The organism is Paraburkholderia sp. SOS3 (assembly GCF_001922345.1).
GTDB lineage: Bacteria > Pseudomonadota > Gammaproteobacteria > Burkholderiales > Burkholderiaceae > Paraburkholderia.
On the sequence record NZ_CP018811.1, the window covers coordinates 630495 to 745837 of the forward strand.

The following is a 115343-nucleotide window of genomic DNA, read 5'->3' on the forward strand; positions in this document are numbered from 1 at the left end:
CGGTGACGATCGGCTTTGCGACTGCACAGCGCTTCCCGATTCGAGATCTGCTGCCGTACATCGCGGCTCAGTTGCTCGGTGCGCTGCTCGGTGCCGCACTGCTCGCCTATGTGGCGAGCGGCCGCCCGGGTTTCGATCTCAGCGCCAGTGCGTTCGGCGCGAACGGCTACGACGATCATTCACCGTCCGATTACCGGCTTCGTGCGGCGCTCGCCGTCGAGTTCGCGATGTCGTTCGTGTTCGTCTTCGTCAATCTCTCGATGCTGGCGCGAAACAGGTCGGCATCGTTCGCACCGTTCGTGATCGGCGCCTGCTTCACGCTGATCTATCTGGTCGCGACGCCCGTGACCAATGCATCGGTCAACCCTGCGCGTTCGACCGCCGCAGCGCTCTTCGTCGGCGACTGGGCGCTCGATCAGCTGTGGCTGTTCTGGGCGGCGCCGATGGCCGGCGGTCTGCTCGCGGGCCTCGCGTACCCGCTGATGTGTGAACTGGGCAACGCCGCTAACGCATCCGACGTGCACGAAGACGGGGCCGCTCCCCGCGATTTCCGCTGATGGCGGGCCATGACCGCCGCTCGCGCGTGACGATGCAGAACGATCCCGACGCGCGCGCCCGGCTTTACCGTTCCATCGGCCGCTCGCTGCGTCGCTGGATAGTGCGAGCGCTGATGCTGGCGGCGCTGTTTGCAGTGTATCGGGCCGTCTTCGCATCGCCTGCCCTTATCGACGCGGCGCCGTCATCCGGTGCGCGCAGTACGCAAACCTTCCCCCGCAAACTGACGATCGGTGTGCTCGCGAGCGGGTGGTCGCCGTTCGAAGAGTTCGACGACGGTGAGCTGACCGGCCTCAGCGTGGATTACCTGCGCGCGCTTGCAGGCCCCGATGTCGAATTCGACGTGAAAACCTATGCGGACATGCCGCAACTGCTCGCCGCTGCATGCGCGAATCAGATCGACGTGTTGATGAGCGTCGCGCGCACGCCCGAACGCGAGCATTGCGTTGTGTTCACCGCCCCGTATTTCGAAGCGTCGACTTCGGTCGTCACCCGCACGGACGATGTCGACGCGCCCGAGCGCGTGCGAAGCGGCGCCGTGCGCGTCGCGGTCGAGCGCGGCTTCCTGCTCGACAGTGTGTTGCGCGAGCGCTTTCCGCGCGCGCGCATCGACGCGTTCGAAGACACGGCGGCGGCCTTGCATGCAGTCGAACGTGGCGACGACGATGTCTATTTCGGCTACACGCCAGCGGTGCAGCACTACCTCGCTCATCACGAATTCGCCGCGCTCAAGGTGGTCCTGGAAGAGCGGCCGCGCAACAGCGAATTGCGCTTCGCCGTGCCGCGCAGTCGGACCGTCTGGCGCAACGATCTCAATCGCGCGTTGACGGCGTTGCCTGCGCAACAGGCGGTCGCGATCCGTACGCGCTGGATCGCGGACGCCCAAGGCGCGCACACGGCTGCCGCGATGCCGGCCGGCGACGACGCGCGCAAGGAAGGCAATCCGACCGTCACCGCATTGCGTTTGCTGCCGCTGCTGATCGGCATCGGCGTCACGCTGCTCGTGACCTTGCGCGCGTATTCGCTGCTGCAGCGCGAGGTGCGGCGCCGCGAGCAAACGGAGCGCGAACTCGCCGCGCAGCTGAACTTCCAGCAGACGATGATGGAGATGGTGCCGTACCCGCTCGTCGCGAAAGATCTGAACCGCCGCTATATCGCCGTCAATCAGGCGTTCGAGCGGCTGACCGGCTTGAGCCGCGCAGCGGTGATCGGCCGAACGAGCACCGATGTGCTTGCGTGGGGCGAAGAAAACATCGAAAGCCTCGAGCGCTTGACCGCGCATTCGTTGGCGACGGGCGAGCGCGCGGAAGCCGAACTGCAGTTCGCCGATCACGCGGGCGACGACCGCCGCGGTCTGTTTTCGGTCTGCATCTGCCACGACGTCGATGGCGCGCCGTCGTGCGTGCTCGGCACGCTGATCGACATCACGGACATCCGCCGCGCCGAGATGCTTGCGCGCGAAACCGAACGGCGTCTGTTCGACGTGACGCGATCGCTGCCCGCGGTGGTGTTCCAGCTACGGCGCGCGCCCGACGGCGCGTATTCGTTCCCGTATATCGGCGGCGATACGAAATACTGGCTCGGCCGCGACAGCGGCACGCTGATCCGCGGCAGCGCCGTGAACTTCGGCCGCGTGAGCGTGGAAGACCGCCCGCTCGTGATGGCCGCGCTCGAGCGCTCGGCGAGCGCTGCGACGCCGATCCATCTCGAGTTCCGGATGGCGAGCATCGACGATTCGCGCTGGGTGCGCGCCGAACTCGTGCCGCGCGCCGAGGCGGATGGCGGCACGGTCTGGAGCGGCTACTGGGTCGACGCGAGCGCGGAGCGCCTGCGTTCCGATGAACTCGCGCGCGCCCGCGATCTTGCCGAAGCCGCGTCGCGCGCCAAAGACGACTTCCTCGCGATGATGAGCCACGAAATTCGCACGCCGATGAACGGCGTGCTCGGGCTCGTCGAAGTGCTCGAGCGCACGCGCCTGGACGCGGACCAGGGCGAGATGCTGCGGATGATCCACGAATCGGCTGGCGCGCTGCTGCAGATTCTCGACGACCTGCTCGACTATTCGAAGATCGAAGCAGGGCGTCTCACGATCGAAGCCGAGCCGCTCGATCTGCGCGATATGGTCGATACGGCCGTCGGGCTGCTCGCCGCGCGTGCTCACGAAAAAGGCCTGAAGGTGCGCGTCGATGTCGAGCCGCAGGTGGCGGCCTTGATGCACGGCGATAGCGTGCGCCTGAGGCAGATCCTTTTCAATCTGCTTGGCAATGCGATCAAGTTCACGCCGTCCGGCGAGGTCGATGTGCACGTGGCGGTGGTGCGGCATACCGACGCGGGACAAGTGCTGCGTATCACCGTCGAAGATACCGGCATCGGCATCGCGCCTGAAGTGCAGGCCCGGCTTTTCGAGCCGTTCGTGCAAGCCGAGACGTCGACGACACGCCGCTTCGGCGGCACGGGCCTGGGGCTCACGATTTGCCGCAAGCTCGTCGATCTGATGGGCGGCACACTCGAACTGCACAGCACGCCCGATGTCGGCACGCGCATGACGCTGCAACTGCTGATGCCGGTCGAGTCGCCGAGCTATACGGTCGGCGGTTTGCGTGGCAAGCGAGGCCTCGTCGCCGTTGCCGACAGGCGGGTCCGGCAGGCGCTGCTGCATTTCGGCGCGGCGCTCGGCATCGAACTGCGTGCCGTGTCCGACGGCGCGCCGGAACTGCGCGACGCGCATGCGCTCGCTGCCGTCGATCTCGTCTTCATCGGCGATGGCTTCGAGGTTGCCTCTCACGCGCTGCCGCATGCGCGCGTGATTCGCCTGACCGAAAAACCGAAGCCGACCGGCTATCGGATCGTCGACGATACGGTGCGCGTAAGCGTCAATCCCATTTCATGGCGCGGCCTTGGCGCCGCATGCGCGGCGGCGCTGACCGGTCTCGCGCCGAAGCCAGCGCGCGAGCGCGTGCGCGGCGAGCAGATCGAGCCAGCCACGCCGCCCGATCGCGAACGCGCGATTGCGAGCGGCCGGCTCGTGCTTGTCGCCGAAGATCATCCGGTCAATCAGGAACTGATTCGCCATCAGCTTGCGTTGCTCGGCTTCGCATGCGATGTGGTGAACGATGGCGAAGAAGCGCTGCAAGCGCTCGAACGGACGCGCTACGGCTTTCTGATTACCGATTGCCATATGCCGAATCTTTCGGGTTACGAACTGGCGCGCCGCGTACGCGCCGCCGAAGCGGGCGGCGCGGCGCATCTGCCGATCGTCGGCATCACGGCGAATACCGCGGCCGAAGATCTGAAAGCGTGCCGCGACGCGGGCATGGACGATTGCCTGATCAAGCCGACGCGGATCGCTACGTTGCGTGAGCATCTGAGCCGCTGGATCGCAGCCGACGGTCATCGCCGGCCCGGGTACGACAGTGCCCCGGCTGTGGACAGCGATAGCGCTTCGGGGTCCGGCGCCGCGCCGTCGGCGGCCACGGAAGGCCGCGATGGAGCGGCCGAGCCGTTCGTGCCCGTCGACCTCGCGCATCTGACGCGCATCTGGGGTAGCGAATCGACGGTGAAAGCATTGCTCGATTCGTTCGTCTCGTCGGTCCGCGACGATGTGCGCGCGTTGCCGCCGCTGCTCGAAGAGCCGGACGTCGACGCATTGCGCGCGTGGCATCATCGCGTCGCGGGCGCGGTCGGCGTGCTGCAATATCCGCCGCTTTTCAGCGTGCTCGAAGACTATCGCCGCGGCATCGCCGACAGCGAGCCCGAGCGTCTGCGTCTCGAGGGCCTTGCGCTCGTGCGCAAGTGCAACGCGATGCTCGACGGCATCGAAGGGCAAGCGGCGCTGCTCGCCTAGTGGAAGCCGCGCGATGCGGCTTCCACGCCAACCATGAAAAGCGTGCGACGTTGCCATATGCGTGTCTTCGAATTCAACTAGTATGTGCGCAGAAGTTCGACACGGGTTCCGATTCGGAGATGACGACGATGGCCTTTCGTAAGTTGAAGCTTGCTGCAATGTTGTTCGTGCTTGTCTCGAGCGCCGCATGTGCGGATACCGTAGCACTGAAGGCGGATCTCGAGCCGTCGAGCGAAGTGCCGCCGCGCGTGAGCCACGGCCACGGCGCATTGAACGCGACGTTCGATACGGCGACGAGTTCGCTGCAATGGACGATCACGTACGATGGCTTGTCCGGGCCCGCGACGGCCGCGCACTTTCATGGTCCGGCGCCGGTCGGCCAGAACGCGGCGGTCGTGGTGCCGATCGACAAGAAGGCGCTGGCGAATCCGATCAAGGGATCGGCGACGCTCACCGAAAAGCAGGTCACGGACCTGATGGCGGGGCAGTGGTACTTCAACATCCATACCGCGCAGAATCCGACGGGTGAGATTCGCGGGCAGGTGCTGCCGGCGAACTGAAAACAGCGAAAGCAGCGAACGCTGCCTCGCCAATCATCAAACGCACCGGCATACGAACTTCTTCGTTTGCCGGTTCTTTCTTTCTGCTGACGGTTTTCCGAGGGCGGCACGCTTATCGCGAACGCACGTACCATGTCTCGATGTCCGATCGACGGAGCGTGTCCCGATGAGTTGGCAAAGCGCGTTGGCCTGCTGGATTCTGCGCCGCCAGTGTCTGCCGCACACAAAGCGTCCCGAAGTCAGTGCCGAACACGCGCGCGCAATGACCGCAAGGCGCGTGTGGTCGCCGCATGTGCCGCGCGGCTGGCAGTTGCGTGAGCAGTACGGGGAAAGCGACTGGCCGCTGCGCGGCGAATGGCTCGACCCCGAAGCGGCCGTCGGTTCGGCGCGCGTGCCGACCCTCCTCTATCTGCACGGCGGCGGCTACTATTTCTGCTCGCCGCGCTCGCATCGCGCCGTATCGTTCGGCCTCGCGACGCGCACAGGCGCGCGTGTCTTCTCGCTCGACTACCGGCTCGCGCCCGAGCATCGCTTTCCCGCAGCACTCGACGACGCGATTGCGGCGTATCGCCGTCTGATCGCGGCCTGCGCCTTGCCGCAAACGCTCGTGGTGGCAGGCGACTCCGCCGGCGGCGGCCTCGCGCTCGCTACGCTCGTCGCGTTGCGCGATGCGGGCGACCCGCTGCCGGCGGGCGCGCTGCTGTTTTCGCCGTGGACCGATCTTGCCGCAACCGGCGCGTCGATCGAAACTAACGACGGCGCGGATCCGATGTTCAGCGGCGCCTCGGTTGCGCGAGCCGCAAGGCTGTATCTCGGCGATACGCCCGCGACGCATCCGTATGCGTCGCCGGTTTACGCGGACATGCGGAACCTGCCGCCGCTTTTCATTCAGGCCGGCCGCACCGAAGTGCTGCTCGACGACGCGCGGCGTGTCGCCACGCGCGCGACGCAAGCGGGCGTCGCAGTCGAGTTCGAGGTCTGGCCGAAGGTGCCGCACGCGTGGCACTTGTGGACGCCGTTCATGCCGGAAGCACGGCGCGCGCTCGACGATGCCGCGCATTTCGTGCAACGCGTCATGCTGCTTCGAGACGCTGCTTAAGCGCCGGGCGCGGGCGAGACGTCGATCGCCTGATACGCGGCCCGCACGGCGTCGGGTCCATAGCGGCGCTCGAGCCGCCGGACCGTGAAGTGGCCATGCGCGATGTGCTGGAAGTGATCCATGAACACGGTGTTGACCATCGCGCCCAGCACTGCGCCGATGGCCGGAATCGACTTCGCGGCGACCTGTTCGCTGACCTGCACCGAGAAGCGCGAGGCGATCGTGCTCAACAGACGCAGCAACGCCGCCGACCCATGCGACGTAAAGCCCTTCGATGCGATTTCCGACGACGCCTTCGACACCGCCTGCGCAAGCGCGCCGCGCATGATGAAGTAGCCGTAGTCGGCATCGTCGTCGGCTTTCGAGGTGCCGCCCATGCCGAGCACGGTCAGACACTGCAGCTGCGTATCGATCGACGCGAGGTCTTCGCCCTCGCTGCGCGCGATATCGCAGATCGAACGGAACATCAGCGTCGTCGTGACCGGCAGTTCGACCGGCAACGCCAGCATGCCGAACGCGCCGCCCGCGGCGCCCGTCGTCGCCACCGCGAACTTGTGCAGCAGATTGCTCGGCTTGTCGTTGGCCGCGAGCGGCACGGCGCGGCCCAGCGTGCGCAGCGCGATCTGCAGGCACTTGCGCAGCGCCGCCTGCGTCGCGTCGTTGACCTTTTCGTTTGCGGCAGCCGGTATCTTCGCGATCAGTTTCTCGATCGGCGAGCCGACGATACCCGCGAGTTTCATCGCGAGCGCCGGACTTTCGAGCTCGTGTTTCGCACGCCGGAGCGCGTTCAGGTCGTCGGGCGACAGCGTTTCTGTTTCAGGCAGGTCAGACGAAATGGGATCCATGTCACTCCTCGATACGCGCGAATAGCGGCCGCGTGTCGTGTGCGCGACGCGTCGCTGGCAGGTTCCTCGCAAGATTAGAGCCTGTCGACATGGTATGATTCCGTATCGTTGACTTGTCAAAAGTTGCGCAGACAAAAATGGCTGTTCACACCGCCGCTCACCATTCGAGTGGGCAAGTTTTGCCGTTCCGGGAATCGCTGCTCGCAATGCTCGGGGTTTCGTTTGTCTCCATGCTCGTCGCGCTCGACCAGACCGTGGTCGGCACCGCGCTGCCGACCATCGTTGCGGAACTCAGAGGCTTCGAGCTATACGCGTGGGTCGCCACCTCGTATCTGCTGACCTCGGTCATCACCGTGCCGATCTTCGGGCGTCTTGGCGATTACTACGGGCGCAAGCCGTTCGTCATCGCATCGATCATCGTGTTCACGGGCGCGTCGATGCTGTGCGGCGCGGCGAACAGCATGCTGTTTCTCGTGGTTGCGCGCGGCTTGCAGGGCATCGGCGGCGGCATGCTCGTCGGTACTGCGTTCGCCTGCATTCCCGATCTGTTTCCCGACTCGGTCGTGCGTTTGCGCTGGCAGGTGTTGATGAGCACGGCATTCGGCATCGCGAATGCAATCGGGCCATCGCTCGGCGGTTTCCTCACGCAGTATTACGGCTGGCGTTCGGTGTTTTACGTGAACATACCGGTCGGCCTGATCTCGCTCTTTTTCGTGTGGCGCTATCTGCCGCATCTGCGGCATGTCGCGCATCAAGGCAAAATGCGGCTCGACTGGCCCGGCGCGCTGCTGATCGCGCTTGCGCTCGGAAGCCTGCAACTCTTCGTCGAAATGCTGCCGAAACACGGTTTCGGCGTTTCGTCGGCTGCACTGCTCGCCATCAGCGTCGCGTCGTCGTATGCGCTATGGCAATGGGAGAAGCGTTTTCCGCAAGCGATTCTTCCTGCCGACATGTTCAAGAACCGCAGCCTCAACGCGCTGTTCGTGCTCGCGGTGCTGGCCGGCTTCTCGATGTTCTCGATTCTGTTCTACGCGCCGCTGCTGTTCCAGGGCGGTTTTGGCATGTCGCCGAACGAGGCGGGACTCGTCATCACGCCGCTTGTCGTGTTTATCACGATCGGCAGCATCGCGAATGGACGGATCGTTTCGCGTGTGCGCAACCCGAATCTGATGCTGTATATAGGCTTTGTGCTGTTGACCGCCGCGTGTCTCGGCGCCGCGATTTCGATGCGCACGATGCCGCACTGGGTGCTGATGATGTTGATGGTGCTGGCGGGACTGGGCCTCGGTTTCGTTCTACCGAACCTGACGATTTTCGCGCAGCAGACCGCGGGCCGCGAGCACTTCGGCATTGCAACGGCGCTGCTGCAGTCGCTGCGGATGATCGGCGGCATGCTCGGCACGGCGATCACCGGCACACTGGTTACGCAGATGTATACGCACGGTGTGCGCAATGCGCTCGAGCGCGATAATGCGAGCCGCTGGTATAACGAACTCGGCGATCCGCAGATTCTCATCGATCACGGCGCGCAGGCGAGCCTGCTCGATCAGCTCCATCGCGCGGGCCACGATGGCGCGGTTCTGCTCGAAGCGGCGCGCGGCTCGCTCGTCGCGGCGATCCATATGGGGCTTGCGATCGCGACACTGGTTGCATTCGTGTCGGTCTGGCAAAGCCGGCGCGTGCCGCCCGTGAAGCTCACGCGCAAGCTCGAACCGACGGTCGCCGCCGAATAACCGATCGGCGTGCGCCGCATCGATGTTTCAACGACTTCAGCTGGGTAGCAACTACATGGAAGAACAGGACCGGATCGCGATCCTTCATCAGTTCGGCCGCACGTATCGCGCGTTCATGTCGGCATTCGAGGCGCAAGTCGGGCATCCGATGCCGCGCTGGCGGATCATGCTTGCGCTGTACGAGCAGGACGGCGAGTTGTCGCAAAAGCGACTCGTCGAAAAGCTGCGCGTCGATCCGGGCGCGTTGACGCGCCAGTTGAAGTCGCTCGAAGCGCTCGGCTGGATCGAACGCAGCATGGATGCGCGCGACAATCGCATCACGAACGTGCGGCTCACCGAAGACGGCCGCGCGACGATCGAGGCAAGCCTGCCCAGCCGCAACGCGTTTCTGCACGAGACGATGGCAACGCTGCCTGACGATGCGCTTGCTGCGTTGTCCAGCGCGTTGGGTATGCTCGAAGCGCGCATCGGCGAGGTGGCGACAGGATCGCCGACGCGCGCGGCCGCAACGGGCAGTTGAAGCGATAACTGAAGTAGTAGCCGGAGCGGACAACTGAAATTACAACAGAAGTCACCACCCGGCCCGATCAGAAAAACGTCTCGATGACTTCCGTCACGCGATACGACGGGTCGACGACGAGCACCTGACGCCATTTGTCGAAAGTCAGGCACGGATGCGAAATGTCGAACGCGATCATGTCGCCAACTTGCAGATCCGCTCCAGCCGGAATTCGCATATACGCGTGCTGGTCCATCATGTTGAACACTTCCCAGCCTTCGCTTGCGGCGACGTCGCGCGGCGCGGTGTTGCCGGGCCGATAGTGGCGCGCCGGTTCCGGCAGTCCCGCATCGAACGCCGCGTCGCGCTTGCCGAAGCCGATGATCGCGAGGTCCGGTTCGGGAATCGACTGCACATAGGCCCACAACTGCAGCGCGGGCAGCAAACCTTCGCCCATTTTCCTTGCGACCGGATTGCGCGCGAAGATGTCGGTCTGCGCCTTCCGATAGACGCCGACGTCATGCGTCAGATAGCAGCCGGGCCGCAAGACGATTTCGACCTGGCTCGCGTCGGCCGTTTGCGCAAACTCTTCGGCGACGATGTCGTACCACGCGGAACCCGCGCCCGAAAGAATGGCCGGCGTGCGTGCAAACCGCTTCGCGTCGAGCAGCGCGCGTGTCGTCGCAACCGCCGCGCGCAGAAACGCGCGCACGGCCTGCTCTTCTTTCAGTACGCCCTCGTAAAGTTCGATGCCCGCAAGCTGCAGCGAATCCGGGTAGCGCGCGATCGCGTCGAGCACCGCCTTCAGTTGCGCACCGTCGCGCACGCCGGTGCGTCCACCGGGCACGCCGAGTTCGATCAGCACGTTGAGCTCCTTGCGCACCGAACCGAAGAACTTCCCTAGCTGCTCGACGCCGGCGGCCGAGTCGACGAGACAGTAGAACTCGAAGTCCGGATCGCTGAGCAACTCGGCGATCATCAGCATGTTGCGCTTGCCGACCAGTTGATTGGCCATCAGCACGCGCGAGATGCCACCGTGAAATGCGGCTCGCACCTGGTGCGCCGTGGCGAGCGTCATGCCCCATGCGCCGGTTTCGATCTGCTTACGGAACAGTTGCGGCGCCATCGTGGTCTTGCCGTGCGGCGCGAGCTTTACGTTGTATTCGGCGACGAACGCCTGCATCCACTTGAGGTTGTGTTCGATGCGCTCCGCGTAAAGCACCGCGGCCGGCAGGCTGACGTCTTCGTCGAGCAGATTCCATTCGAGACGGCCCGCGTCGGTCAACTGGATGCTTGTGCCCGGGACGTTACCGAGCCCTTTGCTGAATGGATCGATCGTTGGGCCCTGATAGTTTGTAACTTTCATCTCGTGCTACTCCATCGTGCGGTTAGCGTATGGTTGGCGCGCAGTGTTTGCGTCGTTCTACGGCAGCAAAGTTGACTTCGACATGTTACAGAAAGTACGATGCCCCGGAGCAGTGGTATTAATTATCAGCGTCCCTCTCTCACCTCTGCCTCGCGCATGCGTCAAGCCGCAGTGCATGCGGCCCGCGGCGACTTTCAGCGATCTTCAATGAACTCCAGCGCCGAACCGCTCGCCTTCGATATCGTCGCGCGTATCGCCGAATGCGCACCCGGGTTGCGCTCCGCCGAACGCAAGGTTGCCGCGCTGATTCTCGACGATCTGACCGGCGCATCGCATGCGAGCATAGGTGAAATCGCGCACCGTGCGGATGTCAGCATCGCCAGCGTGACGCGTTTTGCGAAAGCAGTCGGCTGCCGCGACGTGCGCGAACTGAAACTGCGACTCGCGCAAGCGGCAGCGGTCGGCCAGCGTTTTCTCGCGCGCAGCGCGCCGGCTGCCGCGCCCGAGCCCATCGCCACGCGCGTGTTCGACGAAGTGCAGACCGCGCTTACGCACAATCACCAGTTGCTGCTGCAAGCGCCGATCTCCAACGCGGCCGCCGCGCTGCGCGCCGCACGCATGATCTACGTGTACGGCATGGGCGGCGGATCGACCGCGCTTGCCGACGAGATGCGCTTTCGGCTCGTACGTCTGGGCCGGCCCGTCGCGACGTATCAGGACGGTTTGCTGCAGCGGATGGTGGCGAGCACGGTATCACGCGATTGTGTCGTGATTGCGTTGTCGGCCACCGGCCGCGTGCCCGAAATGGTCGATAGTTGCCGGCTCGCGCGCAGCTACGGCGCGACGCTCGTTGCGCTGACCGCGCCCGCATCGCCGCTCGCGAAGCTCGCGGACTGGCTGATTCCGATCGTCGCTTTCGAAACCGATTTCATCTACAAGCCGTCGTCGTCGCGCTACGCGATGTTGCTGGCGCTCGACGTGCTCGTCACCGAACTGGCCGTCAGTCAGGGCGACGAAAGCCGCGAGTTGCTGCGCCGTATGAAGCATGCGCTCGATGCGCATCGCGGCGGCGGCGAGCGTCAACCATTAGGAGACTGACCCATGCATTCGCACCCTGAAGCCGCCGATACGCTGATCGTCGGTGCGCAACTCTACGACGGCACGGGCGCGCCGCCGGTCGAGCGCGACGTCGCGCTGCGCGATGGGCGCATTGCCGCGATCGGCAACCTGTCGAACTGGCTCGCGCAAGACGTGATCGAGGCGAACGGTCTTGCGCTCGCACCCGGTTTCATCGACGTCCACACGCACGACGACACGCACGTGATCCGCGCGCCGCAGATGCTGCCGAAAATCTCGCAAGGCGTGACGACGGTGATCGTCGGCAACTGCGGAATCAGCGCATCACCGGTTACGCTGAACGGCGATCCGCCGGACCCGATGAATCTGCTCGGTGCGCGCGATGCATTCAGCTATCCGACGTTTGCCGCGTATGTCGACGCCGTGAATGCGGCGCGGCCGTCCGTCAACGTTGGCGCGCTGATCGGCCATACCGCGCTGCGCAACAACCAGATGGACCGGCTCGACCGCGCGGCGAGCGCGCAGGAAATCGAACAGATGCGCGCGCAACTGAAGGAAGCGCTCGCGCACGGCGCGCTCGGGCTCAGTTCGGGCCTCGCATACGGCTCCGCATTTGCCGCGCCTACCGACGAGGTGATGGCGCTTGCCGAGCCGCTCGCCGAAGCCGGCGCGCTCTACACGACGCATATGCGCACCGAGTTCGATGCGATTCTCGACGCGATGGACGAGGCGTACCGCATCGGCCGCCATGCGCGCGTGCCGGTTGTGATCTCGCATCTGAAATGCGCGGGGCCGGCCAACTGGGGACGCAGCGGCGAAGTGCTCGCATCGCTCGAAGGCGCGCGGCGCATGCAGCCGATCGGCTGCGATTGCTATCCGTATAGCCGCAGTTCGTCGACGCTCGACGTCCGGCAGGTGACGGGCGATATCGACATCACCATCACATGGTCGACGCCGCACCCGGAGATGGCGGGAAAGCTGATCAAAGACGTGGCGAACGAGTGGGGCGTGACGCAACAGGAAGCGGCGACGCGCTTGCAGCCGGCGGGCGCCGTGTATCACAACATGTCCGAAGACGACGTGCGGCGCATCCTGTCGCATCCGGCGACGATGATCGGCTCCGATGGCCTGCCGAACGATCCACTGCCGCATCCGCGCCTGTGGGGTGCGTTTCCGCGCGTGCTTGGCCACTATGCGCGCGATCAGCAACTGATTCCGCTCGAAGAAGCGGTACGCAAGATGACGAGCCTCTCGGCGCACCGCTTCGGATTGACGCAGCGTGGCGAAGTGCATGTCGGCTATCACGCCGATCTCGTGCTGTTCGACCCGGCGCGCGTGCGCGACGCGGCCACGTTCGAGCAGCCGCAGCAGGCAGCGGACGGCATCGAGGCCGTGTGGGTGAACGGCGTGCTGTCGTATCGCGACGGCGCGCCGACCGGCGAGCGCGCCGGACGATTTGTGGCACGCGGTGCGCGGGCTTCGACGGATCAGGCGCCGCGCGATTTTTGAACCGTATCTGACTATCTCTTCGAAGGGAGTATGCGATGAAGCGTTATGGGGTTGAAGGCGGAAAGGGAACCGGCGGTCAGCATATGCCGTTTGCTCGCGCGGTCGAAGCGGACGGCTGGCTTTATGTGTCCGGCCAGACGCCGATGGAAAACGGCGAAGTGATCAACGGCGGCATCGTCGAGCAGTCGCATCAGGCGCTGCGGAATGTGTTCGCGATCCTGAAGGAAGCGGGCTATGGCGCCGAGCATGTCGTGCGCTGCGGCGTGTGGCTCGATGACCCGCGCGATTTTGCTTCGTTCAACAAGGTGTTTCGCGAGTATTTCGGCGAACATCCGCCGGCACGCGCGTGCGTCGTGTCGAGCATGGTGATCGACTGCAAGGTCGAAGTGGATTGCGTGGCGTACAAGGCGCCGCAGCGTTGATCGACGTGCCGCGATTCGAACTGTTGTGCGAAGCGCGGCAGCGATCGAATGTCGACGGCGGCAATCTTGCGGGGACGGGGGCCGGCTCATACGAGCTGGACTGACAGCCGCCTTGTCGGAGCGTCGGGCGTATCCCGCAAGCGAATCAGGGACGCCCGATAGTTTTCATGCGCGGCTCATGCGACTCTACGCATCGCCGGCCCACTCGCAGGGGAAAAACGACACGGAGTATTCGATGTGCGAGCATCGGAGGCGGGTACTCCGTGTCGGCGTCGATGGGGCGTGGGCCGGCGCCTTGTCCCGATGTTGTCTCGCACGCGCTACTGGCGCGCGGTGCGCAGATTGTCCGGCATCGGCAGATTGAAATTCGTGCGGAACGGATTGATATCGAGGCCGCCGCGCCGCGTATAACGCGCGTAGATCGCGAGCTTGACGGGCTGACATGCGCCAAGCAGGTCGACGAACATTTTCTCGACGCACTGCTCGTGGAACCCGGTGTGGTTCCGGTACGAAATGATGTAGCGCAACAGCGACGCCTGATCGATTTGCGGTCCGACGTAGTGAATCTGCACGCTGCCCCAATCGGGCTGCCCCGTGACCGGGCAATTCGACTTCAGCAGGTTCGAATAAAGCGTCTCTTCGACGGGCGCCTCGCCATGCGCCGCTTTCAGCAGCGACGCGTCGGGCACGTAAATGTCGGTATCGAGATCGAGCCGGTCGAGCGAGAGCCCGTCGAATTCCTCGAGCCCGAGCTTGCCGAATTCTCCCGGCGCGGACAGATGCACCGAAACCGTCGCGCCGCACGATGCCGAGACGTCGCGTCTGATCGTATCGCGCACGACGTCGATCGAATCGAACTTCGTCTGCGCGAACGAGCCGAGATACAGCTTGAACGACTTCGATTCGACGATATTCGGCGAATCGGCAGGAACGAAGAACGTCGCGATCGCGATTTGCGGCTTGCCGCGCGCGTTGAGCCACGAGAGTTCGTACGCGTTCCAGATGTCGGTGCCGAAGAACGGCAGCCGCGCCGTGATGCCGATCTGTTCGCGCGCGTTGCTGCGCGCAATCGGAAAGAGCAGCGATGCGTCGTACTGTTCGGTGTACGTGGCCGGTTTGCCGAGTGGCGATTGGTCAGGTGTCATGATGCGTTCACGATGCCGCTGACGACATGCCCGGTCGCGGTGATGCCGTGCGCGCGGGCCGTATCGCAGTAGCGAATCTGGTCGTCGAAGAAAAAGTCGGGCTCGAACTCGCGCAGGAATGCGCCTTTGTCGAGCCCGCCGAGAAACATCGCTTCGTCGATTTCGATGTTCCAGGCCATCAGCGTGCGGATCGCGCGTTCGTGCGCGGGCGCCGAACGCGCGGTGACGAGTGCGGTGCGAATACGCATCGGCGCTGCGTCGTCCGCGAGTTTTTGCAGCCGGTGCAATGCCTCGAGCAGCGGCTTCAACGGACCGTCGGCCAGCGGCAGGTCGCGGTTGTCGGTCTCGTGACCGACGAACGCGTGCAACCCTTCCTGCTGAAACACGCGTTCGGCTTCGTCGGAAAACAGCACGGCGTCGCCGTCGAACGCGATGCGGATTTCGTGCGGATACTTGCTCGCCATCCGCGCCGATTCGGGTAGCACACGCGCAGCGGGAAAGCCGGCCGTGAGCGCGTCACGCACGTCGTTCTGGTTCGCGGACAGAAACAGCGATGCGTTCAGCGGATGCAGATAGCCGAACGGCGCACGGCCGCGCGTGAAGACGCCGCGTTCGATCGCGAGCCCGTGCTCGCGCGCCGAGCTGAACGCGCGCAACCCGCTGATCGGATCGCTGCGCGACAGAATCACCACTTCGACGCGCCGCGTGCCCGCATTCAGCGCCAGCAGCTTGCGGATCAGCGGAAACGCGACGCCGGGCTTCGCCGGCACATCGAGGCGTGCGCGCTGCAGCGCTTCGTAAGCACGCAGGTCGCCTTCCTCGTAGACACGGTTTTCTTCCTCGAAGTCGAACAGCGCGCGCGACGAGATCGCGACCACCAGTTTGTCTTCGAGCGTGAAGGTCATCGTCAAAGCGCCATGATCAGGTCGTTCGCCGTCCGCTCGGTGCGCTCAGGCAAGGAACAGCCGGTACACCGGATTCGCGGATTCTTCCCAGTGCGGATAGCCGAGCGTCGCGAGAAAGCGCGCGAATTCGGCGTCCTCGCTCGCGGGCACCTGGATGCCGACCAGAATCGAGCTGTAGTCCGCGCCCTGATTCCGGTAGTGGAACAGGCTGATATTCCAGTTCGGCGCCATCGACGACAGAAACTTCATCAGCGCGCCGGGCCGCTCCGGAAACTCGAAGCGGAACAGGCGCTCGTCGTGCGCGAGCGGCGAGCGCCCGCCGACCATATAACGGATGTGCTGCTTCGACAGTTCGTCGCCGGTCAGGTCGACGGTGGCGAAGCCGTGCGCTTCGAGCGAACCCGCGATGCGCGCGGACTCGTCGCGGCTCCTGATCTGCACGCCCACGAAAATATGCGCCGACTGCGCATCGGCGATCCGGTAGTTGAACTCGGTTACGCTGCGCGTGCCGATCAGCTCGCAGAAGCGCTTGAAGCTGCCGCGCTCTTCAGGAATCGTCACGGCGAATACCGCTTCGCGTGCTTCGCCGACTTCGGCGCGCTCGGCGACGAAACGCATGCGGTCGAAGTTCATGTTCGCGCCGGACGTGACCGCGATCAGCGTCTGGTTCTCGATGCCCTCGCGCTCGGCGTATTGCTTGGCGCCGGCCACGGCGAGCGAGCCGGCCGGTTCGAGCACGCTGCGCGTGTCCTGGAACACGTCCTTGATCGCCGCGCATAGCGCATCCGTATCGACGGTCAGCACTTCGTCGAGATATTGCTGGCAGAGCCGGAACGTTTCCTCGCCGACGAGCTTGACGGCCGTGCCGTCCGAGAACAGGCCGACCTCGTTGAGCGTCACGCGCTTGCCGGCCTTGATCGACTGCGCCATCGCGCAGGAATCGTCGGTTTGCACGCCGATCACCTTGATCTCGGGGCGCACTTCTTTCACATACGCGGCGACGCCGGCCGCGAGTCCGCCGCCGCCGATCGGCACGAAGATCGCGTGAATCGGGCCTTGATGCTGGCTCAGCACTTCCATTGCGACCGTGCCCTGGCCGGCGATCACATACGGGTCGTCGAACGGATGAACGAAGGTGAGGCCGTGCTGTTCCTGCAGACGCATCGCATGCGCATACGCGTCGCTATACGATTCGCCGGCCTGCACGACTTCGACAGTCGGACCGCCATGCGCGCGCACCGCATCGACCTTGACTTGCGGCGTCGTGACCGGCACGACGATGATCGCCTTCACGCCCAGACGCGCCGCCGACAGCGCCACGCCTTGCGCGTGATTGCCCGCCGAAGCGGTAATCACGCCACGCGACAGCGCTTCTGCCGGAATATGCGCCATCTTGTTGTACGCGCCGCGCACCTTGAACGAGAAGACCGGCTGGTTGTCCTCACGCTTCAGATAAATCGCGTTGCGCATCCGGGCGGACAGGTTCCGCGCATGTTCGAGTTCGGTCTCCCGGGCGACGTCGTAGACGCGCGCGGTCAGGATTTTCTTCAGATAGTCGTTGGAGGCCATGCGGTTCACGGCGCGATGCGCTGAATAAGACGGGAAAAGATCAATGATAGCGCCATCCGCGTGCGCTCAGACCAGCAGACGATGGCGAACGGCACGCGGCATGCGCGGGGACTTCAGCAGGCGGGGCGCAGTTGGGGCGCGCGGTTAGGTCACAAATGGGTCGCAGTCAGTCCGCGCTCCGGACCGCCGCCGCGACCACCGGAAATCCGACCGGCCGGTCGGCAAATCGACGTGCCGGCGGGCGCTTCCGGCGGTCCTCCGCCCGCTCGCGAGGCGCTGCAAATGCCCATGGAGCCGTCACGGAGGCGGCAACGTGCACAGGAATCATGCGGTAGAATCGCGTTTTGGAACAAGGATCGGAAGATGCACTGGCAGCCTCGGATCGCCCACTTGATGCCCGTCCCGCGCGAATCGCGGCCGTCGGCGCAGAGGCACGTGCGGCATGCACGATCGTGTAGCGGCATCTGAGCCAGCGAAGCGGCCGGCGTGAGTTCGTCCGCCGGCGGGGTTGTCCAGCCGCGGCTTCGCACAATAGAAGAATTCCCAGCATTGCGCCCCACGCGCATCGTCAGCCGATGCCGCCGCCTCATGAGAATCGCGGCGGCTCCCGTTGGCTGACACACCGAGTCGTCCAACCATGAACGCACCTCAAGTATTCGACCCGCACGGCGCCGCTCACGCAGTGGCTACCGATCCCGCCCCGCGCCTGCGCGAAATTCCCTACAACTACACATCGTTTTCCGATCGCGAGATCGTGATCCGCCTGCTCGGCGACGAAGCGTGGGCCGCGCTCGACGAATTGCGCAACGAACGCCGCACCGGCCGCTCGGCGCGCATGCTGTACGAAGTACTCGGCGATATCTGGGTCGTGCGCCGCAATCCGTATCTGCAGGACGATCTGCTCGACAACCCGAAGCGCCGCAGGCTGCTGATCGAAGCGCTGCATCACCGCCTCGCCGAGATCGAGAAGCGCCGCCGTGCCGATCTGACCGCGCATCACGACGATGCCGGCGTCGATCGCGCGGCGCGCGTCGAGGCGCTCGTGGCCGCGGCGCGCCGCGCGGTCGATGCGTTCGCGGACGAGTTCGAGCGAAGCGCCGAATTGCGGCGCCGCGCGCAGCGCGTGCTCGGCCGACGCACGCAGAAGGACAACATCCGCTTCGATGGCCTCGCGCGCGTCTCGCACGTCACCGATGCGACCGACTGGCGCGTCGAATATCCGTTCGTCGTGCTGACGCCCGACAACGAAGAGGAGATCGCGGGCCTCGTCAAAGCGTGTTTCGAGCTCGGGCTCACCGTGATTCCGCGCGGGGGCGGCACGGGTTACACGGGCGGCGCGGTGCCGCTCACGCCGTTTTCGGCGGTCATCAATACCGAGAAGCTCGAAAAACTCGGCGGCGTCGAACTGACCGATCTGCCGGGCGTCGAGCGCAAGGTCGCGACGGTCTACTCGGGCGCGGGCGTCGTCACGCGCCGCGTGACCGAGGCGGCCGAACAGGCCGGCTATGTGTTCGCCGTCGACCCGACGTCGCTCGACGCGTCGTGCATCGGCGGCAACATCGCGATGAACGCGGGCGGCAAGAAGGCCGTGCTGTGGGGCACCGCGCTCGACAATCTCGCGTGGTGGCGGATGGTCGATCCGGAAGGCAACTGGCTCGAAGTCACGCGCCTCGATCACAACCTCGGCAAGATTCACGACATTGCTGTCGCGCGCTTCGAATTGAAGTGGTTCGACGGCGAATATGCGCCGGGCGAAAAGCTGTTGCGCACCGAGTCGCTCGAGATCGAAGGGCGGCGTTTCCGCAAGGAAGGCCTCGGCAAGGACGTGACCGATAAATTCCTCGCCGGCCTGCCCGGCGTGCAGAAGGAAGGCTGCGACGGGCTCATCACGTCGGCGCGCTGGGTGCTGCACAAGATGCCCGCGCATACGCGCACGGTTTGCCTCGAATTCTTCGGCCAGGCGCGCGAGGCGATTCCGAGCATTGTCGAAATCAAGGACTACCTGTTCGCAACGTCGCGCGAAGGCGGTGCGATTCTCGCGGGCCTCGAGCATCTCGACGAGCGCTATCTGCGCGCGGTCGGCTATGCGACGAAGAGCAAGCGCAACGCGTTTCCGAAGATGGTGCTGATCGGCGACATCGTCGGCGACGATGCCGATAAGGTCGCGGCCGCGACGTCCGAAGTGATCCGCATGGCCAACGGCAAGAGCGGCGAAGGCTTCGTTGCGGTCAGCGCCGAAGCGCGCAAGCGCTTCTGGCTCGACCGCAGCCGGACCGCGGCGATTGCGAAGCACACGAACGCGTTCAAGATCAACGAAGACGTCGTCATTCCGCTGAACCGGATGGGCGAATACACGGACGGCATCGAGCGCATCAATATCGAGCTGTCGATCAAGAACAAGCTGCAACTCGTCGATGCGCTCGAAGCGTTTTTCAAGGCCGGCAAACTACCGCTCGGCAAGACCGACGACGCAAACGAAATTCCGAGCGCCGAGCTGCTCGAAGACCGCGTTCAGCATGCGCTCGAATTGCTGAACCAGGTCCGCGCGCGCTGGACCTTCCTGCGCGACAGGCTCGACCTGTCGTTGCGCGAGGCGCAGCACTATCTGGTCGGACTCGGTTACGCGCCGCTCGCGGAAAAATTCGCCGATCGCGTCGACGAACAGCCGGGCGTGACCGTATTCGACGTCACGCAGGACCGCACGATACGCGTGTCGTGGAAACAGGAAATCCGCGCGGAATTGCGCCAGATTTTCAACGGCGGCGAATTCAAGCCGATCCTCGACGAGGCGCAGGCTATCCATAAGCAGGTGCTGCGCGGCCGCGTGTTCGTCGCGCTGCACATGCACGCGGGCGACGGCAACGTTCACACGAACATCCCCGTCAACTCCGACAACTACGAGATGCTGCAGGACGCGCATACGGCGGTCGCGCGCATCATGAAGCTCGCGCGCTCGCTCGACGGCGTGATTTCGGGCGAACACGGCATCGGCATCACGAAGCTCGAATTCCTGACCGACGACGAGATCGCCGAATTCCGCGCGTACAAGCAGCGCGTCGATCCGCAAGGGCGCTTCAATGCCGGCAAGCTGCTCGAAGGCGCGGACCTGCGCAATGCGTATACGCCGAGCTTCGGCCTCATGGGCTACGAGTCGCTGATCATGCAGCAGTCCGATATCGGCGCGATCGCCGACTCGGTGAAGGACTGTTTGCGCTGCGGCAAGTGCAAGCCGGTCTGCGCGACGCACGTGCCGCGCGCGAATCTGCTGTATAGCCCGCGCAACAAGATTCTCGCGACGTCGCTGCTGGTCGAGGCTTTCCTCTACGAAGAGCAGACGCGCCGCGGCGTATCGATCAAGCATTGGGACGAATTCAACGACGTCGCCGATCACTGCACGGTCTGCCACAAGTGCGCGACGCCGTGCCCGGTCAAGATCGACTTCGGCGATGTGACGATGAACATGCGCAATCTGCTGCGCAAGATGGGCAAGAAGAAGTTCAACCCGGGCAACGCCGCGGGTATGTTCTTCCTCAACGCGACGAATCCGCAGACCATCAATCTCGCGCGCACCGCCATGATGGGCGTCGGCTACAAGGCGCAGCGGCTTGGCAACGACGTGCTGAAGAAGCTCGTGAAGAAGCAGACCGCGCATCCGCCCGCGACGACCGGCAAGCCGCCCGTCGTCGAGCAGGTGATCCACTTCATGAACAAGAAGATGCCGGGCAACCTGCCGAAGAAGACGGCACGCGCGCTGCTCGACATCGAGGACAACAAGATCGTGCCGATCATCCGCAACCCGAAGGCGACGACCGTCGATTCGGAAGCGGTGTTCTATTTCCCGGGCTGCGGCTCCGAGCGTCTGTTCTCGCAGGTCGGCCTCGCGACGCAGGCGATGCTGTGGGAAGCGGGCGTGCAGACCGTGCTGCCGCCGGGCTATCTGTGCTGCGGCTATCCGCAGCGCGGCTCGGGCCAGTACGACAAGGCCGAGAAAATCGTCACCGATAACCGCGTGCTGTTCCACCGCGTCGCGAATACGCTCAACTATCTCGACATCAAGACGGTGGTCGTGTCGTGCGGCACCTGTTACGACCAGCTCGCCGGCTACGAATTCGAGAAGATCTTCCCGGGCTGCCGGATCATCGACATCCACGAATTCCTGCTCGAAAAGGGCATCAGGCTCGACGGCGTGAAGGGCACGCGCTACATGTACCACGACCCGTGCCACACGCCGATCAAGACGATCGATCCGGTCAAGCTCGTCAATGAGCTGATGGGCTCGGAACACGACGGTTACAAGATCGAAAAGAACGACCGGTGCTGCGGCGAATCGGGCACGCTCGCGGTGACGCGCCCCGATGTGTCGACGCAGGTGCGTTTCCGCAAGGAAGAGGAGATCCGCAAGGGCGCGGCGAAGCTGCGCGGCATTCCGCTCGTCGCCGAAGCGGGCGCCAATGCGATCAATATGGCCAATGCGGCCGCGGGCGCGGCGGGCGCGGCGCCGGGTTCGGTGCTGAAGGCCGGCGACGGCCCGCAGCCGGGCGGCAGGAACGGTGCGGCAAACGGCGCGCTCAATGGCGCTGCGGACAGTGCGGCCGACGTGAAGATTCTGACCAGCTGCCCGTCGTGCCTGCAAGGCCTGTCGCGCTATAACGAAGACGCGAACGTCGAAGCCGACTACATCGTCGTCGAAATTGCGCGCCACGTGCTCGGCGAAAACTGGATGGCCGACTACGTCGCCCGTGCGAACAATGGCGGAATCGAGCGCGTGCTGGTCTAATTGCAGGCGTGACGGTATTCGCTCGAGGGCGACGATGGACTGTATTTTCTGCCGCGAAGACGGCGGCGACATTTTGTGGAAGGACGACACCTTGCGTGTCGTCCTCGCCGACGAACACGACTATCCCGGCTTCTGCCGCGTCATCTGGAACCGGCACGTGGCCGAGTTTTCCGATCTGGCCGATGCCGAGCGCGACCGGGTAATGCGCGCGGTCAACGCCGTGGAACGCGCAATGCGGCGTGTCATGAGGCCGGTCAAGATCAACCTGGCAAGCCTCGGCAACCAGGTGCCGCATGTGCACTGGCATGTGATTCCGCGCTTCTCCAACGACGCACATTTCCCGCTGCCGATCTGGGCACCTCGTCAGCGGACCGTGTCGGAGGCCATGCTGTCGCAGCGCCGTGCACAGGCAACCTTGCTGCGCGATGCGGTGCGCAGCGAAATCGAACAGGCTCTCGCGTGAGGTAACCATGAGCGGATTGACTCCCGACACCCCGGTGCCGACCGGCGTCGTCGTGCACGCGGTATCGCGCGTGCTGGAACTGCAATATGCAAACGGCGTGTCGTACCGCGTGCCGTTCGAACTGCTGCGCGTCTACTCGCCGTCGGCGGAGGTGCGCGGCCACGGGCCCGGTCAGGAGACGCTGCAAACAGGCAAGCGCGACGTGACGATCACGGCGCTCGAAGGCGTCGGCAACTATGCGTTGCAGCCGACATTTTCGGACGGCCATTCGACGGGTATCTATTCGTGGGATCTGCTCTGGGATCTCGCGACGCGCCAGGATGAGCGGTGGCGCGAGTATCTCGATACCCTCGCCGCGGCCGGCGTCGACCGCGACGCGCCGATGGCCGCCGCGCCCGCCGGCGGCCACGGACACTGTCACTAACACTGACACGGGCTGATACCATTCGCCCGGCCGCCGCTTCGATGCGGCGCAACAATCGTCAAAAAACGCGAGGACAAGCGCGATGAGCAAAACCCACTTCGGCTATCAGACGGTCGACGAACAGGACAAAGCGGCGAAGGTGGCGGGCGTATTCCACTCGGTCGCCTCCAACTACGACCTGATGAACGACCTGATGTCGGGCGGGCTGCACCGCGCATGGAAGGCGTTCACGATCTCGCAAGCCCATGTGCGCCCGGGCTTCAAGGTGCTCGATCTCGCGGGCGGCACCGGCGATCTGTCGATGGCGTTCGCGAAGCAGGCCGGGCCCACCGGCGAGGTCTGGCACACCGACATCAACGAATCGATGCTGCGCGTCGGTCGCGACCGGTTGCTGGACAAGGGCGTCGTGACGCCCGCACTGCTCTGCGACGCGGAACAGATCCCGTTTCCGGACAACTACTTCGACGTGGTGACCGTGGCCTTCGGCTTGCGCAACATGACACATAAGGATGCCGCGCTTGCCGAGATGCGCCGCGTGCTGAAGCCGGGCGGGCGCGTGCTCGTGCTCGAATTCTCCAAAGTGTGGGACCCGCTGAAGAAGGCGTACGACCTATATTCATTCAAGGTGTTGCCGTGGCTTGGCGATCGCTTCGCCAAAGACGCGGAAAGCTATCGCTACCTTGCGGAATCGATCCGGATGCACCCGGACCAGGAAACTTTAAAAACGATGATGGAACAAGCTGGCATCGACGGCGTCAAATATTACAATCTGTCAGCTGGCGTGGTAGCCTTGCATACCGGGACAAAGTATTAGCGTCCCTAACCGCTCGTTTTTTAAAGGAATTGTCAAAATGTCCGATTCGAATTTGTTGTCTAATCGTAAGATTTCGCGGCCGTGGGCGAGGCGAATCGGGCTCCTGGCAATGGTCGGTTTGCTCACCGTCGGCACGCTTGCGTCGCTCGATGCCGAAGCGAAGCGGATGGGCGGCGGGCGCAGTTTCGGCCGGCAATCGAACGACTCGTCGATGATGCAGCGGCAAACCACGCCGCCGCCGTCCCAGCCGGGGCAAGGGCAGAACGCGCAGATGCAGCGTGCCCAGCCGGCGCCGGCGCCAACCCCCGCAGCGCAGCCTAACCGCTCGCGCTGGCTTGGTCCGATCGCGGGGCTGGCGGCCGGTCTCGGCATCGCGGCGCTGCTGTCACACTTCGGCCTCGGCGAAGCGTTCGCCGGCGCGATGGCCAATTTCATCGTGATCGCACTCATTGCCATGGTGGCGATCTGGCTGATCCGCAAGTTCTTCGGACGCAAGCGCGATGCGAGCGCCCCGGCTTATGCAGGCGGTGCGGCGGGCAGTTCGCCGACGCTCAACGCGGGCGGCACCGGCTACTCGCAGGAGCCGCGTTATTCGGCGCCGCCGAGCGGCTCGTATCTCGAACCGCAAGGCAATCCGTTGAACACGCCGCGCATCGAGACCGCTGCGGCCGTGCCGGCGAACTTCGACACGGACGCGTTCCTGCGCAACGCCAAGGTTTACTTCGTGCGTCTGCAGGAAGCGTGGGACGCCGGCAACATGGCCGACATTCGCGAGTTCACGACACCCGAGATGTTCGCCGAAGTGAAGATCGATCTCGATGCGCGCGGCGCCGAGCGCAACCAGACCGACGTCGTCCAGCTCAATGCTGAAATGCTCGGCGTGGAAGACCGCGGCGACGAATATCTCGCGAGCGTGCGCTTCTCGGGCCTGATTCGCGAGACGATTGGTAGCGCGGCTGAGCCTTTCGTCGAAATCTGGAACCTGTCGAAGTCGACGAAGACAGGCGAAGGCTGGCTGCTCGCGGGCATTCAGCAGGTCACGCATCATTGAGCCGAGTTCGTCGCCTGCGGCTATGGCTGACCGGCCGGGTCGATTGTGATGGTTGGGAGCGCGGTGGTTGTGGGGTTGCTCTAATCAACAAATAGGCCGTTTGGCTGAGTCGGCTGGAAAGGGAACGGACGTTACAATAGGAACCCGCGCAGGCAAGCCGCCTGCGCGGGTTTTTTCATGCCAACACGATGACCCTAGCCGCCAAGCCCTTCGCTGCTGCCGTCAACCATCTGCTCGCCCGCGAATCGTGGGCTCGCGAGCGTCTCGCCCCCTATGCCGGGAAGATCGCCCGGCTGTCGTGCGCTCCCGTCGCCATGACGCTGCTCGTGCAGCCCGACGGCTATGTGGCCGCCGTCGACGAGGCCGCGGCGCAACAGTTCGATGTCACCGTGTCGGTGCCGGCCGATGCGCTGCCTGTGTTTCTGCAAGGCGGGCAGGCAGCGGTCATGAAGCATGTGAAGATCGAAGGCGACGCGGAGTTCGCAACCCTGATCGCGAAGCTGGCCGAGCACCTGCGCTGGGAGCCCGAAGAAGATCTTGCGCGGCTGATCGGCGATGGGCCCGCGTGGCGTGTTGCGTCGCTCGCGCGCTCGGCCAGCGGGCAGGCGCTGCGTACCGGGCGCAATCTGCTCGACTCGGTCGCCGAATACCTGCTCGATGAAGACCCGCAACTCGTGCGGCGCAGCGCGCTCGACGGCTTCAACGCCGAACTTGCGCTTGCCCGCGACACGCTTGCGCGCGTCGAAAAGCGCATCGAACGTCTCGAACAGAAGGTCGAAGCCCGCGGCAATGCCGCGCCGGGCGCCGCCGCCAATACGCGCGGCACGCGCTAGTCATCGGGCTCAACCATGCGTTTTCTGCGCTTTATCAAGATTTTCTTTACCGTCATTCGCTTTGGTCTCGACGAGATGATGCTTAGCCGCATCAACGATCGTCGCGTGCGACTGCTGCTGCGTGTCACCACGATCGGCCGCAAATTCGACGATCCGCCGGGCTTGCGGCTGCGCCTTGCGCTCGAAAGCCTCGGGCCGATCTTCGTGAAGTTCGGCCAGGTGCTGTCGACGCGGCGCGACCTGCTGCGCCCCGACATCGCCATCGAACTCGCGAAGCTGCAGGATCAGGTGCCGCCGTTCGACTCCGACGTCGCGATCTCGATCGTCGAGCGCTCGCTCGGCGCGCCGGTCGATGCGCTGTTCGACGGCTTCGAGCGCGTGCCGGTCGCAAGCGCGTCGATCGCGCAAGTGCACTTCGCGACCGTGAAGGCCGGCCAGCATGCGGGCAAGTCGGTGGCGATCAAGGTGCTGCGGCCGAACATGCTGCCCGTGATCGATTCGGACCTGGCGCTCCTGCGCGATATCGCCGTGTGGGCCGAACGGCTCTGGGCGGACGGCAAGCGTCTGAAGCCGCGCGAGGTGGTGGCCGAGTTCGACAAATATCTGCACGACGAACTCGATCTGATGCGCGAGGCCGCGAACGGTAGCCAGTTGCGGCGCAACTTCGCGGGCCTCGATCTGTTGCTCGTGCCCGAGATGTATTGGGAATTCTGCACGCCCAACGTGCTCGTGATGGAGCGTATGGTCGGCGTGCCGATCAGCCAGGTGGAGACGCTGCGCGCGGCGGGCGTCGATATTCCGAAGCTTGCGCGCGAAGGCGTCGAAATCTTTTTCACGCAGGTGTTTCGCGACGGCTTCTTTCACGCGGACATGCACCCGGGCAATATCCAGGTGAGCCTCGATCCCACGCATTTCGGGCGCTATATCGCGCTCGACTTCGGCATCGTCGGCGCGCTCTCGGACTTCGACAAGAACTATCTCGCGCAGAACTTCCTCGCGTTTTTCAAGCGCGATTATCACCGCGTCGCGACGCTGCACCTCGAGTCGGGATGGGTGCCGCCGAACACGCGCGTCGAGGAACTCGAAAGCGCGATACGCGCGGTCTGCGAGCCGTACTTCGACCGCGCGCTGAAAGACATCTCGCTCGGCCAGGTGCTGATGCGGCTCTTCTCCACGTCGCGGCGCTTCAACGTCGAAATCCAGCCGCAGCTCGTGCTGCTGCAAAAGACCATGCTCAATGTCGAGGGCCTCGGCCGTTCGCTCGACCCCGAGCTCGACCTGTGGAAGACCGCGAAGCCGTATCTCGAACGATGGATGAACGAGCAGATCGGTCTGCGCGGCTGGTACGAGCGGCTCAAGATCGAGGCGCCGCAGTGGAGCAAGACGCTGCCGCAATTGCCGCGGCTCGTGCACCAGGCGCTCGCGCATCGGCATGACCCGCAGCAGCGCGGCATCAACGACGAAACAATTCGCCAGATTCTGCTCGAACAGAAGCGCACGAACCGGCTGTTGCAGGGGCTGTTGATGTTCGGAGTCGCGGTCGGCGTCGGTGCCGTGCTTGCGCGTGCGTGGATCGCGTTTGCGTACGGCGGCTGAGCGGCCGGTGCGCGACCGTTGCACTTGATTCCGGCGTTCGCCGCCCCCATTTATTGACTCGGCTATGCGGTACCCCGTGCCGCATCTCGACAAGGTACCCGTGCCGCGCGTCGAAGCACGGCTCCCCAAGCCTGCTGTCGGCGCGGTTAAACAATCGCGTGCGCTTGCACGCATCGCGCCGGCCGACGCCCGATTTCGGGGGAGTCGACACCGTTTGCGGCTATAATTCAAGGCTTTGCAAGCGCTTCCAGAATTTCTGTAGGGACAAAGATCATGCCGATCTACGCTTATCGTTGCGAGTCATGCGGTTTCGGGAAAGACGTGCTTCAGAAGCTCAGCGACGCGCCGTTGACGCAATGCCCGCAATGCGGGGCCGAAACCTTTCGCAAGCAGGTCACCGCGGCTGGTTTTCAACTGAAAGGCTCGGGCTGGTATGTGACGGATTTCCGTGGCGGCAACGCGTCTAACAAATCCGCCGACGGAGCCGGCAACGGATCGAATGCGTCCGGCAGCGACGGCAAAGCCAGCAGCGCCGGCGCGTCGTCCGAGGGCGGCAAGTCCGGCTCGTCGGACAGTGCCGCGGCCGCGTCCTCTAAGCCGGCCGCAACGCCGGCCGGCGGATCGAACAGCGGGGCGGCGAGCGGCTCTTCGACCGGATCGACCGCATCATCAGGCAGCGCGAGCAGCAGTTAAAGCAGTACACAAGCGGTCTTGCTGCCCGAACGGGTGGCGGCCACGCCGCGCGAGGCAACGTCCGCGCGGATTTCTGGCGAAGCCAATGACGACGAAAAAGACGACGCTCAAATCGGTATTCCTGACCGGCCTGCTGGTGCTGGTGCCTCTTGCCATCACGCTGTGGGTGCTCGGTCTCATTATCGGGACGATGGATCAGACGCTGCTGCTGCTGCCGCAGGCGTGGCGTCCCGAAAACCTGTTCGGTTTCCGCCTGCCCGGCCTCGGCGCCGTGCTGACGCTGGCTTTCATCTTCGTCGTCGGCTTGTTGACGCAGAACTTCGTTGGGCAGAAGCTCGTCAGCTGGTGGGAACTGATCGTCGCGCGCATTCCGGTGGTCGGTCCGCTTTATACGAGCGTCAAACAGGTATCGGATACGCTGCTGTCTTCAAGCGGCAATGCGTTCCGCAAGGCGCTGCTGATCGAATACCCGCGCCGCGGTTCGTACACGATCGCATTCCTCACCGGCATTCCGGGCGGCGATGTGGTCAATCACCTGAAGGAGGATTTCGTGAGCGTCTATGTGCCGACCACGCCGAATCCCACTTCGGGGTTCTTCCTGATGGTGCCGAGGAGCGAAGTGATCGAACTCGACATGACGGTCGACGCGGCGCTCAAGTACATCGTCTCGATGGGCGTCGTCGCGCCGCCCGCGCCGCAGCCGGTTGCGCCGGCGCGCCGCACGCCCGTCGAGCCACCCATGTAATGCCGGTGCGCGGCGTCCAGGACGGCGCGCACCGTTCACTCACGCAAAACGAAAGACAAACATCATGTCGATGAGATCTGAATACTGCGGTCTGGTGACCGAACACCTGCTCGGCCAAAGCGTGTCGCTGTGCGGCTGGGTGCAACGGCGCCGCGACCACGGCGGCGTCATCTTCATCGACCTGCGCGATCGCGAAGGCCTCGTTCAGGTCGTTTGCGACCCCGACCGCGCGGAGATGTTCAAGACCGCCGAAGGCGTGCGCAACGAGTTTTGCGTGCAGATCAAAGGCGTCGTGCGCAATCGTCCGGAAGGCACCGTCAACGCCGGTTTGAAGAGCGGCAAGATCGAGGTGTTGTGCCACGAGCTGACGGTGCTCAACGCATCGGTTACGCCGCCGTTCCAGCTCGACGACGACAATCTCTCCGAAACCACGCGCCTCACGCACCGCGTGCTCGACCTGCGCCGCCCGCAGATGCAGCACAACCTGCGCCTGCGCTATCGCGTCGCGATGGAAGTGCGCAAGTATCTCGACGCGCAAGGCTTCATCGATATCGAAACGCCGATGCTCACGAAGAGCACGCCCGAAGGCGCGCGCGATTACCTCGTGCCGTCGCGCGTGAACGCGGGCCAGTTCTTCGCGTTGCCGCAATCGCCGCAGCTTTTCAAGCAGCTGCTGATGGTCGCGAATTTCGACCGCTACTACCAGATCACGAAGTGTTTCCGCGACGAAGACCTGCGCGCGGACCGTCAGCCTGAATTTACGCAGATCGATTGCGAAACGTCGTTCCTGAAGGAACAGGAAATTCGCGACCTGTTCGAAGCGATGGTCCGCCACGTGTTCAAGGAAACGATCGGCGTCACGCTGCCCGATCCGTTCCCGGTCATGCAGTACTCGGAAGCGATGCGCCGCTTTGGTTCGGACAAGCCGGACCTGCGTGTGAAGCTCGAATTCACCGATCTCACCGATGCGGTGAAGGACGTCGAATTCAAGGTGTTCAGCGCGCCGGCCAACACGAAGGACGGCCGTGTCGCGGCGCTGCGCGTGCCGAAGGGCGGCGAACTCTCGCGCGGCGATATCGACAGCTATACCGAATTCGTGCGCATCTATGGCGCGAAGGGTCTCGCATGGATCAAGGTCAACGAAGTCGCAAAGGGCCGTGACGGTCTGCAAAGCCCGATCGTCAAGAACCTGCACGATGCGGCAGTCGCGGCGATCATCGAGCGCACGGGTGCACAGGATGGCGACATCATTTTCTTCGCCGCCGATCGCGCGAAGGTCGTCAACGATAGTCTCGGCGCGCTGCGCCTGAAGATCGGCCACTCGGAATTCGGCAAGGCGAACGGTCTCGTCGAATCGGGCTGGAAGCCGCTGTGGGTCATCGACTTCCCGATGTTCGAGTACGACGAGGAAGAGAACCGCTACGTGGCCGCGCACCATCCGTTCACGAGCCCGAAGGACGAGCATCTCGAGTACCTCGAAACGGACCCGGGCCGCTGCCTCGCAAAGGCGTACGACATGGTGCTGAACGGCTGGGAAATCGGCGGCGGCTCGGTGCGTATCTATCAGGAAGACGTGCAGAGCAAGGTGTTCCGCGCGCTGAAGATCAACGCCGAGGAAGCGCGCCTGAAGTTCGGCTTCCTGCTCGACGCGCTGCAGTACGGCGCGCCGCCGCACGGCGGCATCGCGTTCGGCCTCGACCGGATCGTCACGATGATGGCCGGCGCCGATTCGATCCGCGACGTCATTGCGTTCCCGAAGACGCAACGCGCGCAGGATCTGCTCACGCAGGCGCCGAGCGAAGTCGACGAACGGCAACTGCGCGAGTTGCATATCCGTCTGCGTCAGGCGGAGCAGAAGGCGCAATAATCGCACCGCACCGCCGACACCGCACGCATCGTGGCTCACGCCACGCACGAAAAAGGCGCCCGATGGCGCCTTTTTCGCTTTTTGCGTTACATTCGCGGGTGAAGCCTGCTTGCATCTGCAGATCGATCGACCTGCGTCGCCGACGCGTTCCGACTGACGACCCATGCCGAAACCGCCGAAGATTCCCGAATCCGTGCTTGTCGTGATCCATACGCCCGACCTTGACGTGCTGCTGATCGAGCGAGCCGATCGCCCTGCGCTATGGCAATCGGTGACCGGCGCGCGTAACCATGTCGACGAGCCGTTTGCGGAAACGGCCGCCCGCGAAGTCGGCGAAGAGACAGGCATTGTCGTCGGCTCGCCCGACGTGCCGCGCGAGGCGCTCGTCGACTGGCAGCACCATATCCAGTTCGAGATCTTCCCCGAATGGCGGCATCGTTACGCGCAAGGCGTGACGGTCAACACCGAGCACTGGTTCAGCCTGCAGGTGCCGCGCCGCCTCGAGGTCACGCTCGCGCCGCGCGAGCACACCGCCCATATGTGGCTGCCGTATCGGGACGCGGCCAACCAGTGTTTTTCGTGGTCGAACCGCGACGCGATCCTGCAGCTGCCCGAGCGCGTGCTCGGAGCCGGCAAGAGGCGCGGCGCATGAGCGGCGGACGCCGCCGTCTCGCCCACTTCGGACAGACGCTGCTTGGCCGGCGCTACCTGTCGCGTTATCGGTTCACGACCGGCAACGACGTACGGCTCTTCACGTCGGGCGACCAGTATTTCCGCGCGCTGATCGAACGTATCGACGCGGCCACGCATATCGTCACGCTCGAAACCTACATCTTCGCCGACGACGACGCGGGCCACGATGTCGGCGCCGCATTGCTGCGCGCAGCGCAACGCGGCGTGTGCGTGCGCGTGATTACCGACGGCATCGGCACTCAACGCCTGCCGATGTTCGACGAGTGGGTCGCAGCGGGCATCGAGCATCGCATCTACAACCCGCATCTGTTCGGCCGCTTCGGCTTCTCGCGCACGCACCGCAAGCTTGCCGTGATCGACGATACCTACGCGTACTGTGGCGGCATCAATATCGTCGACGACTACGACCAGAACGGCACGCGTCTGCCTTATCCACGCTGGGATTTCGCGGTCGAACTGAGCGGCCCCGTGGTCGCCGACGTGCGCGTCGCGTTCGATCTGCAGTGGCGCCGCATCCGCATCGGCCATCGCCCAAAGCCCGGGCCCGGCACCGACGGCGCGACCAATGCGCAGGCCGTCACCGACCAGTTCGTGCGCGCGCGCCGCCGCATTCGCGGGGGCGACGTCCGCGCGGCGGCGGAGCCGTCCGTCGCCTTCGTCGCGCGTGACAACATCGTGAACCGCCGCGCGATCGAGAAGTCGTATCTGACCGCGATCGGCCAGGCGCGCGACGAGGTGCTGCTCGCGAACCCGTACTTCATGCCGGGCCGCAAGCTGCGGCGCGCGCTGATTTACGCCGCGAGGCGCGGCGTCGACGTGCGCCTCGTGGTCGGCAGAAAGGAGTTCGCCATACTCGACTACGCGGTGCCGTTCCTCTACCGCTCGCTGCTGCGAGCCGGCGTGAAGATCGCCGAGTACGAGAAGACCATGCTGCACGGGAAGGTGGCCGTGGTCGACTCGAACTGGGGCACGGTCGGTTCGTCGAACCTCGACGCGCTGAGTCTCGTGCTCAACAACGAGGCCAACGTCGTGCTCGTGCTGCACCCGCAGCTCGACCAGCTGCGCGGGGCGATCCTCGCCGCGTTCGCGGAGTCGCGCGGCATCGACGCGGCGCGCTACGAGGCGCGGCCGCGGTCGGAGCAATTCGTCAACTGGTTTGCGTATCAGGGCTACCGGGTGCTCATGAAGCTGCTGACCGTCGGCGGATACGACTAGACGCCGAAACTGATCTGCAAGCGATGCCGGAAAACAACCAAAATTGCAGACAAATAACTCTAAAAAATTGGCATCGCGCTAGAAATGGATGACGCAAAATTGAAAACCTGGTTAGAAAGCCGTTTCTAATAAAGTCCTTGTTTCGCGGACGACTGCAAACAATAATAGAACGTCCGTTCGATTTCTGTTTCATCACATCAGACGGTAATAGCTATGCGAAAAGGCGAACAGACGCGAGCCGCCATTCTCGATGCAGCGCTGGATCTCGCAAGCCGTGACGGACTCGAAGGTCTGACGATCGGCTTGCTGGCCGAGCGCATGCAGATGAGCAAAAGTGGCGTGTTCGCGCATTTCGGGTCCCGTGAAGATTTGCAGGTCGAAGTGGTGCGCGAGTATCACCGGCGCTTCGAGGACGAGGTGTTCTTTCCGAGCTTGCGCGAGCCGCGCGGTTTGCCGCGTTTGCGCTCGATGATCTCGCGCTGGATCGAGAAACGCATCCAGGAAGTCACGACCGGCTGCATCTATATCAGCGGCGCGGTCGAATACGACGACCGGCCCGACAACCCGGTGCGCGAGCAGCTCGTCTCGAGCGTGACGATGTGGCGGGCGGCGCTGACGCGCGCCATTGCGCAGGCGATCGACGAAGGCCATCTGCGCGCCAATACCGATGCGCAGCTGATGTTGTTCGAACTGTATAGCTTCACCTTGGGTCTGCATCATGACGCGCGCTTTCTGCATCTGCCCGATGCCGTGCGTCTGACGTGGGCCGCGCTCGAAAAACTGATCGATTCGTACCAGAGCGAGGGCGTGAGCCGCTAGCCGTCAGCAAGCTTGCAACGCCGCGGCGCCCTTGCACCAACCATCTGCATCGGAGACACACATGGGACAGTACGCCGCGCCGCTGCGCGACATGCAATTCGTGCTGCACGAGCTGCTGAACGTCGAGGACGAAGTCAGGCAGATGCCGAAGCATGCGGAGCTCGACGCCGACACGATCAACCAGGTGCTCGAAGAGGCTGGCAAGTTTTGCTCCGAAGTGCTGTTCCCGCTGAACCAGAGCGGCGACAAGGAAGGTTGCACCTACGAAGGCGACGGCGTGGTCACCACGCCGGCCGGTTTCAGGCACGCGTATCGGCAATACGTCGAAGCGGGCTGGCCCGCGCTCGCGTGCGACCCCGCCTATGGCGGCCAGGGGCTGCCTGCGTTCGTCAACAATGCGCTCTACGAAATGCTGAACTCGGCGAACCAGGCATGGGCGATGTATCCGGGCCTGTCGCATGGCGCTTACGAATGCCTGCACGCGCATGGCACGCCGGAACTGCAGCAGACCTATCTGCCGAAGCTGGTGTCGGGCGTGTGGACCGGCACGATGTGTCTGACCGAGGCGCATTGCGGCACCGACCTCGGCATCCTGCGCACCAAAGCCGAGCCTGGCGCCGACGGTTCGTACGCGATCACCGGCACGAAAATCTTTATCTCGAGCGGTGAGCACGACCTTGCCGAAAACATCGTGCATCTCGTACTTGCGCGTCTGCCCGATGCGCCGATGGGCACGAAAGGCATTTCGCTGTTCGTCGTGCCGAAGTTCCTGCCCAGCGATGCGGGCGAGCCCGGCGAGCGCAACGCGGTGAAATGCGGCGCGATCGAGCACAAGATGGGCATCCACGCGAACGCGACCTGCGTGATCAATTTCGACAACGCGAAGGGCTGGCTCGTCGGCGAGCCGAACAAAGGCCTCAACGCGATGTTCGTGATGATGAACGCGGCGCGCCTCGGCGTGGGTATGCAAAGCCTCGGGCTCACGGAAGTCGCGTACCAGAACGCACGCGTTTACGCGAAGGATCGCCTGCAGATGCGCGCGTTGAGCGGCCCGAAGGCGCCCGAGAAAGCGGCCGATCCGATCATCGTGCATCCGGACGTGCGTCGTATGCTGCTCACGCAAAAAGCCTACGCCGAAGGCGCCCGCGCATTTTCATACTGGGCCGCGCTGCAGATCGACAAGGAACTGTCGCATGGCGATGCCACAGTACGTGCAGAGGCTGCGGATCTGGTCGCGCTGCTTACGCCGATCCTGAAGGCGTTCCTGTCCGATAACGCGTTCGAGGGCACCAATCTCGCGCTGCAGGTGTACGGCGGTCATGGTTTTATCGCCGAGTGGGGCATGGAGCAGTACGTGCGCGACTCACGCATCAACATGATCTATGAAGGCACGAACGCGATCCAGTCGCTCGATCTGCTCGGCCGCAAGGTGCTCGGCGACATGGGCGCGAAGCTGAAGAAGTTCGGCAAGCTCGTCACCGACTTCATCGATGAAGAGGGCGTGAAACCCGAGATGCAGGAGTTCGTCAATCCGCTCGCCGACATCGGGGACAAGGTGCAGAAGCTGACCATGGAAATCGGCATGAAGGCGATGCAGAACCCCGACGAAGTCGGCGCGGCCGCGGTACCGTATCTGCGCACGGTCGGGCATCTGGTGTTCGCGTATTTCTGGGCGCGGATGGCACGGATCGCGCTGGACAAAGAAGCGTCGGGCGATCCGTTCTACAAGGCGAAGCTTGCCACCGCGCGCTTCTACTTCGCGAAGCTGCTGCCCGAGACCGCGTCGACGATCCGCGCGGCGCGCGCGGGCGCGAAGACGCTGATGGAAATCGACGAAGCGCTGTTTTGACCATTGTTCCGAGCGCTGTTCTGAATACGCGCGTGAGCCGCATCACGCGCAACCGAATCGCGCGACAGCCGTGCCGAACCTTCGGCACGGCTTGTCCACGCAACATTGCATGACACTCCGGAGAAACGACGTGAGCAATCTGATCATTCGCAAGGTGGCCGTGCTTGGCGCCGGCGTGATGGGTGCGCAGATCGCCGCGCACCTCGTGAACGCGAAGGTGCCGGTGCTGCTATTCGATCTGCCGGCGCGCGAAGGCCCGAAGAGCGGCATCGTGCTCAAGGCCGTCGAGAATCTGAAAAAGCTGTCGCCGGCGCCGTTCGGCGTGAAAGACGACGCGCAATTCATCGAGCCCGCGAACTACGACGACGACATCGAAAAGCTTGCCGAATGCGATGTCGTGATCGAAGCGATCGCGGAGCGCATGGACTGGAAGCACGATCTGTACAAGAAGGTCTCGGCGCATATCGCGCCGCATGCGATCTTCGCATCGAACACGTCGGGGCTGTCGATTACCGAACTGTCGCAAGGCTTTTCGGACGAGCTCAAAGCGCGCTTCTGCGGTGTGCACTTTTTCAATCCGCCGCGCTATATGCACCTGGTCGAGCTGATTCCGACCGCGCATACGCGGCCCGACATTCTCGATCAACTCGAAACGCTGCTGACGAGCGTGGTCGGCAAAGGCGTCGTCCGGGCAAAAGACACGCCGAACTTCATCGCGAACCGCGTCGGCGTCTTCTCGATTCTCGCGACGATCGCCGAAGCCGCGAAATTCGGCCTGCGCTACGACGAAGTCGACGATCTGACGGGTAGCCGCCTCGGCCGCGCGAAGTCGGCGACGTTCCGCACGGCCGACGTGGTCGGCCTCGACACGATGGCGCACGTCATCAGGACGATGCAGGACAACCTCGCCGACGATCCGTTCTTTCCGGTCTACGACACGCCGGCGGTGCTTGCCGGGCTCGTGAAGAACGGCGCGCTCGGCCAGAAGAGCGGCGCGGGCTTCTATCGCAAGGACGGCAAGACGATCAAGGTGCTCGACCCGCAGGCGGGCGACTACGTCGAAAGCGGCGCGAAGGCCGACGAACTGATCGGCCGCATCCTGAAGCGGCCGCCCGCCGAGCGCCTGAAGCTGCTGCGCGAATCGGACCACAAGCAGGCGCAGTTCCTGTGGGCGATCTTCCGCGACGTGTTCCACTACATTGCCGTGCATCTCGAATCGGTTGCCGATAACGCGCGCGATCTCGACTTCGCGGTGCGCTGGGGCTTCGGCTGGAACGAAGGGCCGTTCGAGAGCTGGCAGTCGGCGGGCTGGAAGCAGGTCGCCGAATGGGTGCGCGACGATATCTCGGCCGGCAGGGCGCTGTCGAATGCGCCGCTGCCCGCGTGGGTGTTCGACGGCGCGGTTGCGGAACACGGCGGCGTGCATACGGCCGAGGGCTCCTGGTCGCCCGCGGCGAAGCGCTTCGTGCCGCGTTCGTCGCTGTCCGTGTACGACAAACAGGTGTTCCGCGCGCCGCTTGCCGGCGAATCCGGCCGCGATCCCGCCACCTACGGCAAGACGCTATTCGAAAACGACAGCCTGCGTGCATGGGTCGACGACCGTGCCGGCGAGGACGACATCGTCATCGTGTCGTACAAAACCAAGATGAACACGATGGGCCCGGCTTTGCTCGACGGCATCGTGCAGGCCATCGAGCTCGCCGAGCAGGATTACAAGGGGCTCGTGATCTGGCAACCGACGTCGCTGAAGCTCGGCACGCCGGGCGGCCCGTTCTCGGCAGGCGCGAATCTCGAAGAGGCGCTGCCCGCGTTCATGAAGGGCGGCGCGAAAGGCATCGAGCCGTTCGTGAAGAAGTTCCAGCAAACGATGCTGCGCATCAAATACGCGAGCGTGCCCGTGGTACCCGCGGTGTCCGGGATCGCGCTCGGCGGCGGCTGCGAGCTGATGCTGCAAAGCGCGAAACGCGTCGCGCACGTCGAAAGCTATATCGGTCTTGTCGAGTTCGGCGTCGGTTTGCTGCCGGCGGGCGGCGGATTGAAGGAGGCCGCGTTGCGGGCGGCCGAAGCCGCGAGCATGCTCGGCGCAAGCGCCAGCGATCTGCTGAAGTTCCTGCAGAAGCCGTACGAATATGCGGCGACCGCGAAGGTGTCCGGCTCCGCGCTCGAAGCGCGCGCGATGGGCTATCTGAAGCCGACCGACACGATTGTCTTCAACGTGTTCGAACTGCTCGACGTCGCGAAAAAGGAAGCGCGCGCGTTGTCGGCCGCCGGCTATCGGCCGCCGCTGCGCGTCACGCAGGTGCCGGTCGCCGGCCGCTCGGCGATCTCGACGATCAAGGCGCAACTCGTCAATCTGCGCGACGGCCGTTTTATCAGCGAGCACGATTATCTGATCGCGAGCCGCATCGCCGAAACGATCTGCGGCGGCGATGTCGAAGCGGGTAGCCTCGTCGACGAGGAATGGCTGCTGACGCTCGAGCGCCGCGCGTTCGTCGAACTGCTCGGCACGCAGAAGACGCAGGAACGGATCATGGGCATGCTGCAAACCGGCAAGCCGGTGCGCAACTAGGCGGCGACCAAGGAGCAAAAAGATGAGCACGAGCAACAGGCAATTGCAGGACGCATATATCGTCGCCGCGGCCCGCACGCCGATCGGCAAGGCGCCGCGCGGCATGTTCCGCAATACGCGCCCCGACGAGTTGATGGTGCACGCGATCCGCTCGGCGGTCGCACAGGTGCCGGGGCTCGATACGAGCGTGATCGAAGACGCGATCGTCGGCTGCGCGATTCCCGAGGCGGAGCAGGGGCTCAATGTCGCGCGCATGTCGGCGCTGCTGTCGGGCTTGCCGAATACGGTCGGCGGCGTGACCGTCAACCGTTTCTGCGCGTCGGGGCTGACCGCGCTCGCGATCGCCGCGGACCGCATTCGCGTCGGCGAGTCGGACGCGATGATCGCGGGCGGCTGCGAATCGATGACGATGGTGCCGATGATGGGCAACAAGCCGTCGCTGTCGCCGCATATCTTCGATCGCGGCGAGGACGTCGGCATCGCATATGGCATGGGCCTGACGGCAGAACGCGTCGCCGAACGCTGGAAAGTGAGCCGCGAAGCGCAGGACCAGTTCGCGCTGCAGTCGCATCGACGCGCGCTCGCGGGCCAGCAGGCCGGTGAATTCAAGGATGAGATCGCACCGTACACGGTCGTCGAGCGCTTCCCCGATCTCGCGAGCGGCGAGGTGCGCGTGAAGACGCGCGCAGTGGCGCTCGACGAAGGTCCGCGTCCCGATACGTCTCTGGAAGGACTCGCGAAGCTGCGTCCCGTGTTCGCGAACAAGGGTTGCGTGACGGCCGGCAACAGCTCGCAGACGTCCGATGGCGCGGGTGCGCTGATCGTCGTATCGGAGAAGATGTTGAAGCAGTTCAACCTCACGCCGCTTGCACGCTTCGTCAGCTTCGCCGTACGTGGCGTGCCGCCGGAGATCATGGGCATTGGCCCGAAGGAAGCGATTCCGGCCGCGCTGAAGGCCGCAGGCCTGAAGCAGGACGACATCGACTGGATCGAGCTCAACGAAGCGTTCGCGGCACAGGCGCTTGCGGTGATCCAGGACCTCGGGCTCGATCCGGCGAAGGTGAATCCGATCGGCGGCGCGATTGCGCTCGGGCATCCGCTTGGCGCAACAGGCGCGATTCGTGCGTCGACGGTCGTGCACGCGCTGCATCGTCGGAAGCTCAAGTACGGCATGGTGACGATGTGCGTCGGCACCGGGATGGGGGCGGCGGGCATTATCGAGCGGGTTTGACGCACGCCGCGCCGTAACGCTGATGGTTCCTGGCGAGCGCCGAAGCGCGAACCAGGACCCGCGTCGGCATGCGGCCGGAGCAGGCGCGAAAGCGCCAACTCCGGTCGCAGCAAAGACGGGCATGGAGAGAGCGGGTATGGACATTCAGATCGAACGCGCCGGCGACGTCACGACAATCGCGATCAACCGCCCCGGCAGGAAGAACGCGATCACCGCCGCGATGTATCAGACGATGGCGGACGCGCTCGCCGATACGCAATCCGACGACACCGTGCGCGCGATCCTGCTGCGCGGCAGCGCCGGCACCTTCTGCGCCGGCAACGACCTCGAAGACTTTCTGAAGACGCCGCCGGTCGGCGAAGACGCACCCGTGTTCCGCTTCCTGCGCGCGATCAGTTCGGCCGAAAAGCCAATCGTCGCCGCCGTGGCCGGTGCGGCCGTCGGTATCGGCACGACGATGCTGCTCCATTGCGACCTCGTCTATGCGGCCGATACCGCAACATTCGCGCTGCCGTTCACGCAACTGGGGCTGTGTCCGGAAGCGGCGTCGTCGTTGCTGCTGCAGCGCGTCGCCGGCTATCAGGCCGCAGCGGAAAAGCTGCTGCTCGGCGAAGCGTTCGATGCACACGAGGCGCTGCGCATGGGTTTCGTGAACCGGCTGCTGCCGGCCGCGGAAGTCGATGCGTTCGCGCTGCAGCAGGCGCGCAAACTGGCGGCGCTGCCGCCCGCGTCGCTGCGCGTGACCAAGTCGTTGATGAAGCGCGCAAACCAGCACGAGATACAAACGCAGATGACCGACGAGGCCGCGCACTTCGCGAAGATGCTGCTTGCACCCGCTGCGCGCGAGGCGTTCACTGCGTTCTTCGAAAAGCGCAAGCCGGATTTCCGTTCCGTCTCATAGCGTCTTGATTGCGCCGCGCCGCGCCGCATCGCGTCGCGTCGCGTCGCGTCGCGTAGCGTAGCGTGACCACCGGACCGGCTTTGCTGCGCCGGCGCGACGATCCGTCACACGGTGTCGTAGTCGACGTAACTGTTCTCACGGCAAAAGCTGACAAGCCGTATTCCCGCTTCGCGCGCAATCGAAATTGCCAGCGACGACGGCGCCGAGATCGTCGCGACCATCGGCACGCCGACACGCGCGGCTTTGCGCACGAGCTCGTAGCTCGCGCGGCTCGACAGGAACACGAAGCCCTCCCTCGTATCGGCGCGGTCGAGCACGAGCTGGCCGATCAGCTTATCGAGCGCGTTGTGACGGCCGACATCCTCGAACGCGTAACGGATCGCGCCGCTTGCGTCGCACCATGCGGCCGCGTGCAGTCCGCCGGTCAGGCGCGTCAACGCCTGATGCGCGGGCAGTTCGCGCGCCGCACGCGCGATCGCGTCGGGCGCAAGGCGCTGCAGAAAGCCCGTATCGGGCACGCGCTCGGGCTGCAGGTCGAGCAGGTCGATGCTTTCGATTCCGCAGACGCCGCAGCCGGACCGGCCGGCCAGCGCGCGGCGCTTTTCCTTCAGTGCGACGAAGGCCTGCTGCACGACCGTCAGTTGCACTTCCGCATACGGCAACCTGCTGTCGGCGTTGCCGTTTTCATGCAGCTCGACCTCGATGTCCTGAATGTCGGCGTTGCGCCCGACAATCCCTTCGGACACCGCAAAGCCGACCGCGAACGCTTCGAGATCGCGCGGCGTGCACATCATGACCGCGTGCGAAATGCCGTTGAAGACGAGCGCGACCGGCCACTCCTGGCCGACATGGTCGTCGATGGTCTCGATCTCGCCGCCGCGATGCCGGCGCACCGTCTGCTCGATCGTGCCGGGCTGCCCGGCGGTTTCCAGTGGATTCAAGCGCTGCTCCTCGTGGCCTGCGTGTGGCCTGCGTGTGGCCTGCGTGTGGCCTGCTTGTGGCCTGATCATGGCCTGTAACTGGCTTGCGGCCAATAAGGTTCTAAAATACCTCAAGCCGGCGTTGGCTGCGCAGCGCGCCATCGTCGCTTCCGGCCCCCACATCCGAGGATCTGCCATGGGACTGAACGAAGCGCCCCTGCTCTTTGACTTCGAAGTCGAGTCTTCGGAGAATCTGACCTTCATACCGATGTGCGTGCGCTTCAACCTCGACCGTTTCGGGCTGCGCATTTCGCTGTCGCAATGGCAGATGCTGCCGCACGAAGACCGCGCCTTGCTCGCGCGTTTTCCGATCGAAGACGATGCCGCGATCGAACCGAACTTCGACCACGCGCTTTTCGAAATGATGCGCACCCACGCGAACGTCGAACCGGAGTGGTTCACGCCCGAAGACGCCCCCGCATGGCGCGATACCGGTGCGGTTCCGGCCGGCGTCGTGCATCAGGCAAACGTTGCACAGCTCGCCGCGCCGAGCGCCGAGCAATGGTCGCGTCTCGAGCCGTTCAAGCGCTACGTGCTGACCAAATTGTCGCGCAAGCCGGAAGGGAACCACGATTTCGTGCCCGCCATGAAGGAATTCGGCCTCGCGCGCTGAATTCGTCGCGTCTTTTCTGCTTTTTTGCCTGTTGTACCCTCAATCCGTTCCGAGCGTTGCCGTTATCCAAGGGTTGGCGCGCAAAGGTGCCATATCATGCGCGGCGCCGGGTGCGGTATCGTAGCGTCCGCCTGCCCCGCAAGGACTGATCGATCGGTATTGCCCGACGCGCGCTGCCCGCAGGACGAACGACCTTCGGAACCCATGAATTCAATTCTATCGAAGCGGCTCCTGATCAATCTCGCGATCGTCGCTGCGGCGGTCGGCGCGAACGCATTTATCGCCTACACGCAGATCTGCGCGCAACGCGACGTCGACGCGCGCACGATCCGCTCGACGGGCATCCGGCAGAACCTCGATGCGTATCGCGCGCAGATCGAAGACAGCCTCGCGCTGCTCGGACACTACCAGACGGCCGGCGTCGAGGTGCCGGTGGATGCGGTCAGCAAGATGAGCACCTCGATGGCGCGTCTCGAAGAGACGCTGCGTACGCAACTTGCCGACGATCCGCCCATGCTCGCGATGTTCGGCACGCTGGCCGCCGACAGCGGCGTGCTGAAAAAAAGCATCGCGGATGCATTATCGCGCGCGCGGGACGAAGGACCGTCCAACGGCGATACCGGCTCGCACGCATGGGCGGCGATTGCCTACACACGCCTCGGCATGGACGTCGACCGGCTCGAATCGGGGCTCTCCGCGCTGCGTCGGCGCGAAGACATCGCGCTCGAAACGAGGCTCGCGGAATCGACGCGCGACACGCAGCGCGCGACGCTGCTGCTCGTCATCACGATGCTGGCCGGCAGCGCGCTGCTGATCTACACGTTCGGCTCGCGTGAAACGAAGGAGCGCGAACGGCTGCGCGTCGCGCGGGCGCTACGACGTCATGACGAGCGTTTTCGCGGCCTGTTCGACGAGCACCCGGTGCCGATGTATATCTTCGATCGCGAATCGCTGCGCTTTCTCGCGGTGAACGCGGCTGCGGTTCATCAATACGGCTTCTCGGAAGAAGAATTCCTCGAAATGACGATTCGCGCGATCCGGCCGCCGGGCGAGATTGCGCGCCTCGAATCGCACCTGCAGCGCAGCGAAGCCGCGCCGCGCACGGGCCGCACGGTGGCCGGCATCTGGCATCACCGGCGCAAGGACGGCTCGATCATCAACGCGGACATTTCGTACCACCCGCTCACGTTCATGAACCGTCCGGCGATGTTCGTGCTCGCCGCCGACGTGACCGACCAGATCAACGCGGAAGCCGAAGCGCTGCGCTCGAACCAGATGCTCGAGACCGTGATCGACAACATCCCGCAGCGTGTGTTCTGGAAGGATCGCGAGTCGCGCTATCTGGGCTGCAACATGGCATTTGCGCGCGATGCGGGCCTCGCTTACCCGGAGCAGGTGGTCGGCAAGACCGACGACGACTTGCCGTGGCGCGACTTCGCCGACGACGTGCGCCGGCACGACGCCGAAGTCGTGGAATCGGGCGTGCCGAAGATGAACTACGAGTTCGATATGATCGTCGACGGCGAATTCCGCACGACGATCACAAGCAAGCTGCCGTTCACCGACAGCGACGGCCGCGTGATCGGCGTGCTCGGCTCGTACACCGACATCACGCAGCGCAAGCGGGCCGATCTGGCGTTGCGGCTGCAAAGCCGCGCACTCGATGCGAGCGTGAACGCGATTCTGATCACGGGGCCGGCCGAAGGCGGCAATGTGATCGAGTACGTGAATCCGGCGTTCAAGCGCATCACCGGCTACGACCCGGCCGAAGTGATCGGCCAGGATTGCCGGCTTCTGCAGCGCGACGATCGCGACCAGGACGGCATCGCGGCGATTCGCCAGGCGCTCGCGGCGAACCGCGAGGTCAGCGCGGTGCTGCGCAATTATCGTAAGGACGGCGCGCTGTTCTGGAATCAGCTGTATGTCGCGCCGGTGCCGAACCCCGACGGTGAAACGACGCACCATATCGGCGTGATCAACGATGTGACCGCGCTGATCCGCTACCAGGAGCAGCTCGAATATCAGGCGAACTACGACGGCCTGACGCGCCTGCCGAACCGCAACCTGCTGCGCGACCGGCTCCAGCATGCACTGGTCGTCGCGCAACGGCATCAGAACGGCGTGGCCGTCGTGTTTATCGATCTCGACGGCTTCAAGAACGTCAACGATAGCCTCGGGCACAGCGTCGGCGACCGGCTGCTTGCCGTGGTCGCGGACCGGCTCGCGCGCTGTGCGCGCGCCACCGATACCGTCGCGCGGCATGGCGGCGACGAGTTCGTCGTGGTGCTGTCCGACACGTCCGACGAGCAATCGCTGATCGCGTGGATGGAGCGCGTGCGCGCGAGCATCTCGGAGCCCGTGTGGCTCGACGGCACCGAGCTCTATGTAGGCTGCAGCATGGGCGCGAGCCTCTTCCCGCAGGACGGCGAGGACGCCGAAACGCTGATGAAGAAGGCCGATCTCGCGATGTACCGCGCGAAGGACATGGGCCGCAACACGTTCCAGTTCTACCAGCCGGAGATGAACGCAAGCGCGGGCGCGCGGATGAACCTCGAGCGCCGGTTGCGCCGCGCGCTGCGCGACAACGAATTCCTGCTGCACTACCAGCCGCAGGTCGATATCAATAGCGGGCAGATCGTCGGCGTCGAGGCGCTCGTGCGCTGGCGCGATCCGGAAGTCGGCCTCGTGCCGCCGTCGTCGTTCATTCCGGTCGCGGAAGAAAGCGGTCTGATCGGGCCGCTGTCGGAGTGGGTGCTGCGCGAAGCGTGCCGGCAGAACAAGGCGTGGCAGGACGAAGGCCTGCCGCCCGCGCGCGTGTCGGTGAATCTGTCCGCGCGACACTTCCAGCAGCGCAACGTCGCGAAGCTCGTCAAGCAGGTGCTCGCGGAAACCGGGCTCGAGCCGCAATACCTCGAACTCGAGCTGACCGAGAGCACGATCATGCGCAACGCCGAGGAAGCGGTGACGATGCTGAACGAACTGCACGCGCTCGGCATCGGTCTTGCCATCGACGACTTCGGCACCGGCTATTCGAGCCTGAGCTACCTGAAGCGCTTCCCGGTCGACCGGCTGAAGATCGACCGCTCGTTCGTGTCGGACATCGGCGTATCGAACGACGACGAGACGATCACGTCGGCGATCATCGCACTCGCGCATTCGCTGAAAATGCAGGTGATCGCGGAAGGCGTCGAGACGTCCGCGCAGCTCGATTTCCTCAAGGAACGCGCGTGCGACGAGATGCAGGGCTTCTTCTTCGCGAAGCCGCTGCCGCGCGATGCGATTCCGGGCATGCTTCAGCAGGGCGCGGGCGCGGCGCCCGTGAACGCCTAGGCCCCGATCGAGCGGCGCATAGTGGCGTGTCGTGTCGTGGCGCGTCGTGTGGCGGATCGGAGCGCCTTGTGACGGGCTGCGGCGCGCTACTCGAGCGGCGGCAACGCGCGCGGACGGCGGTCGCTGTCGGTCGCCACATAGGTGAGGGTCGCTTCGGTGACCTTCACCACTTCCTGCGCCATGCTCATCCGCTGTGCGTAGACCTCGACCTCGATCGTGACCGATGTGTTGCCGGTCTTCACGATGTCAGCGTAAAAACTGAGCAGATCGCCGACGAACACGGGCTGTTTGAACACGAACGAGTTGACCGCGACGGTCGCGACGCGGCCATTCGCGCGCCGGCCCGCCGGAATCGAGCCGGCGAGGTCGACCTGCGCCATGATCCAGCCGCCGAACACGTCGCCGTGGATGTTCGCGTCGGAGGGCTGCGGCATCACGCGCAATGCACACGACTTCTGCGGGAGCTGGTTCGGTTCGGTCATCGGGAATCCATCGGAAAAGCGAGCCGGCATCGGGAATCCACGCGCAGCGAGGCAAGCCGGCTTCTGCGACAATACGGGATCACGAATTGTACGGGAAAGCGCACGCTCGGGTCAGGCGTGCCGCGCAAGCAGTTTTCCCCCATAAAACGATGCGCCGTCTCGCCCCACTCCGAGAGCCCGCGCCGATCTCGAACCAGCCGCGCAACGACTGGCAGACGATCGTGTCGCTGCTGCCTTATCTCGCCACCTACAAATGGCGCGTGGCGTTCGCGCTCAGCTGTCTGATCGGCGCGAAGGTCGCGAATCTCGGCGTGCCGATCGTGATGAAGCGCATCGTCGACAGCCTCGCGTCGGTTCAGCATCTGACCGCGCTCGGGCGCGCCGATCACGCGCCCGGCGTCGTGCTGCTAAGCGGCGTGGGGTTGCTGGTCGTTGCGTATGCGGTGGTGCGGCTCTCCACATCGCTTTTCACCGAGCTGCGCGAAATCCTCTTTTCGAAGGTGACCGAAAGCGCGGTGCGGCAGCTCGCGCTGAAGGTGTTCCGCCATCTGCATGCGCTGTCGCTGCGATTCCACCTCGAGCGGCAGACGGGCGGCATGTCGCGCGATATCGAACGCGGCACGCGCGGCATCACACAGCTCATTTCGTATTCGCTGTACAGCATCCTGCCGACGCTCGTCGAAGTCGGTCTCGTGCTCGGATTTTTCGTGGTGAAGTACGAGGCGTACTACGCGATCGTCACGCTGATCGCGCTGGCGGCCTACGTCACGTACACGGTCAAGGTGACCGAGTGGCGCACGCACTTGCGACGCACGATGAACGAGCTCGATTCGCGCGCGAATTCGCGGGCCATCGACTCGCTGCTGAACTTCGAGACCGTCAAGTATTTCGGCAACGAGGAGTGGGAAGCGCGGCGCTACGACGAAAACCTGAAGCACTATCGCGCGGCCGCGATCCGGTCGCAGAATTCGCTGTCCGCGCTCAATTTCGGGCAGCAGGCCATTATCGGCACCGGGCTCGTCTTCATACTGTGGCGCGCGACGCAAGGCGTGATGGCAGGGCGGCTCACGCTCGGCGACCTCGTGCTGATCAACACGTTCATGCTGCAGCTGTACATTCCGCTGAATTTCCTCGGCGTCGTGTACCGCGAGCTGAAGCAGAGCCTGACCGATATGGACCGCATGTTCACGCTGCTCGGCGCGCCGCGCGAAGTGGCCGATGTGCCGCGGGCGCCGGCGCTCGCGGTGAGCGGCGCGCAAGTGCGCTTCAGCGGCGTGAATTTCGGCTACGAGGCCGCGCGGCCGATTCTGCACGACGTGAGCTTCACGATTCCGGCCGGTACGACGACGGCCGTGGTCGGCCATAGCGGCTCGGGCAAATCGACGCTCGCGCGGCTGCTGTTCCGCTTCTACGATCTCGAGCGCGCGCACGGCGGCTCGATCACGATCGACGGCCAGGATATTCGCGACGTCACGCAGGATTCGCTGCGCGCGGCGATCGGCATCGTGCCGCAGGACACCGTGCTGTTCAACGACACGATCTACTACAACATCGCATACGGCCGGCCGCAGGCGAACCGCGACGAAGTGATCGCCGCGGCGCGTGCGGCGCATATTCACGAATTCATCGAGAGCCTGCCGCGCGGCTACGACACGCCGGTCGGCGAGCGCGGGCTCAAGCTGTCGGGCGGCGAGAAGCAGCGCGTCGCGATTGCGCGCACGCTGTTGAAGAACCCGCCGATCCTGCTGTTCGACGAAGCGACGTCGGCGCTCGATTCGCGCTCCGAGCGCGCGATCCAGCACGAACTCGACCAGATCGCGCGCGAGCGGACCACGCTGATCATCGCCCACCGGTTGTCGACGGTCGTGCACGCGCAGCAGATCATCGTGATGGACCGCGGGCGCATCGTCGAGCGCGGCACCTATGCGGAACTGATCCGCATGGGCGGACTCTTTGCGCAGATGTGGGCGCTGCAGCAGCAGCGCGCGGAACAGGCGCAAGAACTCGATGCGCAAGATGCTGCGGATAACGCCGCAGATGCAGGCGCGGATGCCGCCGATGCAGGCGAGCGCCTGAGCGAGGACCGCGTCGCGCGGTGATGCGCGCTATTCGATGCGGCCCGCGCCGGCCATGCCGCCTGCACCCGCAGCACCGCTAGCCCGCAATGCGCGATCGAGCGCCTGCAGCTGTGCGGGCGTGCCGACATTCTCCCAGCGCCCTTCATACAGCTCGCCGCTTGCGCGGCCTTGCGCGATCGTCTCGCGATAGTACGGCGTAAGCGCGCGCCGCGTGCCGCGCGGCAGATCGCCGAACATCCGCGTGTCGTACAACGCGATGCTGCCGAACGTGACGCGCGGCACGCCATCGAGCGACAGCGCTGCGTCACGCAATACGAAATCGCCGTGCGGATGAAACGCCGGGTTCGGCACCATCACGAGATGCATGCCGGGCTCGGGCCGTTTCGCGAGTCGCGCGGCGTGCGCGTGCAACCTCGCGTAGTCGAAATCCGCGTAGACGTCGCCGGCCACGCCGACGAAAACTTCCGCCCGGCCCGCGTGTTCGAGCAGCGGCAACGCCTGCGCGATGCCACCGGCCGTTTCGAGCGCCTCGCCTTCGGCCGAATAGCGCAACTGCACGCCCCAGCGCGAGCCGTCGCCGAGCGCCGCTTCGATGCGCTCGCCAAGCCACGCATGATTGATCACGATCGTGCGCAGGCCTGCGGCCGCGAGCCGCTCGATCTGCCAGACGATCAGCGGCTTGCCGCCTGCTTCGAGCAGCGGCTTCGGGCAGGTGTCCGTCAACGGCCGCATCCGTTCGCCGCGGCCTGCCGCGAAAATCATCGCCGTCGTCAACGTCGGTTCGCTGGCCGGTGTCGTCATCGGTTCGTTCAAAACGTGTAGCCGACTTCGTCTGCACGCCCTTCGAGGTCGTCGAGCAGTTTCGCGAACGGCGCGAGCGGCGCGTAGCGCTGCGCGACCTTGCGTGCGTAGCCGATAAAGCGCGGCAGGTCTTTCAGATAATGCGGTTTGCTGTCGCGGTAGTTGATCCGGCAGAACAGGCCGAGCACCTTGATATGCCGCTGCAGCCCCATCCATTCGAGCTGCCGGTAGAACTCGCCGAAGTCCGCGTCGACGGGCAGGCCCGCTTTCTTCGCGTGCTCCCAGTAGTACGCGAAGCAGTCGAGCTCGAAGGCTTCGTCCCAGCTCAGGAACGCGTCGCGCAGCAATGACGCGACGTCGTATGTGATCGGCCCGTACACCGCGTCCTGGAAATCGAGCACGCCGGGGTTCGGGCTCGCGATCATCAGATTGCGCGGCATGAAATCGCGCAGCATGTACACATGCGGTTGCGCACTTGCGCTCGCCACGAGCAGCGCGAAGGTGCGATCGAGCACGCCGCGCGTGGCGGTGTCCACTTCGCGGCCCAGATGGCGCGTGATGAACCATTCGGGCATCAGCTCCATTTCGCGGCGCATGAACGCTTCGTCGAACGGCGGCAGTTCGCCCTCGCGCGAACCGAGCTGCCAGCGAATCAGCGTGTCGAGCGCGTCGCGCATGAGGCGGCGCGCGTTGCCTTCGTTGAGCGCCGTCAGATACGGCTCGGTGCCGAGGTCCGTGACGAGCATGAACCCGGCGTCGAAATCGACCTCGAGCACGCGCGGCACGTGCACGCCGGCCCCCTCGAGCAGTTGCGCCACCTGCACGAACTCGCGGCACTTCTCGGGCGGCGGGGCGTCGACGGCGATGAGCGTCGTCGCGGCAGCGGACGAATACACCGCCGACGGCAAGCCCGCGGGCGCTCGCGCACCTGCAGCGCCCACACCCGACGCATTCGCCACGGCGCTCGCGGCGAGCCGGAAATAGCGGCGAAAGCTCGCATCGGCGGAAGCGGGAGCGAGCGTGGCGAGATCGAGACCGTAACGGTCGGCGTGGCTGCGAAGCCAGGCGGTCAGCAGCTCGAGGCGCTCGGAAGCGGTGTTGCCGGTGGAAGCGGAGGCGGGCGCGGAACTCGGCGTCATGAAAATCGGGGCTGAAAACGGGATAAAGAACGTCTTGCCATATAATACCCCACGACTTTTTTGACGCGGCTCGCGCCAGCCTTCGCATAACTCGTTTGACCGCCCGCCTCACCGCTGGAATAGATCGAACAATTTGCGCAACGCACTCCATCGGTCACCGGAGTCGCTCGTGCAGGCGGTAACTGTGACTGCATGAGCTGTGGTGGGGCCGATTCGCCAAACGAATACATGCCGCCTAGAAAGCTTTTCCCTTACCCATCTTCTTGCGACGGCTTGCCGCGCACAAGGCGGCTCGTCGCGGCACTCGTTGCCGTGCCCGGTCTCTTTCCTGCGCTTTCGCACGCCCAGCTCGTGGGTGAAGCGGCGCAGGCGCAGCCGCTCGAGAACTCGCCGTGGGACCTGCGGCTCGCCCCGCAGCTCGAGGACCATACCGTGCCGACCGGCCAGCGCGCCGCGACCTTCGTGCTCGGCGACGCGACCACCGGCACCGCCGATCGCGACATGGCGGCGAAAGGTTCGGCCGAAGTGCGTCAGGCCACCTCGGTCATCAAGGCAGACGCGCTGCATTACGATCAGGATACCGACATGGCCGACGCGTACGGCCATGTGCGCATCTCCGGCAATGGCGCGCTGTTCGTCGGGCCCGAAGCGCACCTGAAAGTCGAGTCGAATGAAGGTTTCATGACCGCGGCGAAGTATCACTTCTCGATGACGGGCGGTTCGGGCAGCGCGGAACGCGTCGATCTGCTCGATAACGAGCGCTCGGTGTTTTCGCACGCCACGTATACGGCCTGCCAGTGCGAGAGCGACCCGGCGTGGTACATCAAGGGCAGCGAGTTCGATTTCGACACCGGCGCCGACGAAGGCGTCGCGCACAACGGCGTGCTGTTCTTCCAGGGCGTGCCGATCTTCGCGAGCCCGTGGATGTCGTTCCCGTTGTCGGGCGATCGCAGGAGCGGCCTGCTGCCGCCGACGTTCTCGGTCAGTTCGAACAACGGCTTCGAGCTGGCGCTGCCGTACTACTTCAATATCGCGCCGAACCGCGACCTGACCATCACGCCGCGGATCATCTCGCGGCGCGGCGTGCTGACCGACGTCAACTACCGGTACCTGTCGCCCACGTATAGCGGGTCGTTTACAGGCCAGTTCCTGCCCGACGACGCGATCACGAAGACGAACCGCTACGCGCTGTACATCCAGCACAACCAGAACTTCGGCAACGGGTTCGGCGGCTACGTCTACTACAACAAGGTATCGGACAACACATACCCGGAGGATCTGGCGTCGTCGACGAGCCAGTTCCTCAACGGCACGCAGCTGCTGTATCAGCAGGAAGCCGGCCTCACGTACAACAACGGTCCGTGGTCCGTGCTCGCGCGCGAACAGCACTGGCAGACGCTCCAGGGCTCGATTCCGCCGTACGGCCGCGAGCCGGAACTGCGCGTGACGTACTCGAAGTACAACGTAGGCGGCTTCGATTACGGCGCGACGGCCGACTACTCGCGCTTCCGCATCACGGCCGACAACATGACCGAGGGCGACCGCGTCGTCTTCGATCCGTACCTCGCGTACTCGGTGGTCGGCCCCGGCTACTTCGTCACGCCGAAGGTGCAATGGCACTTCGCGTCGTACAACCTTAGCAATCTCGGCACGAATTCGGTCGCGGGGCAGCCGAAGAACTTCACCGAATCGATTCCGACGTTCTCGTTCGACACGGGGCTCGTCTTCGACCGGTCGGTGCGCATCTTCGGCACGGACTATATCCAGACGCTCGAGCCGCGGCTGTATTACGTCTACACGCCGTTTCGCAATCAGAACGACGCGCCGCTGTTCGACACCGCCGATTCGGACTTCGGCCTTGCCGAAATTTTCCAGCCGAACACGTTTGTCGGCGAAGACCGTATCGCCGACGCGAACCGCATAACGGCCGCGCTGACGACGCGTTTCATCAACGCGGCGACCGGCGACGAGCGCGCGCGCTTCGTGATCGCGCAGCAGTACTACTTCACGGACCAGCGCGTCACGCTGCTGCCGGGCCAGTCGGAAACGACGGCACGCCATTCGGATCTGATCGCCGGCGCGTCGTTCAAGCTCGGCTATGGTTTCGCCCAGGAAACGGCGTTCCAATATAATGCCGACAACAATCAGCTGGTGAAGTCGAGCATCGGTTTCGGGTTCAGTCCCGAAACGGGCAAGGTCATCAACCTCGGTTATCGTTACACGCGCGCGAACACGACGCTCGAGAACCAGCCGATCAACCAGATCCTGATCTCAGGGCAATGGCCGCTGACGCACCGCGTGTTCGCGGTGGGCCGCGTCAATTACGACTTGCAAGGCCACCGGCTCGTCGACGGCCTGCTCGGCATGCAGTACGACGCCGATTGCTGGACGCTTGGCGTCGGTGTGCAGAAGTACGCGAACGGGGTCAACACGCAAGGCCTGGCAACTTCCGCGACGCGTTTTCTCGCGCAGTTGACGTTGAAGGGCCTGTCGTCCGTCGACAACGGCCTCGTAACCGCGTTCCGTTCGAGCGTCGCCGGCTATTCGCCGCCGCCGCCGCCACCGCCGCCCGAATCGCGGTTCAACAATTTTGAATGACCGGTTGTGCGCGCTTATAAAATACGACGATACGGGTGGTCATGTCATGGGCGGAGAATGCCCGCGGCACCCAGGCCCGACATCATTTGGAGTATCTGTGGGAATCATGAAAAAGCTTCGTTCGGCATCGTTCGCGACCGGGTTCGCGGCTGCCGTGTTCTTTATGCTCGCGGGGCCCGCGCACGCGCAGGCGCTCGATAACGGCAGCGGCCAGACCGTCGATACGATTGCTGCCGTGGTCAACAATGGCGTGATTACGCAGCGCGAACTCGACGAGCGCATCGGTCTCATCACGCGCCGTCTGAACCAGCAACACGCGCCGATTCCGCCCGCGGATCAGCTGCGCCAGCAGGTGCTGAACCAGATGGTGCTCGAACGCATCCAGCTGCAGAAGGCGCGCGAGGACAACATTACTGTCGACGACGCCACCGTGCAGCGCACGCTCGAGCGTCTCGCGCAGGCGAACAACATGACGCTCGCGGTGTACCGCGCACGCATCGAGGCCGAAGGCGTGCCCTGGACGACGTTCAGCGGCGACGCGAAGACCGAGTTGATCCTGCAGCGGCTGCGCGAGAAGGAAGTGGACAGCAAGGTCACCGTTTCGGACGCCGAAGTCGCGAACTACATTGCCAGCCAGCGCGGACCGAGCGCGGGCAGCACGAGCGATCTGCGCTTCGAGCACATCTTCCTGAAGGCGCCGCTCAATGCGCCGCAAACCGATATCGAGGCCGCGCAGAAGAAGGCTGACGATCTGCTGAAGCAGGCCATGAGCGGCAGCGGCAATGATTTCGAAAAGCTTGCAAAGTCGAACTCGCAGGCACCGGACGCGAGCAAGGGCGGCGACATGGGCTTTTTGCAGCCGTCGAAGCTGCCGCCCGAATTCGTCACGGCGGCATCGACGCTGCGTGCGGGCCAGGTCAACCCGTCGGTGATTCGCACCAACGACGGCTTCGAAATCGTGCGCCTCGTCGACCGCCGTTCCGGCGGGCAGACCGTGAGCGGCGATTCGGCACGGCTCGTGCAAACGCATGTGCGGCACATCCTGCTGCGCGTCGGCGACGGGCAGTCGGAACCGCAGGCACGCGAGAAGCTGCTCGAGATCAAGAAGGAAATCCAGGACGGCGGCGACTTCGACAAATTTGCCCGGACCTATTCGCAGGACGGCTCGGCGTCGCAAGGCGGCGACCTCGGCTGGGTGAGCCCCGGCGAGACGGTGCCTGAATTCGAGCGCGCGATGAACAACCTGCAGGACGGCCAGATCAGCGATCCGGTGCGCACGGAATACGGCTATCACCTGATCCAGGTGCTGGGCCGCCGCGAAGCGGAAGGCTCGGTCGCGCAGCAGATGGACCTTGCGCGCCAGGCGATCGGCCAACGCAAGGCGGAGCAGGCTTACGCGGACTGGCTGCGCGAACTGCGCGACACGGCGTACGTCGACTACAAGACCGCGCCTGGCAACTCATTGCAATAATCCGTCGAAGCAACGCGTGCTATTACCGAAGCCATGACGACCGACACCTCGCCTGCTGCATCCTCACTGCCGCGGTCCGGGTCGCTGAACATCGCGATCACGACTGGCGAGCCGGCAGGCGTGGGTCCTGAATTGACTGCGCAGGCGCTCGCGGCAGCGGGCGCGCACTGGCCCGATGCGCACTTCACGGTGCTCGGCGACGCGGCGCTGCTTGCCGGGCGCGCGCAGGCGGTCGGCATCGACTGGAATGCGTTGCAGGGGCGGCGCATCGAGGTCTTGCACCACGCGCTCGGTGCGCCGTCGCGGGCCGGCAAGCTCGATGCGGCGAACGGCCGCTATGTGCTCGCGCTGCTCGACACCGCAATCGATGGCGCCGTGGCCGGCAAGTTCGATGCGATCGTCACCGCGCCGCTGCAAAAGAGCACGATCAACGATGCCGGTGTGCCGTTCACGGGTCACACTGAATACCTGGCCGAACGCACGCATACGCCGCACGTCGTGATGATGCTCGCGGGCACCGGCCAGCGTCCGCTGCGCGTCGCGCTTGCGACGACGCATCTGCCGTTGAAGGATGTTGCGGCGGCGCTCACCGTCGACGGCATCGTCGACACGCTGCGTATCATCGGTCACGACTTGCGCCATCATTTCGGCTTGCCCGCGCCGCGCATTCTCGTCACCGGGCTCAATCCGCATGCGGGCGAAAACGGCTACCTGGGCCGCGAGGAAATCGACGTGATCGCGCCGGCGCTCGAGCGGGCGAACGCGCTCGGTATCGACGCGCGCGGCCCGTATCCGGCCGATACGCTGTTCCAGCCGCGCTATCTGACCGAGGCCGACTGCGTGCTCGCGATGTACCACGATCAGGGTCTGCCCGTTCTGAAGTACGCGACGTTCGGCGAAGGCATCAACGTGACGCTCGGTCTGCCGATCGTGCGCACGTCCGTCGATCACGGCACCGCGCTCGATCTGGCCGGCACTGGCCGCGCCGATGCAGGCAGCCTGATCGCCGCGATCGATACCGCGGTGTCGATGGCGCGCCATCGGCGCGGCGCCTGATTTTCCAGCCGCCCCTTTTTTCTATTCCGATTTCGATGTCATCGACGAGACCGCACCCCAGCCGGCAACATCAGGGCCATTTCGCGCGCAAGCGGTTCGGGCAAAACTTTCTCGTCGATCCCGGCATCATCGATTCGATCGTCGATCTGATTCGCCCGCAGCGCGGCGAGCGGATGGTCGAAATCGGCCCGGGCCTCGGCGCATTGACCGAGCCGCTGATCGAACGGCTCGCGACGCCCGAATCGCCGTTGCATGCGGTCGAGCTCGACCGCGATCTGATCGCGCGGCTCAAGGAAAAATTCGGCGACCGCCTTCAGTTGCACGAGGGCGATGCGCTGGCATTCGACTTCAGCACGCTCGCCGCGGCCGATACGCAAGCCGGCGCGGCAAGCGATGCACGCGAACGCAAGCCGTCGCTGCGCATTGTCGGCAATCTGCCGTACAACATCTCGAGTCCGCTGCTGTTTCATCTCACGGCGTTCGCACGCGACGTGATCGACCAGCATTTCATGCTGCAGGACGAAGTGGTCGAGCGCATGGTGGCCGAGCCGGGCAGCAAGGCATTTGGCCGCCTGTCGGTGATGCTGCAATACCGGTATGTGATCGACAAGCTGCTCGATGTGCCGCCCGAGTCGTTTCAGCCTCCGCCGAAAGTCGATTCGGCGATCGTGCGGATGATCCCCTACGCACCGCACGAACTGCCCGACGTCGATGAAACGACGCTCGGCGAAGTCGTGACGGCGGCGTTCTCTCAACGGCGCAAGATGTTGCGCAATACGTTGTCCGCGTATCGCGACGCGGTCGATTTCGAGGCGCTCGGTTTCGATCTCGCACGGCGTGCCGAAGACGTGCCGGTCGACGAGTACGTGCGCGTCGCTCAGGCAGTATCGGCTTCGCGCGGTTAAGCGAATTCGCCTCGTCGTTCATCTTTTTATCCTGTCTGCGTTGCACTCGAAAGTAAGTTGACGTTGATGTTTTTCGGACTGGTCCTATAAGGGCGCGAGTCCATGCGTTTCTATACTTCAGCGCGTTCGCTCAATTTATTTAGGATAAGAAAATGAATAGAACCCGCCGATCTATACGGAATGCGGTGACACCGATTCGCACTGCCGTGTGCGAAAACTTCGACAGTTGGCTGCGCCAACCCGCGAGGCGCGCAGGCGTCGCGACCGGCGTCGCCGCAATCGCGCTGGGAACCGCGGGCCTGACTGCCGCGAGCCTCTCGTTCGCCAGCGCGATTACGATCAACGACACCGACAAGGCAACGGGGCAGAGCTGCACGACAACGAATGCCGGCAGCGGCACATGGTCGGTCGTCGGTGGCTGCTTCGCGAATGCCGGAGTGAAGGATGCGCCGCATAATCTGGCCGAGACCGTGGTCGGCTCGTATGGCTATGTGCCGGCCAACGTGAGTTTTGCGACGGGCTTCGGCTTCAGCACGCAGAACTACGCGTATTTCGGCAGTGCGGTCGGCGCGGCCGCGTATGTCGCGAGCGGCGCGCGCAACAGCGTCGCGCTCGGCACCGGCTCGGTCGCAACGGAAGCGAACACGGTGTCGCTCGGCCGTGTCGGCGACAATCCGCTGAAAGGCACCTATGGCGACAGCGGCGACGGCAATACGTCGGACACGGCCTTGCTGAACCAGAATCTGACCGGCACGCTGACCCGGCGGCTCACCAATATGTCCGCCGGCATCAACGATACCGACGCGGTCAACGTCGGCCAGCTGAAGGCGGCCGGCATGAGCGTCGATACATCGGGCAATCCGACCAACGCGTTCGTTGCCTATGACGACCTGACCCGCGGCAAGGTGACGCTCGCGGGAGGCACGAACGGCACGACGATCACGAATGTGACGGCAGGCGCGGTCAACCCCGGCAGCAAGGACGCGATCAACGGCGCGCAGCTCTACGGTTCCGCAAGCAGCATTGCAGCGGCGCTCGGCGGCGGCTCGATGGTCGTGTCGGACGGCAGCATCACGATGCCGCGCTACACGGTCGGCGGCGATACGGTCGTCGGGGTCGGCGGTGCCGTCGATGCGCTCGATCAGCGGATCACGGACGCATCGGCGGCGGCTGCCGATATTTCGACGAAGCTCAAATACGTCAAGTTCGGCGACACGACCGCGCAGGATGCGAATGCGTCCGGCGACAATGCGGTCGCGATCGGCGGATACGCGCAGGCGACCGGCGACAACGCGCTGGCTATCGGCGCGAACGCGCGCGCGACAGCGGTCAATGCGATCGCGATCGGCGCGGGATCATCGGCGAATCAGGCCAACACGTTCGCGGTCGGCTCGAATACGGCGAAGCGCCGGATCGTCAACGTGGCGGACGCGGTGAACTATAGCGACGCGGTGACGCTGGGCCAGATGAACGCGGCGATCGCCGCGGCGCTGCCCGGCCCGACCAGCGCAGGCGGCAACGATGGATTGCTGCGCGGCACGGCGCTCAAGGCCGGCGTCGATGTTGCGGCGCAAGTCGATACGGCGGACATCATCGCGTACGACAGCTCGGCTCACGACCATGTCACGCTCGGCGGAGCAGGCACGGCGTCGCGCGTCTCGCTATCGAATCTGCAGGATGCGCAATTGAGCGCAACGAGCACCGAGGCGGTTACCGGTGCGCAGTTGTACGCGACGAACGAGCAGCTCGCCATGCTCGGCCAGGCGGTGCAGAACTACGATGCAAACGGCTCGACCGTGATTGCGTCGAGCACGGTCAGCGGACCGGCTGCTGCGAGCGGTTCGAATTCGTTCGCGGCGGGCGGCGGCGCGAGCGCGACCGGCAACGATTCGAGCGCGCTCGGCGACCGTGCGCAGGCATCGGGTGCGGCTTCGGTCGCGCTCGGCTCGCAGGCGAATGCGGCGGCGAACAATTCGGTCGCGCTGGGCGCGAACGCGGTGGCGAACCGCGAGGACACCGTATCGGTCGGCGCGGCGGGCAGCGAACGGCAAGTCGTCAACGTCGCGGCGGGCGTGCAGGGCACCGATGCGGTGAACGTCAATCAACTGAACGCCGCGGTCGCGAATACGAACCAGCAGATCGCCGGTTTGCAAGGGCAGATCCACGACGTCGCGAAAGGCGCCAACGCGGGCACGGCCGCCGCGATGGCGGTGGCGGGTCTGCCGCAGCCGACGCAGCCGGGCAAGGCGATGGTCGCCGTCGCCGGCGCGCGTTACGGCGGCCAGTCCGGTGCCGCGTTCGGCGCGTCCTATGTGACGCAGAACAACCGCTTCGTCGTGAAGCTGTCGGGCAATACGAGCACCAACGGCAACGTCGGTGTGGTGGCGGGCGCGGGCTTCCAGTGGTGATCGCCGCGTCGCGCGCGGCTCGCTCCAGTTGACGCGAAGTCGCGCGATTTACATTTTTCGCACATTCCCCCTTCTGTCAGGCATCATGCTGCGGACTCCATAGTCTGCTTTGACGTTTCTGAGCCGTTCGTAACCGGTTCAGGCCGCATGCGCGCGTTCCGACCGACGCGCCAGCGCCATACAAGGAGACGGCATGGTGAAGGCCCGAAGGGGGAGACATCTCGTCGTGCTCGTGCCGTCCGCCGCACGGCTGGCGCTTGCCTTACTTGCGTGCGCGTGCGCGTTTTCGGCGCCGCCGTCGCACGCGCAATCGAGCGTCACGCTATACGGCATCGTCGACGAAAGCGTCCGCTATATGACGCATACGAACAAGGCCGGCGATTCGACAATCGGCCTCGGCAACGGGGGCGTGAGCGAGAGCCGCTGGGGGCTGCGCGGCACCGAGGCGCTGGGCGGCGGCTGGTCGGCGTTCTTCCGGCTCGAAAACCGCTTCTACATCAATACCGGGCAAAGCGATACGACGCTGCCTTTCATCAACGAAGCGCAGGTCGGCGTGCAATCGTCTTCGTATGGACGGCTCATCTTCGGGCGGCAGCCCGACGTGTTGATCGAAGGCATCACGATTGGCGGCTACGGCAGCAACCCATGGATCCCTTACAACTTCAGCTTCCAGCCGGAAGTCACGATGTCGGGCGGGATCTGGACCAGCAATCAGGTGCAGTATCAGGCGCGCATGGATGGCGTCATGTTCGCGGCCGCCTATGCGTTCGGCGGCGTCGCGGGGCATGCCTCCTATGGTTCGCAATTCGGCGCGGCGGCAGCCTATGCGCCGACGGGCGGCCCGCTCGATCTGGGCGGCGCCTACGAGCAAACGCGCGACTCGGTGAACGGCAGCACCGCGAAGGCGTGGACCTTCGGCGCTTCGTACCTGTGGGACGGCACGCGGTTTGCGCTCGGTTATATCGTCAATCGCAACGATCCGGGATTCTCGAATTTCGCTAACGGACCGTTTACAGCGCCCGTGCTCGCCGCGCTCAAATACACCGATTTCGCGCGGCGCAGGATGATCTTCGGCGGCATCACGCAGGCGCTCGGCGACGCGTGGCATCTCGCGGTCAATGTCTGGCGCACGCTGCAGGACGGCAAAACTGCCGCACAGGACGGCTCGGCCTGGCAGTATCAGTTCGTCGCCGACTATCACCTTTCGAAGCGCACCGACGTCTATGTCGAAGCGGACTACGCGCTGTATCGCGGCGACCTGATCGGCGCGCAACTGCAGGGGGTCAATGGCGTCGGGCTCGCGCAGAAGGGCACGCAGGTCGGGCTGATGGCGGGCTTGCGGCATCTTTTCTAGCGTGTAAGCGACGAGTCCTTCGCTGAGCGGGCGCGCGGCTTTTTCGGTACATTTACGTCCTCGACATCACGCAATCAGGAGCTCACGATGCGCTTTCTCCACACGATGCTTCGCGTCGGCAATCTCGATCGCTCGATCAAGTTCTACACGGAACTGCTCGGCATGAAAGTGCTGCGCCGCCAGGATTATCCGGACGGCAAATTCACGCTGGCCTTCGTCGGCTACACGGACGAGCGCGATGGCACGGTCATCGAACTGACGCACAATTGGGACACGGAGTCGTACGACCTCGGCAGCGGCTTTGGCCATCTGGCGATCGAAGTCGAAGACGCGTATGCCGCGTGCGAAAAAATCAAGGCGCAGGGCGGCACCGTGGTGCGCGAAGCCGGCCCGATGAAACACGGCACGACGGTGATCGCCTTCATCACCGACCCGGACGGCTACAAGATCGAGTTCATCCAGAAGAAGTCGTAACCGGGGCCGGCGCTCAGAGCGCCGGCAGCAATTCCGGCGGATGATGCTTGAGCGTCTGCCGCGCTTCGCGGAACTCGGGGAAAATCGACTCGACGGTCTGCCAGAAGCGCGGGCTATGGTTCATCTCGCGCAAGTGCGCGAGTTCGTGCGCGACGACATAGTCGATGATCGACACCGGGAAGTGAATGAGCCGCCAGTTCAGGCGAATCTTCCCGTCGCTCGAGCAACTGCCCCAACGCGTGGCCGCCGATGAAAGCGCGTACGCGCGGTAATTCACGCCGAGCTTTTCCGCATAGACGTCGAGGCGTTCGCCGAACAGGCGCTTCGCCTCGCTTTGCAGCCAGCCTTGCACGCGGTCCTTGATCTGTTGCGGGTCGGCCTGCATCGGCAGCGGCAGCGCAAGCGTGGCCGCTTTCTGATCGAGCAGCAGCGTGCCGTTCGGCGCGCCGAGCGTCACGCGCACCGGGTGGCCGAGATACGGCACCCGCGCGCCGTCTTTCCAGTCGACTCGCGGCAACGCGCGCTGTTCGACACGCGTCTGCCATTCGGTGAGCTTGTTAAATATCCAGCGCTGCTTTTCCGCGATCGCCGTTTCGATGTCGGTCAACGTGACCCAGCGCGGCGCCGTGATCGTGAGGCCCGTGCTGTCGATCGCGAAGCCGATCGAGCGGCGCGACGAACGTTTCAGATGGTAGTAGAGCGAGCGCGCGCCGAGCGTCATGTGGCGCAGTTTCGTGCCATCGGGCGCGAGCGGCACCGCCGGTTTTTGCGGCGACGGTGATTCGGACAGGCCGGGCTCTTCGAAGAGCGGCAGATCGAGTTGCCGGCTATCGAGTGCCGCGGCGGGTTGCGGCTTGGAAGACTTCTGCATCGGACTCGCTTCACGCTAATACGCCGTCTCGATGGCGAATGTGACGAAGAGACGGCGTGCGCGCGTCAGATTTGCGCGGCGGCAGGCGCGTTGTGCCCGGCGCCGTATGCGGCAGGATCGATGCGGCGCATCTCGGCTTCGATCCATGTTTCGACGCGCATGTTCACTTCATCGGGCGTGAGCCCGCGCGTGTCGATCGGCTTGCCGATCGACACCGTGACTATACCCGGATATTTGATAAACGAGTTGCGCGGCCACACACGGCCCGCGTTGTGTGCGATCGGCACGACCGGTGCGCCGGCCGCGATCGCGAAGCGCGCGCCGCCGGTCTTGTACTTGCCTTGCTTGCCGGTCGGCGTGCGCGTGCCTTCGGGAAACATGATGACCCATGCGCCTTCTTCCAGGCGCCGCTTGCCTTGTCGCGTGACCGACGCGAACGCGTGCTTGCCTTCCTTGCGGTCGATGTGCACCATCTTCAGCATGCCGAGCGCCCAGCCGAAAAACGGCACATAGAGCAATTCGCGCTTGAACACATAGCAGAGCGGCCGCGGCATCAGCGCCGGGAAGGCGAGCGTTTCCCACGCCGACTGATGCTTCGACAGCAGCACGGCCGGCCCATCGGGCAGGTTCTCGAATCCCTGCACGCTATAACGCACGCCATTGAGGCCGCGCAGCACCACGAGCACGGATTTGCACCAGCCGGCCGCCATCCGGTAGCGGCCGTCGGCGCGCAGGAACGGAAACGCGATGAAGCAGGCCGTCGCGTACGGAGCCGTGAAGACGATGAAAAAGATGAAAAGCAGCAGGGAGCGTAAAAAGCGCATCGGTCGGTTCAGCGGGTATCGGTGACGCGCACGGTGCGCATCAATCCTGTTCTTCGGCGAGGAAGTCTAAAGCGAACGCGCGCAGGTCGTCGTGAACGCGCGTGCCGTCGGGCAGGCCGCCGGCGGCCTGCGTTTTTTGCCCTTTGCCGGTCAGCACCAGATGCGGCGTAAAGCCGAGCGCCGCGCCGGCCTGCAGATCGCGCAACGAATCGCCGACCGCGGGCATGCCCTTCGGGTCGACATCGTAACGCTCGGCGATCATCTTCAGCATGCCGGGCTTGGGCTTGCGGCATTCGCACTGGTCTTCTGCCGTATGCGGGCAGAAGAAAATCGCGTCGATGCGCGCGCCGACCGTGGCCGCCATCCGATGCATCTTTTCATGCATTGCGTTGAGCGCGGCCATGTCGAAGAGGCCGCGTCCGATGCCCGACTGATTCGTCGCAATAGCGATGCGATAGCCGGCCTGATTGAGCCGCGCGATCGCCTCGAGACTGCCGGGCAGGGCGACCCATTCGTCCGGCGACTTGATGAACGCCTCCGAATCGACGTTGATCACGCCGTCCCGGTCGAGCACCACGAGTTTCTTTGCGCTTGCCATGGTGTGGGCACTCAGGCGGCGAGCCGCGAAATATCGGCGACGCAGTTCATCTGCTGGTGCAGCGCGCCGAGCAGAGCGAGGCGGTTCGCGCGCAATGCCGGGTCTTCGGCGTTGACCATCACGTCGTTGAAGAATGTATCGACCGGTTCGCGCAGCGCCGCGAGCGCCGATAGCGCGCCCGTGTACTGACGTTGCGCGAGCTGCGACTGCACACGCGGCGCAACCTGCTCGAGCTGCGCGTGCAGCGCTTTTTCCGCGCTTTCGACGAGCAGTGCCGCCTGCACGATAGTCTCCGTCTCGTTCGCCGCCGTGCCTTCGGACTTCTTCAGGATGTTCGAGATGCGCTTGTTCGCCGCCGCGAGCGATGCCGCCTCGGCGAGCGCCGCGAATTCGCGCACGGCGTCGAGGCGCGCGACGATATCGTCGAGGCGCGTCGGATTCAGCGCGAGCACCGCGTCGATTTCGCCTGCGCCGTAGCCGCGCTCGCGCAGCAAGCCGCGCAGGCGGTCCATAAAGAATTCGTAGAGCGCGGCCGTCGAATCGGCGACGCCGGGCAGCGCGGCGAACTGCTTGTGCGCGGCGCGCAGCACCTCGACGAGATCGACCGGCAACTGTTTTTCGACGAGAATGCGCAGCACGCCGAGTGCATGGCGGCGTAGCGCGAACGGGTCTTTCTCGCCGGTCGGCTGCAGGCCGATGCCCCAGATGCCGACCAGCGTTTCGAGCTTGTCCGCCAGCGCGACGGTGGTGCCGGTTGCGGTGGTGGGCAGCGCATCGCCGGAAAAGCGCGGCCGATAGTGTTCCGAGCACGCGAGCGCGACTTCTTCGGGTTCGCCGTCGTGGCGCGCGTAGTACGTGCCCATCGTGCCCTGCAGTTCGGGGAATTCGCCGACCATGTCCGTCAGCAGGTCCGCCTTCGCGAGGCGCGCCGCGCGTTTCGCGAGCGCGACATCGGCACCGGTCAGCGCGGCGATTTCGCCGGCGAGCGCTTCGATGCGCTCGACGCGCTGCAGCGTCGAACCAAGCTTGTTGTGATAGACGACGTTGGCCAGCAGCGGCACGCGGTCCGCGAGCGGCTTCTTCCTGTCCTGCTCGAAGAAGAACTTCGCATCGGCGAGACGTGGGCGCACGACGCGTTCGTTACCCTCGACGATGTCGCCGGGCGTCTCGGTCTCGATGTTCGAGACGATCAGAAAGCGCGAGCGCAGCTTGCCGTTCGCATCGGTGAGCGCGAAATACTTCTGGTTCGTCTGCATCGTGAGGATCAGGCATTCCTGCGGCACTTGCAGGAATTCGTCCTCGAAACGGCATGCGTAGACAATCGGCCATTCGACGAGCGACGTCACTTCGTCGAGCAGCGCTTCGGGCATCACGACCTCGTCGCCGTTGGCGTGCGCGAGCAGATGCGCGCGGATCACGTTCTTGCGGTCGGCGAAGTTCGCGACCACGTGGCCGCGATGACGCAGCGTTTCCGCGTAGGCATCCGCGTGCTGGATCTGCACGAAGCCTTCGGACAGAAAGCGGTGGCCGAGCGTCGTATCGTCCGCATCGATGCCGAATGCACTGACGGGCACGATCTGGTTATCGTGCAGCACCGTCAGACGATGCACGGGGCGCACGAACTGCACGTTCGCGCCGTCCGGGCGCTGATAGGTCATGACCTTCGGAATCGGCAGCTTCGCGAGCGTTTCGTCGAGCGCGGCTTGCAGGCCCTCGGCGAGTGTCGCGCCGGGCGCCGCATAGCGCAGGAAAAATGCTTCGGCCTTGCCGTCCGACGCGCGTTCGAGATCGTCGACGGAGAAGTCGGGAAAGCCGAGCGCGGCGAGCTTCTTCGCGAGCGGCGCCGTGGGCTGGCCGTTCGCATCGAGCGCCACCGACACCGGCAGCACTTTTTCGCGCACGTTCTTTTCCGGCGCGACCGCGCGCACGCGGTTCACGCTCACCGCGAGGCGGCGCGGCGTGGCATAGCGTTCGAACGACAGCTCGCCTTCGATCAGATCGCGCGCCGCGAGGCGCTGCGCGATGCCTTCGGCGAACGCATCGCCGAGGCGCGCGAGCGCTTTCGGCGGCAGTTCTTCGGTCAGCAGTTCGACGAGCAGGGTGGCGTGTTGGGAATGCATGATGTGTTCTTGTCTCGTCAGTCTTTGTCGAACTTCGGCTCGAGCTTCAGCGGCGGCGCCCAGGCCGGTTTCGCGGCTTCCTGTTCGTCGGTTTCGAGGCCGGGCACCGCGTGCACCGGATTGCCGAGCATCGGAAAGCCGAGCTTTTCGCGCGAATCGTAATAAGCCTGTGCGACGAAGCTCGACAGATTGCGGATGCGGCCGATATACGCGGCGCGTTCGGTGACCGAGATCGCGCCGCGCGCGTCGAGCAGGTTGAACGTGTGACCGGCTTTCAGTACGAGCTCGTACGCAGGCAGCGGCAGGTGCGCTTCGATCATGCGCTTCGCTTCGCTTTCGTAGCTGTTGAAGAATGTGAACAGCAGTTCGACGTTCGCCTGCTCGAAGTTATACGTCGACTGTTCGACTTCGTTCTGGTGGTACACGTCGCCGTAGGTGAGGCGCCGCGTTTCGGGGCCGTTCGGGCCTTGTTCTTCCCATTCGGTCCAGACGAGGTCGTAGACGTTTTCGACCTTCTGCAGATACATCGCAAGACGCTCGAGCCCGTACGTGATTTCGCCGAGCACCGGTTTGCAGTCGAGTTTGCCGACCTGCTGGAAGTACGTGAACTGCGTGACTTCCATGCCGTTCAGCCACACCTCCCAGCCGAGACCCCATGCGCCGAGCGTCGGATTTTCCCAGTCGTCTTCGACGAAGCGCACGTCGTTCTGCTTCAGATCGAAGCCGAGCGCTTCGAGCGAGCCGAGATAGAGGTCGAGAATGTCTTCGGGCGCCGGCTTCAGCACGACCTGGTACTGGTAGTAATGCTGCAGGCGGTTCGGGTTCTCGCCGTAGCGGCCGTCTTTCGGACGGCGCGACGGCTGCACATAGGCCGCGCGCCACGGTTCGGGGCCGATCGCACGAAGGAAGGTATGGACGTGCGAGGTGCCGGCGCCGACTTCCATGTCGATCGGCTGGAGCAGCGCGCAACCCTGCTTGTCCCAGTAGGACTGCAGCGTCAGGATGATTTGCTGAAACGTGAGCATGAGTGCCTTTCCGGCGGGAAATGCGGCGCGCCTTCGAACCGCCGCGAAACGGACCGCGGCTTGCTCCGGTCCGGCGGCGGGCCGTCGCGCGGCCCGGTGCTAAAACCGTGAATTTTACCGGATTGGCGTTGCGTTGAGACTTTGCATGTCGCCGAGCCTCGTTCAGTTGACGGTGTCGTCGCGGTTTGCGCCGTCGTGCGCGGCTCGGTGTGCAGCCTTGTGTGCAGCCTCGTGTGTAGCCTGGTTTGCGTTCCGGTCGCCGTCTTTTGCTGCATGTTTGCCCGCTGTCCGGCGCCGGCGCTCCGCGCGCGACGGGCCGAACGCGAATCCGAACGCAAGCAGGAACAGCGACACCGCGAGCACGGTATTGTTGCCGCTCGTGATGTAGGGTGTGTCGCCGGCCATGCCCTGAATCGTCACCTCGAGCGAGCCCTCGGTGAAGGTCGGCAGGCGCGCGATCACCTTGCCGTGGTCGTCGATCGCGGCGGTCACGCCGGTGTTGGTCGCGGCGAGCATCGGCCGGCCCGTTTCGAGCGAACGCATGCGCGCCATCTGCAGATGCTGGTCGAGCGCGATCGTATCGCCGAACCACGCAAGGTTCGTGACGTTGATCAGAATGCCGGGCGGCGACGGATTTTCGCGGATCGTGCGGGCGATCTCTTCGCCGAAAATATCCTCGTAGCAGATATCGACCGACACCGCCTGGTTATGCACGAAGAATGGCTTTTGCACCGCGGCGCCGCGCGCGAAATCGCCAAGCGGAATGTTCATCAGGTTGACGAACCAGTGAAATCCCCACGGCACGAATTCACCGAACGGCACGAGATGATGCTTGGCATAGTGGTACACGCTTTTGTCGTTCGGCGTGATGCCATAGAAGCTGTTCGTATAGTCGACAACCTGGCCGTCCGGCGTGATCGTGCCGCCGATCGCGCCGAACAGGATCGACGAGCCGGTCGAATCGGCGAAGCCGCGTATCGTTTCCGCGAAGGCGATCGGAATATCCTGCGCAAGCACGGGAATCGCGGTTTCGGGCGTGACGATCAGGTCGGCCGGTTTCGCGATGATCATCTTCTGATACTCGGCGATTTCCTCGATCACGCTCGCTTCTTCGAATTTCATGTCCTGCTTCACGTTGCCCTGCAGCAGACGCACGCTTAGCGTGGCGTTCGCGGCATGTGTCCACGATGCGAGCGGCAGCAGCAAGCCGACGGCGATCAGCGCGATGGCGATGGCCGCGGGCGCGACGATGCGGGCGGGACTTGTACGTGCGGTGCGCGAGCGGCCGCTCGTGTCATGGTCCGTCGTGCCCGTGCCCGTGTCGGCGCTGCCGGCATTGCCGTCGCTGTTGCCGTTGCGGCGCGCGCGCAGCAACGCCTGCGCAAGCAATGCGGCCGACAGCGCGAGCACCCAGCCGACGCCATATACGCCCGCGAGCGCCGCAAAGCCCGCGAATGGGCCATCGACCTGCGGATAGCCGCTTGCGAGCCACGGAAAGCCGGTGAATACCGTGCCGCGCAGCCACTCGCCGAGTGCCCATGCGCTCGCGAACGCGAAGGCGCCATGCCATGTCGGCGAGAACGGCGTGTCGTCGATCTTGCCGTTGCGCGCGTGTCCCGCGCAGAACGACCACAAGCCGGCTGAAAGCGCCGGGTATAGCGCGAGATACATCGAGAACAGCACGACCGCCGCGCCGGCCAGCGGCGCGGCCATGCCGCCATAGACATGCATGCTCACGTACAGCCACCAGATGCCCGTCACGAAGTTGCCGAAGCCGAATGCGAAGCCGGTCAGCGCGGCGCTCTTCCAGCCGGTCGCGCGCGTGAGCCATGCATAGAAGAACACGAAGATCGCGAGTTCGAGCCAGCCGCCATGCGGCGTCGGCGCAAACGACAGTGTATTGAGGGCGCCTGCGGCACACGCCGCGAGATAGTGCCAGCGCGGCAGCGTGCGGCGGCTGGCCGTCGCGTCGTTCGGTGTCACGTCACGGGGCAGACGGGAGGGGATCGGGTCGGCCATGTTGCGTTTCGTTGCGTTCGTTATGGTGGTATTGCGTGACGTTCTGGTTACGTTCGCGGTACGTTCTATAGCGTGCGGCGCTGTTATGCCGCGACTTCATGCTCTTGCGGCCGCGACCACGACCACGCCGAGGGCGACGGCGTGCGGACCAAAGATTCACGCACGAGCCATGCGCATTCGCCCGCAGCAGCCTGCGCGTTTCGCGCAGACGCAACCCGAACGCGCGATCAGGTCTGCACGTGCTGCGCATCGCGCTCGCGCTGACCCGCGAGCGGATCCTTGCGCACGAGCAGCATATGGATTTGCCGCGCGTCGGCGCGCAGCACTTCGAAAATCAGGTCGCCGAGGCGCGCCTTTTCTCCGCGATGCGGCACGCGCCCGAAGTGATGCGTGACGAGCCCGCCGATCGTGTCGTTTTCCTCGTCCGACAGATGCGTGCCGAATTCTTCGTTGAACTGCTCGATTTCAGTCAACGCCCGCACGCGATAACGCCCATCCGGCGACGCAATGATATTGCCGCTTTCCTCGTCGAAGTCGTATTCGTCCTCGATGTCGCCGACGATCTGCTCGAGCACGTCTTCGATCGTGATCAGCCCCGCGACGCCGCCATATTCGTCGACGACGATCGCAATGTGATTGCGGTTCACGCGAAAGTCGTGCAGCAGCACATTGAGGCGCTTCGACTCTGGAATGAAGACCGCGGGCCGCAGCATGCCGCGCACGTCGAATTCCTCTTCGGCGTAGTAGCGCAGCAGGTCTTTCGCGAGCAGCACGCCGATCACGTTGTCGCGATTGCCTTCGTAAACCGGGTAGCGCGAGTGCGCCTTTTCGAGCATGAACGGGATGAAGTCGGCGGGCGCATCGGCGATATTGATCGCGTCCATCTGCGCGCGCGGCACCATGATGTCGCGTGCGCTCAGTTCCGACACCTGGAACACGCCTTCGATCATCGACAGCGAATCGGCGTCGATCAGGTTGCGCTCGTGCGCATCCTGCAGGATTTCGAGGAGTTCGCCGCGGGAGTCGGGCTCCGGCGAGATGAAATCGGTCAGTCGCTCGAGCAGTGAGCGCTTTTCGGTGGGTTTGTCGCTGGCGGATCGTCGACTGGGATACGTGTCGTTCATGGTGGTGCGCCCGGCTCGTGCCCGGCGCGCTGTTACAGAGCGTTAAGGATACACCACGCGCATGGCGGGCCCGTGTCCCGCTCCGGCTGGCCGTGTGGCGTGGCTGGGCTGCCCGGCGGACGCCTTGCGGCTTGGCCCGCGTCTGCCGCGGCGTTTGACCTGGCGTTTGACCTGGCGTCTGCCGCGGCGCTTGACCCGCCATTTGACCCGCCATTTGACCCGTCAGGCGCTGGCAGGTCCGCCGGACGGCCTTGGCCGGACATGCGCAAGCTTCTGCACGGGCGTTCGCCGCGGCGCTCGCGGTCGTGCCTGCGGGCGGTGCGTGTTTTTATCGTAACGGATAAACCCGCGGCATGAGGTGAAGAAATTTAATGTGTGAGCGCGTTGGCCGGGAGGCAAGTAGCGGGACGAATCCGGTTTCACAGGCCGGGGCACCTCACGTCAGGGTCGGTTCGCCAGACCCGGTTGCCGCACTGGCCGGTCCCGCGGCTTGCTGCGCTTGCCGCTTGCAGCGCGCAAGCAGCGCTTCGAGCGCGCGGTCGGGCATGCCGCTTTCGCGCAATGCTTCGACCGTGCGGCTCACGTAATCGAGCGTCGTGCCATAGCGGCCGCTCGCGCAGTCGAACACGACGCGTACGACATCGTCGGAGAGCTTGCCCGTGTAGCTGGGCACGTCGCGGCGCATCACGAACGTGAGCGCGTCGACGCGCCGTCCGTCCGCGAGCACGCACGGCAGCCATGCGGGGCGGTATGAACCCATCGCCATTTCGCGGCGCCACAACGCTTCGAGATGCGGTATCGAGCCCTGCGCCGCGAGGCGAAACGCGATACCGCTGCACGAGCCGCCGCGGTCGAGCGCGAGCACGAGGCCCGGCTGTTCGGGCGTGCCGCGATTGACGCGCGACCACAGGTATAAGCCGCGGTGATAGCCGTGCACGCGCGAGCGGACGGCTTCGGCGGCCGGCAGACCGGGGTTCCAGATCAGCGAGCCATAGCCGAACAGCCAGAGGTCGCTCGCGCGATCCCAGTGCGCGAGCGTTTTATCCATCGACGCGCGCAATTCGTCGTCCGACAGCAGCCGCGATTCGCCGAGCGCCGGCGGATAGCCGCGGCTGTCGGGCTGCTCGGGCTGAGTGGGCAGTTCGGGCTGAGTCGGCTGAGTCGGCTGGGTCGGCGATGGCGGATCGGGATGGCGGGCAGTCACGGGGCGTTCCAGATAGGCGGCGCATGAGGGCCGCGATCAGACGTGAGTGGCCGCGGCTCGCCGGCTGCGGCAGCATGACGGCGAAACGCCGCACGAGGCGCGGTTTGACTTGCCGGTGCGCGTGCGGGTTCTGCCTGTTCTGCTGGCTCAGCGGTAAGGGTCCGGAAAACCGAGTCCGGCCAGCACGTCCTTTTCGATCGCTTCCATCTCCTGTGCATCGGCATCGTTCTCGTGATCGTAGCCCTGAGCATGCAGGGTACCGTGAACAAGCAGGTGCGCATAGTGCGCGGCTAGCGGCTTATGCTGTTGCGCCGCTTCCTTTTCGACGACGGGGCAGCAGAGGATCAGATCGCCGCTGACCGGGTCGTCTTCCGATTCCGCGTACGCAAAGGTCAGCACATTGGTCGCGTAATCCTTGCCGCGATACGTGCGGTTCAATGTGCGGCCTTCTTCCGCGTCGACGAAGCGCACGGCCAGTTCCGCGTCGGCGAACAGCGCCGCTTTGATCCAGCTCGCGACGGTCGCGCGCGGCAGCAGCGCTTTGTGCGCGGGCCATGCTTTCGCCGCGGGAAACTGCAGGTTCAACGAAAGTTTCGGCGCGCGGTTCATTCGGCCCTGGCGCCTGCCTGAGCCTGTGCAGGCGCTTTTTCGTCCCTCTTCGCGTGCGCGTCGTACGCTTCGACGATGCGCGCGACGAGCGGGTGACGCACGACGTCCGCGCTCGTGAAACGCGTCAACGCAATGCCGCGCACGTTCGACAGCACCTGCTCCGCTTCGATCAGCCCGCTCTTCTGGCCGCGCGGCAAGTCGATCTGCGTCGTATCGCCGGTTACGACCGCCTTCGAGCCGAAGCCGATACGCGTGAGGAACATCTTCATCTGCTCGGGCGTCGTGTTCTGCGCTTCGTCCAGGATGATGAACGCATGATTCAGCGTGCGCCCGCGCATATAGGCGAGCGGCGCGATTTCGATCATCTGGCGCTCGAACATTTTCGCGGTCTTGTCGAAACCGAGCAGGTCGTAGAGCGCGTCGTAGAGCGGCCGCAGATACGGATCGACCTTCTGCGCGAGGTCGCCCGGCAGAAAGCCGAGCCGTTCGCCGGCTTCGACCGCGGGGCGCGTGAGCACGATGCGCTTGACCTGATCGCGCTCGAGCGCATCGACCGCACATGCAACGGCGAGATAGGTTTTGCCGGTTCCCGCGGGCCCGACGCCGAACGTAACGTCGTGCGAGACGATCTGCTTCAGATACTCGCGCTGCGCCGGCGTGCGGCCGCGCAGATCGGCGCGGCGCGTATAGAGCTTCGGACCGTGCTCTTCTTCGTCGACGTCGGCCTGACTTGCCGGTTCGTCGAACGGATGATCGGGGTCGCCGCGAAATCTTGCGTCGACTTCGCGCGCGTCGGCTTCGTCGTCGCCGTTCGAGCGGGCATTGCCGGCCTGGTTGCCCGAATTGTTACCTGAGCTGTTACCTGAGCTGTTGCCCGGATGCCGCGCTTCGACGAGCGCGAGCTGGATATCGTCGACCGAGATCGGGTCGCGCGCGCTGTTGTAGAAGTTTTCGAGCGCATTGAGCGCGATTTTCGCGCCACGGCCGCGGATGCTGATGCGATGGCCGCGGCGTTGCAGCGTGACGTCGAGCGCCTGTTCGATCTGGCGCAGGTTTTCGTCGAGCGGGCCGCAGAGGTTGGCAAGCCGCGCATTGTCATCGCGCGGTGCAGTGAATTCCAGTTGTTGCTGAGTGGTCTTCAAGGCGATGGTTCGATCCTGTCGGTGCGCGACGCGGCTTGAGTGCCCGGCGTCGCTCAGTGAGTGGTCTCGGGCGAGTCTTCGTGCGCGAGCACGAGCTCGCCCCTTAGCGAATGTGGGTACGCACGGACGATTTTCACGTCGATCATTTGTCCGATCAGCCGCGCGTGCGATTCGAGCGGCGCCGGGAAATTGACGACGCGGTTGTTTGCGGTGCGGCCCGCGAGTTCGGTGGTGGGATCCTTGCGCGCCGGCCGCTCGACCAGAATGCGCTCGATCTTGCCGACCATCGCTTCGCTGATGCGCGCGACGTTTTCCTCGATGGTCGCCTGCAAATGTTGCAGCCGTTGCAGCTTGACCTCGCGCGGCGTGTCGTCGTGCAGATTCGCGGCGGGCGTGCCGGGACGCGGGCTGTAAATGAACGAGAAGCTCGTGTCGTAGCTCATGTCGTGAACGAGCGCCATCGTCCTCGCGAAATCTTCTTCGGTTTCGCCGGGAAAGCCGACGATGATGTCGGTCGACAGCGACAGGTCCGGACGGATCGCGCGCAACTTGCGGATCACCGACTTGTATTCGAGCACGGTGTAGCCGCGCTTCATCGCCATCAGGATGCGGTCGGAGCCGTGCTGCACCGGCAGATGCAGATGGCTCACGAGCTTCGGCACCTTCGCGTAGGTATCGATAAGCCGCTGCGTGAATTCTTTCGGATGCGACGTGGTGTAGCGGATGCGCTCGATGCCGGGGATGTCGGCGACGTATTCGATCAGCGTGGCGAAGTCCGCGATCTCGGACGAGCCGCCGAATTTTCCACGATAGGCGTTGACGTTCTGACCGAGCAGCGTCACTTCGCGCACGCCCTGATCGGCGAGGCCCGCGACTTCGGTCAGCACGTCGTCGAGCGGGCGCGATACTTCTTCGCCGCGCGTATACGGCACGACGCAATAGCTGCAGTACTTGCTGCAGCCTTCCATGATCGACACGAATGCGCTCGGACCATCGACGCGCGCGGGCGGCAGATGGTCGAACTTTTCGATCTCGGGAAACGTGATGTCGACTTGCGCACGGCCGCTCGCGCGGCGCGCGTCGATCATCTGCGGCAGCCGGTGCAGCGTTTGCGGGCCGAACACGAGGTCCACATACGGCGCGCGCGAAACGATCGACGCGCCTTCCTGGCTCGCGACACAGCCGCCGACGCCGATCAGCAGATCCGGGTTCGCTTCTTTCAGTTCGCGCACGCGGCCGAGATCGGAGAAAACCTTTTCCTGCGCTTTTTCGCGGACCGAGCACGTATTGAACAGAATGACATCCGCGTCTTCGGGCGTGTCGGTTTTCACGAGGCCTTCAGCGGCGCCGAGCACGTCGACCATCTTGTCGGAGTCGTACTCGTTCATCTGGCAGCCGAAGGTCTTTACATAAACTTTCTTGGTCATCTAGGTTCGCCGTTCGCAGTGGTTGACCTGGGGGCGTCGTTCAGTTTCAAGTGGGGTGCAAACGCGCGGTTGATAACCGCTGATGCCGGCAGCGCTGCTTCCCGCGGTATCGGAGCCGCTGTATTGGGGCGCTGTGTCGGGAGCGCTGTACCGCCGCTGTACCACGGGTAGGGAGGCGTGTTTGCAGTGTAGTCCGACATTATAGCCTTTCACCGGGCGCCTTTTCGGGCGCCCGTTTCGGCGCGATATCGGGCGAATCCGGCCAATCCGGCGAGTCCGTGTAGCCGCAGCGCGCTTCGAGTTCACCCAGCGTACGCGTGAAGCGCTCCGCCAGAAAGTCGAGCAGCACGCGCACGCGCGGCGCCATGAAGCGGTTGCGGTGATAAAGCGCGTGCAGCGGCGCGTCCGGATAGCGCCAGCCGGGCAGCAGCACGCGCAGGCCGTCCGCGCGCAGATCCGCCTCCACGTCCCACATCGATTTCACGACGATCCCGTAGCCGCGCAGCGCCCATTCGCGGGCCACCGCGCCGTCGTTGGTTTCGCGCGCGCTATCGAGCGGCACCGTGTAGACCTCGACTTCGTCGCCGCGCGTGAAGCGCCATTCGTTGACGGGACCCGACGCGGTCGAAAGCACGATGCAATGAAAGCGCGCGAGGTCGCGCGGATGCGCGGGCTGGCCGTAGCGCTCGACATAGTCGGGCGACGCGCACACGACGCGCGGATTCGGCGCGAGCCGCCGCGCGACGAGCGAACTGTCGGGCGGCACGCCGAAGCGGATGGCGAGGTCGATATCTTCCTGCACGAGGTTCGATAGCGAATCGGAGAGCGTGAGGCCGAACGTCACGTCCGGATACAGCGCGTTGAATTCGTCGAGCCAGTGCATGAGCAGGTTGCGGCCGAAATCGGACGTCGTCGAAATGCGCACCTTGCCGCGCACGACGTTCTGGCCAGCCTGCAGCGCCATTTGCGCGTCGCCGAGCGCGCTCAACGCCTGACGGCTGCCTTGCAGGAAGAGCCGGCCTTCCTCGGTGAGCCGCAACTGGCGCGTCGTGCGTTCGAAAAGGCGCGCCTTCAGGCCGCTTTCGAGCTTCGCGAGGCGCGCGCTCGCGGCGGCCGGCGTCAGGCCCAGCTTGCGTCCCGCGGCGGACAGGCTGCCCAGCTGCGCGGCTTCGACGAACAGCCGGATATCGCCGAGATTGTTGATCTCTTCCATGTGTTCAGGAAAATCAGGCTTCAAAGAATTTTTGAAAATCCTTCAAATGTTAGGTCAATTCTCAATTCGGTGCGTTGCGGTCAGAATGCGTTGCATCGGTGAAAACCCTGGAGAGCCGCGATGCATCTCGACCATGCAACGATCGTGACGCCCGACCTCGATGCGGCGCGCCGTTTCTTTGTCGACGTCGTCGGGCTCGTCGACGGCGCGAGGCCGCCGTTTCGTGTCGACGGCGCATGGCTGTATGCGGACGGCCGGGCGGTCGTCCATCTCGTCGATGCGACGTTGCGCGCGGCGTCGCCGAATGAGGCAGGACACGGCCGCGTCGCGCCGCGTATCGACCACATCGCATTTCGCGTCGACAGTCGCGACGCGTGGCGCGCGCTGATCGCGCGGATGGATGCCGCGGGCGTTGCGTACCAGCGCGCCGACGTGCCGCTTGCGCAACAGGTGCAACTGTTCGTCGCGCTCGCGCCCGGTGTCGTCATCGAATTCGTGACGGCTGCGCAAAACGCGTCTTCGTAAGCGAAGTGATGCGTCGTGCGCAGTCGCACAGCCTGACTTGATCCGAGTCATCCCCCTGGAGCATCTGGAAATGCCTATTCCGCTATTGGCGCTGGCAATCAGCGCGCTTGCCATCGGTACGACCGAGTTCGTGATCATGGGGCTCCTGCCCGAAGTCGCGAACGACCTCGCGGTGTCGCTGCCGTCGGCCGGTTTGCTGGTGAGCGGCTATGCGCTCGGCGTCGCGGTCGGTGCGCCGCTGCTCGCCGTCGTGACGAGCCGCATGCCGCGCAAGATCGCGCTGCAATTGCTGATGGGCGTGTTTATCGTCGGCAACGTGCTGTGCGCGATCGCGCCCGGCTACGGGGTTTTGATGGTCGCGCGCGTCGTGACGTCGTTTGCGCACGGGTCGTTCTTCGGCATCGGCGCGGTCGTGGCGGCGTCGCTCGTGCCGCAGGAGAAGCGGGCCAGCGCGATCGCGCTGATGTTCACGGGCCTCACGCTCGCGAACGTGCTCGGCGTGCCGTTTGGCACCTTCATCGGTCAGCAGTTCGGCTGGCGCGTCGCGTTCTGGATCGTGAGCGGTCTTGGCGTGCTGTCGCTGGCGGGCGTGACCGCGCTCGTGCCGAACCGGCACGACTCCGGACCCGCGAATCTCGGTCACGAAGTGCGCGTGCTGAGGGAGCCGCAAGTGTGGCTCGCGCTTGCGATGACGGTGCTCGGCTTTGGCGGCGTGTTCGTCGTGTTCACGTATATCGCGCCGATTCTCGAACAGGTCAGCGGCTTCACGCCGCATGGCGTCACGCTGATCCTCGTGCTGTTCGGCGTCGGGCTGACGGTCGGCAACACGATCGGCGGCAAGCTCGCGGACCGCTCGCTGATGCCGTCGCTGATGGGCATTCTCGCGGTGCTCGCGGTCGTGATGGCGGTGTTCGCGCACACGAGTCATGCGCAGATCACGGCGGCCGTAACCGTGTTCGTGTGGGGCATCGCGGCTTTTGCGACGGTGCCGCCGCTGCAGATGCGCGTCGTCGAGAAAGCGTCGGCCGCACCGAATCTCGCCTCGACGCTCAATATCGGTGCGTTCAACGTCGGCAATGCGGCCGGTGCGTGGCTCGGCGGACTCACGATCGGGCATGGGTATGGACTCGATGCGCTGCCGTGGGTCGCGGCGGCGGTCGCGATCGCGGCGCTCGTGCTGACATGGATTGCCGCGCGGATCGATGCGCCTGCAACGATCGCGCAGCGCGCGTAAGCATCGGGCCGCGAAGCTGATATCGGTGTGACGATATCTTGGTTGGGCGCGCTATTTGCCGATGCTAGGCTTGCCTCTTCATGCTCGCGCCGCTCGAAAGCGGCGTTGCAAAGGAGGTATGTCATGCATTCCCCGCTTGTGCTCGTGCGCGATTCCATCGCGAGTGCGGCCGACGAAGGTCATGGACCGGCCACTGTGAAGCCCGTGGCCGTGGAAATGGCCGCTGCGGAAACAGTGGCTGAAGAAAAGGCGGCTGAGGAAACGGTAGCCGTCGAAACAGCGGCCATCGACACCATCGACGCGCTCGAGCAGATTGTCGGCGTCAATCTCGCGCGGTTGCGCTCGGAGCGGCAGCTATCGCTCGATGCGCTGGCGCGCCTGTCGGGCGTCTCGCGCGCGATGCTCGCGCAGATCGAATCGGCGCGCAGCGTGCCGTCGATCAAGGTGCTGTCGAAGATCGCGGCCGCGCTGAAGGTATCGGTGTCGGCGTTCTTGCGCCGTTATGCGCTGCACGGCTTCGAGCATCTGCCGGCCGATCGCGCGGCGCGGCTGCTGACGTCGAACGGACGGTTTGCGACGCGCGCGCTCTATCCCGATGCCGAACCCGCCGCCGCCGAATTCCACGAATTGCGCATCGCGCCATTGCATACGGAGGCGGGCACGCGGCGCGCGCCCGGCACGACGGTCAATCTCGTCGTCAGCGAAGGGACGCTCGAGATCGGCGTGCACGACCGGCGCCAGCTGCTCGCGACCGGCGATGCGATTGTCTTCGACGCGGATCAGCCGCATACGCTGCGCAACCCGGGCGATACCGAGGCACGCGCGTTCCGTGTGATCGTGAACCCGGAGACGCCGCCGCGCTGGGGTGTCGGGCATCCGGTGTAGGCGCGGGCGACTGCGCATGTGATCGCGTTTGTGATCGCGCATGTGACCGGTCGAACAGGCCCTGCGCGATATCGACGATTGTTGTATCCTTTGCCCGCCGGAATAATTGTCCCGGCAATCAGTACGTCTTCAGGGCGGGGCGAAATTCCCCACCGGCGGTATGCAGACGGTGTCGTGCAATTTAGAGCGTCAAGTGCACACCAGTCTGCGAGCCCGCGAGCGCTCGCAACACCGTGTTTCAAGGCAATTCGAAGCACATGCGAGGTCAGCAGATCTGGTGAGAGGCCAGAGCCGACGGTTAGAGTCCGGATGGAAGAAGATGTGCAGATAGTCATCTGTTCGTCCATTGCCGTGCCGCCTGTCTGACCGGCGGTGCATCGCTGTCGCGATGCGTGGCCGCTGTATGAGTCGCGCTGCTTCATCGCACTGGTGGTCGCGCGGTTGCGCGCGATTGCACAGCGGATCGGCTTAGCGGCTGGACGCGTTTGTCTGTTTGCAATGCCCTGAAACGTTTTTCGCCCGAACCTTTGCGAGGAGCGTTTCACATGTCCCTTACCGGTACATCCGCCGCAGTTTTTCCTGCCGTTTCCCCTGCCGTTTCCAGTTTCGTTTCCGCTTTTCCCGAGCCCGCGATCCGCGCCGACGACGCGCTCGCCGACCTGCCGTTGCCTGCTGCCGATCAAATTCCGCCGCGCATCGCCGCCGCGCTGCAAGCGCTGCAAGATGGCCGCGCCGTCGTACTGCAGGACGATCACGATCGCGAGAACGAAGCCGATCTGATCGTCGCCGCCGAGCGGCTGACGGAGGCGACGATGGCGCTGTTGATCCGTGAATGCAGCGGCATTGTCTGTCTGTGCCTGCCCGACGCGCGGATTCGCGCGCTCGAATTGCCGCCGATGACGGCGAACAACGAGAGCCGCAACAGCACCGCGTTCACGGTATCGATCGAGGCGCGCGACGGTGTGTCGACGGGCGTCTCGGCCGCCGACCGCCTGACGACGATACGCGCCGCGATCGCGGATGACGCGAAGCCCACCGATATCGTGCGGCCGGGCCACGTGTTCCCGTTGCGCGCAATGCCCGGCGGCGTGCTCGCGCGGCGCGGCCATACCGAAGGCACGGTCGACCTCGTGACGCTCGCCGGTCTCAAGCCCGCAGGCGTACTGTGCGAATTGATGAACGCCGACGGCACGATGACACGCGGCGCCGATGTCGAACGCTTCGCGGCGCAGCACGCAATGCCGATGCTGACGATTGCCGAACTCGTCGAGTTCCGGCAGGCGCTGGCGGCGGCTCGCCGGTTGGCGGAAGAGGAACAGGCGGCGTAGCGCCTGGACACGCGGCCGCGCGGGCCGATGTGCGGGCCTGTTTGTTGGACCCGCCTCACGGGCATCGATTGCGGGTTCGCTTCGTGGCCTGCTAGCGGCCCGCTTGGTGGCCTCGTCAGTGCGCCTGCTGAAGCGGCCTGCGTCGTGAGTCCGGTTTGCGAGTCGCCCGTTACGACTGCACGTCCCCAAACGCGCCTTGCATTCCCGCTTCGACGAGCGCCGGCAACTCGCTCATGTGCTGCATGATCCGCGTGATGCCCATCTTGCGCAGTACGTCTGCGTATCCGTCGGGGATGTGACTCGCGCCGACGAACGCGATGGTCTTCATGCCGGCCGCGCGCGCCGCGCCGAGGCCCGACACGCTGTCTTCGATCACGAGGCACTGCGCCGGGTCCACGCCCAACTGCTGCGCGGCGAACAGGTACACATCCGGGAACGGCTTGGGCCGCGCAACCTGTTCGGCGCTGAATATGCGCGGCGCGAACAGTTCGGTGAGACCGGTGCGCTCGAGCGAGGTGGTGACCCGCGCGAGGCGGCTATTCGACACCACGGCAGCCGGCAGCGGCACGCGATGCAACGCATCGCGCACGCCGCCGATCGCGCTCAGCGACCTCGCGAGTTCTGCTTCGACCTGCCGGTCGACGGTCTTGACGAAGTCCGCAGGCAACGTGATGCCGAACGTCGCTTCGACGCTTTCGAGGAAACGCGCCGTCTTCTGGCCAAACGCGGTTTTGACGATCGCGTCGAACGACAGCTCCGGATACATCGCGGAGAGCGTGCTGTGCATGACGCGATCGGCGATGACTTCGCTGTCGACGAGCACGCCGTCGCAGTCACAGATGAGATGGTCGATCATGCGGCGTCATCCGCCCATGTCTTCGCCGCGCGCACCGCGCGCTGCCAGCCCGCGAGACATTGCTCGACCTCCGCCCGCGCCATCGCAGGCGAAAAGTGCCGCTCGAGCTGCCATTGGCTTTGCAGCGCATCGATGTCTTTCCAGTAACCGACTGCCAGCCCCGCCAGATACGCGGCGCCGAGCGCCGTCGTTTCGCTGACGCGCGGCCGTACCGCGTCGACGCCGAGCATGTCGGCCTGGAACTGCATCAGCAGATTGTTCGCGCACGCGCCGCCGTCGACGCGGAGTTCACCGATACGCATGCCCGAATCCGCCTCCATGGCCCTTAGCACATCCACCGACTGATACGCAATCGAATCGAGCGCAGCGCGTGCGATATGCGCGGACGTCGTGCCGCGCGTGACGCCGAACAGCGAACCGCGCGCGCGGGCGTTCCAGTGTGGCGCGCCGAGCCCGGCAAACGCCGGCACGAGATAGACGCCGTCGCTATGTGGAACGCTGTCCGCGAGCGTTTCGATCTCGGCTGCGCTGCGAATCAGGCCGAGGCCGTCGCGCAGCCATTGCACGACCGCGCCGCCGATGAAAATGCTGCCTTCGAGCGCATAGTCGACACGCTCGCCGATCTGCCACGCAATGGTCGTGACGAGGTTGTTCTTCGACTCGATCGGCTGGTTGCCGGTGTTCATCACGAGGAAGCAGCCGGTGCCGTACGTGTTCTTCACCATGCCCGACTGCGTGCAGAGCTGGCCGAAGAGCGCCGCATGCTGATCGCCGGCGATACCCGCGAGCGGGATGCTCGATGCGAAGACGGTGGATTGCGCGGGCCCGTAGACCTCGGACGACGGCCGCACCTCGGGCAACATGCTGCGCGGAATATCGAGCGCCGCAAGCAGTTCGTCGTCCCATTGCAGCGTATGGATGTTGAACAGCATGGTGCGCGACGCGTTCGTGACGTCGGTGATGTGCAGGCTGCGCTTCGTGAAGTTCCAGACGAGCCAGCTATCGACGGTGCCGAATGCGAGCTTGCCTTGCTTCGCCTTTTCGCGCGCGCCTTCGACATGGTCGAGAATCCAGCGGATCTTGGTTCCCGAAAAGTACGAATCGATCGGCAGGCCGGTCTTTGCGCGCACCGTTTCTTCGAGCCCCTGGGTTTTCAGCTGGTCGCAGAAATCGGCCGTGCGGCGGTCCTGCCAGACGATTGCGTTGTACACGGGCTGACCCGTCTCGCGGTCCCAGACCACCGTCGTTTCGCGCTGGTTCGTGATACCGATCGCCGCGATCGCCGAACCGTTGACGCCCGCGCGCGTGACGGCTTCGGCGGCCACACCCGCCTGCGTCGACCAGATTTCGTGCGGATCATGCTCGACCCAGCCCGGCCGCGGGTAGATCTGCTCGAACTCCTTCTGCGCGGTCGACACGACGTTGCCGTTGCGGTCGAACAGCATCGCGCGGGAACTCGTCGTTCCCTGATCGAGCGCGAGGATGTATTGATCCGGCATCTGTCTCCTCTCCATATTTTGGATGCGACGCTGGCGCCCGGTGCGGGTGCGGGTGCGAAAACGCGCGTCCGCCCGTTCGGCACGAGCTTCGCGCGCCGCATCAGCGCTGCCGAAGCTCAATTGTTGCACGCGGGCCGCGCATGGTGATCAGCTGGGCGCTTTATGGCTGTGGTGCGGGCTCTGCTGCGGGCTGTGCTGCGCAGGTGCCTCGCGTGCGAACCACGCGTCGATATCGGTTGCGAGGGTATCGCGCGTGTCCGGCTCGACATGAAGGCCGAGCTTCGTGCGGCGCCACAGCACATCGTAGGCGGTGCGCGCCCACTCGACCTCGCGCAGATAGCGCAACTCGGCTTCGTACAGGTCGGACGTGAACGCATGGCCAAGCTCGGCGAGCGACTGCGCATTGCCGACCACCCGCTCGGCACGCGTGCCATAGGCGCGTGCATAGCGATGTGCGAGCCGTGCCGGTAGCCACGCATGCTGTTGCGCGAAGCGGGCGGCGAAACTCGCGAAATCGGCATGCGCGATGTCGCCGCCCGGCAGCGGTGCGCCAGCGGTCCATGCGGGCCTGGGCGCGCCGAGCGCGCGCGTGAGTTCATCGAGCGCTTCTTCGGCAAGCTTGCGAAACGTCGTGATCTTGCCGCCGAACACCGACAGCAACGGGGCGGCGCCCGCGGGCGCGTCGAGTTCGAGCCGGTAGTCGCGCGTGACCGCTGAAGGGTTGTTCGCGGTCTCGTCTTCGAGCAATGGCCGCACGCCCGAGTACGACCAGTACACGTCGCGAGGCGAAATCGGCTGCTTGAAGTAGCGGTTGATCGACTCGCACAGGTACTGCGTTTCTTCCGCGTTGATCGCGACCTGCGAGGGATCGCCGCGGTATTCGATGTCGGTCGTGCCGATCAGCGTGAAGTCGTGCTCGTACGGAATCGCGAAGATGATTCGCTTGTCCGGGTTCTGGAAAATGTAGGCGTGGTCGTGCTCGAAGAGCCGCCGCGTGACGATATGGCTGCCCTTGACGAGCCGCACCGCATAAGCGGGCTTGTGGTTTGTGACGCCGTTCGCAGTGTGGTTTGCATCCGGCCCCGCGCTGGCGTGCCGATCATGGTTTGCCGTCTGGTTGATCGTGCGCTCGAGCGCCGCCTGCAGCAGTTCGCCGACCCACGGACCCGCCGCATTGGCGATCGCGCGTGCCTGTACCTCGACCGTGGTGCCGTCCGCCCGCAGCAGTCGCGCATGCCACGAGCCATTCGAGCGCGTGGCGCCGACGAGCTTCGTACGCGTCAGCACGCGCGCGCCCCGCTCGCTCGCGTCGAGCGCATTGAGCACGACGAGCCGGGCGTCGTCGACCCAGCCGTCCGAGTAGACGAAGCCGCGCCGGATCGACGCGACGAGCGGCGCGCCGGCCGGATGCGTGCGCAGATCGACGCCGCGCGAGCCCGGCAGCAGTTCGCGGCGCGCAAGGTGATCGTACAGAAAGAGCCCCGCGCGGATCAGCCATGCGGGCCGCAGATTCGGCATATGCGGCATGACGAAGCGCAACGGCCACATGATGTGCGGCGCGGCGCGCAGCAGCGTTTCGCGTTCCTGCAATGCCTTGCGCACGAGCGCGAACTCGCGGTATTCGAGGTAGCGCAAGCCGCCATGGATCAGCTTGGTACTTGCCGACGACGTATGCGCGGCGAGATCGTCCTGCTCGCACAGCAGTACCGACAGCCCGCGCCCGGCCGCGTCGCGTGCAATGCCCGCGCCGTTGATGCCGCCGCCCACCACGAGCAGATCGAAAGGAGACTGTTGTGCCACCGGTTGGCCCTGGGTTGATTGCGCTTTGGTCAATCGGAAGAAAGCTGATCGAAAACTACATGTTCGTTTTCGAACTTTAATGAGCATTTTCGAAAAAGTAAAGTTCGTCGAGGATCAAAACGGAGCGATCTGCACGACTGGTGGCGCGCGGCGCCGCGTCGGACGATACTCTTGGCACCAGCCATTTCGAGGTGAAGAGAACATGCGTGGAATCTGGATGATCGGGGCCGCGGCGTTGCTCGCAGGGTGCGTCAGCACGCCGGAGTTGAGCGGCACCGCGGGCGCACCGTCGTTTGCGGCGTTGCAGCAGATGTGCGGCCAGCAAACAGTGGACTACGGGCAGGATTCACAGAACGTCTACGTGACGTTCTTCGACGCGTATGTCGCACACAAGCGCGGCGGCCTGTCGCAGGAGAATTACTGCGCGTTCCAGCAGTCGATCGCGCAGCACTACACCGAACTCGGCACGAGCAGCGATCGCGAGATGCGCAATCGCTGGGTCGCATTCTTCAACGATCAGCGCGCGAAGGCGATCACGTGGCGCTCGACGGTCGACTCGACATTGCGCGCGGGCTAATCGCGTGGGCTAATCGAACAATCGCGCGCGGGGGGCGGGCGCGCGACGAACCGGACAGCGAACAGAAAGATGCGCATAAGAAAACGGTCAGGCGGGCAAATGCCGCGTGACCGTTCGTGAATCCGTGTGTTTGCGCGCTCGTTGCGAGCGCGCGGACAGATTCAATGTGCGCCGGCCGGCAATCCGTTGCCGGAGAAATCTACGAGAGGCGCTTGATGGCTCTGAGTGCGGAATCGCCGCTTTCGGTGATGCGCCATTGCTGCCGGCCCGAGGCGAGCTGTTCGAGCTGGACGAGTTGCCGTTCGAGCAGCGCGTCGAGTTCTTCACGCTCCATATCCACCTGGTTCGGTGCGTCCTTCACGAGCAACAATGTGGCGAATTCATGCGGACTCAGCATCGTTTCTCTCCATTTCAAGCGTACTCGGGTTGCCTTCGCAACCGCGCCGCAAGGCTGCGCTCACGGTCTGGCGATCCGGCTTGCGATCCTTATGGGATCAGGCATGAGGTCTAGCTTTCGTGGCCGCCGCGCTCGATAAGCACGTCGGGGAACTGGAGTTTAGTCAACTACCGCATGAACTCCAAATCCGCCCCAGTAAATTTTCCATTTGACAGCGGAAAGAGCCGCAGGCGGTCCGGGCCGGCACGCAACTTCACGATTTCACTGCAGGTTTCGCGTGCGGCGCAACATGGCTTGCGCGAAACGCAACCTGCATTCCCGTGCATTCGTGCTATTCGGCGACGAATACCTGCGTGCCCGCGGCCGCTATCGTCTCGGCCATCGAGGCGGGGGGCGCGGCATCGGTGAAGAGCGAGTCGATCTGGTTCAGATGCCCCTGGCGCACGAGCGCCGGACGGCCGAACTTCGAATGGTCGGCGGCCAGAAAGACCGTGCGCGAATGCTCGATGATCGCTTCGGCCACGCGCACTTCGCGCGTATCGAAGTCGCGCAGCGTGCCGTCGGTTTCGATGCTCGACGTGCCGATGATCGCGAAGTCCACCTTGAACTGCCGGATGAAGTCGATCGCAAGCTCGCCCACGATGCCCTTGTCCCACGGCCGCACGATTCCGCCCGTCACGAGCACTTCGCAATCGGGATAGCCGCTCATCATGCTCGCAACGTTCAGATTGTTCGTAATCACATGCAAGCCGCGATGCCGGTTCAATGCGCGCGCAACTTCTTCGGTCGTCGTGCCGAGGTTGATGAACAGCGATGCCTGATCGGGAACGTGCGTGGCGACGAGTGCGGCGATGCGGCGTTTCTCGTCGTGAAACATTCGTTGACGCGCGCTATACGACACGTTCTCCGAGCTCGTCGGCAGACTCGCACCGCCGTGATAGCGGCGCAGCAGGTTGATGTCGGCAAGCCAGTTCACGTCGCGGCGGATGGTCTGCGGCGTAACGTCGAAGTGGGCGGCCAGGTCATCCACGGTGACGAAGCCGTCGCGCTGGACCCACTCGAGCAATTCCTGTTGGCGTGCGTTCAGCGTGAGGCGCGGGTCTCGGGTCATGGCTTGTCGTTGTTCCGCGCGCCGGGCGCGGCGGGCAAGGGTTGGCTTGCGCGTATTGTAAGGCGTCCGCCCGATGCGCCGTCCGCGGCGCGCCGCGCCATGCACCGAGATGAACCGGCATGCGACGTACGATGCCCCCTATGAGCCTTTTGCCCGCTTGCCTTTACCGTTCTTTACAGCACTGGAACCGTGCGCATCGAGCACGGCTATTGCGCGTTGCGACAGCGGCACGTTGCGTTGAAGTTGCTTTGCCTCAACGAGTTCAATGATCACAGGAACCTGAAGTCATCCGGCATGGTCTGTGCTGGATGTTCTGCACTTTTGTGAATCTGCGGCTAAGATGAAAGTAAAAAATAAAACGTTCACTTCAGGATCTCGTGCATTTCGGGAGAAACGGCGCAAGACGACCGGTCATCGCGCTCGCGATTTGGGCATGCTTCGTTCAACGAGACGATCCAGTTTTGGGAGCACCGCACATGCAGACTAAGACGATCCATGTAATGCCCTGGCGAATCGAAGATATCGACATGAGCCGCATCGACTATCAACGCGCCGTCGCCAACGAGGATCTGCTGTTGCTGCTGTGCGCGGCGTCGTTCATCGAAAGCGGCACGGACCTCTATACCAGCAACCTCAGCAGCTTCTTCAACGACGACCCCGAAGTGTCGGCATGGCTCAATAACGAATGGGAGCCGGAGGAACTGCAGCATGGCCTGGCACTGAAGACGTATATCGCGCACGTGTGGCCCGAGTTCGATTGGGACACGGCATTTCGTAATTTCTTTGAAGAGTACTCGAAGACGTGCACCGTCGAGGAATTCGAAAAGACGCGCGCGCTCGAAATGGTGGCGCGATGCGTGGTCGAGACGGGTACCGCAACGCTTTACCGCGCGATCGGCGCATGTTCGGACGAACCGGTGCTAAAGCAGATTACCGACCACATTCGCACCGACGAAGTCCGGCACTACAAGCACTTTTTCAAATACTTCAAGAAGTACAACCGCATCGAAGGCAACGGACGGCTAGCGGTGCTTGGCGCGCTGATGCGTCGCGTGCTGGAGCTCAAGAACGAAGACTCCGAAATCGCGCTGCGGCATGTATTCGCGATCCGCTACCCGGAGCGCGTCGCCGATCCCGCCTATAACAGGGAGCTTTCTGCGCGCGTGAACAAGCTCGTGCGGCGCAACCTGTCCGCCGAGATGTGTGTGAAGATGCTGCTGAAGCCACTCGATCTGCCGGCGAAAATCCAGCCCGGCGTGCACTATCCGCTCGAGAAGATCGCGCAGCATGTGTTCTTTCGCTGAGCGAGGCTGATGCGCGGATGAGCCGATGTTCCGCGTCGGCGTCGTGCGTTAATAGACGGCCCGTGTGCCGCCAGCCTGATCGAAATGGCCCGCGTGAGCGGGCCATTTGCTTATGTGGCGGCGCGTGCGTTTGCGCCTATCCCGCATCGACGGAGATTGATCAATGACCGATTCCGCAGTTCCAAAGCATACCCAGGACCTCGACCTATTCGATGAATGGCCCGACGACCTGCGTGCATTTTTCGACGGCACGTCGCTCGCGGCAAAGATCGGCTTCACGGCATCGCTCGTCACGAGCGATGCAAACGGGCATCTGCGCACGTCGCTGCTCGGTATCGGCGAGCTCTATGCGCCCGATTCGCGTCGGCTTTGCCTCGCCCTGTGGCCGCAGGCGCGTGCGGCACGCTCGCTCGCTCAGAACCGGCGAGCCGCGCTCACTTTCGTCTTCGACGAAGCGTTTTATCAGGTGCAACTGGCATTCGAGCCGCTGCCTGTCGTCGAGGGCGCGGAGGACGAGCTGAAGGCACTGGGCGGCCTCGTCTGTTTCAGCGGATCGATCGACACCGGCGAGGCGCAGCGCGTGCGCTATGCGCGCATCACGAGCGGCATGACCTTCGAGCTCGCGCAAGGGAAGGACGCGACGCTCGAGCGCTGGATACAGCAGGTTGACTATCTGAAGAAGGCGGCGGCGCGCGTGTAACGGCGGGCCGCTGGTTCGCTGGCTAGCGCGCCGCGGTTCCGGCGGCAGGCGCGCGTCGCGATGCTCAGTCGCCCGGGGGGGCCGTCGACTGAGGTTCGGCGCTCGGAGCTTCAGTCGCCGCGACGCGTATCGCGCGGCGAATTGCGTCGCTGCGGCGTCGCATCGCTGCGCGGCTTGTTGCCGCCGAGCAGCGCGCCCGGGTTGCCGCCTTGCTTGCGCTGCGTGTGCGCGGCGCCGTGCTCGTGCATGGCCGCCCGCGGCTTCTCATGCGCGCGTGCTGCATCGTGGCGCGGACTGTCCTTGCGAGCCTGCGCCGGTGCCGCGTGCGACGGTCTTGCACCTTGCGGCGCGGCCGGCTGCTGCGGATGCGGCTTGCCGCCGGCCGGCTGCTGCTTGCGCTGCCCGGCTGGCTGATTCTTCTGTTGCGCTTGGGGCTGCCCGCCGGACGGCTTGCGCTCACGCTGCGCCGCGCCCGCACCGTCGCGCTTGGGCGAGGTTTTTTGTGCGCTCTTCGCCGGATTTCGCCCCGCACCGGCGGCGGCATCGCGCGCCTCGCGCGGCGGCCGCGCCCCTGCGCCCTGGCCGCGCCGCTGGATCGGCTCGGGCCGCGCATTCGGATCGGGCTCGAAGCCCGCGATCACCTCTTGCGGCACGGCGCGCTTGATCAGCTTCTCGATGTCTTTCAGCAGCTGCCATTCGTCGACGCACACGAGCGACACCGCTTCGCCCGTCGCGCCCGCACGGCCCGTGCGGCCGATCCGGTGCACGTAGTCTTCCGGCACATTGGGCAGGTCGAAGTTGACCACATGCGGCAACTGGTCGATATCGATGCCGCGCGCGGCGATATCGGTCGCGACGAGCACCTGCAGCGTGGCGTCCTTGAACTCGCTCAATGCGCGCGTGCGTGCCGACTGGCTCTTGTTGCCGTGAATCGCGAGCGCGCTGATGCCGTCCTTCGTCAGCTGCTCGGCGAGGCGGTTCGCACCGTGCTTCGTGCGCGTGAACACGAGCACCTGAAACCAGTTGTGCTGCTTGATCAGATGCGTGAGCAGTTCGCGCTTGCGATCGCGATCGACGGGGTGCACCTTCTGCGCGACCGTTTCGGCCGTCGTATTGCGGCGCGCGACTTCGATCAAGGCCGGCGCGTTGAGCAGGCTGTCGGCCAGCGCCTTGATCTCATCGGAGAACGTCGCGGAGAACAGCAGGTTCTGGCGCTTCGCCGGCAACTTCGCGAGCACGCGCTTGATGTCGTGAATGAAGCCCATGTCGAGCATGCGGTCCGCTTCGTCGAGCACGAGAATCTCGAGGCGCGACAGATCGATCGTCTTCTGCTGCATGTGGTCGAGCAGACGACCCGGCGTCGCGACGACGATATCGACGCCGCGCTTCAACGCATCGATTTGCGGATTGATGCCGACGCCGCCGAACATCACCGTCGAGTTCAGCTTCAGGTATTTGCTATACGCGCGCACGCTTTCCTCGACCTGCGCGGCGAGTTCCCGCGTCGGCGTGAGGATCAGCGCGCGCACCGCGCGCCTCGTAGCCGCCGCATTCGCCGCGGCAGACGCATTCGTCGAAAGCCGTTGCAGGATCGGCAGCGTGAAGCCGGCGGTCTTGCCGGTGCCCGTCTGCGCACCGGCAAGCAGGTCGCCGCCGTTGAGCACGGCGGGAATCGCTTGCAACTGGATCGGAGTAGGGGACGTGTAGCCGAGTTCTTGAACAGCGCGGACCAACGGTTCGGACAAGCCGAGAGAATCAAAAGACATAAGCTCTTTGTAATGCGGATGTGGCGAACGGTGGTAACGCAATGAGCGGGTCATCGAGCGGGCTCGTCCAGCAACCCGGCCGACGCCGTTCGCGAGAAATCGGCGGCACGCACGTTGCATGCCGAATGCTTCAACGCGCTAAGCAGACACGTTGACTGGCGTTAAGTTGCATCTATCGTCATATATCACGGCGACAGCGACCGTTATGCGACATAACCTGCGACGCTGACGAATTGGCACAGACTGCCGGCGAGCACGAACAGGTGCCAGATACCATGTCCATGCCGGATGCGCTCGTCGTTGATGAAGAAGTAAATGCCGGCGCTGTAAATAAGACCGCCCGCGACGAGCCATGCGGTGCCCGCTGCCGGCAGCGCGTCGACGAGCGGCTCGATTGCGACGAGCCCAAGCCATCCCATCAACACGTACAGCACCATCGATACGCTGCGAGTGCGCCGCCCGAGCGTGAGTTCCTGCATGATGCCGAGCGCCGCCAGGCCCCAGATCACACCGAAAAGCGACCAGCCCCACGGCCCGCGTAGTGTAACAAGCGTGAACGGGGTATAGCTGCCGGCGATCATCAGGTAAATCGCCGAGTGATCGCATTTCTGCAGCACGCTCTTCGCGCGCGGCGCACGCACGCTGTGGTAGAGCGTCGAGATTGCGTACAACACGAACAGCATGGCGCCATAAACGCTGAAGCTGACCATCTTGTACGCGTCGCCGTCGAGGGCGCCGAGTGTGACGAGCGCTGCAAGCCCCACCGCCGACAGCAACGCGCCGACGAGATGGGTGATGCAGTTCAGACGCTCGCCGGTTGGCACGGCGTTTCTCCCCGAACGACCAAAAACAAAGGGCGCGGCCCGCGTGTGTTCCGATGGCCGCGCCCTTTACGTCTTGCGTCGCCTAGTCGAGCGGCGCCGAACGCAGTTCGCTGACCTGTTGCGGCGACACCGGCGTACCGTGGTTACCCCAGGACATCCGGATGTACGTCACGACCGCAGCCACTTCCTGATTCGACAAAGCCTGTGCGAACGGCGGCATGCCGTACGGCTTCGGATTGCCGCCCGTGCTCGGCGGATAACCGCCATTCAGGACCATACGGATCGGGTTGACCGCCGACGGCATCTGGATGGACTGGTTGTTCGCAAGCGGCGGGAACGCCGGCGGCATGCCGAGGCCGTTTTCCGCGTGACACTTCGCACAGTTGTCAGCGTAGATCTTCTGGCCTTGCTTCAACAGTTCGCTACCGAACTGTTCGCTCGTCTCGAGCTGCAGATGCTCAGGCGCTTCGTCCTTCTGCGGGATGGTTTTCAGGTACGTCGACATCGCGTGGATATCGTCGTCGGACATGTACTGCAGGCTGTTGTGCACGACTTCGGCCATCGGGCCGAACACCGCGCCGCGCTCCGACACGCCGGTCTTCAGCAGACTGGAGATGTCCTTGAGGTCCCAGTCGCCGAGGCCCGCTTCCTTGTTCGACGTCAGCGACGGTGCGTACCAGTTCTGCAGCGGGATCAGACCGCCCGCGAACGCAGCCGAATTCACCGGGCCGCCCATCGCGTTGATCGACGTATGGCACATGCCGCAGTGGCCGAGGCCTTCGATCAGGTACGCGCCGCGATTCCATTCGACCGACTTGGTCGGATCGGGCTTGTACTCGCCTTCGCGGAAGAACAGCGTACGCCAGCCGATCAGCAGGTTGCGGTTGTTGAACGGGAACTTCAGTTCGTGCGGACGGCTCGGCTCATGCACCGGCGGGACCGAGCGCAGGTACGCGTAGATCGCGTCCGAGTCGGCGCGCGAGACCTTCGTGTAGCTCGTGAACGGGAAGGCCGGGTACAGCAGGCTGCCGTCCTTCGAACGGCCCGTGTGCATGGCGCGGAAGAAGTCGTCCGACGACCATTTGCCGAGGCCGTACTGGTCGTCCGGCGTGATGTTCGGCGTGAACAGCGTGCCGAACGGCGTAGCCATCGGCAGGCCGCCGGCGAAGATCTTGCCGCCGCGCACCGTGTGGCACGCGATACAGTCGCCGGCGCGGGCGAGGTACTCGCCCTTCTTGATCAGCGCGGCCTGGTCGGCCGGCGTGGCCGCCATCGCGACGCCGTTGTGCAGGTTGTCGCTGCCCGACCAGAGGACCGGAACGAGCGCGGCGGCTGCAACAATGACGACAGCCGAGAGGGCGAACAGGGACTTGCGTTTCATTTGATGGTCTCTCCCGGTGCCTTATTGCGGTTCGCTGCCGCAGGCAAGCGGAGTCTTCAACGAGTTGGCCGGAGCCGGCACAGGGTTTTGCGGGGCCTGCTGCGTGGCGAGCCAGGAGGCGACGGCGTTCACGTCGTCGTCGGTGAGACGCGTGGCGATGGTGTGCATGCAGTCAGGCGCGATCGCGTGACGCGTGCCCGAACGCCAGGCGCCGAGCTGCGCGCTGATGTAGTCCGAGTGCAGGCCGACGAGGCCCGGAATAGCCGGTTCCATACCGGTGAGCGCCTTGCCGTGGCACGCCGCGCAGGCGGGAATCTGCTTGCCCGGATCGCCGTTCAGCACGATCTGACGGCCGCGCTCGAGCGTTGCGTCGGACACGTTCGGCTTGTTGGGCGGCGGGTACGGCGGGCGTTGCTGCGAGAAGTACGTGGCGATCTGATGCAGGTAGTCGTCCGAGAGGTACGTGACGAGGTAGTTCATCGGCGGGTACTTGCGGCGCCCTTCGCGGAAGTTCTGCAGCTGGTTGTACAGGTAGTCCGCCGGCTTGCCCGCTAGACGCGGGAAGTAATCGTTGTCGGTGCCCTGGCCATGCGTGCCGTGACATGCCGTGCAGCCCTGCACGCGCGCTTCCATCGTATCGGGGGCTTTGGGCTGAGTCTGCGCTTTCGCAGCGCTATAGACGCCTGCACTGCCAATCAACAGAAGCGCGAGCAGCGGGCGGAAAATGCGTCTTGAAGACACGCGTAACTCCATGAAATCGGGGACCTGACCGAGCTTCGAGCTGGCTCGGTATAAAGACAACTCACAGACAACTGAACTAAGCCTGGCGGCAGCGGGCGCTGCGGCGACGCAGCATTCTATCATCGATGATTGATGGTGACTATTTGCCACATAGGCCGAAGTTCAGGCGCCATCGTGTTATGCGACAGTTTGACGCAACACCGCTCGCCGAGGATTCGCACGGTTGCCTCGTAGCGCGGAGGCTGCGAAGACTCCGTCAAATGCGCATGCCGTGCTGGCGCAGCGCACGATGCCGCGTGTCAAGGCCTCGGCAGCGGACAACGCATCCTTTAAGATGGCACGTTTCGCCATATTCCCTCGGTGTTCCTGCCGTTCTCGTGTAGCGGTGTTTCACGAAGGGTGCGGCTCGCCGAGCAGTTACCTCGACGTATCCGCCGACCACCAGCCTCGATCCTTTCAATCTGCCTCTGATGAAGCCACCCGCCGTCGCACGTCCGTTAGACCCGCACGCCGCCGTCGCTTGCGATGCCGTCGCGCTGCCCCACTCAACCCGCATCCCGGGTGGCTCCGTATGACGATGAGCGGACTCTGGATCGGGCAGGTTGCCCTCGCCGCGCTGATGAACATCGCGTTTGCCTTCGCGGTCGGCACCGCGCTGCTCGCCGCATGGCTCGCCAAAGACGCGCAGGCGAAGGTCGCGCCCGCGCGGCCCGCGTGGTTGCGTGCGCAACGGTCGATGCAGACTGCGGCGATCGTGCTCGTGCTCGCCGATCTCGGCTGGCTGCTGTATGCGTCGGCTTCGATGGGCGGCGTGAGTCTGCCGGCCGCGCTCGGCGTCGTGCCGACCGTGCTCGCGCAGACGCACGCGGGCTATGCCTGGCTCGTCGCATTCGGCGGCGCGGTGCTGTTGTTGCTGACGTCGCTGGCGAGCCACGACGGCGCATTGCGCAACGCGCTGCTGTGGCTCGCGGTGATCGCGATCGCGGCGGGCAAGGCGTCGCTCGGTCATGCGGCCGATGCGGGGGCCGTGTCGCCGGCGGTCGGCATCCAGACGCTGCATGTGCTGGCCGCGACCGTGTGGGGCGGTCTCGTGCTCGCGGCGGGGTTGGCGGTGGTGCCGGCGCTCGGCGCGTCGGTGGCGCGCGGCGTGCTGATTCGCACGGCGACGCAGGTGTCGAACCTATCGTTCGCGGCGGTTGTGTTCGTGCTGCTGACGGGTGTGTTCAATGCCGTGCAGGGGGCGGGCGGAACGTTTGCCGCGATCGGGTACACGACGTGGGGCCATGTGTTGACATTGAAGCTCGCGCTCGTTGCGCTGGCGCTCGTGATCGGGGCGTTGAACCGCTTCTCCGCATTGCCGAGGCTGCGCCGTACCGCGTCGACGATGGACGCGCACACGTTTGCGAATCTGCTTCATCTCGAAGCGCTGCTGATGATCGGCGTTTTCGCGGCCGCGGCGGTGCTCGCCGATAGCGTGCCGGGGTTCGTTGCGCTGGGCTAGGCCGGGCGCAATCGCGTCAGGCGTGTTTCATGCGTGAACGATTGGCTCGAGCGTCGCGGCGTCGAACATGCCCTGCTGCGGCTTACCCGACGCATCGAACCATTCGCAGATCAGCCAGATGCCCGGTGCGAACGCGACCGGCCCGACCCACGTGGCCGTCATCGGGCGGCCGCCCGATTTGAGCCTGAAGACATCCCCGGTTTGGTATGGCGTAGTGTGCGGCACGATATCTCCTTGTTGTTCTTGCTGTGACGTCGTTGCTGTGATTGCACCTGCCTGCTGTCGCACGCGCTGCGCGAAATTACTCGAAGCCGAGCCGATGACCGACGATCGGCGCGCAAAAAAGCGCGATTGCGCAGCCCGCGGCCTTGCCTTCCAGTTCGGCGGACGCGGCAGAAGCGTTATACACGTGCATGAGCAGATCGAATAGCTGTGGCATGCAATACAGAACCGCAGCGCCCACGAAGCAACGTTCCACAATTGCAATACGCCAGCCGCGCTCGTACGCGACAGCGGCGAAAATCACGCGCAGTACGCCGAACAGAACGAGCGCGCCGACGGCCGCCTGCTGGCGGATCAGATAGTCAGGAAGGAATTCGGTCATGGCTCGCGATCGCCGTAAAGTCGTGTCGCAGACCATTCAGCAAAAGCCAAGCCAGAATGCTCGCGCGTCGTGCGAACGTGCCGCGAGGCGTTATGCGGCAAGGCATCGGTAAAACATGACGTGCGCCGGCACGCAGCCGCGGCGCCGCTCGTCGCGGCTACCGCGCCGGAAATGTAACGTTCGCGAAACATCGCGCGAAAAAACGCGCGCGTCGTGTTGCGCAAATGAAAACGCCGCCGGGGCCGTTCGCTCCCCAGGCGGCGCTTCGATCATCGCGATGTACCGATCGCGCTTACCACTCGGCGACGCTGCCGTCCGTGTGGCGCCACACCGGGTTGCGCCAGCGGTGGCCGAGCTTCGCCATCTCGCGCACCTTCTCTTCGTTCACTTCGATGCCAAGGCCCGGGCCCTGCGGAATCGACACATAGCCGCCTTCGTACCTGAAAACTTCCGGATTCCTGATGTAATCGAGCAGGTCGTTGCCCTGGTTGTAGTGGATGCCGAGGCTCTGTTCCTGGATGAACGCGTTGTAGCTGACCGCATCGATCTGCAGGCACGTTGCGAGCGCGATCGGACCGAGCGGGCAGTGCAGCGCAAGCGCGACGTCATAGGCTTCGGCCATCGAAGCGATCTTGCGGCACTCGGTGATGCCGCCCGCGTGCGACGCGTCGGGCTGGATGATGTCGACGTAGCCGCCCGCGAGAATGTGCTTGAAGTCCCAGCGCGAGTACAGACGCTCGCCGAGCGCGATCGGCGTGCTCGTCTGGTTCACGATATCGCGCAGCGCCTCGACGTTTTCCGACAGCACCGGTTCTTCGATGAACATCAGCTTGAACGGATCGAGCTCTTTCGCGAGCACCTTCGCCATCGGCTTGTGCACGCGGCCGTGGAAGTCGACGCCGATGCCGACGTTCGGGCCCACCGCCTCACGTACCGCGCGCACGTTGTCGATGACGCCTTGAACCTTGTCGAACGTGTCGACGATCTGCAACTCTTCCGAGCCGTTCATCTTGACGGCCTGGAAGCCGCGCTCGACGACGGCGCGCGCATTGTTCGCGACGTCGCTCGGCCGGTCGCCGCCGATCCACGAATAGACCTTGATGCGGTCGCGCACCTGGCCGCCAAGCAGCGTATGCACGGGCACGCCGTGAAACTTGCCCTTGATGTCCCACAGCGCTTGGTCGACGCCGGCGATCGCGCTCATCGTAATCGGTCCGCCGCGATAGAAGCCCGCGCGGTACATGACCTGCCAGTGGTCTTCGATCAGGCGCGGATCTTTGCCGATCAGATAGTCGGACAGCTCGTCGACGGCCGTGGCGACCGTATGCGCGCGCCCTTCGACGACGGGCTCACCCCAGCCGACGATGCCCTCGTCGGTTTCGATCTTCACGAAGCACCAGCGCGGCGGGACGATGAAGGTTTCGATGCGGGTGATTTTCATGGCGCGTCTCCTGTGAGTTCGTGAACCGAGCGGTGAATCGGCTGGGGCGGAAAGTCCGGGGAGCCACATGCTACAACAGAATCGCATTTAAATACTATTAATAGTATTATTTGGGACGCTTCCGTTCGGGAAACGCTTCCGAGCCCGCTCACGCCGCGTTGCGCAAGGAGAACCACTATTCAGCGAGATCTGCACGGCCGCGTCGCGCATCAGCTCGCGACAGCCATCCTGCGCGGCGACTATGCGCCCGCATCCACGCTGCCGCGCGAGGCCGAGCTGATGGAGGCGTTCGGCGTGAGCCGCACGGTGCTGCGCGAAGCGCTGCGCACGCTGACCTCGAAGGGGCTGATCGAATCGCGGCCGCGCGTCGGCACGCGCGTGCGGCAAAGGGATGCGTGGAATCTGCTCGATGTCGACGTGCTGGACTGGTACTCGCGCGTCGCGCCGCCCGTCGACTTCGCGCTGAAGCTGCAGGAAATGCGCGAAATGATCGAACCGTATGCGGCGGGGCTTGCGGCCGCATCGCGCAGCGAGGCGTCGTTTGTTGCGCTCGACACCGCGCACGCGGCGATGGTCGCGGCGCGCAATGTCGACGAATGGGTGCGCGCGGACCTCGAATTTCACCTGAGCGTGCTGCAAGCGTGCGGCAACGAGTTGCTGATTCCGCTCGGCACGCTGATCGAGCGCACGCTCGAAGCGCAATTGCGGCTCAATGCGAAGCGGGCGGACGTGTTCAACGCGTCGCTTGCTGAACATAGCGCGGTGTTCGAAGCGATCCGCGATCGCGATGCGCAGCGTGCGCGCGATGCGATGGCGGCGCTGCTCGGCGTCACGCGCGCGCGGATCGAAGCGTGAACGCTGACTGTTGACTACCGACTCCCGAAGCGTGCAGCCGCGACGCCCGAAGCACAAGCGGCCGGCTATTCGCCCAGTTCCGCCGTCAAAAACTCGATAAACACGCGCACGCGCGCCGACATCTGATGCAGCGGCGAGTACACGGCGAAGATATCGGCATCGGGCGTTCGATACTCGGGCAGCACGGGCACGAGCGCACCGCTCTTCAGATAGTCGACGATGTCCCACTCCGCGCGCATCAGGATGCCGTGGCCTTCGAGCGCCCACTTCACCGCGATCTCGCCGTCGTTGGTCGTGAGGTTGCCGCGCACGCGCACGGTCGTTGTTTTCTGCGCCGCGCCGCGGCCGCTCGTCAGACGCCAGATGCCATAGCCATCGTCGCCCTGGCGAATGCCGATGCAGTTGTGATGCGCGAGATCGGCCGGCGTTTTCGGCATGTCGTGACGCTTGAAATACACGGGCGACGCGCATAAGAGGCGGCGGTTCGGCGCAATGCGCCGCGCGATGACGCGCGCATCGGGCGGCTCGCCGAAGCGGATGCAGACGTCGTAGGCATCGCTGCTGATCGGCGGCGGGTCGACCGATAACTGCAATTGCATGTCGACGTCGGGATAACGCTGCACGAAGCGGGAAATCACAGGGGCGACATGGCTGCGGCCGAAGCCGAGCGTCGCATTCACGCGCAACAGCCCCTTCGGCGCGGCTCGCGCGCCGCCGAGCAACTGCGCGAGCTCATCCATCTCGCCAAGAATGCGCCGTGCGTGCGATAGATAAATCTCGCCTTCGGCCGTGAGACTCATGCGGCGCGTCGTGCGATTGACGAGCGCGACACCCGCGCGCGCTTCCATCTGCGCAAGATGCTTGCTGACGGCGGCCGTGGTGACGCCGAGTTCGCGCGCGGTCGCGGTCAGGCTGCCGCGCCCCGCGAGCACGGAGAAAAACGCGAGGTCTTCAGGTTGCACCGATGCGCCCATTTCACCGCCTATTCTTAACTTGCAGTTAAAGGTGGTTTGAGTCTAGCAGCGCGTGCGACACACGTCGATTTCTTACCATCGACTGATCCCCTCGTTTTCGCGGCCCGCACTTCGCGGGCGCGCGATTCACCAACCATTTTCCAGGAGACATCTCGGCATGAAGACCTATCGCATCGCAACGATTCCCGGCGACGGCATCGGCAAGGAAGTGGTGCCCGCGGGCCAGCAGGTTCTCAAAGCGCTGGCTGCCCGCAGCGACACGTTCCGCTTCGAATTCGAAGACTTCGACTGGGGCGGCGACTATTACCGCAAGCATGGCGTGATGATGCCGGCCGACGGGCTCGACGCACTGCGCGACAAGGACGCGATTCTGTTCGGCTCGGCCGGCGACCCGCAGATTCCCGATCACATCACGCTGTGGGGCTTACGCCTGAAGATCTGCCAGGGCTTCGACCAGTACGCGAACGTGCGGCCGACGCGCATCCTGCCCGGCATCGACGCGCCGCTCAAGCGCTGCAAGCCTGCCGATCTCGACTGGGTGATCGTGCGCGAGAATTCGGAAGGCGAGTACGCGGGGATTGGCGGCCGCGCGCATCAGGGCCATCCGATCGAAGTCGCCACGGACGTGTCGATCATGACGCGCGCCGGCGTCGAACGCGTGCTGCGCTTTGCGTTCCGGCTCGCGCAATCGCGTCCGCGCAAGCTGCTGACGGTGATCACGAAGAGCAACGCGCAGCGTCACGCGATGGTGATGTGGGACGAGATCGCCGGGCAGGTTGCGCGCGAGTTCCCCGATGTGAAGTGGGACAAGGAACTCGTCGATGCGGCGACCGCGCGCATGGTGAACCGTCCTGCGTCGCTCGACACGATCGTCGCGACGAATCTGCACGCGGACATTCTGAGCGATCTCGCTGCCGCGCTCGCGGGCAGCCTCGGCATCGCGCCGACCGCGAACCTCGACCCGGAGCGCCGCTACCCGTCGATGTTCGAGCCGATTCACGGTTCGGCATTCGACATCATGGGCAAGGGCCTCGCGAATCCGGTCGGCACGTTCTGGTCGGTCGTGATGATGCTCGACCATCTTGGCGAAGCCGACGCGGCGAAGCTCGTGATGAACGCGATCGAGCACGTGACCGCGAACCCGTCGTTGCACACGGGCGACCTCGGCGGCGACGCGACGACTGTGCAAGTCACGAACGCGGTCTGCAAACACATCGCCGCCCACGCGCGCGCGGCCGTCACGGCCTGAACGGCGCGCGAGCAGTGCAAGAGCAGTGCAAGAGCAGTGCAAGAGCAGTGCAAGAGCAGTGCAAGAGCGGCGCGCCGCCCGGACGGGTGTGAACTCACGCGACGGCGGAATCGGGACCGTCCCTACAGATTGGCCGCCAGTCCCAAGGCGGCCCGCTACGTGCGCGTACGCGCCGCCTGCATCTGCTCGAACGCCTCGACGATGCGCTCGACGAACACGTTCTTGTGCGCCAGCATGCCGCCCGCCACTTCGCGATGCACGAGCATCGTCGCGTTCGCTTCGAAAACGAGCACGCGCCCGTCGTCGAGCAGCGTGTAGTCGATGCCCGCGTAGTCGAGGTCGAGCTTTGCGCCGATCGCCTCGAGCGCGTGCATCGCGCGCTCACCGAGCGACCCGTGCGGGTCTTCCAGAAAGCGGCGTTCTTCTTCGAGTTTCCACGTCTGCGACGTCATGCCGGCCGAGAAGTAGTGGACCATCCACTCCGGGCCGATCGCCAGATGGTACGGATACGGCTTGCGATCGATGAGGATGCTCCGGTACTTGCGGAAGTGGCCGTCCGCGCTGCGGTAATTGCGGAACATCGTCAGGTAGCACGGCGCATTGAGCCCCTGAACGTCGGGCCACAACGTATCGATCGACCGATGCAGCGAGACGCCTTCGCCGCCATGCTTTGCGAGCGGCCGCAGCAGCAGCGGAAAACCGACGCGGCCCCGATCGATCTGAAGAGCGAGCTCGTCGCGCGACACGGGCGGTCGATCGATACGCATGCACGGCGCGCTCAGCACGTCGTCGAGATCGGCCAGCAACTCGGGCAGCACATCGCGCCGCGTCTGCATGACCGCCGCGGGGCGATTCAGCAGCGGGCGTCCGCAGCGGCGCGCGAACGTCTCGAGGCGACTCAGCAGCGGCTGCGCCACATCCGGCTCGCCGATCGCGTTGAACACGAGGTCGTAGCGCGGCAGCTGAAAGTCTTCGACTTCGTTCGCGCAGTCGATTGCGTATTTGATGCGGTGACTCGTTTGCACGGGCAGCAGCGTATCGAACGGCACATTGCCCGAGGTGCGGCCCGCACACAGAATCAGCACGCGGCGCGGCGCGCGATCCGCTGCTTCGACGTACACGCGCTGCAGTGTATAAGCGCGGGTGCGATGGTGCTGCGCATCGTCGGGACGATCGAGCGCGTCCAGCACTGCCGCGAGGTTCTGATGCGCGATCGCCAGGTCCGGTTCGATCGCGAGCGTGTGTTCGAACCAGTGCAGCGCGGCCGTATGGTCGCCTCGCATGTAGTACGAGGTCGCGAGATTGTAGAGCGGCAGTGCCGAGCGCATGTCGGCGATCGCATCGGCGCTCGCGCCGGACGCGGTGGCCGCCGCGATGATCGCGTTCGACGTCTCCACCGCGATTCGATGCGCGAGGTAGCCCGTCTCGTTGCCGGCCTCGCGCAACGAGTCGGCGAGGGCGGCGTGCAAGCCGGTATTCAGCGGATCGTCGTCGAGCGCGGCGAAGAGTATCGCGATCGTTTTCTCGATATCTGAATGCCTGCGTGCCGATGCTTCAGCGTTGCGCTCATCGACCCCAGCGGCGGGTTGCGCGGAATGCGCCATAGCGATCCTTCGGAATACGGTGTGAAACACGGATGACGGCGCGTCGGTTTGCCAGCTTATCCGGGGACATCGATAAGCCGTTTGTAATAAATCGCGCGGCAGGCTTTTGCAGCGTACATCACATTATGGCGTGCGCATGTCGCGGGCTCGATCGAACAAGCGGGAAATCGGCCCTTTGTTCCCGCATTTGCAGCGCCGCCGCCGTTGGTATCGTGGCTACCGTCCATCGTCGCGAGTTGCGTCGGCATCGTGTCGACAGCAGCGTGACGGCCAACCGCTCATCGGTTCGCACGTGCCGCGCGTCCGCAGGATCGAACATGAAATTTAATGCTCTGAATTTCTCCGGCGGCCCCGGCGCGCTGCCTGAAACCGTGCTTGCGCAAACGCGCGATGCGATCGTCGCGCTTCCGGATACCGGCATGTCGGTGCTCGGCATGAGCCACCGGTCCGAATGGTTTCGCTCGGTGCTCGAAGAAGCCGAAATGAACATACGGCACCTGCTCGGCCTCTCGAGCGACTATGCGATTACGTTTTTGCAGGGCGGCAGCAGCCTGCTGTTCGCGACGATCCCGATGAATTTCGCCGCCCGCGCGGCCGCGGCGCCCGACTATGTGACCTCCGGCTACTGGAGCGCGAAAGCGACCGCCGAAGCCGCGAAGGTGACGAAGCGCAACATCGTGTGGGACGGCAAGCATACCGGTTACAGGCAATTGCCCGATCTGCGAACGCTCGACGTCGCGCCGTCGGCCGCCTATCTGCATTACGTGTCGAACGAAACAGTTGAGGGCCTGCAGTTCGATCCTTGCGACATCGGCGATATCGCGGCGCCGCTGATCGCCGACATGTCTTCCGATTTCCTGTCGAAGCCGTTTCGCAGCGACGCGTATTCGATGATCTACGCGCACGCGCAGAAAAACCTCGGGCCGGCCGGCGTCACCGTTGCGGTAATCCGGCGCAGCTTGCTCGACCGCATTCCCGACGGGCTGCCCGCGATTCTCGATTTCCGCACTCACGTTCTGCACAGTTCGAACTACAACACGCCGCCTGTCTTCGCGATTTACGTGCTGATGCTCGTGACGCGGTGGCTGCGCTTCGACATCGGCGGCCTGCATGCGATGCAGCGCATCAACGAACAGAAGTCGAAGCGCCTGTACGCGACACTCGACGCGCTCGGAGATGCGGTCACGATTCATGCCGACCCGCGTTGGCGCTCGCAGATGAACGTCTCGTTCACGTTCGGTGACAAACGGCTCGATCAGGCTTTGATTGCCGCAGCGCGGGATCACGGTATCGTCGGCCTCGAAGGGCATCGTTCTGTAGGCGGGTTACGCGCATCGCTCTATAACGCGGTCACCGAAGACGCGGTCGAATCGTTGTGCCTCGCACTAAACGAGTTCGCCGTGCAGCACGTTTGACGTGGTTCCATGCACGCCGTGCAAGCCTGGCGTCGTGAAATGCCGGCGTCTCTCCTTTCCTGCCTTGCCGGCTGTTCGGCCGGCAGTCGAAACATTCTCACGAGCAGGTGAAGCACGCGGTTGCCGTGCATGTTCGCCGAGGCTGATTCGTCTTCGCGTCCGATAGACGGACCGATCTTTCCGAATGTTAATAGTCCGGAAGTCCCACGTTTCGATGTGGGGTGGACGCCTATCGCGCGTGCTCTTACGATCACATATCATGGTTGACGACGTATGCGGGTACGAATGCCGCATCCGATGCAGCCGTTGGCCACGCTTTTTGCTTCGCATGTAACCGCGCTTCGTCGCGCCGCATGTAATCACACATGTAACCACTAAACAGGACACGCCCGCATGGAACAGGACGCCTTCACCGCATTCGAACGCGACGGCTGGGAGCGACTCGCCGAGGCGTATAAGCCGCGTTTCGGTGGGGTGACGAGGCAATCGAACGGCGCGTTGCTCGACGCACTCGATGTCGGCGCGGGAACGCGTTTTCTCGATATCGCGACGGGGCCCGGCTATGTCGCCGCAGCGGCGGCGCGCCGCGGCGCGCATGCGGTCGGCGTCGATTTCGCGCAGGCCATGGTCGATGAAGCGAGGCGCGACTATCCCGATGTCGAATTTCAGCGCGGCAGCGCCGATGCGCTGCCGTTCGACGATGCGAGCTTCGACGCGGTCGGCATCAGCTTCGGTCTGTTGCACTTTGCGGATCCGGACAAGGCGCTCGCCGAAGCGTTTCGCGTATTGAAAAGCGGCGGACGAATCGCGTTTACGGTCTGGTCGATGCCCGATCGCGCGCTTGGCTTCGGCTTCGTGCTAAAGGCTGTGGAGACATACGGACGTCTGGACGTGCCGCTGCCGCCGGGGCCGCCGTTCGCGCGCTTTAGCGACTGGAGCGAATGCGAACGCACCTTGCGGGCAACCGGTTTTATCGAACCTCGCGTGGTCGAAGTGAGTCAGACATTGCACACGCGCGCGCCCGACACGGCATTTCACATGATGTTGCACGGCGGCGTGCGTATGGGCGCGCTGCTCAAGTTGCAGACGCCCGAAGCGCGCGAGTCGATCGAAAAGTCGGTGTTGGAAGACTGCGCGCCGTATCGAAACGGCGATGACATTCGCGTGCCTTTGCCTTGCGTACTGGCATCCGCGAAGAAGCCTTGAACTGGTGTGGAGCAGCAATATGAAGCGTATGCACATTCACGTTTCAGTCGAAAATCTGACGGAAAGTATCCGTTTTTACAGTGCGATGTTCGGCGGCATCGAACCCACGGTGCGCAAGCCGGATTACTGCAAGTGGGAATTGTCGGACCCGGCGGTGAACTTTGCGATCTCGCAACGTCTTGCGCGCTCGGGCATCGATCATTTCGGTATTCAGGTCGAAACCGAAGAAGAACTGATCGAAATGCGCAACCGCTTCGCGCTGGCGGAGATCGCTGCTGAAGAAGAGACGGCGGCGCAATGTTGCTATGCGGTATCCGATAAATCGTGGACTGTCGATCCGCAAGGCGTCGCGTGGGAAACGTTTCGCACGCTGGAAGCGGCGCCGGCATACGGAAAATCGCGGCACGATAGCGACCCGACCGATGCGGCCGCTGCGAACCCCGACATCGATAACGATGCAGACACCGATGCCCACACCGACCCGTCGTCGCCGAACGCGCCGTGCTGCGGACCGCAGCAAAGCGCGGTGACGATCGCGTTCAGGCGCCGCCGTTAAAGCGCCCTTGCGTCTATCGAAGCGCGGCTTCCGGTACGAGCACGAAGCCTTCCATCAGCCGCCGCGCGCTGCGGCTCATCACGACCTTCGTCACGGTCCAGTTGCCGTCGCGCTGCGCGGCCTCGGCACCGACCGCGAGGCTGCCTGACGCGTGCCCGAAGCGCACGCGGCCGCCGGCTTCCGGCGCGAGACGGTTGACAACAGTGCCAGGAATGGCGGCCGCCACCGCAATCGCGATGGCGCCGGTGCCCGTCATCGCGTGATGCAGTTTGCCCATCGAAAAAATGCGCGCGTTCAGATCGAGCGTCGCGGCATCGACCTGTTTGCCGCTCGACGCGACGTAGCTCGTGGGCGGCGATACGAAGGCGAGCTTCGGCGTGTGCGGGCGCTGTGTCGTGGCCTCTTCGGTCGTGCGGGCGAGGCCCATGCGCACCGCCGCGTGGGCACGGATCGCTTCCGCTTTGTCGAGCAGCGCTGCATTGCCGTTCACATCGCGTTGCAATTCGGTGCCCGTAAGGCCTAGTGAAGAGGCGTCGATAAAGATCGCGGGATTGCCCGCGTTGATCATGGTCATTTCGAGCGTGCCGATGCCGGGCACGTCGAGCGTATCGAGCGCGTTGCCGGTGGGGAACATGCCGGTGTCGGGCACATCGGGGTCCGCGTCGCCGGCTGGATCGAGGAATTCGATTTTGATTTCGGCGGCCGGGAAGGTCACGCCGTCGAGTTCGAAATTGCCTTCCTCGACCACTTCGCCATCGCGCATCGGCACATGCGCGATGATCTTCGCATTGATATTCGCCTGCCAGATGCGCACGATCGCCATGCCGTCGCGCGGTGCGTCGACGAGACCTTGCGCAATCGCGAACGGACCGACTGCCGAGGTGAGATTGCCGCAGTTGCCGGACCAGTCGACGATCGGCTTGTCGATCGCGACTTGCCCGAAGCGATAGTCGACATCGCAATCCGCGCGCGACGACGGGCCGACGATCACCACCTTGCTCGTGCTCGATGTCGCGCCGCCCATGCCGTCGATATGCTGGCCGTAAGGGTCTGGGCTACCGATCACGCGCAGCAGGATGCGATCGCGCCGAGCGGGGTCCGCCGGCAGCCAGTCGGGGCGAAAGAAAACGCCTTTGCTCGTGCCGCCGCGCATGTAGACGGCCTGGATTTTCGATTGCGGCAAGCTTGCCTCCTGATAGCACTCGGATTACCGATGATAGGCGAAGTGCAGTCGATTTTGCTGCGAGATTGTCTCTTCACGGGGTGGATTGATCATGATCGTGAGCGGGCACGAGCGAGCGCTTGAGCCGCAATGCTGCGGGACCGCTACTCCCAACGATGCCGGGCAGTAGCACTCATAGACGAGCCACTCTATGATGTGAGTTCCTTCGGAGGAAAAAGCCATGATCGCGACCAGCCCCGAACATGCGGTGGAACTGTTGGACCGGGCATTCAACGAGCAGGACATCGATACGGTCATCGGCTTCTATGAAGACGACGCGGTAGTCGTCACGGAACCGGGAAGAACGGTTCGCGAGCGCGCGGAACTCAGGCGTTTTTTCGAGCGCGCAATGAAGTCGGGCATATCGGCGAAGCAACTCAAAACGCATGTCATCGAAGCCGATGGTATCGCGCTGTTTCTGTCGCGATGGATGCTTGAATACAAGGACCCGAATGGCGAGGCTTCGTCGAGGGAACTGGTTGCGACAACTGTTTTTCGCAAGCAGCCAGGCGGCGAATGGAAGGTGCTGATCGACAATTCGCTGGGTCCGCAGGTACTCGACGCCTGAATAAGGTCGCCCCCTGCGCTTATCCGGCGCAACCACATTGGATCGGTGTATTGCGTGCGTGACGGGCGGCGACGTCCGGCGTGCCGCGGCATGTGTTCGCACTGCGCGAACACGCGCCGGCCTGCCGCGCGCGCCGTTGACCCATATCAAGTTGCCTGGCGCATATGAGCGGAAGATAAGAGGTAAGGCTTGCAGCAAGGCCTAACCGGATGCCTCGGCACGCGGCGCATGATGCGCGCGTGCATACGCCCGAACCGCGCGACAGGTGCGACCTCCGAGGACCTGTCGCAATCAATCGGAGAAACCCTCATGCGCGCACTCGACATCATGACGACGCCCGTCGTGACCACCACGCCGGACACCGCGATTCACGAAGCAGCGAGACTTCTTGCGGATCACCGCATCAGCGGCATGCCGGTTGTCGATGCGGCCGGCAATATCGTCGGCATCATCAGCGAAGGCGATCTGCTGCACCGTGTCGAGACCGGCACCGATGCCGAGCGCCGGTCGTGGTGGCTCGATTTCCTCGCGGGCACGCGCGAACTGGCCGCGCGCTATGTGAAGGAGCATGGGCACAAGGTACAGGACGCCATGAGCGAAAACGTGATCACGATCGAAGAAAGCACGCCGCTCAGGGACATCGCGGACCTGCTCGAGCGGCACCGCATCAAGCGCGTGCCGGTACTGCAGGATGGACGACTGGTCGGCATCGTCAGCCGCTCGAATCTGATTCGTGCGCTCGCAGCGTTCACGCAGGCCGAAGCGGACGACGGCACGTACGACGACGCCGCGCTGCGCGATGCGGTCGTCGATGCGCTCGCCGGTTACCGCTGGGCGTTGCCGAAGGGCAGCGTGTTCGTGAAGGACGGCGTCGTGCATCTGTGGGGCGTGATCGAGTCGGAGCAGGAGGGGCGGGCGATCTGCATCGCAGCCGAAAGCGTGCCCGGCGTTCGGCAAGTGGAAAGCCATCTGGCGTTTCCGGTCATCATTCCGGCGTTGTAGAGCGGGCCGATGGGAGCCGGCATGCAAATCGTCTATGCCATGCCGGCTCATGTGTGCTCGAAGGCGAGGCGGTGCGGCGCGCCTTCGATGCAGCCAACACGAGCTAAATTATCTTCAATGCTTCAATGTGCCATCAGCACCGGCACGGTCATCGATTCGAGCATCGTGCGCGTCGCGCCGCCGAGCATGCGCTCCTGCGCGCGCGCATGACCGAATGCGCCCATCACGAGCAGGTCCGCATGCAGATCGGCGACGCGATTCAATAGCGTCGCACCCGTGCTGACGCCGGCGACGGCCGGCGTCGTCGAGAACGACGCGCGGATGCCGTGGCGCTCGAGAAACACCGAGACGTCGAGCGTCGCGGGCGGTTCGCCGTGCGCAGCATCGCCGCCGAGCCGCACGACCGACTCGATCGTCACGGCACGCGCGTGTTTGATCAGCGCGAGCGAATCGGACAGCGTGCGCGCGGCTTCGCGGCTGCCGTCCCAGGCGATCACGACGTTTTCGCCGATCGTCGCCGCGACCTTGCCTGCATACGGCAACACGAGCGCGGGGCGCCCGCTCTCCATCAGCAGGTCTTCGATAAAGTGTCGCGCGACATAGGACGCCGGGTCTTCCGGATCGCGCTGGCCGAGTATCAGCAGGTCCGCATGGCGCGCATGCAGCGTCGCGGTTTCGATGGCGGGCCCCGGCGGCGCGCGCCATTCGACGTTGCATGCGGCGCGTTGTGCGGCGTCGAGAAAGGCCGATTGCGCACTGAGCTCCCGTTGCATGTGTTGCTGTTCGAGCGTGGACGGATTCACGCTGTCGTCGAGTTTGAAGAATGGCTGGAACAGGTCCTGGCTGACGACGTAAAGCCCGATCAGATGCGCGTCGAAACGCTGTGCGAGATCGAGCGCGACGGCGATACGCGCGGCGCTGTGACGGCTGTCGTCGAGATGGACCAGCAGGGTTTTGTAGCTCATGAGCGCTCCTTGTCCGCGGGGGGAGATGCGGGTGCGGTATCGCCGCCGGCGGCGGGCTGTGCGCTCGACGGAATCAGCAGCACCGCGCAGGGCGCGCCGCGCGCGACCCGTTCCGCGACACTGCCGAGCACGAGGCGTCGGAAGCCGCGCCATCCGTGCGTGCCCATCACGATCAGATCGGCATGGCATTCGGCCGCCGACAACTGCAGACGCTGCGCGATGTCTTCGCTGAGCGAATTCGTATCGACGACGCGCGGGCTGCCGTTGATGCGCAGCTTCGCCATCCGGTCACGCGCGTCGGCGATCACGCGTTCGCCTTCGGCGCGCATCGCGTCGCGTATGGGGACGGGGTTGAAGCCCGGCGTGCCGATCGCGATGCCGGGCATGTCGACGACGTAGACCGGATGCAGCAGCGCGTGATTTTCGCCTGCGAGGCGCAATGCGGCTTCGAGCGCCTGATTCGAGGTGTCGCTGCCGTCGAGCGCGACGAGGATGTTTTTGTACATGAGCGGTGCTCCCTGAGGCTGACGCTGTATGCGTAACGTGTGTTATGCGGGTGGTTTGTCTAGCACGACATCAGTACGGGCATGGTCATCGATTGCAGGATGGTCCGTGTCGTGCCGCCCATGACGAGCTCGCGCCACCGCGAGTGCCCGTATGCGCCCATCACGATCATGTCGCAGCCCTGGTCGTGTGCAGTGGACAGCAGCACGCCGCCGACCGGCGTGTGCCTGCTTGCGTCGACGTCGAGCACGTCGACGGACGCGCCGTGGCGCGCGAGCGTCAGCGCGATATCGGCGCCGGCGAATCGTTCGCCGGGCGGCTCACCGGCGGTGCCGCGCACCGTGACGACCGTGCATTTCTTTGCGTGCGAGAGAAACGGAATTGCGTCGTAGGCGGCGCGCGCGGCTTCGCGGCTGCCGTCCCACGCGATAAGAATGCGTTCGCCGATTGCCCGTGTCGCGCCGCCTGCGTACGGAAACAGCAGCACGGGCCGGCCGGCTGCCACCACAACGGCTTCGAGGAAGTTATGGTCGATAAAGGATTCGGGATCCTGCGGATCGGTTTGACCCATGATGACGAGGTCCGCGTAACGCGCGAGCTGCGGCACGCTTGAATTCGCGGGGCCGTTTGCGCAGATGAAACGCGCGTCGACATTGGCGCGCAGCGCTTGCGCGTGAAACAGACGCTCGATTGCGCCGCGCTGCTGGTCGCGCCGCCGCTGATGGGACGCGTAGTAGTCGGCGGTGCCGGCCATCACGTAGAACGCGCGCGAATCGGGTTCGAACGTCGCGTAGAGGCCCGTCAGATGCGCCTGGAAACGCCGCCCGAGCTGGAGCGCGGTATCGAGCCGCTGCGGCGTACGTTCGCTGTTGTCCAGGTGGACGAGAAGAGTTTTGTAGCTCATCGCGGTCGCTCCGTGGCGAGCGGCGGGCGAAATCGGCGCCAGCCTCCGGACGAGTGTATGAGGGTGGGGCGGGTGGGGGGTTGATGCAGATCAACGGAGAAGGAGCGCTTTAGCGCTCAAGTCGATAACGACGCGCGCCACGACGCCTCCTGATCCAGACATCATCGAAGACGGCTGCGACATTTTCCAGCGCCAGCTATCGATTTCAATTTCGCCCCGATGTAGAGCGTCCTGCGATTCGCCGGCGATGCCAACGATCTTTAGAAAAATATCCGCCATGGTCTGGTTCCTTCTGTCTGTCGAATTTCAAACGAGAGTCAAATCATGTAGATGGTCATTCCATTAGCCATCCAGAAGTTGAATCAGCTCTTTCGTTCGCGTTTGCGTCGCGGTTGTCATGCATTCCCAAAAATTCAGGTAGCGCGCGGATGCGGGACCATTGGCGTAGGCGAAGGCATAACAGGTATTGTCCCGATAACTGACCCATGCGGTCTGCGATTGGGTTAGATATGGCAGCGAGGCGGGCTGCTGGCTGCTTCTGGCTGCTACGTCGGCCTTGGTGAATGTGGCAATGACAATAGTCAACTGTTTGGCTAACGCGGCATCGGCCTGCTCGAACGTCCTGTGTGAACATTCTTCGAGATCGGTCGTTGAAGCATGTACGCCTGCAGAGCAAAAGCTATCAATGTCTTTCACTGTGTGTCCCGCGAAATAACGCGCCGATGGCTGGAATTGGCGGTAATCGAATGGGCCGGAATAAACAGACTGCGCGAGTGCTAACGGGCACGATGCAACGCCGCAGGAAAGGAGCCAGAGTTCAATGCGTCGCATCGTAAATCCCCGTTTCGAATAAGCGTGCTTCCTGAAAACGCCGTCGTTTCAACTTTGCGTTGTTGCCGATGCGGTACGAGAGCAAGAAGTCGAACATTTTTCCGTGTTCGCCGCTATTGATCTGCGCAATCAGTGCGTTTGATCCTCTAAAGGCGCCGCAATTGAACGCGACACTAACTAATGCGTCATATTCGAACTGATAGAGCGGTAGCCAGATATCACGATTAAATCGCGTTTCGATTTCGGAGAGACTTATGATCAATAATTCTTGTGCCCGTTTTAAAGAGATTGTGTCGCCGACACCAAGACTGTCGGCGGCTGTTACGAGATGTCCTAGGCCAACGGTCGGATAGCCCTTGTTGTCTTTGTAGACCTGCAAGATAAAGCCGTTTGTAACCTGATGGCCAAGATAGTTTTTTTCCAGGGTCAGTGTTTCTGGTGCATTGGCACAATGCGTCTGTCATATTGTCTTTTTCGGGTTTTTGATTCTTAAACGAATAAGGGGAATCGCGTCGTTTTTTAAGTGTTGCGACCACCATAGATATCAAGGCTAGTCGATGCAATCTGCGATACTCGACGACTTCCGGGCGGCGGTTCTATAAGTAAATTCTGAAAATAGAAGAATGAATTCAAAGCGCATGGAGTGGCGTGTTAATCTGACGTCCAGCGATTTGTCACCGACGGAGGTATCAATCTAAATGGCAGTGCTCTGTGCGAAATATCTGATAGCTAACCGATGGCATTGAGAATGCGTTATTTCGCGAGGCGATTGGGCTGTCGAGGCACTACCTTCGTCAGTTCAGTCAACGGACTGCCTTAGTCGGTCGCGTTGATGAGAAACGCTAAGAGTAAGTCCTATATCGTTTGGTCTATTTATCCTAAAAACGCAGGTCGCTATAGTGGTGGATGTCGCTGTAGACAACAGTGATTTCGGGCTTGGCCGCTCGACCCCACAGAGGCGGACAATCGTTGTTTGGACGGCGTTGACTCCGCGTGCCTTTGCACGTCAAACCAATGGCGGGCCTTGGCAGAAGGGACACCTTAGGGTGTGCCGGTTTCCTCTGTGGCCGGTCGGCCAACCCCGATGCCTTGTGCCGCCACCTCATTTTGGCCGATGCTGTCGCGGGTTTTAAAACCCTCACAGTGGAAGCCTCATCATGCGTTGTGCCGTTTTTCACGACGAGCAATCACAATCGTCGCTGCCTGGTGCTGTTCGAAGTGCCGAACCGCGTATCGAAACGTTCGAACAACGGCGAGCGTCGCTTACGCGAACGCTTTGCGACTTGGAAGCGCTCGCCAAGACCCTGCCGCGTGGGTCTTTGAAGCGTCAGAGCGCGAGGGCGCGCGTCGTCGAGATTCAGAAGGAGTTGCGCGTTCTCAAGGGGAAGATGGGCGTGGAGAAGAAGAATCAGAATCTGGGCGACTTCCTGATTCAAATGTTCAAGGAGCGTGTGACAAAAGCCGAGTGGGATGGGGTGGTCGCCGAGGCACGGCGCAGATATGAATTGCAGGAGCATTGCACGTCTTAGGCCTCTGAATGGGTCCTCGTTCCAGGATGGCGTCGTTAGCTGCATTCCTTTGCTCTGTGCAGGGCCGATGGATGCGGGGACGCCGCGAGAGATTGCCGCGGAACTCCGGTAAAATCGAGTGCCTTCGGGGAGCGCTGGCCGCTTCCCGATCGGGTCAACTTTTCTGAAGGGGGGGCTGTGCAGCTTACCGGCATTGGCCTATACACCTTCCATGAAGCGGCTCGACTGACCAAGATCCCGTTGCGCGATATTCGTCGCTGGTTGGACGGCTATTCGTACCGCGACAGGACGTACGCATCCGTTTCCGTTGCTCCGCTCTGGGAGACGGAGCTCGCTACCGACTCGATCGATGGCATCGGTTTTCATGACTTGCTCGAGGTCCGCTTCGTCCATGCATTCCGGAAACATGGCGTAAGCCTGCAAGCGATTCGTCTCGCCAGTCAGAAAGCGCGCGAGCTTTTCGAAACGGACTATCCGTTTACCTCGCGTCAGTTCCGCACCGACGGTCGCACAATTTTCGCGTCGGCAATGGAAGCAACCGGAGAGACCGAGTTGCTCGATCTGGTGAAGCAGCAGTACGCGTTTCGAAAAATCATCGAGCCGTCGCTCTATAGCGGAATTGAGTTCGACAAGGACCAGCTTGCCTCGCGTTGGTATCCAGCGCCACGCAGCAAGGCAGTGGTGCTTGATCCGTCAATTGCGTTCGGCAAGCCTGTCGTCACAGCCGGGTCTGTCCGTACGTCGATTCTGCACGACGCGGTTGCTGTCGAAGGCGACAAGCATTTTGTCGCGAAGCTTTACGAGGTACCCGTTTCGGCTGTCGAAGCGGCTGTTGCCTTTGAAGAAAGCTTAGCAGCGGCGTGAAGTTCTTCGTCGACAATAACCTTCCCCCATCCCTCGCTAAAGCTTTACATGCACTATCAGAATCTTCTGAGCACGAGGTCATTCATCTGAAGCAGATGTTTGCCCCGGATGCGACTGACTCGGAGTGGATTGAGCGCTTGTCGGAACAGGGCGGATGGTCAGTCATCACCCATGACAAATTGAACAAAGGATTGGAGCGCGAGGCGTTGCGTCGAGCGGGACTTATTGTCTTTTTTCTCGACAAGGGATGGTCGAACCATCATTTCTGGGACAAGGCGCACAACCTGGTGCGATGGTGGCCACGGATTATCGAACAGTCGGAGGGGATGAAGGGCGCGGCCGCATTCAAGGTTCCCTATAACTTCTCCGGGAAGGGGCAATTCGAGCAGGTGATTCTGTAGGCCGTGGGCTTACCGGCTATTTCAATTCATCCAAAAGCATCTTCGCCTGCTCGAGCAATGCGTGAACTGCCGCAAACTCGTTTCGGCCCACCAGTGCAAGCGCTGCTTGCGCCGTTTGTACGAATAGCGCGTCATTGAACGCTTCGCCAGCCTGTTCTACCCGAGCGCCAGATTCGTCGAAGGTGCGAAAAAACGCGAGCAGTCGAACCGCATCTGCGCGCAGGTTGTCAGGACCGGCCTTGGCCAGAATCTCCGCCGCCGCGGACAGTTGTCGAAGCGCCGCAAGGAAGTCGATGCGTTTCATGACAGAGTCCTTAATAGACAGGTGAAAGCGATTTTGCAGGCAGATTACGTTACGCGCAGTTACAGAACCGAACGTTAAGTCGCACCTGCAATGTGCGCCCGCTCCTAGAATGCGCCTCATCTCCTCTGTGCTGCAACCGCTCAACGTCAGACTAGACACAGAGGCCCTGATGAACTCGCCGCGGAGGACAAAATGCCTGAGTGGATGTCAGTCACCGCAAGCAAGACCGTCGACGGCGAAACCGTCAGTGCGGAGTTTTTATGTGACACCGGGCGTTTGCGTGTCGTGAGTGGCGACACGCTCCGCTTGGAGTGGTTTCCTCCCCATTCATGGATCGCCATCGCGTCCGTTTCGGGACACAGCAGATGGGGCACGCGGCCTGATGAAGACGACCTGCTTTTGCTGATCGACAACGTCGCGAGCGCACGTGAGTAAGCCCACGCCGAACCTGCAATGAATCTGCGCTGGAAATCGCTCGATCCGGTATGCAGATGTTCGCCAGTCGCCCGTTCTTCACTGCAAGGAGAGAGCGCGCACGCTATGCTATTCGAGGCAGACTGAAGCAACGGGCCGTCGACAGCCGCATCATCGACCGGCACTCCGCGTTGATGTATGGCTTAGGGGCAGCGATATGACTTCATCGAGCGAACAGGCAGTGCGCGATACGATCGAGCGGTTCTATCTGGCGTTTTCCACGAAGGACATCTCGCTGCTGCGCCAGGTGGTCACGAGCGATTGGGAATACATTCCCGAGCCGCCTCACGCCGTCCCAGGTCCGGAGAAGATGAGCACGATTTTCGCGAATATCGTCACCGCGCTCCCGGACATGAAAGTGCATATCCTCGACCTTCTCATTCATGACGACCGAGTCGGTGTCCGTGCCGAAGTGACGGGTACTCAGACAGGAAAGCTGCTCGGCATCGAAGCGACCTCGAAACAGATTCATTTCGCGATCCATTCTTTTCACCGAATGCGCGACGGGCGTGTCGCGCAGACCTGGCACCTCGAGGACTGGCTGGCAGTGTTCCGGCAGTTAGGGGAGTTGCCGAAGCGCTTCGATCTCGCGTGAACATGCAAAAGAAAAAGCCGCTGTCCTTTCGGAACAGCGGCTTTTTCTTTGAAGCTGGTGGCGAATCAGGGATTCGAACCCCGGACCTGCGGATTATGATTCCGTCGCTCTAACCGACTGAGCTAATTCGCCGTAAGAGGGAGGATTATAGGGAGGTCGGTGGGGGCCGTCAACCCCCACCGTCACTCCACATCATGCGGACCCTCGATCTACGTCACAAGCCAACCGAACATGCATCCCGGCACCGGCTCCAGCATCAGACCCGGCACCAGCGTGCACCCCGTCAGTCCTGCGCGTAAATATTCGAGTCCTTGGTCTCCCGCACAAAAATCAGCCCGATCACGAACGTCGCCAGCGCGATGATGATCGGATACCAGAGTCCCGAATAGATGTTCCCCTTGGCCGCCACGATCGCGAACGCGGTCGCCGGCAGGAAGCCGCCGAACCAGCCGTTGCCGATGTGATACGGCAGCGACATCGACGTGTAGCGAATCCGCGTCGGGAACATCTCCACCAGCATCGCGGCGATCGGCCCGTACACCATCGTCACGTAGATCACGAGGATGGTCAGGATCACCACGGTCATCACCCAGTTGATCTGCGCCGGGTCGGCCTTCGGCGGATAGCCGTCCGCCTTCAGCGTCGAACTCAACTGGCTGTCGAAGGTCTTGCCCAGCTCCTTCGCGTCCGCGGCTTTGCCGTCATAGGCGTTGATCACCGTGTCGCCGACCTTGATCTGCGCGACCGTCCCCGGCGGCGCCGCGACGTTCTCGTAGTTCAGGCCCGACTTCGAAAGCGCGCTCTTTGCGATGTCGCACGACGACGTGAACTTCGACGTGCCCACCGGGTTGAACTGGAACGAGCACTCGTTCGGATCCGCGATCACGACGATCGGGCTCTTCTGCGTTGCCGCCTCGAGTGCCGGGTTCGCATAGTGCGTTAGCGCCTTGAAGAGCGGGAAGTACGTGAGCGCCGCGATCAGGCAGCCCGCGAGGATGATCGGCTTGCGGCCGATGCGGTCCGACAGCGAGCCGAAGAACACGAAGAACGGCGTGCCGATCAACAGTGCCAGCGCAATCAGGATATTGGCGCTCGTGCCGTCCACCTTCAGCGTCTGCGTCAGGAAGAACAGTGCGTAGAACTGACCCGTGTACCAGACCACCGCCTGGCCCGCCGTCAAGCCGATCAGCGCGAGAATCACGACTTTCAGATTCTTCCACTGGCCGAACGCTTCGGAAAGCGGCGCCTTGGACGTCTTGCCTTCAGCCTTGATCCGCATGAACGCTGGCGACTCGCTCAGTTGCAAGCGGATCCACACCGACACCCCCAGCAGAATCAGCGAGGCGACGAACGGAATGCGCCAGCCCCACGCGCCGAACGACTCTTCGCCCATCCACGTACGCACGCCGAGAATCACGAGCAGCGACAGGAAGAGGCCAAGCGTTGCCGTCGTCTGGATCCACGACGTGTAGAAGCCGCGCCGATTGGCCGGAGCATGCTCCGCGACGTAAGTCGCCGCGCCGCCGTACTCGCCGCCGAGTGCAAGACCCTGCAACAGCCGCATCGCGATGAAGATCACCGGCGCCGCGATGCCGATCGACGCATAGCCCGGCAGAAAGCCGACCACGCAGGTCGACAGACCCATGATCACGATCGTGATCAGGAACGTGTACTTGCGGCCGACGAGGTCGCCGAGCCGCCCGAACACGAGCGCGCCGAACGGACGCACCGCGAAGCCCGCGGCAAAGCCGAGCAGCGTGAAGATGAAGCCCGCAGTCGGATTGACGCCCGAAAAGAAGCTCTTGCTGATGAAGGCAGCCAGCGATCCGGCCAGATAAAAGTCGTACCACTCGAATACCGTGCCCAGCGACGATGCGAAGATCACCCGCTTCTCATCGGCTGTCATCGGCGCGTGCGAGACCTGCCCGCTTACGGTAGCCATATGTCGTCCCTCCACTCTTGATTTAGGTGCGCGGTCCCCCGGTCGGGCGATCCGTGCCCCCGATTATTGGAGTGGAAACTTACGGCCTACTGACTCGGATTTGTCTGATTGTGTTCGGCCGCGCATTGCGGAAATTCGTCGAAATTCTTCTAACGTGATTCTATCATTCGACTAAGTGCGCCTAACGCGCCATTTCAATGCCTAGGCGCCTTTCGGGGTTTTCTGACAGTTAGGGTAAGTCCCGGGCGCGTGCACGCGCCATCAAACTGACACGCACGAGCGTGCCGGCGAGCCGCGGCGATGCCTGATAGACGTTGTCGTCGATGGTCAGCTTGCCGCCATGCATCGTCGCGATTTCGCGGACGATCGCGAGACCGAGGCCGCTGCCGTCGCCTTCGCGTCCGAGAATGCGGTAGAAGCGCTCGACGACGCGCTCGCGTTCTGCCGCCGGTATGCCGAGCCCCGTGTCTTCGACTTCGAGGTGAACCCAATGCGGGGCGTCGTGCGGCCGCTCTTCGCGCACGCGCACGGTCACGCGCCCGCCCGGCGGCGTGTAACGGATTGCGTTGTCGATCAGATTCGACAGCATCTCGCGCAGCATCACCGGGTTGCCTTCGACTTCAATAGGCACGTCCGGGCCCTCGTAGCCGAGGTCCATCTGTTTCGCGAGCGCCGCCTGCACCCAGTCGCGCACCGCATGGCGCGCGACATCGGTCACTTCGACAAGCGTGAACACCTGGCCCGACATCCGGTTTTCCGCGCGCGCCAGGGCAAGCAACTGCGTGACGAGCCGCGCCGCATGCTCCGAACTCGTCGCGATCTGCTGCAGCGAGCGTTGCACCTCGGCCGGCACGTCCTGGCGCAGCGCGAGCTCCGCCTGCGTGCGCAAGCCGGCGAGCGGCGTCTTCATCTGATGCGCAGCGTCGGCGATAAAGCGCTTTTGCAGCTCCATGTTCTGCTCGAGGCGCGTCAGCAAATCGTTGAACGACGTGACGAGCGGTTCGATTTCCGGCGGCGCGCGGCGCGCCTCGAGCGGCGACAGATCGTCGGGACGCCGCGCGCGGATATGCGATTGCAACGCGTGCAGCGGCGCAAGTCCGCGCGACAGGCCGAACCAGACCAGCACGATCGCGAGCGGCAGAATCACGAACTGCGGCAGGATCACGCCCTTGATGATGTCGTTGGCCAGCGCGCTGCGCTTGTCGAGCGTCTCGGCGACTTGTACGAGCACGGGCTGCGCGCCTTCCGTCTGCGGGAATTCGACGGTCGTATAGGCGACGCGGATGTCGTTGCCGTGCAGCACGTCGTCGCGAAATTCGACGATGCCCGGCTGCGGCCGGTCGTCCTCGCGCGGCAGCGGCATGTCGCGTTC

General features: G+C 64.0%; 101 protein-coding genes, 1 tRNA gene and 1 riboswitch (2 of these 103 cut by a window edge). Of the genes, 56 read left to right on the forward strand and 46 right to left on the reverse strand.

The features are described 5' to 3' along the window. The 4 genes from aqpZ to BTO02_RS02910 form a co-directional block, all read left to right on the forward strand. Window positions 1-557, forward strand: partial view of an aquaporin Z gene (gene aqpZ, locus BTO02_RS02895; RefSeq protein WP_075155746.1) — the 3' portion only. It extends 202 nt beyond the left edge of the window; 557 of the gene's 759 nt are visible here — the last part of the coding sequence; the start codon falls outside the window, past its left edge; it ends in the stop codon at window positions 555-557. Next, window positions 557-4399, forward strand: a complete 3843-nt coding sequence (locus BTO02_RS02900; RefSeq protein ID WP_232243430.1) for an ATP-binding protein — start codon at window positions 557-559, stop codon at window positions 4397-4399. The genes aqpZ and BTO02_RS02900 overlap by 1 nt, the downstream gene beginning before the upstream one ends. A gap of 128 nt (window positions 4400-4527) precedes the next feature. Continuing rightward, window positions 4528-4959, forward strand: a complete 432-nt coding sequence (locus BTO02_RS02905; protein WP_442953432.1) for a CHRD domain-containing protein — start codon at window positions 4528-4530, stop codon at window positions 4957-4959. A gap of 166 nt (window positions 4960-5125) precedes the next feature. Beyond that, window positions 5126-6058 (forward strand): alpha/beta hydrolase, encoded by a 933-nt coding sequence (locus BTO02_RS02910; RefSeq protein ID WP_075155747.1) that lies wholly within the window; start codon window positions 5126-5128, stop codon window positions 6056-6058. Here the strand turns inward: BTO02_RS02910 and BTO02_RS02915 are convergent. Next, window positions 6055-6903: an EcsC family protein gene (locus BTO02_RS02915; protein WP_075155748.1), complete on the reverse strand. Its 849-nt coding sequence runs from the start codon at window positions 6901-6903 to the stop codon at window positions 6055-6057. The genes BTO02_RS02910 and BTO02_RS02915 overlap by 4 nt on opposite strands. A gap of 137 nt (window positions 6904-7040) precedes the next feature. Here BTO02_RS02915 and BTO02_RS02920 point away from each other — a divergent pair, with 137 nt between their 5' ends. Next, window positions 7041-8636: an MDR family MFS transporter gene (locus BTO02_RS02920; RefSeq protein WP_075155749.1), complete on the forward strand. Its 1596-nt coding sequence runs from the start codon at window positions 7041-7043 to the stop codon at window positions 8634-8636. A gap of 55 nt (window positions 8637-8691) precedes the next feature. After that, the gene (locus tag BTO02_RS02925) at window positions 8692-9156 is read left to right on the forward strand and encodes a MarR family winged helix-turn-helix transcriptional regulator (protein WP_075155750.1); all 465 of its coding nucleotides are present in this window, start codon (window positions 8692-8694) and stop codon (window positions 9154-9156) included. 67 nt (window positions 9157-9223) lie between these two features. Here the strand turns inward: BTO02_RS02925 and BTO02_RS02930 are convergent, their stop codons facing one another. Continuing rightward, on the reverse strand, window positions 9224-10501 hold the full coding sequence (locus BTO02_RS02930) for an amino acid deaminase (protein ID WP_075155751.1): 1278 nt from the start codon (window positions 10499-10501) through the stop codon (window positions 9224-9226). 207 nt (window positions 10502-10708) lie between these two features. On the opposite strand from BTO02_RS02930, the gene BTO02_RS02935 reads away from it, so the two are divergent. The 3 genes from BTO02_RS02935 to BTO02_RS02945 are packed head-to-tail and all read left to right on the forward strand — an operon-like array spanning window position 10709 to window position 13509. Beyond that, on the forward strand, window positions 10709-11599 hold the full coding sequence (locus tag BTO02_RS02935; protein ID WP_075155752.1) for a MurR/RpiR family transcriptional regulator: 891 nt from the start codon (window positions 10709-10711) through the stop codon (window positions 11597-11599). Between the two features lie 3 nt (window positions 11600-11602). Beyond that, window positions 11603-13087, forward strand: a complete 1485-nt coding sequence (locus BTO02_RS02940; RefSeq protein WP_075155753.1) for an N-acyl-D-amino-acid deacylase family protein — start codon at window positions 11603-11605, stop codon at window positions 13085-13087. 35 nt (window positions 13088-13122) lie between these two features. After that, window positions 13123-13509 (forward strand): RidA family protein, encoded by a 387-nt coding sequence (locus tag BTO02_RS02945; protein WP_075155754.1) that lies wholly within the window; start codon window positions 13123-13125, stop codon window positions 13507-13509. A gap of 320 nt (window positions 13510-13829) precedes the next feature. Here the strand turns inward: BTO02_RS02945 and queF are convergent, their stop codons facing one another. Genes queF through ilvA form a run of 3 tightly spaced genes read right to left on the reverse strand, consistent with a single transcriptional unit; the run spans window position 13830 to window position 17128 of the window. Further along, window positions 13830-14654, reverse strand: a complete 825-nt coding sequence (queF, locus tag BTO02_RS02950; protein WP_075155755.1) for an NADPH-dependent 7-cyano-7-deazaguanine reductase QueF — start codon at window positions 14652-14654, stop codon at window positions 13830-13832. Further along, window positions 14651-15559: a 5'-nucleotidase gene (locus BTO02_RS02955; protein WP_075155756.1), complete on the reverse strand. Its 909-nt coding sequence runs from the start codon at window positions 15557-15559 to the stop codon at window positions 14651-14653. Before BTO02_RS02955 ends, queF begins: the two co-directional genes overlap by 4 nt. Before the next feature lie 45 nt (window positions 15560-15604). Then, window positions 15605-17128 (reverse strand): threonine ammonia-lyase, biosynthetic, encoded by a 1524-nt coding sequence (gene ilvA / locus BTO02_RS02960; RefSeq protein WP_075155757.1) that lies wholly within the window; start codon window positions 17126-17128, stop codon window positions 15605-15607. 637 nt (window positions 17129-17765) lie between these two features. Between ilvA and BTO02_RS02965 the strand changes: the two genes are divergently transcribed. From BTO02_RS02965 to BTO02_RS03045, 17 genes are all read left to right on the forward strand, one after another. Further along, the gene (locus tag BTO02_RS02965) at window positions 17766-21905 is read left to right on the forward strand and encodes a DUF3683 domain-containing protein (RefSeq protein WP_075155758.1); all 4140 of its coding nucleotides are present in this window, start codon (window positions 17766-17768) and stop codon (window positions 21903-21905) included. Between the two features lie 34 nt (window positions 21906-21939). After that, window positions 21940-22368, forward strand: coding sequence for an HIT family protein (locus BTO02_RS02970; protein ID WP_075155759.1), 429 nt, complete (start codon window positions 21940-21942; stop codon window positions 22366-22368). Between the two features lie 7 nt (window positions 22369-22375). After that, window positions 22376-22792 (forward strand): gamma-butyrobetaine hydroxylase-like domain-containing protein, encoded by a 417-nt coding sequence (locus BTO02_RS02975; RefSeq protein ID WP_075155760.1) that lies wholly within the window; start codon window positions 22376-22378, stop codon window positions 22790-22792. A gap of 82 nt (window positions 22793-22874) precedes the next feature. Then, entirely contained in the window at window positions 22875-23606 is a 732-nt protein-coding gene (ubiE, locus tag BTO02_RS02980) for a bifunctional demethylmenaquinone methyltransferase/2-methoxy-6-polyprenyl-1,4-benzoquinol methylase UbiE (protein ID WP_075155761.1), read from the forward strand. Window positions 23607-23643: 37 nt separating this feature from the next. Further along, window positions 23644-24657 (forward strand): Tim44 domain-containing protein, encoded by a 1014-nt coding sequence (locus tag BTO02_RS02985; RefSeq protein ID WP_075155762.1) that lies wholly within the window; start codon window positions 23644-23646, stop codon window positions 24655-24657. Between the two features lie 188 nt (window positions 24658-24845). Beyond that, entirely contained in the window at window positions 24846-25490 is a 645-nt protein-coding gene (locus BTO02_RS02990; RefSeq protein ID WP_075155763.1) for a ubiquinone biosynthesis accessory factor UbiJ, read from the forward strand. A gap of 15 nt (window positions 25491-25505) precedes the next feature. After that, entirely contained in the window at window positions 25506-27086 is a 1581-nt protein-coding gene (gene ubiB, locus BTO02_RS02995; RefSeq protein ID WP_075155764.1) for a ubiquinone biosynthesis regulatory protein kinase UbiB, read from the forward strand. A 273-nt stretch (window positions 27087-27359) separates the two neighbouring features. After that, entirely contained in the window at window positions 27360-27779 is a 420-nt protein-coding gene (locus BTO02_RS03000; RefSeq protein ID WP_075155765.1) for an FmdB family zinc ribbon protein, read from the forward strand. Window positions 27780-27864: 85 nt separating this feature from the next. After that, window positions 27865-28524, forward strand: a complete 660-nt coding sequence (locus BTO02_RS03005; protein ID WP_075155766.1) for a DUF502 domain-containing protein — start codon at window positions 27865-27867, stop codon at window positions 28522-28524. A gap of 64 nt (window positions 28525-28588) precedes the next feature. Next, window positions 28589-30391 (forward strand): aspartate--tRNA ligase, encoded by a 1803-nt coding sequence (aspS, locus tag BTO02_RS03010; protein WP_075155767.1) that lies wholly within the window; start codon window positions 28589-28591, stop codon window positions 30389-30391. A 163-nt stretch (window positions 30392-30554) separates the two neighbouring features. Then, window positions 30555-31043: a dihydroneopterin triphosphate diphosphatase gene (gene nudB, locus BTO02_RS03015; RefSeq protein ID WP_075155768.1), complete on the forward strand. Its 489-nt coding sequence runs from the start codon at window positions 30555-30557 to the stop codon at window positions 31041-31043. Continuing rightward, window positions 31040-32299, forward strand: a complete 1260-nt coding sequence (gene clsB, locus BTO02_RS03020; RefSeq protein WP_075155769.1) for a cardiolipin synthase ClsB — start codon at window positions 31040-31042, stop codon at window positions 32297-32299. The genes nudB and clsB overlap by 4 nt, the downstream gene beginning before the upstream one ends. Before the next feature lie 213 nt (window positions 32300-32512). Beyond that, window positions 32513-33118: a TetR/AcrR family transcriptional regulator gene (locus tag BTO02_RS03025; RefSeq protein WP_075155770.1), complete on the forward strand. Its 606-nt coding sequence runs from the start codon at window positions 32513-32515 to the stop codon at window positions 33116-33118. Between the two features lie 61 nt (window positions 33119-33179). Then, on the forward strand, window positions 33180-34967 hold the full coding sequence (locus BTO02_RS03030; protein WP_075155771.1) for an acyl-CoA dehydrogenase C-terminal domain-containing protein: 1788 nt from the start codon (window positions 33180-33182) through the stop codon (window positions 34965-34967). A 130-nt stretch (window positions 34968-35097) separates the two neighbouring features. Next, complete coding sequence (locus tag BTO02_RS03035) at window positions 35098-37536, forward strand: 3-hydroxyacyl-CoA dehydrogenase/enoyl-CoA hydratase family protein (RefSeq protein ID WP_075155772.1); 2439 nt, start codon at window positions 35098-35100, stop codon at window positions 37534-37536. 22 nt (window positions 37537-37558) lie between these two features. After that, a complete protein-coding gene (locus BTO02_RS03040) occupies window positions 37559-38767 on the forward strand; it encodes an acetyl-CoA C-acyltransferase (RefSeq protein WP_075155773.1) in 1209 nt (402 codons plus the stop codon). A gap of 136 nt (window positions 38768-38903) precedes the next feature. Continuing rightward, window positions 38904-39668, forward strand: coding sequence for an enoyl-CoA hydratase (locus tag BTO02_RS03045; protein WP_075155774.1), 765 nt, complete (start codon window positions 38904-38906; stop codon window positions 39666-39668). Window positions 39669-39772: 104 nt separating this feature from the next. On the opposite strand, the gene fdhD is transcribed toward BTO02_RS03045, so the two are convergent. Next, the gene (gene fdhD, locus BTO02_RS03050; RefSeq protein ID WP_075155775.1) at window positions 39773-40609 is read right to left on the reverse strand and encodes a formate dehydrogenase accessory sulfurtransferase FdhD; all 837 of its coding nucleotides are present in this window, start codon (window positions 40607-40609) and stop codon (window positions 39773-39775) included. 175 nt (window positions 40610-40784) lie between these two features. Between fdhD and BTO02_RS03055 the strand changes: the two genes are divergently transcribed. Both BTO02_RS03055 and BTO02_RS03060 read left to right on the forward strand, forming a co-directional pair. Further along, a complete protein-coding gene (locus BTO02_RS03055) occupies window positions 40785-41261 on the forward strand; it encodes a nitrate reductase associated protein (protein WP_075155776.1) in 477 nt (158 codons plus the stop codon). A gap of 204 nt (window positions 41262-41465) precedes the next feature. Then, entirely contained in the window at window positions 41466-44591 is a 3126-nt protein-coding gene (locus BTO02_RS03060; RefSeq protein ID WP_075155777.1) for a sensor domain-containing protein, read from the forward strand. 86 nt (window positions 44592-44677) lie between these two features. Here BTO02_RS03060 and BTO02_RS03065 read toward each other — a convergent pair whose 3' ends face one another. After that, the gene (locus BTO02_RS03065; protein WP_075155778.1) at window positions 44678-45073 is read right to left on the reverse strand and encodes an acyl-CoA thioesterase; all 396 of its coding nucleotides are present in this window, start codon (window positions 45071-45073) and stop codon (window positions 44678-44680) included. A gap of 149 nt (window positions 45074-45222) precedes the next feature. On the opposite strand from BTO02_RS03065, the gene BTO02_RS03070 reads away from it, so the two are divergent. Then, window positions 45223-47172: an ABCB family ABC transporter ATP-binding protein/permease gene (locus tag BTO02_RS03070; protein WP_075155779.1), complete on the forward strand. Its 1950-nt coding sequence runs from the start codon at window positions 45223-45225 to the stop codon at window positions 47170-47172. 6 nt (window positions 47173-47178) lie between these two features. Here the strand turns inward: BTO02_RS03070 and murU are convergent, their stop codons facing one another. Together murU and BTO02_RS03080 are read right to left on the reverse strand one after the other, a co-directional pair. Next, window positions 47179-47952, reverse strand: a complete 774-nt coding sequence (gene murU / locus BTO02_RS03075) for an N-acetylmuramate alpha-1-phosphate uridylyltransferase MurU (protein ID WP_075155780.1) — start codon at window positions 47950-47952, stop codon at window positions 47179-47181. Window positions 47953-47960: 8 nt separating this feature from the next. Further along, window positions 47961-49091 (reverse strand): aminoglycoside phosphotransferase family protein, encoded by a 1131-nt coding sequence (locus tag BTO02_RS03080; protein WP_075155781.1) that lies wholly within the window; start codon window positions 49089-49091, stop codon window positions 47961-47963. A 228-nt stretch (window positions 49092-49319) separates the two neighbouring features. Here BTO02_RS03080 and BTO02_RS03085 point away from each other — a divergent pair, with 228 nt between their 5' ends. The 7 genes from BTO02_RS03085 (at window position 49320) to gloA (ending at window position 59357) form a co-directional block, all read left to right on the forward strand. Continuing rightward, entirely contained in the window at window positions 49320-51689 is a 2370-nt protein-coding gene (locus tag BTO02_RS03085; protein ID WP_075155782.1) for an LPS-assembly protein LptD, read from the forward strand. A 97-nt stretch (window positions 51690-51786) separates the two neighbouring features. Further along, window positions 51787-53160, forward strand: coding sequence for a peptidylprolyl isomerase (locus BTO02_RS03090; protein WP_198039177.1), 1374 nt, complete (start codon window positions 51787-51789; stop codon window positions 53158-53160). Window positions 53161-53193: 33 nt separating this feature from the next. Beyond that, window positions 53194-54216 (forward strand): 4-hydroxythreonine-4-phosphate dehydrogenase PdxA, encoded by a 1023-nt coding sequence (gene pdxA / locus BTO02_RS03095; protein ID WP_075155784.1) that lies wholly within the window; start codon window positions 53194-53196, stop codon window positions 54214-54216. Window positions 54217-54251: 35 nt separating this feature from the next. Continuing rightward, the gene (gene rsmA / locus BTO02_RS03100) at window positions 54252-55121 is read left to right on the forward strand and encodes a 16S rRNA (adenine(1518)-N(6)/adenine(1519)-N(6))-dimethyltransferase RsmA (protein WP_075155785.1); all 870 of its coding nucleotides are present in this window, start codon (window positions 54252-54254) and stop codon (window positions 55119-55121) included. 185 nt (window positions 55122-55306) lie between these two features. Then, the gene (locus BTO02_RS03105) at window positions 55307-57529 is read left to right on the forward strand and encodes a YadA family autotransporter adhesin (protein WP_198039178.1); all 2223 of its coding nucleotides are present in this window, start codon (window positions 55307-55309) and stop codon (window positions 57527-57529) included. A gap of 193 nt (window positions 57530-57722) precedes the next feature. Then, window positions 57723-58883, forward strand: a complete 1161-nt coding sequence (locus BTO02_RS03110) for a porin (protein ID WP_075155787.1) — start codon at window positions 57723-57725, stop codon at window positions 58881-58883. Window positions 58884-58970: 87 nt separating this feature from the next. Next, complete coding sequence (gene gloA / locus BTO02_RS03115; RefSeq protein WP_075155788.1) at window positions 58971-59357, forward strand: lactoylglutathione lyase; 387 nt, start codon at window positions 58971-58973, stop codon at window positions 59355-59357. A 13-nt stretch (window positions 59358-59370) separates the two neighbouring features. On the opposite strand, the gene BTO02_RS03120 is transcribed toward gloA, so the two are convergent. The 12 genes from BTO02_RS03120 to BTO02_RS03175 all read right to left on the reverse strand — a co-directional run bounded on the left by BTO02_RS03120 (window position 59371) and on the right by BTO02_RS03175 (window position 73524). Beyond that, window positions 59371-60228 (reverse strand): M48 family metallopeptidase, encoded by an 858-nt coding sequence (locus BTO02_RS03120; RefSeq protein ID WP_075155789.1) that lies wholly within the window; start codon window positions 60226-60228, stop codon window positions 59371-59373. 65 nt (window positions 60229-60293) lie between these two features. Beyond that, window positions 60294-61052, reverse strand: coding sequence for a lysophospholipid acyltransferase family protein (locus BTO02_RS03125; RefSeq protein WP_075155790.1), 759 nt, complete (start codon window positions 61050-61052; stop codon window positions 60294-60296). 40 nt (window positions 61053-61092) lie between these two features. Further along, complete coding sequence (gene gmhB, locus BTO02_RS03130) at window positions 61093-61650, reverse strand: D-glycero-beta-D-manno-heptose 1,7-bisphosphate 7-phosphatase (RefSeq protein WP_075155791.1); 558 nt, start codon at window positions 61648-61650, stop codon at window positions 61093-61095. Window positions 61651-61661: 11 nt separating this feature from the next. Next, window positions 61662-63770 carry a glycine--tRNA ligase subunit beta gene (glyS, locus tag BTO02_RS03135; RefSeq protein WP_075155792.1) on the reverse strand — a complete coding sequence of 703 codons (2109 nt, stop codon included), beginning with the start codon at window positions 63768-63770 and terminating at the stop codon, window positions 61662-61664. 17 nt (window positions 63771-63787) lie between these two features. Further along, window positions 63788-64795: a glycine--tRNA ligase subunit alpha gene (glyQ, locus tag BTO02_RS03140; RefSeq protein ID WP_075155793.1), complete on the reverse strand. Its 1008-nt coding sequence runs from the start codon at window positions 64793-64795 to the stop codon at window positions 63788-63790. Between the two features lie 162 nt (window positions 64796-64957). Further along, window positions 64958-66814 carry an apolipoprotein N-acyltransferase gene (gene lnt / locus BTO02_RS03145; protein ID WP_083614961.1) on the reverse strand — a complete coding sequence of 619 codons (1857 nt, stop codon included), beginning with the start codon at window positions 66812-66814 and terminating at the stop codon, window positions 64958-64960. A gap of 227 nt (window positions 66815-67041) precedes the next feature. Beyond that, window positions 67042-67938, reverse strand: a complete 897-nt coding sequence (locus BTO02_RS03150; protein ID WP_075155794.1) for an HlyC/CorC family transporter — start codon at window positions 67936-67938, stop codon at window positions 67042-67044. 436 nt (window positions 67939-68374) lie between these two features. After that, on the reverse strand, window positions 68375-69079 hold the full coding sequence (locus tag BTO02_RS03155; protein WP_075158550.1) for a gamma-glutamylcyclotransferase: 705 nt from the start codon (window positions 69077-69079) through the stop codon (window positions 68375-68377). 210 nt (window positions 69080-69289) lie between these two features. Next, a complete protein-coding gene (ybeY, locus tag BTO02_RS03160) occupies window positions 69290-69751 on the reverse strand; it encodes an rRNA maturation RNase YbeY (RefSeq protein WP_075155795.1) in 462 nt (153 codons plus the stop codon). Further along, complete coding sequence (locus BTO02_RS03165; RefSeq protein WP_075155796.1) at window positions 69748-70893, reverse strand: PhoH family protein; 1146 nt, start codon at window positions 70891-70893, stop codon at window positions 69748-69750. The genes ybeY and BTO02_RS03165 overlap by 4 nt, the downstream gene beginning before the upstream one ends. 53 nt (window positions 70894-70946) lie before the next feature. After that, complete coding sequence (gene miaB, locus BTO02_RS03170) at window positions 70947-72320, reverse strand: tRNA (N6-isopentenyl adenosine(37)-C2)-methylthiotransferase MiaB (RefSeq protein WP_075155797.1); 1374 nt, start codon at window positions 72318-72320, stop codon at window positions 70947-70949. A 199-nt stretch (window positions 72321-72519) separates the two neighbouring features. After that, the gene (locus BTO02_RS03175) at window positions 72520-73524 is read right to left on the reverse strand and encodes a LysR family transcriptional regulator (protein WP_075158551.1); all 1005 of its coding nucleotides are present in this window, start codon (window positions 73522-73524) and stop codon (window positions 72520-72522) included. A 129-nt stretch (window positions 73525-73653) separates the two neighbouring features. Between BTO02_RS03175 and BTO02_RS03180 the strand changes: the two genes are divergently transcribed. The 4 genes from BTO02_RS03180 to ribB all read left to right on the forward strand — a co-directional run bounded on the left by BTO02_RS03180 (window position 73654) and on the right by ribB (window position 77505). Next, window positions 73654-74058: a VOC family protein gene (locus BTO02_RS03180; RefSeq protein WP_075155798.1), complete on the forward strand. Its 405-nt coding sequence runs from the start codon at window positions 73654-73656 to the stop codon at window positions 74056-74058. A gap of 70 nt (window positions 74059-74128) precedes the next feature. Then, window positions 74129-75292, forward strand: a complete 1164-nt coding sequence (locus BTO02_RS03185) for an MFS transporter (RefSeq protein ID WP_075155799.1) — start codon at window positions 74129-74131, stop codon at window positions 75290-75292. A gap of 123 nt (window positions 75293-75415) precedes the next feature. After that, on the forward strand, window positions 75416-76177 hold the full coding sequence (locus BTO02_RS03190) for a helix-turn-helix domain-containing protein (RefSeq protein WP_232243431.1): 762 nt from the start codon (window positions 75416-75418) through the stop codon (window positions 76175-76177). A 121-nt stretch (window positions 76178-76298) separates the two neighbouring features. Then, window positions 76299-76502: riboswitch (FMN riboswitch) on the forward strand. Between the two features lie 220 nt (window positions 76503-76722). Next, a complete protein-coding gene (gene ribB / locus BTO02_RS03195) occupies window positions 76723-77505 on the forward strand; it encodes a 3,4-dihydroxy-2-butanone-4-phosphate synthase (protein WP_075155800.1) in 783 nt (260 codons plus the stop codon). 169 nt (window positions 77506-77674) lie between these two features. Here ribB and BTO02_RS03200 read toward each other — a convergent pair whose 3' ends face one another. The 3 genes from BTO02_RS03200 to glpD form a co-directional block, all read right to left on the reverse strand. After that, a complete protein-coding gene (locus BTO02_RS03200) occupies window positions 77675-78361 on the reverse strand; it encodes an HAD family hydrolase (protein WP_075155801.1) in 687 nt (228 codons plus the stop codon). Continuing rightward, entirely contained in the window at window positions 78358-79860 is a 1503-nt protein-coding gene (glpK, locus tag BTO02_RS03205) for a glycerol kinase GlpK (RefSeq protein WP_075155802.1), read from the reverse strand. Before glpK ends, BTO02_RS03200 begins: the two co-directional genes overlap by 4 nt. 147 nt (window positions 79861-80007) lie before the next feature. Continuing rightward, window positions 80008-81660, reverse strand: a complete 1653-nt coding sequence (glpD, locus tag BTO02_RS03210; protein ID WP_075155803.1) for a glycerol-3-phosphate dehydrogenase — start codon at window positions 81658-81660, stop codon at window positions 80008-80010. A gap of 202 nt (window positions 81661-81862) precedes the next feature. Between glpD and BTO02_RS03215 the strand changes: the two genes are divergently transcribed. Beyond that, entirely contained in the window at window positions 81863-82237 is a 375-nt protein-coding gene (locus BTO02_RS03215; RefSeq protein WP_198039179.1) for a hypothetical protein, read from the forward strand. A gap of 199 nt (window positions 82238-82436) precedes the next feature. Here BTO02_RS03215 and BTO02_RS03220 read toward each other — a convergent pair whose 3' ends face one another. Both BTO02_RS03220 and BTO02_RS03225 read right to left on the reverse strand, forming a co-directional pair. After that, window positions 82437-82634, reverse strand: a complete 198-nt coding sequence (locus tag BTO02_RS03220; protein WP_075155805.1) for a hypothetical protein — start codon at window positions 82632-82634, stop codon at window positions 82437-82439. A 331-nt stretch (window positions 82635-82965) separates the two neighbouring features. After that, a complete protein-coding gene (locus BTO02_RS03225; protein ID WP_075155806.1) occupies window positions 82966-83745 on the reverse strand; it encodes a DeoR/GlpR family DNA-binding transcription regulator in 780 nt (259 codons plus the stop codon). A gap of 476 nt (window positions 83746-84221) precedes the next feature. Here BTO02_RS03225 and BTO02_RS03230 point away from each other — a divergent pair, with 476 nt between their 5' ends. Both BTO02_RS03230 and BTO02_RS03235 read left to right on the forward strand, forming a co-directional pair. After that, a complete protein-coding gene (locus BTO02_RS03230; protein WP_075155807.1) occupies window positions 84222-85049 on the forward strand; it encodes a ferritin-like domain-containing protein in 828 nt (275 codons plus the stop codon). Window positions 85050-85212: 163 nt separating this feature from the next. Further along, window positions 85213-85749: a hypothetical protein gene (locus tag BTO02_RS03235; protein ID WP_075155808.1), complete on the forward strand. Its 537-nt coding sequence runs from the start codon at window positions 85213-85215 to the stop codon at window positions 85747-85749. A 110-nt stretch (window positions 85750-85859) separates the two neighbouring features. Here BTO02_RS03235 and BTO02_RS03240 read toward each other — a convergent pair whose 3' ends face one another. The 4 genes from BTO02_RS03240 to BTO02_RS03255 all read right to left on the reverse strand — a co-directional run bounded on the left by BTO02_RS03240 (window position 85860) and on the right by BTO02_RS03255 (window position 90473). Further along, window positions 85860-87515 (reverse strand): DEAD/DEAH box helicase, encoded by a 1656-nt coding sequence (locus BTO02_RS03240; RefSeq protein WP_075155809.1) that lies wholly within the window; start codon window positions 87513-87515, stop codon window positions 85860-85862. A gap of 203 nt (window positions 87516-87718) precedes the next feature. Further along, a complete protein-coding gene (gene trhA, locus BTO02_RS03245; protein WP_075155810.1) occupies window positions 87719-88339 on the reverse strand; it encodes a PAQR family membrane homeostasis protein TrhA in 621 nt (206 codons plus the stop codon). An 82-nt stretch (window positions 88340-88421) separates the two neighbouring features. Continuing rightward, window positions 88422-89720 carry a c-type cytochrome gene (locus BTO02_RS03250; RefSeq protein ID WP_075155811.1) on the reverse strand — a complete coding sequence of 433 codons (1299 nt, stop codon included), beginning with the start codon at window positions 89718-89720 and terminating at the stop codon, window positions 88422-88424. A gap of 21 nt (window positions 89721-89741) precedes the next feature. Further along, window positions 89742-90473 carry a c-type cytochrome gene (locus BTO02_RS03255; protein ID WP_075155812.1) on the reverse strand — a complete coding sequence of 244 codons (732 nt, stop codon included), beginning with the start codon at window positions 90471-90473 and terminating at the stop codon, window positions 89742-89744. 559 nt (window positions 90474-91032) lie between these two features. On the opposite strand from BTO02_RS03255, the gene BTO02_RS03260 reads away from it, so the two are divergent. Beyond that, window positions 91033-91962: a CopD family protein gene (locus BTO02_RS03260; protein ID WP_075155813.1), complete on the forward strand. Its 930-nt coding sequence runs from the start codon at window positions 91033-91035 to the stop codon at window positions 91960-91962. A 27-nt stretch (window positions 91963-91989) separates the two neighbouring features. On the opposite strand, the gene BTO02_RS34080 is transcribed toward BTO02_RS03260, so the two are convergent. From BTO02_RS34080 to dgoD, 3 genes are all read right to left on the reverse strand, one after another. Beyond that, window positions 91990-92187 (reverse strand): YodC family protein, encoded by a 198-nt coding sequence (locus BTO02_RS34080; protein ID WP_232243432.1) that lies wholly within the window; start codon window positions 92185-92187, stop codon window positions 91990-91992. A 76-nt stretch (window positions 92188-92263) separates the two neighbouring features. Then, entirely contained in the window at window positions 92264-92566 is a 303-nt protein-coding gene (locus BTO02_RS03270) for a hypothetical protein (protein WP_075155814.1), read from the reverse strand. Window positions 92567-92858: 292 nt separating this feature from the next. Beyond that, window positions 92859-94007: a galactonate dehydratase gene (gene dgoD, locus BTO02_RS03280; RefSeq protein WP_075155816.1), complete on the reverse strand. Its 1149-nt coding sequence runs from the start codon at window positions 94005-94007 to the stop codon at window positions 92859-92861. 177 nt (window positions 94008-94184) lie between these two features. Here dgoD and BTO02_RS03285 point away from each other — a divergent pair, with 177 nt between their 5' ends. Further along, entirely contained in the window at window positions 94185-94862 is a 678-nt protein-coding gene (locus BTO02_RS03285; RefSeq protein WP_075155817.1) for a FadR/GntR family transcriptional regulator, read from the forward strand. Between the two features lie 65 nt (window positions 94863-94927). On the opposite strand, the gene BTO02_RS03290 is transcribed toward BTO02_RS03285, so the two are convergent. Further along, window positions 94928-95836, reverse strand: coding sequence for a LysR family transcriptional regulator (locus tag BTO02_RS03290; RefSeq protein WP_075155818.1), 909 nt, complete (start codon window positions 95834-95836; stop codon window positions 94928-94930). 157 nt (window positions 95837-95993) lie between these two features. On the opposite strand from BTO02_RS03290, the gene BTO02_RS03295 reads away from it, so the two are divergent. Beyond that, entirely contained in the window at window positions 95994-97085 is a 1092-nt protein-coding gene (locus BTO02_RS03295; protein WP_075155819.1) for a tartrate dehydrogenase, read from the forward strand. Between the two features lie 155 nt (window positions 97086-97240). Here BTO02_RS03295 and BTO02_RS03300 read toward each other — a convergent pair whose 3' ends face one another. After that, window positions 97241-98689: a tetratricopeptide repeat protein gene (locus BTO02_RS03300; protein WP_075155820.1), complete on the reverse strand. Its 1449-nt coding sequence runs from the start codon at window positions 98687-98689 to the stop codon at window positions 97241-97243. 317 nt (window positions 98690-99006) lie between these two features. On the opposite strand from BTO02_RS03300, the gene serC reads away from it, so the two are divergent. From serC to BTO02_RS03315, 3 genes are all read left to right on the forward strand, one after another. Continuing rightward, the gene (serC, locus tag BTO02_RS03305) at window positions 99007-100104 is read left to right on the forward strand and encodes a 3-phosphoserine/phosphohydroxythreonine transaminase (protein ID WP_075155821.1); all 1098 of its coding nucleotides are present in this window, start codon (window positions 99007-99009) and stop codon (window positions 100102-100104) included. A 393-nt stretch (window positions 100105-100497) separates the two neighbouring features. Next, window positions 100498-101310 carry a class I SAM-dependent methyltransferase gene (locus BTO02_RS03310; protein WP_075155822.1) on the forward strand — a complete coding sequence of 271 codons (813 nt, stop codon included), beginning with the start codon at window positions 100498-100500 and terminating at the stop codon, window positions 101308-101310. 19 nt (window positions 101311-101329) lie between these two features. Further along, window positions 101330-101866, forward strand: a complete 537-nt coding sequence (locus BTO02_RS03315) for an ArsI/CadI family heavy metal resistance metalloenzyme (protein ID WP_075155823.1) — start codon at window positions 101330-101332, stop codon at window positions 101864-101866. A 13-nt stretch (window positions 101867-101879) separates the two neighbouring features. Here BTO02_RS03315 and prpF read toward each other — a convergent pair whose 3' ends face one another. Next, on the reverse strand, window positions 101880-103049 hold the full coding sequence (gene prpF / locus BTO02_RS03320; protein ID WP_075155824.1) for a 2-methylaconitate cis-trans isomerase PrpF: 1170 nt from the start codon (window positions 103047-103049) through the stop codon (window positions 101880-101882). A gap of 220 nt (window positions 103050-103269) precedes the next feature. Here prpF and BTO02_RS03325 point away from each other — a divergent pair, with 220 nt between their 5' ends. Both BTO02_RS03325 and BTO02_RS03330 read left to right on the forward strand, forming a co-directional pair. Further along, window positions 103270-103656, forward strand: a complete 387-nt coding sequence (locus BTO02_RS03325; protein WP_075155825.1) for a YybH family protein — start codon at window positions 103270-103272, stop codon at window positions 103654-103656. Window positions 103657-103965: 309 nt separating this feature from the next. Then, window positions 103966-104658 (forward strand): CBS domain-containing protein, encoded by a 693-nt coding sequence (locus tag BTO02_RS03330; RefSeq protein WP_075155826.1) that lies wholly within the window; start codon window positions 103966-103968, stop codon window positions 104656-104658. A gap of 122 nt (window positions 104659-104780) precedes the next feature. Here the strand turns inward: BTO02_RS03330 and BTO02_RS03335 are convergent, their stop codons facing one another. The 6 genes from BTO02_RS03335 to BTO02_RS34085 form a co-directional block, all read right to left on the reverse strand. Continuing rightward, the gene (locus BTO02_RS03335) at window positions 104781-105623 is read right to left on the reverse strand and encodes a universal stress protein (protein ID WP_075155827.1); all 843 of its coding nucleotides are present in this window, start codon (window positions 105621-105623) and stop codon (window positions 104781-104783) included. Continuing rightward, the gene (locus tag BTO02_RS03340; RefSeq protein WP_075155828.1) at window positions 105620-106129 is read right to left on the reverse strand and encodes a universal stress protein; all 510 of its coding nucleotides are present in this window, start codon (window positions 106127-106129) and stop codon (window positions 105620-105622) included. Before BTO02_RS03340 ends, BTO02_RS03335 begins: the two co-directional genes overlap by 4 nt. A gap of 59 nt (window positions 106130-106188) precedes the next feature. After that, window positions 106189-107031 carry a universal stress protein gene (locus BTO02_RS03345; RefSeq protein ID WP_075155829.1) on the reverse strand — a complete coding sequence of 281 codons (843 nt, stop codon included), beginning with the start codon at window positions 107029-107031 and terminating at the stop codon, window positions 106189-106191. A 90-nt stretch (window positions 107032-107121) separates the two neighbouring features. Further along, on the reverse strand, window positions 107122-107310 hold the full coding sequence (locus BTO02_RS03350; protein ID WP_075155830.1) for a type VI secretion system tube protein Hcp: 189 nt from the start codon (window positions 107308-107310) through the stop codon (window positions 107122-107124). 63 nt (window positions 107311-107373) lie between these two features. Further along, window positions 107374-107862, reverse strand: coding sequence for a lysozyme inhibitor LprI family protein (locus BTO02_RS03355; RefSeq protein ID WP_075155831.1), 489 nt, complete (start codon window positions 107860-107862; stop codon window positions 107374-107376). Beyond that, window positions 107849-108241, reverse strand: a complete 393-nt coding sequence (locus tag BTO02_RS34085; protein ID WP_198039180.1) for a lysozyme — start codon at window positions 108239-108241, stop codon at window positions 107849-107851. Before BTO02_RS34085 ends, BTO02_RS03355 begins: the two co-directional genes overlap by 14 nt. A gap of 904 nt (window positions 108242-109145) precedes the next feature. On the opposite strand from BTO02_RS34085, the gene BTO02_RS03365 reads away from it, so the two are divergent. The 3 genes from BTO02_RS03365 (at window position 109146) to BTO02_RS03375 (ending at window position 110656) form a co-directional block, all read left to right on the forward strand. Beyond that, the gene (locus BTO02_RS03365; RefSeq protein ID WP_083614965.1) at window positions 109146-109391 is read left to right on the forward strand and encodes a hypothetical protein; all 246 of its coding nucleotides are present in this window, start codon (window positions 109146-109148) and stop codon (window positions 109389-109391) included. A gap of 177 nt (window positions 109392-109568) precedes the next feature. Next, on the forward strand, window positions 109569-110255 hold the full coding sequence (locus tag BTO02_RS03370; RefSeq protein ID WP_075155834.1) for a DUF433 domain-containing protein: 687 nt from the start codon (window positions 109569-109571) through the stop codon (window positions 110253-110255). Next, on the forward strand, window positions 110252-110656 hold the full coding sequence (locus tag BTO02_RS03375; protein ID WP_075155835.1) for a DUF5615 family PIN-like protein: 405 nt from the start codon (window positions 110252-110254) through the stop codon (window positions 110654-110656). Before BTO02_RS03370 ends, BTO02_RS03375 begins: the two co-directional genes overlap by 4 nt. Before the next feature lie 16 nt (window positions 110657-110672). Here BTO02_RS03375 and BTO02_RS03380 read toward each other — a convergent pair whose 3' ends face one another. Beyond that, complete coding sequence (locus tag BTO02_RS03380) at window positions 110673-110960, reverse strand: hypothetical protein (protein WP_075155836.1); 288 nt, start codon at window positions 110958-110960, stop codon at window positions 110673-110675. A gap of 192 nt (window positions 110961-111152) precedes the next feature. Here BTO02_RS03380 and BTO02_RS03385 point away from each other — a divergent pair, with 192 nt between their 5' ends. Both BTO02_RS03385 and BTO02_RS03390 read left to right on the forward strand, forming a co-directional pair. Next, window positions 111153-111395, forward strand: coding sequence for a hypothetical protein (locus BTO02_RS03385; protein WP_075155837.1), 243 nt, complete (start codon window positions 111153-111155; stop codon window positions 111393-111395). A gap of 220 nt (window positions 111396-111615) precedes the next feature. Next, window positions 111616-112029, forward strand: coding sequence for an ester cyclase (locus BTO02_RS03390; protein WP_332262255.1), 414 nt, complete (start codon window positions 111616-111618; stop codon window positions 112027-112029). Between the two features lie 55 nt (window positions 112030-112084). Here BTO02_RS03390 and BTO02_RS03395 read toward each other — a convergent pair. The 3 genes from BTO02_RS03395 to BTO02_RS03405 all read right to left on the reverse strand — a co-directional run. After that, a tRNA-Met gene (locus BTO02_RS03395) sits at window positions 112085-112161 on the reverse strand. Between the two features lie 151 nt (window positions 112162-112312). Beyond that, window positions 112313-113971, reverse strand: a complete 1659-nt coding sequence (locus BTO02_RS03400; protein ID WP_075155839.1) for an MFS transporter — start codon at window positions 113969-113971, stop codon at window positions 112313-112315. A 229-nt stretch (window positions 113972-114200) separates the two neighbouring features. Next, window positions 114201-115343 carry the 3' portion of a sensor histidine kinase gene (locus tag BTO02_RS03405; RefSeq protein ID WP_075155840.1) on the reverse strand. Its footprint extends 414 nt past the window's final position, so only the last 1143 of its 1557 coding nucleotides appear in the window; its start codon lies off the right edge, out of view — the gene reads right to left on this strand; its stop codon occupies window positions 114201-114203.

Coding starts and splice junctions, on each gene's coding strand:
- BTO02_RS02900 (WP_232243430.1), top strand. CDS start 557: ATGGCGGGCCATGACCGCCGCTCGCGCGTGACGATGCAGAACGATCCC.
- BTO02_RS02905 (WP_442953432.1), top strand. CDS start 4,528: ATGGCCTTTCGTAAGTTGAAGCTTGCTGCAATGTTGTTCGTGCTTGTC.
- BTO02_RS02910 (WP_075155747.1), top strand. CDS start 5,126: ATGAGTTGGCAAAGCGCGTTGGCCTGCTGGATTCTGCGCCGCCAGTGT.
- BTO02_RS02915 (WP_075155748.1), bottom strand. CDS start 6,903: ATGGATCCCATTTCGTCTGACCTGCCTGAAACAGAAACGCTGTCGCCC.
- BTO02_RS02920 (WP_075155749.1), top strand. CDS start 7,041: ATGGCTGTTCACACCGCCGCTCACCATTCGAGTGGGCAAGTTTTGCCG.
- BTO02_RS02925 (WP_075155750.1), top strand. CDS start 8,692: ATGGAAGAACAGGACCGGATCGCGATCCTTCATCAGTTCGGCCGCACG.
- BTO02_RS02930 (WP_075155751.1), bottom strand. CDS start 10,501: ATGAAAGTTACAAACTATCAGGGCCCAACGATCGATCCATTCAGCAAA.
- BTO02_RS02935 (WP_075155752.1), top strand. CDS start 10,709: ATGAACTCCAGCGCCGAACCGCTCGCCTTCGATATCGTCGCGCGTATC.
- BTO02_RS02940 (WP_075155753.1), top strand. CDS start 11,603: ATGCATTCGCACCCTGAAGCCGCCGATACGCTGATCGTCGGTGCGCAA.
- BTO02_RS02945 (WP_075155754.1), top strand. CDS start 13,123: ATGAAGCGTTATGGGGTTGAAGGCGGAAAGGGAACCGGCGGTCAGCAT.
- queF (WP_075155755.1), bottom strand. CDS start 14,654: ATGACACCTGACCAATCGCCACTCGGCAAACCGGCCACGTACACCGAA.
- BTO02_RS02955 (WP_075155756.1), bottom strand. CDS start 15,559: ATGACCTTCACGCTCGAAGACAAACTGGTGGTCGCGATCTCGTCGCGC.
- ilvA (WP_075155757.1), bottom strand. CDS start 17,128: ATGGCCTCCAACGACTATCTGAAGAAAATCCTGACCGCGCGCGTCTAC.
- BTO02_RS02965 (WP_075155758.1), top strand. CDS start 17,766: ATGAACGCACCTCAAGTATTCGACCCGCACGGCGCCGCTCACGCAGTG.
- BTO02_RS02970 (WP_075155759.1), top strand. CDS start 21,940: ATGGACTGTATTTTCTGCCGCGAAGACGGCGGCGACATTTTGTGGAAG.
- BTO02_RS02975 (WP_075155760.1), top strand. CDS start 22,376: ATGAGCGGATTGACTCCCGACACCCCGGTGCCGACCGGCGTCGTCGTG.
- ubiE (WP_075155761.1), top strand. CDS start 22,875: ATGAGCAAAACCCACTTCGGCTATCAGACGGTCGACGAACAGGACAAA.
- BTO02_RS02985 (WP_075155762.1), top strand. CDS start 23,644: ATGTCCGATTCGAATTTGTTGTCTAATCGTAAGATTTCGCGGCCGTGG.
- BTO02_RS02990 (WP_075155763.1), top strand. CDS start 24,846: ATGACCCTAGCCGCCAAGCCCTTCGCTGCTGCCGTCAACCATCTGCTC.
- ubiB (WP_075155764.1), top strand. CDS start 25,506: ATGCGTTTTCTGCGCTTTATCAAGATTTTCTTTACCGTCATTCGCTTT.
- BTO02_RS03000 (WP_075155765.1), top strand. CDS start 27,360: ATGCCGATCTACGCTTATCGTTGCGAGTCATGCGGTTTCGGGAAAGAC.
- BTO02_RS03005 (WP_075155766.1), top strand. CDS start 27,865: ATGACGACGAAAAAGACGACGCTCAAATCGGTATTCCTGACCGGCCTG.
- aspS (WP_075155767.1), top strand. CDS start 28,589: ATGTCGATGAGATCTGAATACTGCGGTCTGGTGACCGAACACCTGCTC.
- nudB (WP_075155768.1), top strand. CDS start 30,555: ATGCCGAAACCGCCGAAGATTCCCGAATCCGTGCTTGTCGTGATCCAT.
- clsB (WP_075155769.1), top strand. CDS start 31,040: ATGAGCGGCGGACGCCGCCGTCTCGCCCACTTCGGACAGACGCTGCTT.
- BTO02_RS03025 (WP_075155770.1), top strand. CDS start 32,513: ATGCGAAAAGGCGAACAGACGCGAGCCGCCATTCTCGATGCAGCGCTG.
- BTO02_RS03030 (WP_075155771.1), top strand. CDS start 33,180: ATGGGACAGTACGCCGCGCCGCTGCGCGACATGCAATTCGTGCTGCAC.
- BTO02_RS03040 (WP_075155773.1), top strand. CDS start 37,559: ATGAGCACGAGCAACAGGCAATTGCAGGACGCATATATCGTCGCCGCG.
- BTO02_RS03045 (WP_075155774.1), top strand. CDS start 38,904: ATGGACATTCAGATCGAACGCGCCGGCGACGTCACGACAATCGCGATC.
- BTO02_RS03055 (WP_075155776.1), top strand. CDS start 40,785: ATGGGACTGAACGAAGCGCCCCTGCTCTTTGACTTCGAAGTCGAGTCT.
- BTO02_RS03060 (WP_075155777.1), top strand. CDS start 41,466: ATGAATTCAATTCTATCGAAGCGGCTCCTGATCAATCTCGCGATCGTC.
- BTO02_RS03065 (WP_075155778.1), bottom strand. CDS start 45,073: ATGACCGAACCGAACCAGCTCCCGCAGAAGTCGTGTGCATTGCGCGTG.
- BTO02_RS03070 (WP_075155779.1), top strand. CDS start 45,223: ATGCGCCGTCTCGCCCCACTCCGAGAGCCCGCGCCGATCTCGAACCAG.
- murU (WP_075155780.1), bottom strand. CDS start 47,952: ATGACGACACCGGCCAGCGAACCGACGTTGACGACGGCGATGATTTTC.
- BTO02_RS03080 (WP_075155781.1), bottom strand. CDS start 49,091: ATGACGCCGAGTTCCGCGCCCGCCTCCGCTTCCACCGGCAACACCGCT.
- BTO02_RS03085 (WP_075155782.1), top strand. CDS start 49,320: ATGCCGCCTAGAAAGCTTTTCCCTTACCCATCTTCTTGCGACGGCTTG.
- pdxA (WP_075155784.1), top strand. CDS start 53,194: ATGACGACCGACACCTCGCCTGCTGCATCCTCACTGCCGCGGTCCGGG.
- rsmA (WP_075155785.1), top strand. CDS start 54,252: ATGTCATCGACGAGACCGCACCCCAGCCGGCAACATCAGGGCCATTTC.
- BTO02_RS03110 (WP_075155787.1), top strand. CDS start 57,723: ATGGTGAAGGCCCGAAGGGGGAGACATCTCGTCGTGCTCGTGCCGTCC.
- gloA (WP_075155788.1), top strand. CDS start 58,971: ATGCGCTTTCTCCACACGATGCTTCGCGTCGGCAATCTCGATCGCTCG.
- BTO02_RS03120 (WP_075155789.1), bottom strand. CDS start 60,228: ATGCAGAAGTCTTCCAAGCCGCAACCCGCCGCGGCACTCGATAGCCGG.
- BTO02_RS03125 (WP_075155790.1), bottom strand. CDS start 61,052: ATGCGCTTTTTACGCTCCCTGCTGCTTTTCATCTTTTTCATCGTCTTC.
- gmhB (WP_075155791.1), bottom strand. CDS start 61,650: ATGGCAAGCGCAAAGAAACTCGTGGTGCTCGACCGGGACGGCGTGATC.
- glyS (WP_075155792.1), bottom strand. CDS start 63,770: ATGCATTCCCAACACGCCACCCTGCTCGTCGAACTGCTGACCGAAGAA.
- glyQ (WP_075155793.1), bottom strand. CDS start 64,795: ATGCTCACGTTTCAGCAAATCATCCTGACGCTGCAGTCCTACTGGGAC.
- lnt (WP_083614961.1), bottom strand. CDS start 66,814: ATGGCCGACCCGATCCCCTCCCGTCTGCCCCGTGACGTGACACCGAAC.
- BTO02_RS03150 (WP_075155794.1), bottom strand. CDS start 67,938: ATGAACGACACGTATCCCAGTCGACGATCCGCCAGCGACAAACCCACC.
- ybeY (WP_075155795.1), bottom strand. CDS start 69,751: ATGAACCGCGCGCCGAAACTTTCGTTGAACCTGCAGTTTCCCGCGGCG.
- miaB (WP_075155797.1), bottom strand. CDS start 72,320: ATGACCAAGAAAGTTTATGTAAAGACCTTCGGCTGCCAGATGAACGAG.
- BTO02_RS03180 (WP_075155798.1), top strand. CDS start 73,654: ATGCATCTCGACCATGCAACGATCGTGACGCCCGACCTCGATGCGGCG.
- BTO02_RS03185 (WP_075155799.1), top strand. CDS start 74,129: ATGCCTATTCCGCTATTGGCGCTGGCAATCAGCGCGCTTGCCATCGGT.
- BTO02_RS03190 (WP_232243431.1), top strand. CDS start 75,416: ATGCATTCCCCGCTTGTGCTCGTGCGCGATTCCATCGCGAGTGCGGCC.
- ribB (WP_075155800.1), top strand. CDS start 76,723: ATGTCCCTTACCGGTACATCCGCCGCAGTTTTTCCTGCCGTTTCCCCT.
- BTO02_RS03200 (WP_075155801.1), bottom strand. CDS start 78,361: ATGATCGACCATCTCATCTGTGACTGCGACGGCGTGCTCGTCGACAGC.
- glpK (WP_075155802.1), bottom strand. CDS start 79,860: ATGCCGGATCAATACATCCTCGCGCTCGATCAGGGAACGACGAGTTCC.
- BTO02_RS03215 (WP_198039179.1), top strand. CDS start 81,863: ATGCGTGGAATCTGGATGATCGGGGCCGCGGCGTTGCTCGCAGGGTGC.
- BTO02_RS03220 (WP_075155805.1), bottom strand. CDS start 82,634: ATGCTGAGTCCGCATGAATTCGCCACATTGTTGCTCGTGAAGGACGCA.
- BTO02_RS03225 (WP_075155806.1), bottom strand. CDS start 83,745: ATGACCCGAGACCCGCGCCTCACGCTGAACGCACGCCAACAGGAATTG.
- BTO02_RS03230 (WP_075155807.1), top strand. CDS start 84,222: ATGCAGACTAAGACGATCCATGTAATGCCCTGGCGAATCGAAGATATC.
- BTO02_RS03235 (WP_075155808.1), top strand. CDS start 85,213: ATGACCGATTCCGCAGTTCCAAAGCATACCCAGGACCTCGACCTATTC.
- BTO02_RS03240 (WP_075155809.1), bottom strand. CDS start 87,515: ATGTCTTTTGATTCTCTCGGCTTGTCCGAACCGTTGGTCCGCGCTGTT.
- BTO02_RS03250 (WP_075155811.1), bottom strand. CDS start 89,720: ATGAAACGCAAGTCCCTGTTCGCCCTCTCGGCTGTCGTCATTGTTGCA.
- BTO02_RS03255 (WP_075155812.1), bottom strand. CDS start 90,473: ATGGAGTTACGCGTGTCTTCAAGACGCATTTTCCGCCCGCTGCTCGCG.
- BTO02_RS03260 (WP_075155813.1), top strand. CDS start 91,033: ATGACGATGAGCGGACTCTGGATCGGGCAGGTTGCCCTCGCCGCGCTG.
- BTO02_RS03270 (WP_075155814.1), bottom strand. CDS start 92,566: ATGACCGAATTCCTTCCTGACTATCTGATCCGCCAGCAGGCGGCCGTC.
- dgoD (WP_075155816.1), bottom strand. CDS start 94,007: ATGAAAATCACCCGCATCGAAACCTTCATCGTCCCGCCGCGCTGGTGC.
- BTO02_RS03290 (WP_075155818.1), bottom strand. CDS start 95,836: ATGGGCGCATCGGTGCAACCTGAAGACCTCGCGTTTTTCTCCGTGCTC.
- BTO02_RS03295 (WP_075155819.1), top strand. CDS start 95,994: ATGAAGACCTATCGCATCGCAACGATTCCCGGCGACGGCATCGGCAAG.
- BTO02_RS03300 (WP_075155820.1), bottom strand. CDS start 98,689: ATGGCGCATTCCGCGCAACCCGCCGCTGGGGTCGATGAGCGCAACGCT.
- serC (WP_075155821.1), top strand. CDS start 99,007: ATGAAATTTAATGCTCTGAATTTCTCCGGCGGCCCCGGCGCGCTGCCT.
- BTO02_RS03310 (WP_075155822.1), top strand. CDS start 100,498: ATGGAACAGGACGCCTTCACCGCATTCGAACGCGACGGCTGGGAGCGA.
- BTO02_RS03315 (WP_075155823.1), top strand. CDS start 101,330: ATGAAGCGTATGCACATTCACGTTTCAGTCGAAAATCTGACGGAAAGT.
- BTO02_RS03325 (WP_075155825.1), top strand. CDS start 103,270: ATGATCGCGACCAGCCCCGAACATGCGGTGGAACTGTTGGACCGGGCA.
- BTO02_RS03330 (WP_075155826.1), top strand. CDS start 103,966: ATGCGCGCACTCGACATCATGACGACGCCCGTCGTGACCACCACGCCG.
- BTO02_RS03335 (WP_075155827.1), bottom strand. CDS start 105,623: ATGAGCTACAAAACCCTGCTGGTCCATCTCGACGACAGCCGTCACAGC.
- BTO02_RS03340 (WP_075155828.1), bottom strand. CDS start 106,129: ATGTACAAAAACATCCTCGTCGCGCTCGACGGCAGCGACACCTCGAAT.
- BTO02_RS03345 (WP_075155829.1), bottom strand. CDS start 107,031: ATGAGCTACAAAACTCTTCTCGTCCACCTGGACAACAGCGAACGTACG.
- BTO02_RS03350 (WP_075155830.1), bottom strand. CDS start 107,310: ATGGCGGATATTTTTCTAAAGATCGTTGGCATCGCCGGCGAATCGCAG.
- BTO02_RS03355 (WP_075155831.1), bottom strand. CDS start 107,862: ATGCGACGCATTGAACTCTGGCTCCTTTCCTGCGGCGTTGCATCGTGC.
- BTO02_RS03380 (WP_075155836.1), bottom strand. CDS start 110,960: ATGAAACGCATCGACTTCCTTGCGGCGCTTCGACAACTGTCCGCGGCG.
- BTO02_RS03385 (WP_075155837.1), top strand. CDS start 111,153: ATGCCTGAGTGGATGTCAGTCACCGCAAGCAAGACCGTCGACGGCGAA.
- BTO02_RS03400 (WP_075155839.1), bottom strand. CDS start 113,971: ATGGCTACCGTAAGCGGGCAGGTCTCGCACGCGCCGATGACAGCCGAT.